Here is a 115343-nt window from a genome sequence, read left to right on the forward strand (position 1 = left end):
AAAATCCATAACCTGATCGGCAAGACCATGCACATGACGCACCTCCTCTGGGGTCTGCGGACAGGTCTCAGTCTGGTTAATGCTCCCCGCAACCGCCAAAAGCGCCGCCACATCCGCGCCGCTCTGGCAGACATAGCGCCAGGCCATTGCCGATCCGTAGGAGTAGCCGGACACATAGACCTTCTTCTGATCGACAGGATAGCGTTTGTTCACATCGACCAGCACCGCATCGGCAAAAGGCACATCTTCGGTACTTGCAGTCCAGAAGTTCCAGCTCTTGCCGCGACCGTTGGGTGTCACCAGCAGGACCCCCCGCCGCTTTGCCGACGCCCCCACCCTGTCAGATCGTTGGGCATGTTTGCCCGTCCGGGACCATCCGTGAAAATGCAGCAATACAGGCAAAGGCGAGACACCGTCCCAGCCCTCCGGCTCCAGAACGTGATAAGACCTTTCGCCCAACGCACAGGCAACATCCGCGCCACAGGGGGCGCCGTTGCCCTTCCATGGCCCCATCGCGAGGGCAGAGGTGGCAGTCAGGACAGCAGCAAGGGGTAGAAGAAATCGCATCATGGCCGCGAGACTAGCCGACACTGCCCACCTGTCACGTCACATGTTTGTGGGCGGAGGCAAACGAAACCCCAGGGGTGCACCGCAGCCTAAGTGAACGCATCGCTCCCGCCCTGCGACGGGTTAGGCGTGATGCAGAACTACGCCCTGTGCTAAGGCTTTGGTGCACCGAAGTAGTATACAGCCCAACTCACCGCCAAGCTTGCGACGACGCTAACTACAATCGTTGGCAGATTGGTCAACAGCTGCCTAGACCAAGCTCTATACCAAACCTTTTTGTTTTGCTCGTTTAGATAATCCTGCCCAGCCATAGACAGCTCATACCCTATCAGACTGATCTTGCGAGTATCCTCATTGAAGAAATGTATGCCGCCCCCAGCCTTAGGATCCTTCTCCAACCAACCCTTCTCTACCAAATAGTTTAGATAGAAACGAAGAAGACTTTCGGAGTTTACTGGGTTCGTGGAGAAGCCCTGTTTCTCAATGTAAGCGAGGCTATTTTGACGAGAATGAGCTGAGGCGCTGCTCGCTACAAATCTGAGGACTTGCAGCACCTCTCCGTCTTTCACCTGATACTTCGGTTTATAGGAGCCATTCGCCCCCTGAACTATCACCTACTCAAACCACCGTGCAGCGTCGGCACGTCCAGGCATTGGAACCCATAGTGGCGCAACCAGCGCAGGTCGCTGTCGAAGAAGGCGCGCAGATCGGGGATGCCGTATTTCAGCATCGCAATCCGGTCGATGCCCATCCCGAAGGCAAAGCCCTGATAGACCTCCGGATCGATCCCGCCGGCCGCGATTACCTTGGGATGCACCATGCCGGAGCCAAGGATTTCCAGCCAGTCGTCGCCCTCACCGATTTTCAGTGTGCCATCTTTCCAGGAGCAGCGAATATCAACCTCTGCCGACGGCTCGGTGAAGGGGAAATGCGAGGCGCGGAAGCGCAGATCGACGCTGTCCACCTCAAAGTAGGATTTCACGAACTCTTCCAGCACCCACTTCAGGTTGGCCATCGAGATGTCCTTGTCGAGGGCGAGGCCTTCGACCTGGTGAAACATCGGTGTGTGAGTCTGGTCGTAGTCCGCACGATACACACCACCCGGACAGATGATGCGCAGCGGCGCGCCCATCTTCTCCATCGAGCGGATCTGCACCGGCGATGTGTGCGTGCGCAGCACATGCGGCGGGCGGTCGTCGCCCTCCGCGCGGTGCATGTAAAACGTGTCCATCTCGGCGCGGGCCGGGTGATGGCCAGGGATATTCAGCGCGTCGAAATTGTACCAGTCGGTATCAATGCGCGGGCCTTCGGCCACGGAGAACCCCAGCTCAGCGAAAATCGCCGTCAGCTCTTCGCTGGCCTGGCTGATCGGATGCAGCGTGCCGTTGCGGGTCGGGCGGGTCGGCAGTGTGACATCCAGCCATTCGGTCCGCAGGCGTGCGTCCAGCGCGGCATCGGCAAGCCCTGCTTTCTTCGCAGACAGCGCTGCGTTAATCTCATCCTTCAGCGCGTTGAGAGCCGGTCCTGCGACCTGACGCTCTTCCGGCGTCATCTTGCCCAGCTCGCGCATCTTAAGGCTCACTTCGCCTTTTTTGCCAACCGCCGAGACCCGGATGGCCTCCAGCGCGTTCTCATCGGCAGCATCGGCGATCTGCCCGAGATATTTTGCTTTAAGATCGTCCATGACGGTCCCCTGAATAATGCTGCCGCTCTGCTATCACAGCAGAGGCTGAAAGCAAGCATTTGCACCAGCTCTCAGCCAATCAGGACGCAACCGCGGCAATCCGGCAGCCCCCACGCGCACCCGACGCCTGCCGCGACGCCGCAGACCGGGCGAATACAGGCAAATGAGGGCGCAACATACAAAACGGGCCGTTCTTTACAGAACGGCCCGCTTGAAATAATCCTGTGCCTGAATTTAGGCAGCCAGGGCGCTCTGTGCTTGCTTCACGATCGCACCGAAAGCTTCGGGTTCGTGGACGGCCAGATCGGCCAGCACTTTACGGTCCACTTCGATCCCGGCCAGGGTCAGGCCATTGATGAAGCGGGAGTATGTCAGAGCCTCGTCGTGGCTACGCACAGCTGCGTTGATCCGCTGGATCCACAGCGCGCGGAAATTCCGCTTGCGGTTCTTACGGTCGCGAGTTGCGTATTGGTTTGCCTTGTCAACGGCCTGACGCGCTACCTTGAAGGTATTCTTGCGGCGGCCATAATAGCCTTTTGCGGCCTTGATGACTTTCTTGTGACGGGCGTGAGTTGTGGTACCACCTTTAACGCGGGACATATCTCAGATCTCCTCTTAGCGGTCGTAGGGCATGAAGCCCTTGACGATCTTTGCGTCGGGTGCCGACAGGGTAGTGGTGCCGCGGGCGTCGCGGATGAACTTACGGGTCCGCTTGATCATGCCGTGGCGCTTGCCGGCCTGACCTGCGAGAACCTTGCCGGTCGCGGTCACTTTAAAGCGCTTCTTGGCGCTCGATTTTGTCTTCATTTTGGGCATTTCCGTCTCCTTCAATGCGGGTTCGGTCTATGCGCGACTCGGCATGCCACTCTGGCCGGCCACGCGAACAGGGGTGCCGTTTACGCAAGCCGGGTCATAAGGGCAAGCAGATTCTTCACATGAGGCACCAAGATTTCGCATTCAGGCCCGACGGGACCGGCTGCCCCAATCACCCTACTGCCAAGGTCAGGTAAATCGGCCAATCACCCGGAAAATTGCCTTGGGGATATCATCGACCTGATAGCCTCCGGATTTGGTGCTGAACGCATATAGGAGCAGACCAACCGCCAGGACAAGAAAAACCGCCGACACCCTGGGGGTGCGGCGGTCGCTTGCGGCAGACAAAAGAGCGGGGATTGCCAAAAAGGCGAGCAAGAGCCCAAGCACCAGTGCCAGATCCGTATCCATGCTGCGCGTCCTTATTGAGATAAGACGCGATCAGGTTACTCCGGGTCGGTGCTGTAGATCAAACGTTCATCGCAAGGCGCCACGCGCAGGATGTTGGTGGTGCCAGGAACGTTGAACGGCACACCGGCGGTGACAACGATCTGATCCGTCTCGCCTGCGAACCCACCAGACCGCGCGGCGCGAGCGGCGCCAACAACAGCGCCCTTAAACCGGTCCTGATCTGTGGTTACAACGCAGTTGCACCCCCAGCTCAGCGCGAGGCGGCGTGCGGTGCCCGCCAATGGTGTAAGCGCAATGATCGGCACACCGGGACGCTCACGCGCGGTCAACAGCGCAGTCGTACCACTCTGGGTGTAACAACAAATCGCCTTGATCTCAGTCTTCTCCGCAATCTCGCGCGCGGCAGCCACAATGGCATCCGCAACGGTATCGCCCTTGGCAGAGCGCGATGCCGCGATGATCTGCACATAGGTCGGATCGACCTCCACCTCGGTCGCGACGTTGTCCATCGTTTGCACAGCCTCGATCGGGTACTGGCCCGCCGCCGATTCCGCCGAGAGCATGATGGCATCTGCCCCTTCATAAATCGCGGTGGCCACATCCGACACTTCGGCACGGGTTGGCATCGGGCTTTCGATCATGCTTTCCAGCATCTGGGTGGCCACGATCACCGGCTTTGCCGCCGCGCGACAGCGGCGCACCAGACGTTTCTGGATCGGCGGCACGGCAGAGACAGGTAACTCAACGCCCAGATCGCCGCGCGCAACCATTATCCCGTCGGAAGCATCCAGAATTTCGTCGAAGTTATCGACGGCAGCTGGTTTTTCGATTTTTGATAGAACCGCCGCGCGGCCATCGGCCAGGCCACGGGCTTCATAGACATCCTTCGCGCGCTGCACAAAAGAAAGCGCCAGCCAGTCGACGCCCAGCCCGCAGACGAACTCCAGATCGCCACGATCCTTCTCCGAGAGCGCGGCCAGCGGCAGCACCACATCGGGGACGTTCACGCCCTTACGATTGGAGATGGTTCCGCCGGTGGTCACCGTGCAATTGGCGAAATCATTGCCGCAGGTCTCCACCTTGAGGCGGATCTTGCCGTCATTGACCAGCAGATGAGCACCTGGCTGCAACGCCTCAAAGATCTCAGGATGCGGCAGGCAGACCCGGTTTACGTCACCTTCGGCGTCGTCCAGGTCCAGACGGAAAGACGCCCCCTCGACCAATTCCTCTGCGCCATTGGAGAAGACACCGACGCGCAGCTTCGGCCCCTGAAGGTCGGCGAGGATGGCGATGGAGCTGTCCAGATCAGCCTCGACCTTGCGGATAATCGCATGTTTCGCAGCGATTTCCTCGTGGCTGCCGTGGGACATATTCAGACGAAACACATCTGCGCCCGCTTCATGCAGAGCACGAATGGTCTCATAGGTTTCGGATGCCGGCCCAAGGGTGGCAACAATCTTTACATTGCGCGATCTTCTCATGGGGTCATCCTCTTCATCGGCTGGAACGGTGTTATCGCAAACATTGCTGCGGCGCTTATCGCCTAATTCCCATTTTGCCGCAACTCCCCTAACGCTTCATCACCAAATGACGACGGGCTGATGACAGTTGAAGCCTAATTTTGCACCTACCGGCTGCGCACCGATTGACCAGCCCCCCGCCCGCGCTGTCATCAGTTGCCCAGCTCAAACGTAGCTGTTAGTCAAACGGGTGTTTTCACAGATGGAGCCCGACATGGACAAGCAAACCCAGATCGAACTCGAAGCAGCTGCCTTTCGCCGACTGCGCCAGCATCTGATGGAAGATCGCACCGACGTTCAGAATATCGACATGATGAACCTCGCCGGTTTCTGCCGTAACTGCCTGTCGCGCTGGTATCAGGAAGCGGCCAATGAGCGCGGCATCGAGATGGGCAAATCAGAAGCGCGCGAGATCTTTTACGGCATGACCATGGATGAATGGAAAGCCAACTACCAGACCGACGCCTCTGCGGACAAACAAGCCGCCTTTCAGACGGCTTTTGAAGAGAACGTCGGCAAAGACCGCTCTTAACCGATCGGCAGCTCCGCAGATCACTCCCGAGCGTCCAGGCAAAGGCCCAAATCGGGGCCTTGTCTTTTCAGGGAATCGTCTTTCTCACGCCTCCTCGAATCTGGATCAGATTGGCTCAGATCACCCCGATCTCGGCAAGCGCCTGTGACAGTTCCGGCGGCAGTGGCTTTTCCGCCCCGCGCCCCTTGGGCAGGTCCGGTAGCGTGTCCTCCGGCTTCAGGTAGCGCCACCCCTGAAACGGACGACGCAGCGCCACTTGGGTTCGGTGAATTTCCGGCTCCAGCACAATGGCACAGCGCCGGACACCGTCGCCACCGATCACCTCATCCAATCGCAAAATCCGTTGGCGGCATTGGATTTGCCCCTTGATCACCCAGTAGATTGACCCACCATTGAGGATCTCCGCCTCACGCTTGGGCCACATCCGCGTAACATGGCGCGGCAACCCCTCAGGCAGCTGCTTGCGGTACTCCGCCTGCCAGGCCGCCAGCCCGTCAACGGTTTCAGTTCCAACAGAAAGCTTCACAAGATTGATATACTTATCCACAAGATGCCCACAGAGTCGTCCAGAGTATGAACTCTATATTGTAGGCCAGACTGGCCGAACGACAAGGTATTGTGGTATGATAATGATAAATTTGTGCTACCGCATGATTTCAGCGTTGAGCATCTCCGCGCGGCTGGTGTAGGCAGGCCGCCACCTTAGCCACGACCGACCATAGGGATTCGCCATATGAGCCGCTTTGCCGCCCCGATTGCCGAACAGATCTGGGATATGAAATACCGTTTCAAACAGGCCGATGGCACCCCCATCGACCAGACCGTCGAGGACAGCTGGCGCCGCATCGCACGCGATCTGGCGCGGGCTGAGAGCGATCCCAAAACCTGGGAAGACAAATTCTACGGCGCGCTGGAGGATTTCCAGTATCTGCCCGCAGGTCGCATCACCGCAGGTGCCGGCACCGCGCGTCAAGTGACTCTGTTCAACTGCTTCGTCATGGGCACGGTGCCCGACAGCATGGCCGGTATTTTTGACATGCTGAAAGAGGCCGCTCTGACCATGCAACAGGGCGGCGGCATCGGTTACGACTTCTCGACCATCCGTCCGCGCGGCGCAGATGTAAAAGGCGTCGCCGCAGACGCCTCCGGCCCGCTGTCCTTCATGGACGTCTGGGACGCAATGTGCCGCACCATCATGTCGGCGGGCTCTCGTCGCGGCGCAATGATGGCGACCATGCGCTGCGATCACCCCGATATCGAGGCTTTCATCACCGCAAAATCCGACCCGGCCCGCTTGCGCATGTTCAACATGTCGGTTCTGGTCACCGATCCCTTTATGGAAGCGGTCAAAGCCGACGGCTCTTGGGAGCTGGTATTTGGCGGCAAAGTCTACCAGACCGTTCAGGCACGGGATCTGTGGAACAAGATCATGCAGGCGACCTATGATTACGCCGAACCCGGTGTGATCTTTATCGACCGCATCAACAAAGCCAACAATCTGTCCTACGTGGAACAGATCGCAGCCACCAACCCCTGCGGTGAACAGCCCCTGCCCCCCTATGGTGCCTGTCTGCTTGGCTCCATCAACCTGGCGCGCCTGGTCAAGAACCCGTTCGAAAAGGACTCCGAACTGGACCCTGAGGCCCTGAAAGAACTGGTCGCAACCGCCGTGCGGATGATGGACAATGTCGTCGACGTCTCCAAGTTCCCGCTGGACGCGCAGGCACAGGAAGCCCAGAACAAGCGCCGCATCGGCCTTGGCGTGACCGGTCTGGCCGACGCCCTGCTGATGCTTGGCCTGCGCTATGGCTCGGACGAAGCCGCGCGTCAGACCGAAGACTGGCTGCACGCGATCGCCCGCGCGGCCTATCTGGCGTCGGTGGATCTCGCCAAGGAAAAAGGCGCCTTCCCGTTGTTCGATGCTGACGCCTATCTGGCATCGGGCACAATGATGGATATGGATGAGGACGTGCGCGACGCCATCCGCGAGCATGGGATCCGCAACGCGCTGCTGACCTCCATCGCCCCCACCGGCACCATCTCGCTTTATGCGGGCAATGTCTCCTCCGGTATCGAACCCGTCTTTGCCTATGCCTACACGCGTAAGGTCCTGCAAAAAGACGGCAGCCGCACTGAAGAAGAAGTCGTGGACTACGCCGTACAGATGTGGCGCGACAAGTTTGGCGACAAAGAGCTGCCCGAGTATTTCGTCAACGCCCAGACGCTGTCTCCATCTGAGCACGTCAAAATGCAGGCTGCGGCGCAGAAATGGATCGACTCGTCCATCTCCAAGACCATCAACTGCCCCGAAGACATCTCCTTTGATAGCTTCAAGGATGTCTACATGCAGGCCTGGGATCTGGGCTGCAAAGGCTGCACCACCTATCGCCCCAACGATGTGACCGGCTCAGTCCTCTCCGTGAGCGAAAGCGCAGACACCGCACCGGGTGAAACCGCCGATGCCCCCCATGAGGCCGATATCAGCGAGTCTGGCGCAGCAGAAGTGGTCTATATGTCCGAGCCGCTGGACCGCCCGCAATCGCTGGAGGGTCACACCTACAAGCTGAAGTGGCCGGACAGCGAGCACGCGATCTACCTCACCATCAATGACATCATCATCAACGGCCACCGCCGCCCGTTTGAGGTCTTCATCAACTCCAAAAACATGGAGCACTACGCCTGGACGCTGGCCCTGACCCGGATGATCTCAGCCGTGTTCCGCCGTGGCGGTGATGTGTCCTTTGTCGTGGAAGAGCTGAAAGCGGTCTTTGATCCCCGCGGCGGTGCTTGGGTGCAGGGCAAATACATCCCCTCCATTCTCGCAGCGATCGGCGGCGTGATCGAAACCCATATGGTGGCCACCGGTTTCCTCGAAGGCGAAGGGATGGGCCTGAAATCGGATCCAAAAGCGGAGGTTGTCTCCCTCAATGCCCCCCGCGGCAAACCCTGCCCGAGCTGCGGCCAGTATGATCTGCAAATGGTCGAAGGCTGCATGACCTGCCGCAGCTGCGGCCACTCGAAATGCGGCTGAGCAAACGGGTGCTGCTTGTGGACTGATGTGAAGTGACCCATAGTTTGCCCATTTCGTTCTAACTTGGGTCCACTATCTACACATAGGTTGTACATTGAGCGGCTTCACAACGACGCTTTCGGGGTGAAGCCGTCTCTATTTTGAATATGGGGCTTGAGTGAATTTTGGACGCGAAAATCATGCTTCGGTCACATCAAAAGTCGTACAAGCCCTTTATGGATTGCGTGATTAGTAAACGAAATCAGCTATTTAAATCCGTTCACCCGGTGGCACTGCCTTAATGACGGCTTCGAAAAAGTGTTCCGCAGGAACATCGAGCGCCCGCGCAATGATCACCAATTCTGGCACATCAATACGCCGCTGACCCGACTCGATCCGCGCGACGAACGATTGATGACACCTCAACCGGTCTGCCAAGGCTGCCTGAGAGAGTTTTTGTGACTTACGGGCAGAAATGAGCGCTTCAATGAGCGCCAAATGTCCGTTGGTGTGAAGTGTTTTGGTCAATTGTGTGTCCGTAAGATGCTTCGGACACTTCCAGTAATCTCATTTTCAGATTATCCAAAAATCAGATTTCACATATAAGGTGGGTAGTGATGCCAAATATACATATAACCCCTGCGGATCTGTTTTGCGCTTTGGGTGTTTCGCAAAGATCTTTGGGTTCAGCCGCCATCGACGACTTACAGGGTGGGTGTTGAGATGACAGGCATGAAAGCAGACGATGCCTCAAACACTAAGGAAGCTATCCTATTGAAGTCTGCACCAGTGTTGGCGCTAAAATCCGCAGCACTGCAGCCCACCTCCAATTCTCGAACATTGAAACTACGGGAGCAACAGCAGGCATGGGCTGTCTTTACGGACGTATTGCCAGCAATCCTTGCTCAGTGCTCTGGCCTTTCAACACATCCAAAGAGCGGAGGAGATCCGTTTTCCGAGATGCTTTGGGATTTTCTAAATGGGCGTGAAGTTTGCATTTCCCTGAACAAATTTGGCGGTTTCGATCTAAGCATCAACACTGAAAGAGTGCAGTGGATGGAAACGCCATTGCCGCTGGAACTGCTTTTTCTGAAATTACTAGCCCTCGACTACACCCCTAAGGAATTCAGGGTTCTGGCGGGCTGACCGAGCCGAGAGAGCACGAAATGACAATCTGGTATACGGCTGATACGCATTTCGGCCACGAAAACATCATGCGGTTTTGCAAACGCCCCTTCAAGTCGGCGTCACAGATGGACGCGGCGCTGTTGGAAAACATGTGGAAGGTGGTTGGCACGGAAGACCAACTTTGGATTCTAGGAGACTTTGCTTTTAGTTCCCGAGCCAAGGACAGCGCTTATGTTGAGCAGATATTCAATCAGTTGCCGGGCGCTGAGCGTCATCTGGTCGTTGGCAATCATGATCTCAAGCCAACACTGGAACTTCCTTGGGATTCCATCTCTCACTTAGTTGAGTTGCTGGATGGTCCCGGAAACCAACCCAACACATTGTGCCACTACCCAATGATTACCTGGAACCACGTACGAAAAGGTGGACTACAGTTCTTTGGTCATGTTCACGACAGTTGGCGCGGGTCTCGCAATTCTGTGAATATCGGCGTTGATGTGTGGGACTTTATGCCGGTCACCTTTGCCGACATTGCGCGCCGGGCGAAGAACTTGCCGCCGAACAAGCATTGGGGCGATGTTGAGTATCGGGCGAAACTCAACACTTAAGCAGCAATAAGGGAAAGGTATGTAGGTCTTTTCATCGACTCAATTGAGGTACGATACAAGTGAAGTTCTAGAAGCGGTTCAATGTGAGCCGGTCATGATTACCAGGCACAGACGAACTTGCTTTGCCATGATGTCACGCGAACACTTTGGTGCCTCGCTATGCGCGCTAAACTACGATAGCTTAGATAAGGAAACTTGGGGTTTGGGTCACATTCACTGTAAAGGGGGGGATAGCAGACCTTAGCTGCGCGCACTTAGTTAAACCACGTAGAACGGCAAAGCAGACAGTAATCGGACGCTCCGTGGTCAACTCCGGTTCGACCCACCCTTGAGTTGCCAAAACACCGAGTATTACGTGACATGACAGCTTAGAGTTGATATGAAACTCGAGGAGTTCGTTGCTCGTCTTTGCGAAGCCGAACTTGCCATGCATAATGGTAAACTCAGAAACGTGATGTGGTCAGGTTCGATAACTGCGCCGGTCAGGGGCGTCGACGTAAGGGTCACTGTATCAAGCGGCAATTTTAAGGGGGATTTTGTGCCTCGTGGTGACACGGTCTTTCAGACTGAGCTACTCCCCATCTCTTGACAGGATCTGGCATAAATTAAGCTACTCGTCCCAGCTGCTGATTGGGTTGATTGATATCACTTCTCTGCCAACAGGCCAGCGCCGGTGGCTTACCGCCGAGGGCTGAGCGAGGGCGCTAGTGGTTGTAAAAGTTCATCCATTTCCGGATGGCTGCTTTCGTCTCGGATCCGGTCTCCCAGATATGCTGGTAGACGCATTCGTATTTCAGGGTTCGCCACAGCCGTTTGATGAAGATGTTGTCGAGGAATCGGCTTTTCCCATCCATCGAGACGCGCACGCCGGATCGGCGGAGCCAATCGGTCCAGGCGAAGGACGTGAACTGGCTGCCCTAGTCCGTGTTCATAGTCTCTGACGGCCCGAACTTGTGGAGGGCCTGGTTCAGCGCATCGGCACAGAAGTCGGCCTCCAGTGTGTTCGAGATCCGCCAGGACAGAACCTTGCGGGTATGCCAGTCCAGGATCGCCGCGAGGTAGAGCGATCCACGCCGCATGGGCAGGTAAGTGATATCCGAGCACCAGACCTGGTTCGGACATTCCACCCACAGACCTCTCAGCAGATATGGATAGGTCTTGTGCCGGTTCGCCGACCTGCTCGTATCGGGCTTCTAGTAGATCAGCATCAACCACATGAGGCGCATTGGTCGGCGTATCCGCCTCTCGTTCACGAGATGCTCGTCATTGCGTAGGTGCCAGGTCATCCGGCGGACACCGAAGAACGGCATCTACAGGAACTGCTCATCGATCTGCCGCATCAAGTCGAGGTTCTGTTCGGTCTCTCCTTTCGGCTCGTAGTAAAAGGACGGTCGCGCAATCTACAGCAGCCTGCACTGCTGACCGATGGACAGCTGGGGATGGTCAGGCTCGATCATACCGCGCCTCACTTCCCGCTCCAGGGCTTCAGCTTTCGTTCCCAGAAAGAGTTGGCCACCACCAGCTCCCCGATCTTGGCCTGAAGCTCCTTCACTTGCTCCTCGTCAATCTCAGGCTTTTTGCGGCCCCCGCGCTTTAACACGCCTGACGCCCCTTTGAGCAGGGCACGCTTCCATTGATGGATCATCGCCGGATGCACTCCGAACCGGCTCGCAAGCTCGACCGCCGTCTCCTCGCCTTTCAGGGCTTCCAGCGCGACCTTCGCCTTTAACTCAGGCGCGTGATGCTTGCGTTTCGACATCTCTGATCTCCTTCTCGTCGAAGATCAGCAGACTGCAAATCGTAGCTTATGTCAGTGTCCGAATTTCGGGGAGCAGCTCAAACCGGTCAGCTCCCCGTTTCTCAGACAATCCGCCAGCCAAAGCAAAGGAAATGATTGCACCCCCTGCCAGCGCCAGAAGAAGTACGCCAAGGACCGAAGGCTCCAACCCGAACTCGTCTTTGAACGCAGGAACGCGCGACGCCCAAACCCCCAACAATAGACCGTTGAAGATGAAGGCTGCAAAGACAGCTGGCCAACTTTGTTCTCGCCACAAAGCATCACGTATGGACATGGATCAACTTGACACCTTCGTTTGCGAAGGGCATGGCGTCCGCCAAGGTCGCATCAGTGACCAAACCGTCCATTTCGGTGAGCTCCAAAACTTCATATCTCCCGCGCCTTTGCATTTTCTCTGCTATGGCGACCACAACCACTTTGGCGGAAGCGAGAGCCATCTCACTTTTTTACCTGCCTCCTGCACGTCCTCTACACTCAATCCACAGTCCGGCCAAAGCCCGCATGCACCAAGAAAGCAAAGATCAGCAATACATCGCGATACAGCGTACTCGGCATCTCTACCAGTTGCCATTGCTCCTTCAGGGCAAGGCGCCCCGCCGATCAGATGGACGCGCGCACCGCGATGCAAAGCGGCAAGTGCGACGGAGGGAGCAGGGGTTATTATGAGATTTTGGAATTGAAGCGGTATGCAGGCTGCCAAAGTAATCATAGTCGTACCCGCATCGATAAAAACTGTCCCGCCTGTTGGGATTATTTGGATCACCTTTTCAGCAAGCGGGGTAATCTTTGGATCAGGCATGCTGGCACGGTCGAAATAGGATGGCATTGGGCTGGTAACTGGGACTGCCCCGCCGCGCACGCGACGCACGACGCATTATTGTTCAAGTACAATTAAGTTACGGCGCACTGTGTCAATGGATATGTCCCGTTCAGACGCCAAAACGGTTGCAACTAACGGCGCGCCTGAATCAAGGCGTTCGCGTAGCATTTACTGACAGATATGCGGGTTGTTCAGGTCGATTATTTGCATAATAGTGTAGTATTTTACACTATTATGCAAAATCATGCACTCGCTAAGCTTCGCAATCGTCACCAAATTCGAAATTTTGGAGTTAGTCGTTGAAGCCACCGCATTCTGAGCGAACAGCAGCTTCGGGAAACACGGTCGTTCGCTATTCAGCGCATAAACTGCCAGAATACCTGACAATCCGAGCTTATGCAGAGGCGGCTACTGCTGACACCGCGTTTTTCGCACCGGCTTCAAACCCCTTTCTGCGCCATAATCCGTGTCGCCAAATTGGTTGTTGAAATTCGTTGCGAGACGGAAAGGCGGCTCTTGGAGAGTCGAGGCTGTCGTATGCGGGATTGGAATGATTGATAAAGGTGGATGGAGTGCGCATTCGCAGCGTCTTGGCGACTGCGATATTGTCACACTCCTTAGGTTTGAGCCTAGGTGTAGCACCTATCTTTGGTGTGAAATTATTTTTTCCGGGCAGTAATAATTATCTCGACTTTGTAGTCAGGCGTGGCCAATGTAGCCCCTCCGCAGGCACGTGCAGGCGCGTGACCCGGGGCCACCCAATTGTCCCAAACAGTGTTCATTTCAGCAAAATCTTCCATCGAAGAAAGCCAAATGATTGCCTGAAGAATATGTTCTTTGTCAGACCCGACTTCAGCCAGCAAGCTATCAACCTGTTCCAGGATAATTGTGGTCTGTTCAGTAACGCTGCTGCCTGGCGCGGCCACCTGACCAGCGAGATAAATCATCTCTCCACAGGTGACGATCTGGCTCATGCGGTCAGAGCTTTTCAGGCGTTGAATTTGTGACATGTCTTGTCCTTTCAGGTTGATAGTTAGAAGCCAAAGCCCATGACAAACGCCACGGAAATCGCAAGAAGGAAGAGGGTTTCGACGACAAGGATGATGCCGTAGCTGGGCTTGACGCGCAGAATGGTGGCAAAGCTGGTTTTCACCCCAAGGGCAGAGATCGCAATGACCAAACACCAACCGGACAGGGTGACGATGGCATCGGTGATCACTTGCGGCACCAGCCCGGTGTTTGTCAAAATCGCCAGCGCGACAAACATGACAAGGAACCACGGCAGGGTGATTTTCTGGGCTTGTGCGCCACGAAAGCTCGCCATGACCGCAATCATCACCACCGGCAACAAGACCACACGCACCATCTTGACAAAGGTCGCAATCACCCCTGCCTCGTCACTGATCGAATATCCGGCGCCAACAACCTGGGCCACATCGTGAATGGTTGCCCCGATCAGAAACCCGCTTTCCAGATCGCTCATGCCCAGGGCCGCAAACAGGACCGGATAGGCAATCATCGCGATGGTCGACAGGGCGGTGACGCCGATCACAACAAACAGCGTGTCCTGTTCGCGGTCATCCTTTGCGGGCAGAACCGAGGCAATGGCAAGGGCTGCAGAGGCGCCACAGATTGCCACCGACCCGCCAGCCAGCAGGCCAAAGGCCAGTTTGCGACCGAAGAGAATAGACAGGATTGCCCCGCAGGCCAATGTTGCCATGACAAAGCCGACCACCGCACCCACCGCACCCAGCCCGACACTTTCCACATCCCCAATGCTCAGACGCAGTCCCAGCAGGCCGACCCCAAATCGCAGCAGTGTTTTGGCGGAAAACTCCAGCCCCGGGGTGAATTTCTGATCGTCATAAAGGAAGTGGAACGCCATGCCGATCAGCAGTGCAAACAGCATCGCAGGCGCGCCGTAATGTTCGGACAGAAAGGTCGCGGCGGCGGCGATCACGCACACCAAAAGAATGCCAGCAAAGTGGGCGTCCCAGCGGGACTTGATCAGCGACACCATGGTTCGCTCCTGACTGCGGAAATGTGGAATTGAGGCGCGCAGCCTGCGTCAGGTCACGCGCACCTGATACAGTCTGCCGTCAACCGACCCAGCGTTTGCCGTGATCAAAAGCCGCGTCATAGCCAAAGAGCGCGGCCGAACCGCCGGTGTGCAGGAAGACAACGCGCTCACCTTTCTTGAAGTGACCTTTGCGGATCAGATCAATGAAACCCGCGGCTCCTTTGGCGGAATAAACCGGATCCAGCAGGATCGATTCCAGCTCGGCAAACATCTGAATGGCCTCGATGCCGCTTTCGGTCGGAATGCCATAGCCTTCGCCGACGTAATCGGTGTTGGCGACCACATCTTCGCGCTGAACAACGCCTGCGCAGCCCAGTTTCTCGGCCGTGGCACAGGCGAGGTTGTAGACGTTTTCTTCCTGTTTCGGTTTGGGCGCCCGCACACCGATGCCTAAGAGAGGGATCTGTGCGTTCATCGCTTTCAGACCCACAATCAGACCGGCCTGCGTGCCCGCACTGCCGGTGGCGTGAACGATGTGGTCGAGCTTCAGGCCGCGATCATTGGCTTGCGCCAGCATCTCAAACGCGCAGTTCACATAGCCAAGCGCGCCGGTCGGGTTCGACCCGCCCCCCGGGATGGTGTACACCTTTTTGCCATCTGCGCGCAGCTTGTCGGCGACCGCTTCCATCTCAGCATTCATGTCCAGACCACCGGGGCGCTTTTCGGTGGTGGCACCATGCAGATGGTCCAGCAGAACGTTGCCGTTGCAATTGTAGTTGTGGTTGTTGGATCCGGTGCGATCTTCCAGAAAGATGTGGCACTCCATGCCCAGTTTCGCCGCAAAAGCAGCCGTTTGGCGGGCATGGTTCGATTGGGTCGCCCCCTGTGTCATCACCATCTCTGCGCCCTGCAACTCGGCCTCGGCCATCAGGAATTCCAGCTTGCGGGTCTTGTTGCCACCGGTGGACAGGCCGGTGCAATCGTCGCGTTTGATCCAGATTTCCGGACCGCCAAGCTCTGCGGTCAGACGGTCCAGACGCTCAAGCGGGGTGGGCAGGTGGGCGATGAAGCGGCGGGGGTAACGGGCGAGATGCATCGAAAACTCCTAAGTTGGTTTTCTCGCATCTTATGGAGGTAAATCCCGCTAATCTAATTCGAAATATGCGCCTTAACATGCACATCTTGCACAATATGGGCGTGCCGCTATGGTGACACCATGCAGTTGGATTGGATTGATGACATCCTGGCGGTGATCGACACGGGGTCCCTGACACGGGCGGCAGAGCGGCGGTTTCTGACCCAATCGGCGTTCACGCGGCGGGTGCGGTTGATCGAAGAGCGGATCGGTGTGCCCCTGTTTGACCGGTCCTGCAAGCCGGTCACCATCCTGCCCGGCGTGCAGGCCATGGAACCTGAATTGCGAGAGCTTGGCGCGCGGCTGCGCCGCCTGCAACACGACCTGAAAGCAGCTGCAGATGGCGCAAAGCGGGATGTGACCTTTGTATGCCAGCACGCCATCACCACCACAATCTCGCCGTGGGTGGTGCGGCAACTGACTCAATCGCAGGACATTTCCGTGCGGGTGCGATCCGGCAACCGGGACAATTGCCTGATGTTGCTTTTGTCAGGCGAGGCTGATTTTGCCATGACATATGAACAACCTGACGCCCCCGGCCCGGCATTGCCACAGGCGTTTGAAATGCGGCGGCTGGGCGGCGATACATTGGTGCCGGTGGCGTCCCCTGATATTGCGTTCCACGCCGATGCCCCCGAGATCCCGCTCATCTCATATCCCCCGGATGTTTTCCTGGGGCGCCTGTTCAGCCAGAGCATTCTGCCCCTGCTGCCCGAAGGCGTGATGCTGTCCCCAAAGGCGGAAACCGCACTGACCCTTGCCGCCTGTGAATACGCGCTGGATGGCATTGGGGTGGCTTGGTTGCCGCTGACCCTGGTCAAACAGCATATAACCGAAGGGCGGCTGCGGCGGTTACATGACCTGCCGCATCAGAATCTGAGCATCATGCTGATCCGCCTCTCTAATCAACAGGGCGACGGGACCGCGCAAATCTGGTCTGATCTGACAAATGTCCCCGACCCCTCCGTGGGGCTATAGCGCGTTCCAGACCTGCTCGCCGGTTTTGTCCAGACGCTCAAGTGAGCAGAACAAGGACAGGGTCAGGGTGGCCTGCCAATCTGATCCACCAACCTGTGTCACTTGCCCGGAGGCCAGCTCGTCCGACACCACGCTTTCGGGCAGCCAGGCAACTCCGCTGCCCGACAACATACGCCGCTTGATCGCCTCGGTCAGCGCATCCATGTAGCGCAGCGCCAATGGGGGCGAGCGGGTGCCTATGATCTGATCAACCACGGATCCGAGGAAACTGCTGGGGTCATAGCCAAGGTATGGGACCTGCAGCCGTCCGGGATGGTCCAGATCCCACCCCCCTGCGCGGGCAGCATTGGCTTGGGCAACGGGGATCATCTGTTCCGTGCCGATATCCTTGCGCGCAAAATGCCGTTCTTCAAAAACCGGTTGCACATCCTTGTGCCGGTAATAGAGCAGAAAATCACAGGTCCCGTCCGACAGAAGTTGGCAACAGGTGCTGAGATTGTCCGAGTAAATCCGCACACGCAGGTTTGGAATGCGATCCTCAAATTCAGCAATACGGTGCGACAGATAGTTGACCGAGATTGTGTGCAGGACGGCGAAACGTTGGAAGGCGGTCCGACCCTGTTCCTGTGCGCGCAGGGTCTGGCGAATGTCCGACAGATTGGCGATGGCCTCTTGGGCGACCGGCAGGAATTGCTGCCCGGCCTCGGACAATTGCACCGGATAGCTAGAGCGTTTGATCAACGGCACCCCAAGCCAGTTTTCGAGCGATTTGATCCGCCGACTGAACGCGGATTGGGTAATGTTGCGTTCCTCTGCGGCACGGGTAAAATTCAAGACGCGCGCCAGGCAGGTAAAATCCCGAAGCCAGTTAATATCCAATTTTTACCCTCCAAACCAATCGCAACCTACTGCAAATTAATAGCTATGCAATAACGGCATAGTTTTATGATGCATTTGAGTTGGCATTGGCCGCGCCGTTTCGCCTAGCGTTTGTGACAGGTCGACCCAGACCGCACACATTTGTCACTGGGATCGGGGCCAAGGGCATGACGGAAACGAGATCCGTCAAATGAGCCCGTAAAATGGGAGGAATAAATGAAAATTTCTATAAAATCGACGACAGCTATTGCCGTCGCCTTGGCAGGTGGCATAACAGCCGGTGCTGCATCCGCTGAAACCACGCTGCGCCTCAGTACCTATGTCAACGAAGCTGATATCCGATATCAAGGCTTTACGCATTTTGCCGATCTTGTAGCAGAAAAAACTGGCGGTTCGGTCAAGGTTGAAGTGTTCCCGTCGGGCACGCTTCACGGCTGGTCCGAAGGGGTCGATTCTGTGCAAGGTGGTGTGTCGGACATCAGTTGGATCAACGCAGACAACCGTCTGCCCTGCTATGCGGTCACGTCGCTTTACCCGGCTGAGGTCAGCCTGGAAGACCAAACCGGTCTGGATGCCGCATATGCGGAGTTGATCAAGGACGAAGCCGCAAATGCCGGGCTGGTGCCGCTGTTCAACTCGAACTATTCCTATGATCAGGAATGGTGGTTTGAAGAACCGATTGAAGACATTGGCAAGCTGGATGGCAAGCTGGTGCGCTCGATCGGGCCGCTGGTCAGCATGATGATTGAAAGCTGGGGCGGAGAGCCCGTGTTTGTGGCTCCGAAAGAGGTGTTCCAATCGGCTGAACGTGGTGTCGTGGACGGCATCAACATGGGGGTTGCGACCTACAGCTCATGGAAGCTCTGGACCGTCATGCCCTATATGGTCAACGCCAACCTGTTCTATGGCAACATTCAGTATATGATGAACAAATCCAAGTTCGATGCGCTGACCGCCGATGAACAGGGGGCCCTGACGGCCGCGGCCGCAGAGACCGAAGCCTGGCTGCAGCCGCGCTATGAAGCCTGGGTGGACCAGCAGGTCGGCAACGCCGTGATGCAAGGCGGCGGTGCTGCGGTGTCCATTTCAGACGAGCAGCGGGCAAGCCTGATTGCCAGCGTGAAACCCAAATGGGACGAAACGGTGAACGAGGCCTGCGGCATGGACATGGCCGACAGCATTCGCGCCCTTCTTGAAAGCCACGCTCCCTGATCGGTGGCTTTCATCGGTGGCCCTTGCGTTCCGGGGCCACCGACCCTTCTTTCAAAAATCTGAGGTCTGTCATGAATGACGGAATTGATCACCTGATCCGCCGTATCGAACGCGCGGTCGTGTGGCTTGCTGGCGCCGGTGCCGTAGTGGTGCTGATCCAGATGCTCTGGATCTCTTATGGCGTGTTTGTGCGATACGGGCTTGGCAAGCCTGACCGTATGGTCACAGAAGCCACCGCCCTTTTGCTGTTTCCCGTGGCCTTTGCCGGGCTGGCCTATGCCCTGCGCGAAGACGCGTTTCCCAAAGTGACGATGATTACGGACCAGCTGCGCCCAAGCCTGCGTCGCCTGTTCGACATCATCAATCACATCCTGATGTTCGCAGTTGGCAGCTTCTTTGCCTATGCGGGGGTCAGCGCGACGATCCGGTCGTTCAACTCCGGTGTCGCATCAGAAATTCTGCACTGGCCCCGTTACCTGTTCTGGGCCCCCGGCGCGCTGGCGCTGGTTCTATTCTCATTCTATGCCGCCTTGCGTCTGATCCGCCTGATCCGCAACTCGGCCCCGTCAGGAGAGCTCTAATGGAGTGGTATGTTGTTGGCCTGGGCCTGCTTGGCCTGTTGATGTTGTTCATTACAATAGGCTTGCCGATCCCCTTTGCCCTTGCCGCTGCGTCCTTGCCGTTCCTGTGGCAAATTCAGGGGTGGGAGACGTCAATTGTCTCGTCGGAACTCAAACTTTGGGGGGTCTGGATTGACTACATCCTGCTGGCCGTACCGCTTTTCGTGTTCCTGGGGGAACTTATAGGCAAGTCCAATATTGGGCCAAACCTTTATCAGTTCCTGCACCAAGGGGTGCGGATCAAAGGGTCTGCTGCCTATGGATCAATCGGGGCAAGTGCCGGGTTCGGCGCAGTCTGCGGATCGTCGATGGTTGGCGCGCTGACTATTGGGGGCGTCGCTTTGCCCGAAATGCTGCGTCTTGGCTATGGCAAACGTCTGTCCAGCGGTGTTCTGGCCGCTGGTGGGACGCTCTCAGTTTTAATCCCACCCAGCCTGATCCTGCTTTTTTACGGCATTGTAACTGATCAAAGCATCGGGGACCTGTTTATCGCAGGCGTCATTCCCGGCCTGATCCTTGTGTCCAGCTTTGTGGTTGTGGTGCTAGTCTGGGGTATTTTGAAGCCGCAGGATATTCCCAGCAGCGAAGATGCCACAAAAATGCCGATGATGCTGATCATCAGCACCGTGGGGCCCGTGGTTTTGATTGGTCTTGTGATCACTGTGGCAATTTATGCCGGCATCGCCACACCAACTGAGGCCGCCGCCGTGGCCGCATTGCTGACGGTTATTCTTGCCTTCTGGGTCGGTGGTCTGACCTGGAAAGGGTTCAAGGACTCCATTTTTGCCACGATGCGCACGATGGGATATCTGGGCCTGCTTCTATCCGCCGGTGTGCTGTTTGGCTTCGTGCTAACATATTACCGCGTACCGCAACAATTCACCGAACTGTTCCTGTCGTTCGAATTGTCGCCCTACACGGTTCTGGCCATTGTTCTGGTGTTCTACATCATCCTCGGCATGTTTCTTGAACCGGTTTCGATGACCTTCATTACCCTGCCGACAATCTATCCGCTGATGAATGCGGCGGGCTTTGATCTGATCTGGTTCGGTGTCGTCTATACCATCACGATGGAGATCGCGGTGCTCACGCCCCCTGTCGGCCTGAATCTCTACGTCATACAGGCGATCGGACGGGAACAGGTCAGCATTGGCGATGTCATCATGGGTTGCTTGCCCTTCATCGCCGCCATGATCCTGCTGATCACCATCCTGATTGTGGTCCCTGATGTGGCTCTGTGGCTGCCGGAGCAGATGCGCTGATGTCGGTCCTGCCTTATCTTCGCACCGGGTCCGGTCCGGTCATGGTGCTGGTGCACGGTTATCTTGGCGGTGCTGCCCAGTGGGAAAACGAAATCAAAGCCTTTAGCAAAGGCTTTGATGTCATCGCCCCTAACCTTCCGGGTTTTGGCGATGCCGGTCATCTGGAGGGGTGTGAGACCATCAACGGCATGGCGCTGTCGGTACTGGAGTTGCTCGATCATCTGGAGGTGACCGAATTCACCCTGATGGGACACTCCATGGGCGGGATGATCGCACAGGAAATGGCCGCCCTTCGCCCTGATACGGTGCAAAAACTGGTGCTTTATGGAACCGGTCCGCTGGGTCTGATGCCAGACCGGTTTGAACCGATCACTGTCTCGCGCGAGCGGCTACAAAGCGACGGGGTCGCCAAGACCATCTCACGGATTGGGGCCACGTGGTTCAAGGCGGGAAAGGCCGCGCCGGGCTATCCGGTTTTGACAAAAATCGGCGCTCAGGCCAACGCACAGGCCGCCATGGCCGCATTGGAGGCGATGGCCAACTGGGACGGACGCGATGCACTGGGTGGATTATCCATGCCGACGCTGGTGATCTGGGGCGATTCAGACAAATCCTATCGCTGGCCACAGGTGGAGAGCCTCTGGACCAGCATCCCAGAGGTCCACCTGTCCGTGGTGCCCGGAACAGCCCATGCGGTTCATCTAGAAAAGCCCGCGCTGTTCCACTCTATCGTTAATGATTTTCTTCAGGTCTAACCGCCCCTGCATCAATCCGAGGCAAGCACAAACAAGCGAGTCTCAGCCTCGGATTGGCGTAGGCGACATTCGCTTTTCCGATGCAAAGTAAGTCCGGTGTCCAGTTCGCAAACAAAGAGCCCATTTTTTCTGATAACCACTTTGCATCATGGTTGGAAAACTCACTGATAGAAAATTTCTGCGACCCGAATGAACGGCGTCTTTTCATATCACTGCCCGACACGATTATCCAAGCAGTCGCAGCATAACCCGTACTACTTGCGCACGCAGTGAGAAAACATATCTACAGAATGGGCGCTTCGCGGACTTCGGGGGACTTACAGCATCACACCTCCGCTCCCCGGTCGCCACTGCGTGGACGACCCATTGCATCCGTTGGCCTCATGCCCCGGATGCTGCACTCGCTCCCGCGTTGCGGTCATTCGCTGAAAGTGCAAATTCTGGCGTCGCTAAACCCACACATTACGGACAGTACGGTCTTTCACGGCAGTAGTTCTAATGACCACTTCGGCGTATCAATTCGGCACCAGGTTGTTTCTTGCGGGTGCTTAACCGCCTTCCCAGAAATGGGTGATTAGCACGTGGAAACTTCTCTATCGACTATGTTCACTATCGTGACTTCAGCGTTTCGATGGGTTGACCTACACCACGATCAAAACCGTCGACGGTCTTCTAACAAGGGAACCACCGCCTCAATCCAACAACTAAACTGGGGCGGTGGAAGGTCAATTTGGGACTAAATCACTTTAGGACTAAGGCGGAATAGGTACCGCATACTTACTTCCTTTTTTGGTGAGGGGCAGCCCGCCACAGTCTTACTCTAGGAGTTCGCAGGCATTTTTATTCCCGCCGTCACAGGCCTGACCGAGAAGGCGCAACCCGGCTTCTTTGTTTTTGGCAACACCTTCGCCGCTAAGATACTGATAGCCCGCAGCGGTGCAGCCGCTGAGGTGTCCCATTTCGCAAGCCATCAGAAAGTGCTCCTGTGCGTTAGCGAGGTCGGAAAGCACGCCCTCTCCCTTGCGATAGGCCCATCCAAGATTGTGGCAGGCAAGGGCGTCGCCCTTGTCACAGGACTGCTGGTAGAGTTCGAAAGATCTATTGAAGTCCTGCTCCACCCCTTTTCCTGCGGCATAGGCGGCAGCGATGTTTGTACAGGCTAAATCGTGGCCAAGGCGGCATCCTTTTTCATATCGTTTCGCGGCCAGTGTCACGTCTTCCTCGACACCTCTGGCAAACCAATAGGACACACCACTGTTGTAGCAGCCAAACCCATTGCCCAATTTGCAAGCCCGTTCTGAGAAGTGCAGGCTTTGTTCAAGATCTACATCCACGCCATTACCGTGAGCGTAGGATGCGCCAAGTTTTGCGCAGCCGTTACCTGAGTTGCCTTCGCAGCTGCGTTCCAGATACTGCACAGCTAACTTATAATCCTGAGGGACAACTTTGCCATTTTCATAGAGGGTTGCAGCATAGGAGCAACCATCTGCGTCATAGCCATAGCGACCCTCGCACGACTGAATGTATAGGCTCAGCCCAAGGCGTTTGTTTGTAATCCCAACGTCGCCGTGTTCATAAATTCCACCTAGAGCCCGGCAGCTGCCCCATTGCTCGCTATCGCAGGCATAGGAATGTAGAAGCATCGCCTGTTTGGCGTCTCGTTCCGTGCCTTGACCTCTTTGCGTAAGAAACCCCAGTTGCATACAGGCCAAGGAGACGGCGCCCTGATAGCAACCTACTTCGTATTTTTCTACGGCAAGTTCATAGCTTTGCGCTGTGCCACGCCCGTCTTCATACATTGCCCCCAGATAAGCACATCCCAGGGTCTCTCCGGCATTGCAGGCCAAATTGTAGTAGCGAACCGCCTCTTCGTAATCCTGCGCAACTCCACTTGCCAGCTCGTACATGCGGCCGACGTCTTCGCAAGCCCAGGATTCTCCAGCCTCACACCCAGTGCCAAAGTACTTTGCAGCACGCTCAAGATTAGCCGCAACGCCGCGTGCACGCTGATACATAAAGCCCGCATCTGCACAGCTTGGTTCAAACCCTCCTTCGCAGGCCTGCACGTAAAGTTCAGCCGCCTTGGTCTCATCCCAATCGACGCCTTCACCGGAATAGTACAAATGACCCAAACTGTAACAGCTGAACATCTCACCGGCATCACACTCCTGCTGAAGCGTATCTGGATCCTTCACGGCAGCGGTCTCCTGTGCTTCCGCAGGGTGGGAAAGCCCGGCAAATAGGCAAAGTAGCGCTCCCGTCCAAAATCGGGTGCCAGGTAAATGTAACATTGGGTAAATCCTCTTCGATAATGTGCCGCTAATCTATTCCGCAGTCATCAAGTCCAGACGAACTTGACAGACAGGCAGTTCCTCTCAAGGTAAATGGGTTCGTTAAAGCCTAAGGCTGCGGTCTTGTAAGCACAGTTCGAAATCCTTGCAATGTAACATTTATCATATAAGTCAATTATTTACGTGAGGAGTTGACGGTGAATCGTGAATGGCTTTGAAACCAGAAAGAACCCATTGATTTTTGATTTGGATATCGTCTTGACGAGTTTCATCGTACTTGCGCCTCGCCGATTTTCGTCTCGCGCGTGGGGCAATCCAGATTGTATCGCGATGACCGTTGACGCACGCGGCTGCGTCTTCGGTGTTTGGCTAAGCGCGATGATCGAGTCGTTAAATGCAAATTGTGTAGAATTGAAGAGCCAAACTCGGTCCGCACATTTCGAGATTCGCTGAGACCAATCTTGTTGGAAACGCCAAAACTGCCGTTCATGTCCTTCGCAGCATCCATCATGTTAGGGCTCCGAGCTGACCTGCGGCGGTGCGGCAGGCGGTCTGCAGCAAGATCACCAAGCCGTCCAGGTATCCGAAGACAACAGGCAGCCCAAAGCGGACGTTTGCACGATGTGCGGCGACGCCCTCGCTGCAAGAGTAAAGGATCCAGCCAGATTTCCCGAGAGCAGACCTCCAGGGCGGCACAGTTGACCGGGACGATGCTGCGCCCCGCTCGAAGGTCGGAGGGGCGCAGTTAGTGAACTTTATAAAGTCTCGGGGGCTGGCAGTCGGGTGATGACCCTATGCTGCATGAGCACTGGACAGAGCCGACCTTCGCTGCGAGCTCAGCCACCAATCATCATCGAATGGAAGGGGGGCGAGACTTTCCTGCCGTTGGGTTCATCTTACGAAAGTATGTTGCGTATAATTTAAGTTCTGGTGAAGCGCAGATATGCGATGAAGAAACCTAAGGCGAACAGCGAAAGTACTCCAAGAGTTTGAAGAAATGATATCAGTGGGTTGTTGGTCTTCCGCTCAAGGAATTTGCTTGAGAACCACCCGAAAAGAGCTCGAAGTCCCACCATACTAACTCGCACCAACCTCAAGTGTTACATACGCCGGTCATATAAATAAGACTAAAGCTGCATCGTAACAATGGGCTCTCTTCCGCTGTTCGCTACAATCTGTACCAATGACTGCTATCATGTGCTGCGTGGTCAGGAAAAGAAGCCTGGCTGCCTTGCTCAGCTGCTGGTCGGGCTTTGCATCAGTCAGTGAGCATGTGAAAGTCGTTATCATGGCGAATGCTGCATCTTTGTCTTTACCAACCTGTTTCAATCAGGTCGAACCACTGAGCGACAATCTTAGGTTCATAGCTGTGGACGTCGAGACTGCCGGGTACGATATCGCGAGCATATGTCAAATTGGCCTCGCTTTTGTTGGGTTTGACAGCTCAATTGTCACTTATAGTGCATACATCGATCCCTGCACGCCATTCGCTGTAGGCAATACCCGATTGCACGGCATTGATGCTGCAACTGTGAAGAACGCCCCCAAATTTGCAGAAGTATTGCCAGACCTGCGTCCGGTTCTTGAAACATATCCGCTTATTCAACATAGCCGTTACGATGAGAAAGCCTTTGACGCGGCGTGCCAATTAGCGGGATTTCAAGTGTTGAAGTCGGTATGGTCAGACAGCGTTGCCATCGCCCGCCAAGCCTGGCCAGAGTTACGGGGCAATGGTGGGCATGGATTGGCCAATCTCAAAAAGGTGTTAGGGCTTAAATTCAAACACCATGATGCCGGAGAAGATGCACGTGCGGCAGCCGAAGTTACTTTGAAAGCAGAAGCATCAATGGGGCGAAAAATCAGGCTGCTGAGTGCCTCACAGCAGTTGGTCTTTGATTTTCAGTGATGCGAGAGGGCGACTTCGTGGGCTGTAAGGAAGCAAAACAACCATCAGCTCAAACTGAGGGCTCAAATTTTATGAGAAATAGTACTTAGACTTAATGTATATGCTATGTGTATTTTATGGACGCCAAAGAGTAACATTCAAAGACGGATCTTGGTAAGGCTATGATTTACGTGAAAAAATTATTTATCGAATGGGCAAACTATGGGTCATTTTACAACTGAAAGCAATTACAGTCCATTGCGCCTGAAGTGTTGACCACCATGAAATCACTTATTGACCACCGGGGGTATTTCCCGGTGGTGTTTTTTGTTGCAACAAGGCCTATGGGGCTCACGACCCAGTTATCAAAATCGAAACTCAGAGAAACGAGATTCCAGAAGATATCGTCGCAGACGTTCACCGAACTTCAGCGGCTTTAGGCCGATAGAATGCGCTTAGAACATTCGGAACGCGTTGCCATAGCCCCTTGTTCTGCCTGCTTAGTCGACTGCAGCCCTAAGGACTCCGCAAAACGTCAAGCGGTAGTCTGAGAGATCTGAAGAAAACGCCTGCCAATAACGTTCCCGCCGTCCGTTCTGCGTTAACTACGGAGAGGTCAGATGGGTGGGGCCTGCCCTGACACCGATCTCGTAAGGAGACTATCTCACACTCGCTTAGTTTGCACCTTTTCGGCGGGCCTTCCATTGGCACTGTCCTTGACTGTGATCGCCCACATTGAGACCAGGATCATCAATGTCGATATGTAGAAGGCACCATCAGGGACAAGCCGGAACAGTATAAAATCTGCTAGAACAGCAAAAATAAGCGACAGGTACTCGAATGGGGCGAGTTTTGAGATCTCGCTATGCTGCAAAGCAAGCGTCATCATAATATGTGCGATGCCCCCCGCAATGCCTGCTCCGCAAAGATAAACAAGCTGCAGCGCGTCTGGCTGAATCCAGCCCCAGAAAACCGACACACCTCCCGCCAGCGCGCAGGTCAATGCAAAATAGAACGCAATAGCCCCGGCATTTTCTGTTTGGGCAAGACTACGGATCTGAATTTTTGCACCGGCAGTGAATATCGCCATTGCAAGGGCCAGGGCGGTTCCGATCAGATAAGATCGATCGACGGTGGCAGCCGTCATACTTGGCAGCACGAGAACCAGCATCCCCAGAAACCCCAGTACAACTGCAATCCACCGCATTCCGTTCACCTGTTCGCCCAAGAGGAACCTCGCCAGGACCACTGCAAGCACTGGCGCCAGATAGCCAATGATGGATGCATGAGCGAGCGGCAGGTATTTCAGCGAGGCAAAAGACGCGAACAGCGCAGTGCACCCGAGGAGGCAGCGCGCAATATGTGCGAGTGGCCGCTTGGTCCGCAGGCCGCTTGGAAAGTCCCGCGTCCACATCAGGAACAGAACCAATGGTATCAGAGCAACGGCACTTCGAAAAAACACGACCTGGCCTAGCGGCACCTCGTCGGCAAGAAGTTTCACAAACACGACCATAATAGTGAAAAAGAAGGTTGCGCCTATGCGCAGTGCGATACCAGTGGCTTCCATTTCGTTGCCTCTCAGGGGGTTATCTGGTTCGTGACCATAGGTCTCGGAGCCGGTCTCCGACCAGATTGATTGCCAGCACTGAAACAAGTACAGCCAAGCCCGGAAAAATCATTATGTGAGGAGCTGTCTGCATATAGGGTTTGCCATCCAGCAGCATAGCGCCCCATTCGGCTGCTGGTGGTTGCACACCAAAACCCAGAAAGCTGAGCCCGGATATGGCAAGGATAGTGCGCGACCAGCTGCTGGTCCAAAGAACCAAAAGTGATGGCATCACATTCGGTAAAATATGCCGCCACAAGATCAGCGGTCCGGTCAGTCCGTTCAGGCGGGCCTGAATAACATAATCCCGCTCACCGATCGTTAAGGCGAGGCTGCGAGCGAGCCGGGCGAACTTCATCCAGCTGACCAGCGACAGGGCGATCACCAGGTTGACCGTGCTGGGTCCAAAAAGCCCTGCAAAGGCGACCGCTGCTATTAATTCTGGAAACGCGAAGAAGCTGTCTGTCACGCGCATCAGCATCGCGTCGGGGAAGGACCCAGACCGGGCAGCCACCAGCCCGACCATCGTTCCTGCGATTAAACCAGCCAGTGACACTACAAGTGCCAGCCCCAGCGACCAGAATGAACCATAAAGCAGGCGGGTACCAATATCGCGGCCCAAGTGGTCTGTGCCGAACCAGTGTGCAGGTTCTGGTGGCGCCAATCGATTGAGAAAATCCGCCTGCGTCGGCTGGTAAGGTGTCAGCCACAATCCAATGCTCAGTCCAAGTGCCAGCACCACCAGAAACAGGCCTGTTCTGCGCTTAAACCGGGACAGTGGGGTATTCGTCAGTTCGGCGCTTTCGCGCAGGAAAACGTCAGTCATACCTTTTGCTCCTGCGTACGGCTCGTTGGATCACTGGCTGCTTGCAGCACTTCTGCAAGTGAATTGATCACGACATAGGCAACTGCGAAGAACATCACCAGAAACATAACGACCGGCAGGTCGCGTGACAGTACAGACCCGGCCAACAAAGACCCGAGCCCTGCACGAGCAAAGGTAAGTTCTACGATGATTGCACCTTCCAACAAGCTGGCGAAGTCGATTGCAATCATGGTCACAGCGGGCGCCATAGCGTGGCGCAACACGTGCCGAAAGAAGATCTCGGTCTCGGAAATACCACGCAGGCGCAAAGTTTCGATAAACGGTTGATTGGCCGCCTCCAGCATAAAACTACGCAACAGACGGGTTTGTGATGCCATTACCCAGAACGCCAGCGTGAGCGCAGGCAGAACCAGATGTGCAGGTGTCCCCGTGCCATATGAGGGAAGCCAGCTTAGATGTACGGCAAACCCCAAGATCAGCAGCAAACCCAGCCAATAGCTGGGCATAGCCGCTCCCACAGATGAAATCATCACGGCAGCTCGGTCCATCCATGTTCCCGGGTGACGCACTGCGAGGCTGGCTAAGAGAAACGCAACAGCCAGCCCCACCCCTAGCGACGTAAGCGCCAGGCTTACGGTTTCACCCAGATTGCTGGTGAAAATATCCCAGACCGGCGTTTGAGAGGCATAAGACAGGCCGAAATCCCCCCGCAGCACATTGCCGAGCCAATAGAGATACTGGAGCCAGAACGGCTCCTCTAAGTGGAACTCAACGCGTATGGCCTGAAGTAATTCCGGTGGAAAGGCGATCTCTTCCGGATATCGCGCATGGGCAATGGCTTCGGCTCGGTCGCCCGGTGAGAAATAGCTGAGAGTAAAGGTGATTAAACTGATACCCAACAAAACAAATGCGAGACCCGGCAGGCGCGAGCGAAATGCCTTCATGCGACGTCATCCATGTGGTTCAACGTACCCAGACTACGAGCAGCGTGTATCAGGTTTTCTGCATAGGGGCTGACTGGTGCAGCAAAGAAATCAGCACATGATTGATAGGCTTCGACCAGCCCTTGGCGTAGAACCAAAATCTTGTCAGCATAAGCAGCGGCAAACCCCAGATCGTGAGTCACCACCACATAGGCAGTCTGCGTCTTGCGCCGCAGCACATCCATTTGGCGGGCGATCTTTTTCTGCACGAGCGCATCCAGCGCGCTCAGTGGCTCATCAAAGAAGATCAATTTAGGGCGGGCGATCAGGGCTCGCGCGAGGCAGGCTCGCTGTGCCTGCCCCAAGGAGACCTGACCGGGGAGCCGGTTGTAAAACTCCGCCCCCAGCTCGACCTCTTCCAGTGCGGCAAATACAGCACTCTTCCCCTCGTGGTCGGTAATGTCGCCGCGATGAAGGCTTTCTTGGATTGAGGCGCCAAGCGACTGCCGCGGATTCAATGCAGCCAATGGATCCTGCATCACCCAGCGGGTCTGGGGCAGGCCTGGGCGCATAGGTACCACGCCAATAATATTGGTACCCGAGGGCGTGAATACCAGCCTACGGCACGTGGCGGGCAAGAACCCTTGCACAGCCTTTAGCAAAGTGGATTTACCTGCTCCACTTTCTCCGAGGATGCATAGCATTTTACCCTGCTGGATGTCACAGGAGACATCGTGCAACAGCATCTTGTTTCCAGCCCTGACTGTAAGGCCTTCGAGTTGAAAGACTGGCTCATTCAGCGGCATGGGTTAGCTCCGGCTTGACCTTGTCCCAGCAGCGATGCTCCACCAGCTCGCGGGAATAGGGGTGCTGAGGGTTGGACAAAAGAACATCCGCGGCTCCGCATTCAACAATCCGGCCGCGCTGCATGATTGCTATCCGACCTGCGAACCGCGCGGCCAGTGCCAAATCATGGGTCACCATCATCACTGCGATCCCATGTTTGCTGGCAATGCGGCGGGTTTCCTGCAGCACTTGCGACGCGATCAGCGGATCCAATGCCGAGGTCGGCTCGTCAAGGATCAGCAGTTTCGGCGCGTCTATCAGTGCCATCGCCAGTAACAGGCGCTGCTGCATGCCCCGGCTCCATTGGTGCGGGTAGCTGCTGCCCAGATCCGGCAGGCCTAGGGCCGATAAAATGTGTCGCTGATGTGAAGCATCAGGTGCCTTTTTGCGACGGGCCAACTGATCCCATTGCCAGCGCAGGCGGCGTAGCGGATCAAAGCCGTGGGCAGGACTTTGTGGAACATAGGTGATGCCATCTAGGGTGGTATTTGTCGACGATGCAAAAGCACGCTGCACGCCGTTGAACAGCATATGCCCCTTTGTGGCGCGCGCAGGACGGTTCAGGCCCATCACAGCCCGCAAAAGCGTAGATTTGCCCGCGCCGGAGCCGCCCACAACAGCCAGCCATTCTGCCGGTGCCATCTCAAGGCTGACATCGTGCAGAATACCCTGTCCGCCAATTTTGGCGGACAGGGCTTCAATTTTCATTAGAGGTGGCAGATTACTCGGCAATCGCCAGCTCCGGGTTCGCAAGGTAGGTTTCTGCCGGGTGGATACGATAGCCCTCAACCTTGCCATTCCCAACCGAAACCTGTGTCTTGTGGAACAGCGGGATTAGCGGCAGATCACGGTTGATAATGGCCTGAACCTCAGCATAGACCGGTTTACGTTCTTCGCTGGAAAATAGGCCGCGGCCCCTTTCAAGCAGCGCGTCCAACTCCGGGTTAGAGTAGCCAGAGACATTATAACTGCCACCCGTCGCAACCAGGGTGCTGGGGAAGTAATCAGGATCACCTTGCGGAGCGGTGCCCCAGGCCTGTAGGTGCAAATCAAGTTCACCGGCTTTCAGTGCCTCGTTGTTTGCGCCAAATTCTCCCATGGCGATTTCCGCACCAAGGCCGATCTGCTGCAGCATGATCTGCGAGATTTCCAGTGTCGGACGTAGCGCAGCACGGCCTTCATAGCTTCGGATTTTCAGAACTATGTCCTCGCCGTTCAGCTCGCGGATACCGTTGCTGTCGCTGTCAATGATCCCCGCTTCGTCCAGCATGGACTGCGCTTTGACCGGATCATAGGACAGGCTGATATCGTCGTTCACCCAGGATTTCATGCTGGCTGGGAAGATGCCATTGGCCGACTGGCCACCGACCCCTGCCAGGGTCGCCGCAACGATGGTGTCACGGTCCAGGCCCAGCGAAACGGCATTCAAAACCGCCTGGTTGGACAGCGGACCGCCATTCACTCGCGGTTGAAAAAAGAACAGCCGCGCGGTGGCCTCCGAGAATAGCTGGCCTTTACCCTCTTCCAGCAGCTTAGCGAAATCGGGTTCCGGGTAGTTCGTGACCAGATCGACATCGCCCGCCTGCAGAGCCAGTGCTGCAACCGAGGGGTCGCCGATCGCGTCGATCACGAGACGGTCCAGTTTAGGTGCGCCGCCCCAGTAGTCAGCAAAGCCTGTCACTACATAGGTTTTTTCCGTCTCAGCCTTCTCGAACACAAATGGCCCCGTGCCTACCAGCGGCATTGCCTCGGTGCCGTCTTTCATAACAGCCGCCGAAGGTTCGGTCAGCGACCATAAAAAAGCTGAGTTAGGCGCATGGGTGCGGAACACCAGCGTATTGTCGTCAAGCAATTCTATACTCTCGATGTTCAGCAGTTTGACCAAACGTGGGTTGTTGCCGGGGTGGCCTTCTTCACTCAGCTTTTCGAAAGATTCCTTGACCGCCTGAGCGGTGACATTGGTGCCATCATGGAATTTCACCCCTTTACGCAGAGTAATTTTCCATTCCCGTTCAGACAGGTTTTCAAAACCGGTGGCAAGCCGTGGTTGGAGAGTCATGTCATAACCAATGCCAATCAGCGTCTCTGAGACACCTGCCCGGTTGCTGAGCCAGCCATTCTGGCGAGCACGAGGGTCAGGTACACTACTCTTTGGCCCAAATGGCGCGGCAATGACCATTTCCGTTTTGGGTTCTGCTGCCGCGGGTCCGAAAAATGCTGCCGTGGTAAAGCAGGTCGCTGCCAGCATTTTACTCCAGAACGTGCGTGAGGAATTCGGCATGTCATTTGTCCTTAGGTGTTTGACAAGGAAATTTCGAGGAGTCGTATACGTGTTATGTGATACTGTAACAAGCTGTATATAGTTAAACGACCTCGTTGCGCCTGCTGACAAAAAAGATTCACATCAAGCTTCGAGCATGAGACGGTAAGGACAACGGAAACTTCGGGCTGTCTGGCGCCATCAGGCGGGTAAGACCGCGTGTTTTTCGCTGTAAACCTGCCTCTACGCCGCCGGAAGTCTGCTTGGATCCTTTGGTGACCGATGGTCTAATATCAACCAATGTCCGCTTTCGCGGTTCTAGCGCGATGGCAACGGAATGGACGCATCCCAGTTTGGGTTGTTAGGTCTCTTGCGTGATAACCCCGTGAAACCATCGATCGGGCATTGCACGAAAACTCGACCAGCTCGCTCACTTGATACCTTAGTTCAAACGGATTTATTAAGCCGTTCGATGTACTTCCCAAAAGGCTGACAATGCCTCGGACATCGGGTCACCAGCAAGCCGTGCAAGGACGATTTCGCGTGGGGCCGGTGGGTCAAGGGGCACCTTAACGAGACCCGGGTGATGTTCTGGCGCAGCAAGATCAGCAATGATGGTCGCACCCAGTTTCGCACGCACAAGGGCCAAAAGCGATGTTATCTGTTGCGCCTCATGGCGGACGTCCGGAACGACGCCAGCCTGGGCGAACCACGCCCTTACCAAGGGCTCTGACCCGCCTTTGGTCATGACGAACGGCAATTGCAAAAGGTCCTTCGGTGTAAGCCGCCCGGGCCAAACCCGGTCAGCCGGCAGCAAGGCGACCAAGTGATCATCGGCCAGCGGGAGTTGGTCCAGTGAAGGATCATCTTGTGCCAACGTTATGGCGACATCTACGACGCCGGTCTTCAAAGCTTCAGCCATCTCCGCCTCGGGGATTTCGCGCACAGCAAGACGGATTTTGGGAAATCGGTTTTGATAGTCTCCCAGAAGTTGAGGCAAGAGCCGGGTCGAGGCGGACGCGCCGATAGAACCGATGCGCAAGGCCCCGGTTTTCTTGCGTTTCAGGGCGGTCACATCCTCCCATGCGTCTTGGCGCAGGAGTGCCTCACGATGGCCTAGTTCTGCGAGACGCTTACCTTCTGCCGTTAGGCTGATCTGCCCGCCGATCCGGCGCGTCGCTACGATCCCGGATTTGTGTTCGAGCGCTGCGATGGCGCGGCTGACAGCGGGTTGCGAAACTCCCAAGGCATTTGCGGCCCGCGTGATGCTACCAGTCTCTTGGATCAAGGGCAGGGCACGCAAAGCGATGATGGGAACGGTATCAAGAAGACGCAGGCTCATAACCGTTGGTTATTTGTTTATGGTCGACTTGTCACGCAAAGCATGAGGCATGACCTATCTTACCCCCCACACGATACCTCTGTCCCGTGCCGCCGCGGCGCTTCAAGACAATCCGTTGCGGGCGCTTTATCCCCTGGCTGCGCGCGATGGTATGATTTCACTGGCCAACGGCCACCCCTCGCCAGACGCCTGCGATCACTTCGGTTTGCGAAATGCTCTTGATGCAGCAGCGGCTGACCCAATGGCATGGCGCTATGGTCCAACCGCCGGTGACCCACGACTGCGGCGCGCGCTTGCTGATCTGTCGGGGGCCCAGCCAGACAACGTTATCCTCACGTCTGGCGCACAGCAAGGGATCGACCTGGCAGTACGAACGCTGTGCGATCCTGGCGATACTGTTTTGGTGCCAGAGGCACTCTATCCCGCAACACTGTCGGTCCTCACAGCTTGCGGTGTCACAGCCCTACCTGTTTCTGAAGACACTGACGGGCTTTGCCTCGAAGCGTTGGACCAAGCCATTCAGGACAGTAAAGCGCGGGTTCTCTATCTCACACCCACGTTTGGGAACCCCACCGGATCGGTCCTGAGCGAAGACCACAGAGGCGCGCTGTTGGCGCTCTGCGCCCGGATGGGTGTGTCGATCCTTGAGGACGACCCTTATCGTGATCTATGGTTTGCCGTGCCGCCGCCACCATCCCTGTGGGAGATGGCCGGGGATCGCGGTGCGCGGGTGATTGCGTTTCGGTCCTGCTCCAAGTCCATCGCACCGGGTCTACGGATCGGTTGGATGCTCGCTCCTCATGAGCTCGCGCCACATCTGACCGCGATGAAACAGGCAAGCGATCTGCAATCGAGTGGTACAGCACAAATGGTGGCTCTGACATATCTGTCTTCCGGGCGGTTCGATGACTGGCTGATCAAGGTGCGCGCACTCTACCGGCGGCGGCACGATGCCTTACAGACAGGGCTTGTTGCAGCAGGCTTTGACGCGCCTGCCGTGACAGGCGGCATGTTCTTGTGGGCCCAACTGCCCAAGCAGATCGATATGGCGCGCCTTTTCGAGTCTGCAGTTGCCCAAGGCGTGCTCTACGCGCCAGGCGCGGCCTTTGCAGCGAGCAGCCCAGATGGTGAGATCGCACGCTACGCCCGGTTCTGCTTTGCTTCCAACGGCTTGGAACGGTTGAAACAGGCAACTGATCGCCTGGCTGATGCAGTGCGTCTGTCAGCACAATGACCGGGGCAAGCTCAATCGTTCAGGCCCTTGCGCCAGATGTCATGATTATCGCGCTCGGCATGCTGCTTGGACGGGTCTTCGAAAGCAACCTGTGGCCCGCCCTAGATAAGCTCTGCTTTTATGTCTTCTTCCCCGCCCTCATGTTCACTGCGGCGGCCGCACGTCCGATTGGCATTGAGGACATTGCGTCTATCGGCGTTGCCGTCTGGGTCTTGATGGGTCTTGGCCTTGTCTTAGCTTTGCCGCTGCGGAGGCTTGGGCCTGTGTCCTTCCTGGATTTCGCTGGTGTCTGGCAGACGGCCTGGCGTTTCAACGCGGGACTTGCCTTTGTGGTGGCTCAGGCACTGCCGCCAGAGGCTGCTGCATTGATGGCGGTTGCCATCGGCTTGGCTGTGCCTCTGGCCAATGTCCTCGCCGTAGGCGCGCTAGCACATGGAGCCGGTCAGACTGTCGTACCTGTGTTCAAATCGATTGTGATAAACCCTTTTTTTCTGGCCAGCAGTGCCGGGCTACTTGTGGGAACCACGGGCCACACCCTGCCCTATACAGCAGAATTGGCCCTAGAGCGACTGGCCGATGTTGCAATACCAGCGGCACTTCTCTCCATTGGAGCATCCCTGAGCTTACGTGTGCTGTCGGGGCTAGACGGTCTTACAGGGGGAGTGCACCTGATCAAATTGGTTCTGCTACCGGTTTGCGCGTTCGGACTAGCTAAAGTCATGGAACTGAGCGAGACGCAAACACCTGTCATCGTGCTCTTCGGCGCCTTACCAACCGCAGCCGCAGCGCAAACGCTGGCCGCGCGCTTCGGCGCAGACCAAAGTGCTCCAGCGGCCATTATTGCCCAATCAACCGGGTTAGCCTGCATGACACTACCTGTGTGGATAGCGCTCGTCGTTTAGCATGCAAAGCCCGCCTCGCCACCATGTGCCGCAAGCCAGTTCAGACTGGGTTGCGGACTTTAGCAAAAGCGCGGCGAAAGTTCGCTCTGTTCAATGCTCCCGCAGCAAGGAACCGCTGCCCGGATGGCAGATCTCCAAACTTTGCACAGGGCGTTATCTACGCTTTGCCGCTCCTCTCAGGGAGGTTTCAGTGCCTAGTACAGGTCAATTTGCCAACTCTTCAGCGCTTTCGTTGCTGTGCACGCGCAACTGCCTCAGATCGGTGTGACCGACCAGCCGGGGCAAGCGCCAGTACATTGAGCTTTCTTGAAAGCACAGTACTCGCTGCATGACGGGAACCGTCAGACGTCAACCCGGTAAGTCCGCTCTTCCCCGCGACCTACTTCATAGTGCATCCAGGTGGCGAGAGGAAAGATCAAACACCGGATTGAAATCCGGCAAGGCTCGTAGCAGGCCACTGACCTTGGTCGACAACGGATCCTCTCGCGGTCTGCCATTCTTGGGATGTCTTAGCAGAACCACCCCGCGAACCAGATCAACACAGTTCCAGTCTAAGCCTGCTATTTCGCCTGCGCGCCTTGCGCTCTCACAGCTCGCCTGACGCCACCTTCGCCGCCACCTTGTCATGGTTCAAAATTTCGAACTCAGTGTGAGCAGCCCAGTCTTTGCCCCTTGCTTTGGCAGGACGGCCTTTGCCTTTCCGACATCATTGCAGGCAACCTTGGCCTGACATCCGGATTTCAGCTCACAAATAGAAGCCATGAATTACGCATCGTGCGGAAAATATGCGTAAACGAAAACATAATCCTGCACGACCATGGGTCGGCATTCAGGTCATCAGAACCCATAACCACATTGTTTTATATGGATAAATAGTCAGACAGGATCAATTCTGTTTGAATGATGGTGCGGTCGAGAAGACTCGAACTTCCACGGGTGTTACCCCACAGCGACCTCAACGCTGCGCGTCTACCAATTCCGCCACGACCGCACTGTCTTGACTTGGTGTAGCGGCGTATAGACGAGCGTGGCGCGGTTGTGAAGATGCAAAATGATCAATTTTCAGGCTTTTCGGTAGCCGCCAAAAATATGGGGCGGGAAGATCCTCCCGCCCCTGTCTAGAAGCCTGATTGGTCGTCAGATTTCTCAGTCTGTCGAGAAGCTTGGCAACGCGGCCGCGGTACTAGAGGCAGGAACCGGCTGTGCCAGCCCACCGGTCAGCCCGGCAGAGGCCGCCTTGATCAAACCTACCCGTTCCGGCTGTCCCGGCGCAAAGACCGGATCAGCCCCCGCCTCCAGGGCTGCAATTGCCGTCTGGTACCAGCCCTGCGCCTGCTCCGGCGACTTCGCCACACCGAACCCCTGTGCCAGATGGTGACCGATCAGCTCGGCATAGGGGCGCTGGCCAACACCAACCATAATCAGCGCGGCCCCCAGCGCCACCTCCATGTTGTCACGACGGTAACCAGAGAACAGGCAGATACCGGCCGTATTGGAGAGCTGCTCAATCGACATATTCGACTGCAAAACGAATTTCTGCAGATCGGAGACCAGCGCATCGCTGCCTGTGCTCCCCAGCTTGGCCAGATAGGGCTGCACCACCGGACCAAAGGCATCGCATTGACTGTCGACTTGCGCCTGGCTTACGCCCTGCACCTTAGCGACAAGCGCTTCGCCGGAGTTGATTGCATAGGAGCGGGTCAGGCAGAACTGCTCACCCAACGCCAATTCGGGATCGCGTAGATTAGAAACAGTCATATAGCCGCCGTTGGAGCTGGTGAGCAGGCTGACTTTGCTGCAATGGCTAGTCAGCGAGGCCGTATTTGCAGCAGGGACTGGTTGCTGGAACAACTGGATACCCGCCAGCCCGCCGGTTGCAGGCGCTGGCGCCGTGGCCTGCGGCGCAGACGCCAACACTGTACCGCCCGGCGCTGGTGCAGGCGTCGGTACTGGTGTTGGTGCGGTGGCCTGAACAGTACCCGTGGTCGGCTCATCGCTCATCCGGCACACGCCTTGATGACAGGAGAAATTCGCCGTGGTGACGCCGCGCGCCATGAAGTCATTGCGCTGATACCCCTGCGGGGTTGAGGCAAACACCATGACAGAGCAATGCGACGCCCCGCACCAGAAGGAACTGCCCGACACCGAGGTGTCGATCATATAGTCGTTCTTGCCGTCCCCATTCAGATCTGCCAGCTGCATAAATCCGGATCGCTGCAACAATTGCTCGGCGCTGGGATCGGCGCTGGCGGCGATTTCATCCACTGCTTCGCTGACCTCAAACGGCAGGCCACCGTAGCTGCCATAACCGCCAGCGCTGGCGCTACGAGTTCCGGTGGCTTCGTCCCGCCAGACTGGCAGCAGCCCACGTACCCCGTTGGGGCCTTGCATTGCTTTTATAACCTGCGGGCCGCCAATCTGCGCCCGACTGTAGGAGGATACCAGAAAATCACGTTCATATTGGGTCAGCTGACCTGTGGCGGGGAATCCCATATACCCCTGATACTGCGCCACAGCGGCGCGGGATTTACGCCCCATCACACCGTCAGGAGAGCCTGCCGGGAAGCCGAAATAATTGAGCGCAGTCTGCGTCTCACGGTTCTGGGCACGCGCTGGGGAATAGGTGCGCTTGCGGGTAACCGGTTGTTTCCGCGCACGGTTCTTATGCGCCTCGTTGACGATCACACCGCCGATGATACTACCAACCAGCGCTGCGCCAAGGTTATCAGCCACGGCGGGTGCCGCCCCTGAGGTTGCCAGAACTGATGCGGCTAATGTTGTTTTAAGTGATTTTGAGAACATATTACGCGCCCCCCTATTGATGAAAACATGCAATCACGGTAGCGCACCACGCGGCAAGCAGGCCAGAAAATTCGGCGCGCCGCGCTATACTGGTTACAAAAGTCGTAACAAAGGACACCGTCGATGGTTGAATGGATCACCAGCTCAGGTCTGACCGGCTATGACGAAGCCGTCGCCTTTATGGAAGACCGCGCCGCCGGGATTGCCGCCGGAACCGCTGAAGAATGCATCTGGCTGGTCGAGCATCCTCCGCTCTATACCGCAGGCACCTCGGCGCAGCCTGAGGATCTGACGGACCCTGACCGTTTCCCTGTCCACCCTAGCAAACGCGGGGGGCAATACACTTATCACGGGCCGGGGCAGCGGGTTGTCTATGTCATGCTGGATGTGGCCAAGCGTGGCCGCGATGTGCGGTGCTTCGTACGCCAGCTGGAACGTTGGGTGATCCTGGCGCTTGATCGTTTCAATGTGACTGGTCATATCCGCGATGGTCGGGTGGGTGTTTGGGTCGAACGCGACGACAAGCCCCTGCGTGCCAATGGTGAGAAGACCGAGGATAAGATCGCGGCCATTGGTATCCGCCTGCGCAAATGGGTCAGCTTTCACGGCATCTCAATCAATGTCGAACCCGATCTCAGCCATTTTGACGGCATCGTGCCCTGTGGCATCACAGAGTTTGGCGTCACCAGCCTGGTGGATCTGGGCCTGCCTGTAACCATGACCGATGTCGATGTCGCGCTGAAGCAGTGCTTCGATGTGGCCTTCGCCACAACTGACACCTGCCCCACGGATTAGGCCAGCTTCGAAGACCGACGGTAAGCCCGCGCTCACGAGGGAATGCGCTGCCGCAAATCCTCGATCGCTGCGAACACAAGTTCCGGCTGCGCATAAAGCAGCATGGTTCCGGCCCGTTTGCTGATCCGGATTTGCAAGTCCGCACTGCCGGGGCCAAGCGCCGCCTGCAAGCGCTCCGCTGGGGTCACGGTATCCTCACCACCATGCAGGTAGATGGTGGGCGCCGCCTTGGCACTGTGGCGCGTGTCACGCGGGCGCGCCGCCAGCCGCAAATCCGTCTCATACCCACCGCGCCCATGCTGCATCATCATCCTGTGGCTCTGTTCCAGTACGGCACTCAATCCGGGATCCGCCAGCAATCTCCGATCCGCGCTGTCTTTTGCAATCTGGCGCGAGACCAAGACCTGCGGTCCTTTCTGGCGCACCGATCGGGACCAACTGCGGACCACCAACGGCAATACTGCCTTGGCATGCACCGCACTAAGCGCCATGGCGCGCTGATGTCCGCGCAAAGCGCCCGCCTGCCCTATGCTGGGCAGCGGCAGCGTCGCGCCAACTCCAACGACACCGCCCAGACGGTCCCGTAGGCGGCGCGCCGCTGCGGCGGTGAACACGCAGCCACTGCGGTGCCCAAGGAGAATTGGCCGCTCCAGCCCCTCGGTATCGATCAGCGCTTCAAGCTGCGTGATGAACAGATCAACAGGATCGGCCTGGCGCGGCAGTCGGTCCGACCCACCGTATCCACAGCGCAATGGCGCCAGAACCTGCAAGCCGCGCGCACGCAGCATGGGCTGTAGCCGCTGCATCCCCGCGATACCGTCGAAAATCCCGTGAACAAAGATCACCGCCTGCCCACGTGCCGCGCCAAAACGCAGGTAACGCGAACTCAGCCCGCAAGGCAGAGAAAGCCATTTTTGGGGCGGCGATGCGACTCCTGCAGCGATCTTGTAATCCTCAACTGTCTGGGCAATCAGATGCGCCAGAAAACGTAGCATTTCCGGACAACTTGGTGCGGCCGTCTTGGTCAGCATCCCCCTCAGAACAGCCAGTTCGGGATCGCGCTGGCCACCCTTGCCTATGCCCAATTCGACCCAATCGTCGCCGGTAAGCAGATGCCGCAGCAGCGACATTTCCTGCGGGTCGAAGCCAAACCAGTTTGCTATCAGGGTTGCCGCCATATCGGACCAGGCGGTCTGCACCTGTTCTACCAACAATGCAGGCGCAGCCAGATCTGCCGCACCAAGGGAATGCAGGGGCAGATCCGCGCGCCCATCAAGGGGCTGGCACATCAGCAGGTGCCCTCCTGCAGTCCGCAATAGAACAAGCGCGGGGCGCTGCGCATCAGCGTCGAAGAGGTTTCGCCACTTTGGCAGGTCAGCATCTGTGACCTGCAGACTTTTGGAGATCGGCAGGTCGGTGACGCGCCCGCTACTCGGCCAATCGCCCCTTGCAGCCAGTACCTCGGCCTCCTGCGAGACCAGCGCCCAATTGCGGTCACCACAGGGAAGCACGGTCTGAAGCTCAGGCCAAAAACCGTGATTCTGCGCGGCTACCAATCGGCTTCTGAGGTAAATCGCCCTGTCGAAATGACGCCTGATCAGTACAGGGTCTGTTAAATCGCCCGCTGCCGAGAGAGCAGAAGTGGGATGGATTTCACCTGCGTATGCGTTTGGGCTATCCCAGCCTCCTACGGCCGCGGCCTGCGCGCGTGCGCGACCTGAGCCCATAGTCGATCGGGAGGCCGGTTCAGAAATATCATCATAATCTGCACGATTCAATCGGTCGCGCCAAGCCTCGGCGTTGGCGATACCCAGAACTGAGGCGTACACTGCGGCAGCCACCGTTTCGTCTGACAAACCATCTGAATTGCCGCTTTCCTCTGCCGTCCTACCCACGGCCCCTCCTCAGCAACATACACAGGCAAACACCCGTTACTTTACAAATCCACAGCGACAAACGCATGCGGCGTTGACACAATACCCCCTGATCTCAACCAAGCCTTCTCCTTGCTTCGGTCTGGATCACATCTCCCAACGGTGCGGCGCTTCATCAGCAGCGCTGCGCGCCTTCTCTATCACCGGTCGCCATCTACACGTGAATGCACCAGCCCGACGCTCTACGTCTTCAACGACGTGCCCAAACCCCAATATTTTAAGGACTTCGTAAAAATTTTGGCGACCCTAGAATAAACGGGTCACACATATCAATCATTTTTTCGCGTCAAGGTAGAATATCTGGCGCGCACTACCCGAGGCACTCCCTCAACCACAGATCGCAGCCTCTCGGGTTACCTAGAGTCACCCATCAGACAGAGCAACTGCCGCTCGCATTCTTTCGGCGTGCTCGGACAAGACACCCGGGTCGGCCATAATACCCGGTGGCCGCACCGTGTCCCCAGCGCGACGGGGAAGGATATGGAAATGGAGATGGAAAACCTCCTGACCGCCTTCAGCCTCATTGAACTGCTGCACCGTCACCCCCTGCGCGTCGAACGCGCGCATCGCAACGTGGCTCATCTTCTGCGCCGTGGCCATCACGGCGGCCAGCTGCTCAGCCGAGGCATCCAGTAGATTGCGGCACGGGGTCTTTGGGATAACCAGCATATGACCGTCGGATCGCGGCATGATATCCATAAAAACGAAGGTCGCCTCATCCTCATACACTTTGTAGGAGGGAAGTTCTCCGCGCAGAATTTTCGCGAAGATATTGTTTGGATCGTATTGCGCCACTATCTGCACTCCGTGAGGTCGTTGGATGGACTTTCGCGCTCCCGGTCATCAGGGTCAAGCGCACCACGGCATCTTGATTGACAAAACAGTATCGCTTTGCGGTATTGGCGATGAATTCTGCGGGCGCCAAAAGCGAAGTCCCGCCCTCGACCGTGACACCCGTCGGGAGTCCGCGCAGCCCGAAACGGGACTGCCCGCGACAATTATTCTTGATCCATATCAAACTCCGCCATTGAAGGCCTGTTGCGGGCGAACTAAAACGCAAGATGAGTCTAGGCCCACCTATGCGGTTTTTTGGGCCTATCGTTATGCAACAGGAGGCACCTTAATGGCAGATGCAGCCATTCATGGTCACGGCCACGAAGACGAGCGCGGTTTCTTTACCCGCTGGTTCATGAGCACGAACCATAAGGATATCGGCATTCTCTACCTGATCGTTTCGGCGATCGTTGGTTTCATCTCCGTCGCGTTCACCGTTTACATGCGGCTTGAACTGATGGATCCCGGCGTTCAATACATGTGCCTCGAAGGCGCACGTCTTTTTGCAGATGCGTCTGCGGAATGTACCCCCAACGGGCACCTCTGGAACGTTCTGATCACTGGCCACGGCATCCTGATGATGTTCTTCGTGGTCATTCCCGCGTTGTTCGGCGGGTTCGGCAACTACTTCATGCCGCTGCAGATCGGCGCGCCGGACATGGCGTTCCCGCGGATGAACAACCTGTCCTTCTGGATGTATGTCGCAGGCACCTCGCTGGCGGTTGCGTCGGTTCTGGCACCTGGCGGCAACGATCAAGCTGGTTCCGGTGTTGGCTGGGTTCTCTACCCACCGCTATCCACCAATGAAGGCGGCTTCTCCATGGATCTGGCGATCTTCGCCGTTCACGTCTCGGGCGCGTCCTCGATCCTTGGTGCGATCAACATGATCACCACTTTCCTAAACATGCGCGCACCCGGCATGACCCTGTTCAAGGTGCCGCTGTTCTCCTGGTCGATCTTCGTCACCTCCTGGCTGATCCTCTTGTCCCTGCCAGTTCTGGCGGGCGCGATCACCATGCTGCTGATGGACCGCAACTTCGGCTTCACCTTCTTTGATCCTGCCGGCGGCGGCGACCCGATCCTGTATCAGCACATCCTGTGGTTCTTTGGCCACCCGGAAGTGTACATCGTGATCCTGCCGGGCTTTGGCATCATCTCTCACGTGATCGCGACCTTCGCGCGCAAGCCAGTCTTTGGCTACCTGCCGATGGTCTGGGCGATCATTGCGATTGGTGTTCTGGGCTTCGTCGTATGGGCACACCACATGTACACCGTTGGCATGTCGCTGAACCAACAGGCCTACTTCATGCTGGCCACCATGGTCATCGCGGTTCCCACCGGGGTTAAGGTGTTCTCCTGGATTGCCACCATGTGGGGCGGCTCCATTGAGTTCAAAGCGCCAATGATGTTTGCCTTCGGCTTCCTGTTCCTGTTCACCGTTGGCGGTGTGACCGGTGTGGTTCTGTCGCAGGCCTCTGTGGACCGTGCCTATCACGACACCTACTATGTGGTTGCACACTTCCACTACGTGATGAGCTTGGGCGCAGTGTTCGCGATCTTCTCCGGCATCTATTTCTACTTCGGCAAGATGACCGGTCGTCAGTACAACGAGCTGGGCGCCCAGATCCACTTCTGGATGTTCTTCATTGGCGCCAACCTGACCTTCTTCCCCCAGCACTTCCTGGGCCGTCAGGGCATGCCGCGTCGTTACATCGACTACCCGGAAGGCTTCGCATACTGGAACAAGATCTCGTCCTATGGCGCGTTCCTGTCCTTTGCCTCGTTCCTGCTGTTCTTTGGTGTTGTGATCTACTCGCTGCTGCGTGGCGCTCGTATCACCCAGAACAACTACTGGAACGAGTATGCCGACACGCTGGAGTGGACCCTGCCCTCTCCGCCGCCGGAGCACACCTTCGAAATCCTGCCCAAGCAGGAAGACTGGGATCGTTCCCACTCGCACTAAAGTGCAGTTGAGCTGAAACACAGACAGGCCCCGAAGCACCCGCTTCGGGGCCTTCTTCTTGGCATCAACACATCTCGGCACATCGCTGAAGATGTCTGCCCCGAAGTGCTGGACAGCCTCTGCCGAGACGCTAAGTTCACGCCATGCCCTACCAATGGACCACCGCCCGGACTGACAGTCACCAGGAGCTGCATCTTTGGCCGCATCAATCGCTGCGACCAGAAGGCTACGTCCGGTTCATGGCGGTGCTTGCCGCACTGATCACCATTCCGATGATCCCACTTGTGGGCAGCGCTGCTCTCTGGGGGATTCTTCCCTTTGTGACGGCCACGCTTTTCGCGGTAAAATGGGCGCTGGACCGCAGCCGCCGCGACCGCCATGTGCTGGAGGTGCTGACGCTCGACCCCAGCGAAGCGCATCTGGAGCGCATCAATCCAACGGGCCCGCGCCAGAACTGGAGCTGCAATCGCTATTGGACCGAGGTCGAGCTGCACGCAGATGATGGCCCGGTGCCCAATTATGTCACACTGCGCGGCAGCGGTCGCGAGGTAGAGATCGGGGCCTTCCTGTCAGAGGATGAACGCAAGGCGCTCTATGACGAACTAAGAACCGCCTTTCGCAAGGCATGACCCGCCCTTGACGTACTGCCCTTTGACATAGACGCCCAGCCCGGCTATGGCTGACTTATGACCAATGCGAGCCTGATCTTTTCGACCGTCTATTATCCGCTGTTTCCATAACGGCGGACGCATTCTCATTTCTTTGATGTTTACCCCGCCGCGATCCGGCGGTCTGAGACATCATCTCCCATCCTTTACCATCGGCATCGCGGCACAGACCGGAGCCCAATTTCGATGCCCCAACCTCCTCTATTCTCCCGCATTGGCCTGATTGGCTTTGGCGCATTTGGGCAATTAATCGCCCGCCACCTGTCACCGCTGGTGCCGATCTGCGTTTATGATCCGGCACAGACCTGTGAAGGGCCACGCCACCCATCTCTCCGATTCGGCTCGCTCGCGGAAACAGCCGCCTGCCCCTTGGTGATCCTCGCCGTGCCTGTTGGCGCGATGGAGCCGCTGTGTCACGCGCTTGCGCCACTGGTCAGGCCCGGCGCATGGGTACTGGATGTCGGATCCGTGAAAATGGCCCCTGCCGATGTGATGCACCGGATCTTGCCGCCAGAGGTCAATCTGCTTGGCACCCACCCGCTCTTTGGTCCCGAAAGCACCCGGCAGGGACTCGCGGGTCAGAAAATCGCCCTCTGCCCCCTGCGCGGCGGTCGCCCATTACGCTTGGCAGCAATGTTGCGGCATTTCTTTCAGCTTGAGGTGATTTGGACCACACCCGAGGCGCATGACCGCGAATTAGCGACGGTACAGGGGCTCACCCATCTGATTGCTCAGGCCCTCAATCAGGTCGCGCCGGAGACTCTTCGGATGACCACCGCCAGTTTCGAGCTGATGCAGCAGGCCAGCCGCATGGTGACGGGAGATGCCCCCGGTGTGCTGGAGGCGATCCTGCGCGACAATCCGTTTGCAGCAGATGTGCGGGACAGCTTTCTGCAGCGCGCCGCTGACCTTGGCCAACACCCCGTCACGCCACGCACACAACAAAGCCCGCCAAACGCGGCGGGCTTCTGATCTTTGCAACGATATCCGCCAGTCATTGGCAGGTCAGCAATCGCCCCCTTGGCACAGCTGATCCTTGACCAGCGGGCCGACCTTACCAAAATCCATCTGGCCGGTGTATTTGCCTTTCAGCGCGCCCATGACCTTGCCCATATCCCGGATAGACTGGGCACCGGTATCGACAACAGCGGCCTTCACGGCCTCTGCCACCTCATCATCGCTCAGCTGCTTAGGTAGAAATTCTTCGATGATGGCAATCTCACCAAGCTCGCGCTCTGCCAGATCCAGCCGCCCGCCCTCTTCATAGGCACGCGCGCTTTCATTGCGCTGCTTGGTCATCTTACCCAGGATCGCGAGGATCTCAGCATCGCCGATTCCCCCCGCTTCGCCATCCACCCGCTCAGCAATTTCGCGGTCCTTGATCGCGGCATTGATCAGACGCAGGGTTGCCAGTCGGGCTGCTGCGCGGTCCTTCATGGCTTGTTTCAGGGCCATATTGACCCGAGTTCGCGTATCCATTTATCTGTCCATTCCCACGGAGTCGGAAACCGGATCTTTACCTAAAGTGGTAGTCCAGTTCAAGTTGCGGCCCTCCGAATGACGTTGGGACACTCCCCAGCGGTCATCAAAGGCTATAGTCGAGCAAAAAGACCGGCTGTGCAGGATCAGAACACGGTCGTAACACGCCCAGGCAGGCTTGACGCCTTGCGGCCCTCCCCTTAAAAGCCCATGAATTTTGCCCAGATTGGAGAGTCGCGCCATGGCCGATACCGTCACGCCCAAACCCACAGCATGTTTGGCGCTCGCAGATGGCACCATCTTTTACGGAAACGGCTTCGGAGCATATGGCGAAACAGTTGCAGAACTGTGCTTCAACACCGCCATGACCGGCTATCAGGAAATCATGACCGACCCCTCCTATGCGGGACAGATCGTGACCTTCACCTTCCCCCATATCGGCAACACCGGCGTCACCCCGGAAGATGACGAAACCGCTGACCCGGTCGCCGCTGGCATGGTGGTGAAATGGGACCCCACACTGGCCTCCAACTGGCGCGCCACAGAAGAGCTGAAGGACTGGCTGACCCGGACCAATCGCATTGCCATCGGCGGCGTTGATACCCGTCGTCTGACCCGCGCAATCCGCCAGCTCGGGGCGCCGCATGTGGCGCTGGCCCATGATCCTGATGGCAACTTCGACATCGAAGCCCTGGTCGCCAAGGCCCGCGAATGGTCCGGCCTGGAAGGTCTGGATCTGGCCAAGGACGTGACTTGCACCCAAAGCTACCGTTGGGACGAGATGCGGTGGGCCTGGCCTGAGGGCTACACCCGTCAGGAAGATCCAAAGCACAAAGTTGTCGCCATCGACTACGGCGCGAAACGCAACATCCTGCGGTGCCTCGCGTCTGCAGGCTGCGACGTCACCGTGCTGCCCGCCTCCGCCACCGCAGAGGAGGTACTCGCACATAGCCCTGATGGCGTCTTTCTGTCCAACGGTCCGGGCGATCCAGCCGCCACCGGGGAATATGCCGTGCCGATGATCAAGGAAATCCTCGACACAACAGATCTGCCGATGTTCGGGATCTGCCTCGGCCATCAGATGCTGGCGCTGGCGCTCGGCGGTAAGACCGTCAAAATGAACCACGGTCACCATGGCGCCAATCACCCGGTAAAAGAGAACGCCACCGGCAAAGTCGAAATCACGTCGATGAACCATGGCTTTGCGGTGGATGGTCAGAGCCTGCCGGACGGCGTTGAAGAGACCCATGTCTCACTATTTGACGGGTCCAACTGCGGCATTCGCATCTCGGATCGTCCGGTCTATTCTGTCCAGCATCACCCGGAGGCCAGCCCCGGCCCGCAGGACAGTTTCTACCTGTTTGAGCGGTTCGCCGAGGCAATGGCAGCGCGTAAATCCGCGTAAATCGACACAGCTTTAGATAAGCCTGCGCAAAAAATACCGATCCATGGCGAGTTTTTGCCATGGATAACAGGGATTTGGGCAGTCCCCTGACAAAAAATCTCTTGTCCGAATCCGCAACCGCATAAACTGTTCAGTTATGGCTGAACACAACCTCAGACTGATCGAGGCCGCGCGCCCCCTGATCCGGCGAGAGCGCCAAACGTCGTTTGAACGGCGCCTGGTTGAGCATCACGCCGTCAGCAAAGACCACCTGATGCGGGCGCTGGTTCTGCGCCAGCATCAGCGTGTTCCGATTGATCACATCCTTGTTTCCGAAGGATGGGCCAGTCAGGAACAGGTTCTGGATGCGCTGTCGTCCGAGCATGGTCTGCAACGGGTTGATCTGAGTGGTCACCGCCCCCAGGCGCGTCTGCTCGCGCGCAAACCCGCCCAGTTTTGGCTGCGTCGCTGTGCGCTGCCATATATGCAACTGGGGCAGACACTTGTGGTGGCGATTGCGCATCCGGCCGGTCTGGCTGAACTACAGCGCGATCTTGCGGAGAGTTTTGGCGATATCCGACCGGTTATCGCCAACGAGGCCCAGATTACTGAACTTCTGACCGCTCATTTTCGCGACGATCTCGCCCGCCATGCCAGCGCCTGCGTGCCGCTGGCCTACAGTTGCCGCACCCTTGGCCAGCCGAACTGGCTCGGTCTGCCGCTCCTCATCGGGCTGGTGGCTCTCGCATTTGTCACCACCATGCCGAGGGTGGTTTTCACCCTGCTCTGCGGCCTCGCCCTTTTGACACTGCTGCTGTTTGTGCTGCTGAAATGTGCAGGGTTTTTGTCCCATCTTCAGGATCAACGCAGGCAGCGCCTGCATCAAAAGACCCGATCACAGCCCAAACCACCGCTCTGCTCCAATCAGGTATTGGGGGGAGCAGCAACACCGCAACGCCTGCCACGAATCTCCGTTCTGGTGCCCCTCTACAAGGAGGCGGAGATTGGCCGCGCGCTATTACGACGCCTGTGTAAACTCACCTACCCGCGCAGCCTGCTGGAGGTTCTACTCGTACTGGAAGAAGAGGACGAGGTGACCCGCAATGCCATCCGCTGCGCCGATCTGCCGGATTGGTTCCGGGTGATCGAGGTGCCCGCCCACGGCGGTCTCACCACCAAACCACGGGCCATGAACTACGCGCTAAACTATTGCCGCGGTGAGGTTATCGGTGTTTGGGACGCCGAGGACGCACCGAACCCTGATCAGTTGGAGCTGGTGGCGCGCGCTTTTGCCCAAGGGGACAATGATCTGGCCTGCCTGCAAGGCGCGCTGGACTACTACAATCCCGGTCAGAACTGGATATCGCGCTGTTTCACGCTTGAGTACGCCAGCTGGTTCCGCATCGTACTGCCGGGCATTGCACGCCTCGGGCTGGTGGTCCCACTGGGCGGCACCACACTTTTCATTCGCCGCAACATACTTGAACAACTGGGCGGCTGGGATGCCCATAACGTGACCGAGGATGCCGATCTAGGCGTCCGGCTCTGCCGCCTTGGCTACCGCACGGAGATGCTGCCCACCACCACCTATGAGGAGGCAAACTGCCGCCCCTGGCCATGGGTCAAGCAACGGTCACGCTGGCTGAAGGGCTTCATGGTCACCTATCTGGTCCATATGCGCCGCCCCGCTGTCCTGGCGCGGCAACTGGGCTGGCGGCAATTTCTTGGCTTGCAGGCCTTCTTCCTCGGCACGGTCGGTCAGTTCCTGCTGGCCCCCTGCCTCTGGACCTTCTGGCTGATCACTCTGGGGTTCGACCACCCGAGTACGCCACTGCTGCCCGCCGGAGCGCCCTATCTGGCTGCTGCCATTCTGGTATTCTTCGAATTGCTGGGCATCACGATCGGGATCACCGCCGCTTTCGCCAGCGGACGGCGCTGGCTGGCGCTTTGGACACCCAGCATGATCCTGTATTTCCCGATGGGTGTGATCGCCGTTTACAAGGCGCTTTATGAGCTGATCTTCAAACCGTTTTTCTGGGACAAGACCGCGCATGGGCAGTCACAGACATCCCGGAAAACACCGCTCCCCCGGACATAGCGTGAGGGCAGCGGGCGCCCTACCCCTTGCTGCGATCGCCAGCGTCCTGTTTCAACCGGGTCATGAAGGCCACCGAAATATGATCCTTCAGCGCCCGACCCGCTGCCTGCTCGTCACGCTGCTCAATGGCGCTCACAATGCTCTTATGCTCTGCCTGGGCAATCCGGCCCCGCCCCTCCGCGGCCAGTGATGTGGTTGCCATCAGCGCCATGGTGCGATGCACCAGGTTCAGCTGCTGCACCAGATACCGATTGTGTGAGGCCAGATGGATTTGCTCATGAAAACGGCGGTTCGCCTTGGCCAGCTCCGTCGGATTGTCGACAAAGGCATCATCCGAGGCGACCATCTCCTGCAGCACCCGGATTTCTTCTTCGGTGGCATGCCGCGCCGCAAGGCTGGCGGCCAGCCCTTCCAGCTCGCGCCGCACCACATACAGCTCCGCCATCTGGTTGTGGTCCAGCGAGGCAACAATCAGCGACCGCCCGTCACGTTCCAGCAAGGACTGCGTCTCAAGCCGCTGCAACGCCTCGCGGATCGGGGTGCGCGACACGCCGAACCGTTCCGCAAGGTCGCTTTCGACCAGACGGTCACCGGGGCGATAGACCCCGACATCAATGGCTTCAAGGATCAGCGCATAAGCGTCGGTCTGGCTGGTACTGCGAGGAAGGCTCATGTCGATCCTTGGATTGTTGCTCCCCGATGTCTACAGGCCTCGGAGCCGTGCAATCAACCCCGCCCCGGCCAAGCGGTTAAGATCGCGCGGTGTATTCCGGTCAGGGTTCGCGTTTCAGCCACATCTATTCCATCGACTATTCCACCGGCGATGCTTGCAATCGCATAGGTCGCGGCCTAGGTCCCTCGCCATGGTATCGCAATCTTTCTCTCACGTCCGCCACTGGGTGTTCGACCTCGACAACACCCTCTATCACCCGTCTGCCCGGCTGTTTGACCAGATTGAGGTCAAGATGACGGATTATGTCATGACTGCCCTTGGCGTTGACCAGCAAATGGCCAACAAGCTGCGCGACGACTATTGGCGCGAGCATGGCACCACCCTTGCGGGGCTGATGGCACATCATGATCTGGATCCAGATCCGTTCCTGCTGGAGGTTCACGATATCAATTTCGATCAACTGGAGCCGGACACCCTGCTGGCTGAGCGGATCAGGAGCCTGCCCGGCAAACGGATCATCTATACCAATGGCACCGCGCCTTATGCCGAACAGGTGCTGGCCGCGCGGGGACTTGAGGGCTGTTTTGACGAAATCTACGGCGTTGAACACGCCAACTATCGCCCCAAGCCGGAGCGCCAGGCTTTTGACATCATCTTTGCCAAGGCCGACATCGACACAGCAAGGGCCGCGATGTTTGAGGATGATCCACGCAATCTTCAGGCCCCACATGATCTGGGCATGCGGACAGTCCATGTCGCGCCCGAGGCAACACCCGGCGCGCATATCCACCATCATACCGATGATCTGACCGGGTTTCTCGGCCTGCTCTGAGCACCGGTGCACCACACACAGCCCCGGCTGCGCATCCTGTCGCACCCCTGTGGCGCGCCGCCGCACCGCTCTTTTGCCGGGGCTGATAAGGTATATATGGCTGGCATCTTTGATGCGCGTCCGTGGCGCCCTGCTGCCACGATCCGCGCGGATTGCTCAGACCGAGGATGCCGCCCAATGAACGACATGACTTTTGACCACGCCCAGCAGCAAACGGCCCCAACGGTGGCCGCCCCCGCTACTCCATCCCCCGTGACGCCCTCTGACAGCCGCGATCAGGCCAATGCGACGAAGGCCCTGCTGGCCATTCTGCTCTATGTGCTGCTCTGGGGGCTGGCCGTCGCCATCTGGGGCCTGCCGGCGCTGTTCCTGCCTGCGGTCGCCAAAACAGCCATCATGTTCGTGATCCTGGTAAGCATCACCCGCGGCTGATCTGGGCAAACGCAGTCGACGGCGCCACCAAACGCAGTCGACGGCGCCACCAAAAAGGACAGTATGTCGCTTGTCATTCCGATCATCACCGGCCTATCTCAGAAGCAGAGACGAAAGGCAGGTTCTATGGCTGACAGTTGCGACATTCTGATTTCCGGTGGTGGCATCGCAGGGTTGACCGCCGCGGCGACACTGGGGGCTGCCGGGTTCACGGTGATCTGCGTCGACCCGACGCCGCCCGTGACGCTGCGCGACGATGCCGGGGCCGATCTGCGCACCACCGCAATCCTGCAACCGGCCAAGGCACTGCTGCAAGAGGCGGGGATCTGGGCGCGGCTCGACAGCCACGCCGCGCCGCTAGAGATTATGCGGATCATTGATGCAGGCGGCGCTGAGCCCGTGGCCCGCGTCACCAAGGATTTCAAATCTGCCGACATCTCCGATCAACCGTTTGGCTGGAACCTGCCCAATTGGCTGCTGCGCCGCGAACTTCTGGCGCGCCTTGACGACCTCGATACCGTGGATTTCCGCCCCGGTCTTGGTACCACTAAGCTGTTCACACGCACAAACGCCGCACAGGTCACCCTGAGTGACGGCAGCAGCGTCACCGCCCGCCTGGTGCTGGCCTGTGATGGGCGCGACAGCCCGATGCGACGCGCGGCCGGGATCCCTGTACGAACAACCCGTTACGGGCAGAAAGCGCTGGCGTTTGCCGTCACACACGCGCAGCCGCATCAAAACGTCTCGACCGAGATCCACCGCTCCGGCGGGCCGTTCACACTGGTGCCGCTGCCGGATCACAACGGCCAGCCTTCGTCCGCCATTGTCTGGATGGAACATGGCCCGCGAGCGCAGGCGCTGCAGCGCATGGATCAGGCAGCTTTCGAGGCTGAAATGAACCGGCGCAGCTGTGGCGTTCTGGGGCAGTTGCGGTTGGCCTCCCGCCGCAGCATCTGGCCCATCATCAGCCAATCCGCCGCCCGCATGAATGGCGAACGCCTGGCCCTGATGGCAGAGGCCGCCCATGTCGTGCCGCCCATCGGGGCCCAGGGTCTGAACATGTCGCTGGGCGATCTGCGCGTACTGCTGGATTTGGCACAGGCCCGTCCCGAAGGGCTGGGTGATACGGCGATGCTCGACAGCTACCACAAAGCCCGCCATAGCGATATTCTGATGCGGGTAAAAGGAATCGACCTTTTGAACCGGACCTCCATGCTCAGCCCTCGTCCGCTGCGCGATCTGCGTGCCTTTGGCCTCAACGCGCTCTACTCCATGGCGCCGGTACGCAAGACGCTGATGCAGATGGGGCTGGGTGTCAAATAGGATGCCGTTCCTACGGCGCTTCATCACAGGACATTGGCAACTGATCGGCCTGACGCTGTTGATCGTGCTGCTCTGGTCCACGCCAGCAGTGCTGCCACTGCGTATCCTGACCGTTTTCCTGCACGAAACCTCTCATGCTATTGTCACCCTCGCCACCGGCGGTGAGGTCCTAAACCTGACCATCGATCCCTATGAAGGCGGCAGCGTGACCGCGCGGGGCGGCAACCGCTTTCTGATGCTGTCAGCCGGGTACACCGGGTCGCTGCTCATTGGGGCTGCGTTGTTTGTCATCGCTCTGCGCACCGATTGGGACCGCAAAGTCCTGACCCTGTTTGCGGCGCTGACGCTGCTTGTTGCAGCCATATACATCCGTGATCTCTTCGCCCTCGGCTTCACTTTGGTGACAGGCGCGTTGATGTTGGCCACCGCGCGCTATCTCAGCCTTGCCGTCAATGACCTGATCCTGCGGATTATCGGCATCAGCAGCATGATCTATGCGCCGCTTGATATCTGGGACGATACAATCGCGCGCTCTTACCTGCGCTCCGACGCCCGTATGATGGCGGAGGAAATCGGCGGGACAACCGTCATTTGGGGCGCTCTCTGGCTGGTGATCAGCCTCGCGGTGATTGGCGTGACCCTTCGATACGGGCTTGGTCGATCCAGCAATATCGCGCTGCGCCGCAGCCTCTAGGCTAGCCCAGCGGACCGGGCCTGCGTTCCTCGCTCAGCAGGACGTTCGCATCGACGCTGCCCACGCCGGGCAGGGTCATCACCCGTCGCCGCAGCACCCGCTCGAAATCGGCAATATCGCGAGCGGTGACCCGCAGGCGATAATCATACATGCCCAGAATATGTTCCACCGTCTGCACCTCGGGAATGGCGGACACCGCGCGTTCGAAATCCTCCAGGCTGACCCGCCCCTTGGTGGCCAGCTTGATGCCCAGGAAAACCGTCACACCAAACCCCAGCTTGCCTGCATCCAGTTCCAGTTTGCGCCCGGTGATGATGCCGGCCTCCTGCAACCGGCGAATGCGCCGCCACGTGGCGGGCTGGCTGAGCCCCAGCTCGCGCCCCAAAGCACCCGCAGACTGGGTCGCATCCTGCCCAAGCGCGCGCAACAGCGCGTGATCAATCTCATCCAGCGCAATCATATCGGCAAAGCCTCGTTCGATTTGATCCGCGCCACATGCATCAATGCCTCGATATCGGTGATATGCGGCAGGGTCAGGATCGCAGCGCGATAGATCTGCTGGTAATGCGGCATGTCCCGCGCAATCACCGAAAGCCGCACATCCACCTGCCCCAGAAAGGTCTGGATCTCCAGTACCTCAGGGATCTCCCGTGCGGCCGGAATAAACTCGTCAAAGGCCCGTGAATTGGTCTTGTCCAGCGTGATCCGCAGCGAGACCTCCACCTCATAGCCAAGCGCGCGCCAGTCAATCACTGCCCGCTGCCCCAGCAGGATCCCACCCTCGCGCAGCTTCTCCAGCCGCCGCGACAGGCGTGATGCGGTCAGGCCGAGGCGGTCCCCCAGATCAGGCAGCGACTGCTCCGGATCCGCCTGCAGGTGGCGAAGTATGCGTCGGTCGAGATCATCAAGCATGAAAACTACATTATATCACTACATGGAGAATAACCATTGCACATATCGCGATTTATTCACCCACATTAGGGCTACTTCGCCTGTCAATGCCCCCTATGATGCCCTCAAACACGAAACATAAGGATGATGATCATGCGTGTATACTATGACCGCGACTGCGACGTTAACCTGATCAAGGACAAGAAAGTGGCCATCCTGGGCTATGGCTCTCAAGGTCACGCCCACGCGCTGAACCTGCGCGATTCCGGCGCCAAGAACCTTGTCGTTGCCCTGCGCGAAGGCTCTGCCTCCGCCAAGAAAGCCGAAGGCGAAGGCCTTCAGGTTATGGGTATCGCGGAAGCGGCGGCCTGGTGTGACGTGATCATGTTCACCATGCCCGACGAACTGCAGGCTGAGACCTACAAGAAATATGTCCACGACAACATCAAGCCGGGTGCCGCCATCGCATTTGCCCATGGCCTGAACGTACACTTCGGCCTCATTGAGCCGAAAGAAGGCGTCGACGTCATCATGATGGCCCCCAAAGGCCCCGGTCACACCGTGCGCGGCGAATACACCAAAGGCGGCGGCGTGCCCTGCCTCGTGGCTGTTGACACCGACTCCACCGGCAAAGCGCTTGAGATCGGCCTCTCCTACTGCTCCGCCATCGGCGGCGGCCGCTCCGGCATCATCGAGACCAACTTCCGGGAAGAATGTGAAACCGACCTCTTCGGCGAACAGGCGGTTCTCTGCGGTGGCATCGTTGAACTGATCCGTTGCGGTTTTGAGACCCTGGTCGAAGCAGGCTACGCGCCTGAAATGGCCTATTTTGAGTGTCTGCACGAAACCAAGCTGATCGTTGACCTGATCTATGAAGGCGGCATCGCCAACATGGACTACTCGATCTCCAACACTGCGGAATACGGCCAGTACGTCACCGGCCCGCGCATCCTGCCCTACGAGCAGACCAAGAAAGCCATGAAGGACGTGCTGACCGACATCCAGCAGGGCAAATTTGTGCGCGACTTCATGCTGGAAAACGCTGTGGGCCAGCCCACAATCAAAGCATCGCGCCGTGCCAATGACGAGCACCAGATCGAAGTGGTCGGTGGCAAACTGCGCGACATGATGCCTTGGATCTCCGCCGGCAAGATGGTCGACAAAGAGAAGAACTAAGGCGCTTGCGGGGAGACCCGCAGCCCAGTTTCTCTGCGGGGCGCTCCAGTTTGGGGCGCCCTTTTTGGTCATATACTTAAGACAATAACTCTTTTCGCCCGGCCGCTGCTTCTGACAGCTATCGCACCGGCGATGATCCATAATCTATTGAGGGATGCGACATGACGAATTCCCCCGGCGCCACCAACTGGGCCAAGCTTCTGTTTCTTGGTGTGATCTGGGGCGCCTCCTTCATGGCGGTGTCGCTGGCACTGCGGGGCTTCCCTCCTATGACCATCGCCGCGCTCAGAATCCTGATCGGCGCGCTGTGTCTGCTCGCTGTCATCAAGGCCATGGGCATCGCCCTGCCCTCGCTGCGCACATCTGATGGCCGGATTATCTGGGCCTGCGCCCTTGGCATGGGCTTCTTCACCAACGCCCTGCCCTTCACCTTGCTCAGCTGGGGGCAAACTTACGTGGCCAGCGGCTTTGCCGGGGTGTGCATGGCGGTGGTGCCGTTGTTTGTGCTGCCGCTGGCGCATCTTCTGGTGCCCGGCGAACATATGACCCTGCGCCGCACCATCAGCTTCCTGATCGGCTTTGCCGGAGTTGTGGTTCTGATCGGGCTGGATGCCTTCCGCTCTGCCGGTACGGATTTTGAATCGCTCGCTCGCCTCGCCTGCCTTGGTGCGTCGCTGTGCTACGCCATCGGCTCAATCATCACTCGGCTTTGCCCGCAGGTAAACATGCTGTCTCTCTCTGCCGCGGCGCTGCTGTGCGGTGCTGCGATGATGACCCCTGCCGCACTCTGGGCCGAAGGTGTGCCGGAGCTGCCCGCCATGCAGCCGCTCGCCGCCGTAATCTACCTTGGCCTGCTGCCTACGGCCCTCGCCCAAGTGCTGCTGGTTCAGGTCGCCCGCAGCGCAGGCCCGGCGTTCCTCTCAACCGTGAACTACCAGGTGCCGGTCTGGTCGGTGATCTTCGGCGCGGCTCTCTTGGGTGAAACCCTGCCGCCGCAGCTCTTTGCCGCCTTGGCGCTGATCCTCGGCGGCCTCCTTCTCAGCCGCAACCGCCGTGCGCGCGGCCTGCCCGTGAAACCACTTCGATAGATAACAAAGCAATTGCCATTGACCCCACCTGCCCGGCGGGGTCTTGTCGCGCGGTGAACCGGCGGAGGACCCTATGCCCAACATCGCACCGCGCTACTGGCTGATGATTGCCATCCTCGGCTTTGTCTGGGGTGGGACATTTCTGCTGATCAAGCTTGCGCTAGAGGGCACAACTCCCTTCTGGCTGGCGGCCAGTCGCATTGGGTTTGCGGCACTTCTGCTCTGTGCGATTTGGGGCATACGCGGCTTCAAGCTATTCAAAGATCAGACAAATTGGCCCTCTCTGATCCTCATCGGCGTCCTCAGCACCGCCCTGCCCTTCATGTTGATTTCCTGGGGACAGCAGCATGTCTCTTCCGGCTTCACCGGCATCAGCATGGCGGCGATTCCGCTGATGGTGCTACCGCTGGCGCATGTCTTTATCCCGGGTGAGCAGATGACCCTGCGCCGCCTCATTGGTTTTTGCATCGGCTTTGTCGGTGTCGCTCTGCTGATCGGCGGTAAGGCGTTTACAAGCAGCGGATCAGAGTTGGAATCCTATGGCCGCGCCGCTTGCCTCTCGTCGGCAGCCTGCTATTCGGTCAGCTCGATCCTGACCCGCCGTCTGCCCCCGGTGGACCCGCTGGGGCTGGCGGCCATCCTGCTGGTCATCGGATCCACAATCATCGTTCCGGTCGCCTGGATGGCAGAGGGGCCACCGGTGGTCCCAGACAATCGCACGCTGCTGATTGCCGCCGTCCTCGGCCTGATCCCCACAGCTGCCGCCAACCTGCTGCGCGTGATCGTGGTGCGCGAGGCCGGCCCCACCTTCATGACCCTGACCAATTACCAGGTGCCCATCTGGGCCGTGGTTCTGGGCGCAGTTTTCCTGGGTGAAGAGCTACCGCCCTCCATGCTGCTGGCGATGACCCTCATCCTCGGTGGCCTTGGCCTCAGCCAGTTTGGCAGGCTAAAGCGCCTGTTCGGCGGCACGCAGGGACATAATCCATAGGGTAAAACGCCCACCAGCTGGCACATCAGCGGCAGGCGTTTCCAGCCAGTCACATCGCAATCCAGAGACTGCGTTATTCGGCGACCGCCGCCTCAACCGCAGCGACCACACTGTCCACCGCCTGCGTCAGCACCTTGGCGTCTTCACACTCAGCCATGACCCTAACCAGAGGTTCAGTGCCTGATTTGCGGATCAGCAGACGCCCCTGCCCGGCCAGCGAGGCCTCTGCCAACTTGATCGCAGCCTGCACCTGATCGGTGTCTAGTGGCGCCTGCCCCGCAGCAAAGCGGACGTTTTTCAACAGCTGCGGCACCGGCGTAAATTGCTGCGCGAGCTGGGAGGCCGGCCTATCGGCGCGCACCATCTCCGCCAGGAAATGCAAGCCCGCCATCAGCCCGTCACCGGTGGTGGCATAGTCCGTCATCACGATATGGCCGGATTGCTCACCACCAAGGTTGAACCCGCCCTCACGCATGCGCTCCACCACATAGCGGTCGCCGACAGCCGTACGCTCAAGACCAATGCCCCGCGCTGCAAGATGACGCTCCAACCCGAGGTTCGACATGACAGTCGACACCAGCGCCTTGCCTGCCAGCAGCCCGTCCTCCGCCCAGCGTGTCGCCAACAGCGCCATCAGCTGATCGCCGTCGGCCACCTTGCCGGTTTCATCAATCAGGATCACCCGGTCCGCATCACCATCCAGACAGATCCCGACATGGGCGCCATGGGCCACCACGGTCTCCGCCGCCGTACCCGGGTGGGTCGAGCCACACTCCCGGTTGATATTGGTGCCATCCGGCGAAACCCCTACGGGGATCACCTCCGCGCCCAGCTCCCACAGGATTTCAGGCGCGGCGCGATGGGCCGCCCCATTGGCGCAATCAATCACAACCTTCAGCCCATCGAGGCGGATGTCGCGCGGCAGGGAGCTCTTGACCCGTTCCCCATATCGAAACCGCGCATCGTCGATCCGTTTGGCGCGACCGATGTTTTGCGCCTGCGCAGGCTCGACCCCCGCTTCGATCAGAGCTTCCAGCTCCAACTCGACGGTGTCGGACAGTTTGAACCCATCGGGGCCGAAAAACTTGATGCCATTGTCCGCCGCCGGATTGTGGCTGGCAGAAATCATCACGCCCAGATCAGCCCGCATCGACCGTGTCATCAGCCCGACAGCTGGCGTCGGCACCGGGCCTAGCAACAGCACATTCATACCCGTAGAGGTCAGCCCCGCCGTCAGCGCGCTTTCAAACATATAACCCGACAGCCGTGTATCCTTGCCAATCACGACCCGGTGCACGCCGGAGGCATCGCGCCGGAAATACCGGCCCACAGCAGCGCCGATGCGCAGCGCCATGTCCGCAGTCATAGGGTGGATATTGGCGGTGCCGCGCACGCCATCAGTGCCAAAGAATTTGCGCATATCAGCCCTTTCGGTGGGGTCTTATCGGACGGCCTGCCACAGGCGAACCGCCTGCGCCGTCTCAGCAACATCATGCACCCGCAGGAATTGCACGCCTTGGGCCAGGGCCGCAAGCCCTACTGCAATGGAGCCCGGCGCGCGGGCGGCGGCATCCGGCTCATGGCCCAGTTTGCCGATGAACCCCTTGCGCGAGACCCCAAGCAGGATCGGGCAGCCAAGGCCATGAAACAGGCTGAGATTGCGCAGCAGGGTCAGGTTATGCTCCAGCGTCTTGCCAAAGCCGATGCCGGGATCGATCACGATCTGCTCACGTACCACGCCGATATCCTCCAGCCGGTCAATCTGCGCCTTGAGGAAATCATAAACATCGAGCAATACGTTATCATAAACCGGACTGTCCTGCATGGTCGCGGGATCGCCCTGCGCATGCATGATGCAGGCAGGGACGCCGGCCTGCGCCGTCAGTGGTGCCAGCGCCGGATCAAAGGTAAAACCGGACACATCATTGGTGAGGCTTGCACCAGCGTCCAGCGCCTCAGCAAGAACAACCGCCTTTCGGGTATCGATGGAGATCGGCACCTGTGATCTGGCCCGGATCGCGGCAATCACCGGGGCGGTACGGCGGATTTCCTCCTCTTCCGGCACCAGCTCAGCGCCGGGGCGGGTGGATTCGCCGCCGACATCAATGATGCTGGCGCCATCCGCCACCATCTGCAACGCCACCTCACAGGCGGCGCTGGCGTCATCATGCTGACCACCATCGGAAAAACTATCGGGCGTCACATTCAGGATACCCATGATCTGCGGATGGGTCATATCCAACCCGGCGATTGTCGCACGGCGCGCCGTCAGCCGGTGCCGCACATCCTCGGGCAGCAACCCCGCAGGCATCAGCCGTGGCGGCGCACCGCGATCCAAAACTTCGACTTGGGTAAACCAGAGCCCGCCACTGATCAGCGACAAAGCCCCCTCGGGGCGATTTTCCCCGTGCTGAACCAGCGGTCGGTAATAACTCACAGTTGGGTCTGCTCCACATCCACAGCGCGCAGCGGCACCCCGGGATTGTCAGGCAGTGCAGCGCCAATAACGATCATCTCACCCGCCTCAAATGTGCCGGCGAACCAGGCAGCCAGCGCCACCGCTTCTGAAGGCGCTGCCGAAGGGCCATCTACCGCATCCAAAACGATTTTTGACGGCGCCCAAACGCAAATCTGCCCGTTTTTCATGGCCCAGTCCAGCTCTGTCCGCGTGGAAACCACGACACAGCGGTCATCCTTTGCGGCCAGCCGCCAGGCGTTCTGTTCAATGGCCAGAAGATCAATCCGCCGCTGGGTCCATTTATGACCCGTTTGCGGTGCTGCCAGTTCATGCGCGCCGACGCATAGGATGAGCGGACGCTGACGGCACTCCATCTGGTCAATCCAGCCGGTCAGTCCGTCACTGTCGATGGCGCTGTTGGACAGATACATTAACCGTGGGTGCGGGCGCTCTTCGCTATCGACCTCACTGGCCACCTGATCGCGCGCGCGCACAATTTCGACGCCCAGCGCACCGGGGCCACGGTCCAGCTTCTCGATCCGCACAAAGGCGCGCACCGCCTGCGGTTCAAGCAGGATCCGCTCCGCAACCCGCTCCGCAAGAGTTTCCAGCAGGTTCAGCCGCTCTTCGGACAGCTCATGCGCAATCGCCTCGGTCACACGATCATAGGACAGGATCCGGTCGACATCATCATCCAGATCCGCAGGCAGTGGGGCAATTTCCACAACCACGTTGAAGCAGATCCGCTGAGTCGTACCCCGTTCAGCTTGAAAGGCACCAATCTCAACCTCGACCGTGTGATCGCGAAGCGAAATCCGGTCGAGCGGCCCACGGGCCGCAGTAGCCTCCGAGCGTTCCGAAGGATGCGCAAATGCGAGACGAATTTCTGACGACATGACGGTCGGGCCCCTGAACTGGCTATCTGGCGGTGAGGTTCCAGCATAAACATGCGGCGCCCGCATAACAGGCCTTCATGCGCCATACCAGTGGCCGAAAACGGCGCAGCCAGAGTTTCCACCCTGCTGCGCCGAGCCAAAAACACGCCTTAGTTGTTGAGCGCAGTCCGGAATCGGTCATCACGATAGAACAGATGCACCCCGATCCGCGCGGTCTTGGTGAATGTCTTGCTCCAGCGCGGACGCACCGCCGTCGTATGATAGTAGGTCGCGCCATCGGTAATCCCGGTGGTCGCCCCATCCATCACCAGACGCGCCACTTTGGAAACCCGCTCGAACGCGGTCTTCTCCCGGATCACTTCCTTGTGGCCATCGCAGGTGTAGGTAAACTGGCACTGGTATTTACGACCGGTTCCCTGGTTGATCACGCCGCACAGGCTATTGGGAAACTGCGAGGATTTCACGCGGTTCATGATCACCTCAGCCACAGCAAACTGGCCCTTCACCGTCTCACCGCGCGCCTCGAAATAAAGCGCCTCAGCCAGACAGGCGAAATTGTCGCCCCCTTTGGCAGCCGGAACACTGTCCAGCCAGTCCTTGGTGAACTTCACTTCGGTCGGCTTGGTCTTTTTTGTCGGGCGGGTAATGTTGAAGAAATTATTCAAACGCCCGTTTGGTACGGCGTTCAGGGTGGATTGCTCACGTTTGAACAGCGCGTCCAAACCGGAATCCGCATATACATCTTTGGCTGCTGCCAAGGCGGCAGCAAACACGGCAGCTACAGTCAGAATCTTCATCAGGGTATCCCCACTAGAAAGGTCGCGCACGGCCATCCCAACGTCACGCGATCGCACCTCCTAGTGGAAATCCTTGCAAACGTCCAGCGACGGGACAGCGCACCCCGCTGACCGCTGGCTAGGCGTCAATCCGCCCGCATATTCTCCGACTGAGAAAGCCCCTTGTTTTCCTTAGGATTTTAAGAATTCACGCGGGGATTTACCGGTTTGGCTGGAAATCGCCAATTGCGCCGCAGCAAGCCGTGCGACGGGCACCCGGAACGGGGAACAGGAGACGTAATCGAACCCTGCTTCGCGACAAAAGGCAATCGATTCGGGGTTGCCGCCATGCTCCCCACAGATCGACAGCGTGATGTCCAGGTTTTCCGCCCGCCCCCGCTGCACCCCGAGCTTCAGCAGCTCACCGACACCATCGGTGTCCAGCACGTGAAACGGGTCTTCGGGAAAAACACCCTGATTGACATAGGCCGACATGAACCGCCCAGCATCATCGCGCGACATGCCATAGGTCATTTGGGTCAAGTCATTGGTCCCGAAGCTGAGGAAGGCCGTGTGCGGCGATATCTCTCCGGCCCGTAGTGCCGCACGCGGGGTTTCCACCATGACGCCCAGCCGATAGGTGAAATCCTCGCCGCGTTCGGCCTTCACCGCCAGCGCCACCGCATCAATGCGCGCCTTCACCAGCTCCACCTCTCGCTTCGCCGACACCAGCGGGATCATGATCTCCGGCACCACCGGCTCACCTTCCTTGGACGCATCAAGCGTCGCCTCAAAGATGGCGCGCGCCTGCATGTCGTAGATCTCGGGCACGGTCACCCCCAGCCGCACGCCCCGCAGGCCGAGCATGGGGTTGTATTCCTCCATCTCCTCGACTCGCCGGGTCACATCGCTCACCGGGATGCCCAGCGCCTCAGACAGTTCACGCTGCCCCGATTTTGAGGTCGGCAGGAACTCATGCAAGGGCGGATCAAACAGCCGGATACAGACCGGCAACCCTTCCATGATGCGAAACAGCGCAAAGAAATCCTCCCGCTGCATCGGCAACAGCCGCGCCAGCACCGCCGCCCGCCCCTCCGAGGTTTCAGCAAAGATCATCTCCCGCATCACCGTCAACCGACCGGGATCAAAGAACATATGCTCAGTGCGGCACAACCCGATCCCTTGCGCGTTGAACTTACGCGCAGTCTCGGCATCTTCCGGCGTATCCGCATTGGCGCGGATGCCAATGTCGCGCACCTCATCTGCCCAGGTCAGCAATGTCTGGAACGCCCCATCTTCCGCGGCCTCCAGCATCTCTGGCTGTCCGGCCAGGACTGCGCCACTGCTGCCATCAATCGTGATTGTGTCGCCACGCGTGAACACGCGCCCATCGGTCGCGATTAACTGTTTGCGTTTGCTGTGAAATTTCAGGTTTGAGGCCCCAACGATACAGGGCAAGCCCAAGCCACGCCCAATCACCGCCGCATGGCTGGTGATCCCGCCGCGCTCGGTCAGCACACCCACAGCAGCATGCATACCGCGCACATCCTCGGGCGAGGTTTCGCGCCGCACCAGAATGCACGGCTCGCCGCGCGCCGCACTGGCCTGCGCCTCCGCCGCCGTAAACACCAGCCGCCCGGTGGCCGCACCGGGGCTGGCCGCAATCCCCTCACCAATGACATCGCGGGTGGCATCCGGCGCTACCTGACGATGCAACAGCTCGGTCAGGACATGCGCATCCACCCGCATAATGGCTTCCTCGCGCGGGATGATCCCATCTTCGGCCAATGCCACCGCGATCCGCACCGCCGCCTGCGCCGAACGCATCACCCGCACCCCGTCAAGGATATGCACCGCGCCACTGACGATCACGAACTCCAGCTGCATCTCCTCGCGCAGACGCTGACGCATCAACCGCGCATGGGCTTTCAGATCAGCAAAGGCTTCCGGCGCAGACTCCTCCAGCGAGGGCCCGCGCGGATCCCGCTCCAGAAACAGCGCCTCCGCCCCGGCCCCCAGTGCATCCCGCCCCTGGCTCTGGCTCAGATAGCGCCCGGTGATCTGCGGCTGGCCGGTCTTGGTATTGACCAGCTGCAATACGCCCGAGCCGCATTCGCCCTGACCAAACCCCGGCACCATTTCCTGCACCACCAGCCCCAGCCCCGCATCAGCAGGCGCGCCCTTGGCCTGTCGCAACAACCGCGCCGAGGTGCCTTCCCAGGCCCGCGCCATGGAGCGCAGCACCGCTGCCAGCTGCTCCGCCGGATCCTGCGGAAACGGCTCATCGGTCTCCGCCTCATAGGCATGCAGCACCTCGCTCAACGCATCCGGCCCGCCATCTTCGACATCGTCGAACACATCCGGGTCCAGCCGCGCCACATGCACCGCATAGGACTGCACAAACCGCAGATAGAGCGCCGCCGCGCCGTCACGCCCCAGACTGTCACAGAGATCGACATAGCGCGCGTCATTCATGCCAATGTTCAGGATCGCGCCAGGACCGCCCCAATCGGGATCCTGCGATGACGGTCGCACGCAGAGCAGCGCATCCCCCGGAAACGCCTCAACAATCGCCGCCATATCGGGCATCTCGCCCTGGGCAATGCCATGTACCGCCTGAAACGACAGCGCCACGGTCCGCGGCACCGGAAGATCCAACCTCACCAGCCGTTGCAGGCACTTCGCCCGCCCACCATGGGTGGAATTGGCAATTGGCGCCACCGGGGTGATCAACACTGAATCCGGCGTCTCATCGCGGGTGGGGCCTCCCATATCCTGATCATCTTTCTGCACTGCGGCGCCTTTCCTTTGCTATGCAGCATAGACCCCTGCCCCGTTCCCGCAAGGAAAAGCAGGAGGGCCAAAAGGAGAAAACCGGGACGACCCTGCGATCGCCCCGGTTTCCAGATGTATTCCTGTCACACGCTGCGTGGTTACGTCGTGCCCTGTAGAAGAAATCAGCCCTCGATCCGGGTCAGATCGGCAACCTGCCCGCAAACTTTGCGGATCTGGCTCAACAGGTTCAGACGATTGCGGCGCACCACCTCATTGTCGGAATTCACCTGCACCGCCTCAAAGAACGCATCCACCGGTGCGCGCAGAGCCGCCATGCTGCCCATGGCAGCCGCGAAATCTTCGGCTTCGATGGCCGAAGAGATCGCCCCCTCGCTGGCCGCCAGCGCGTCGAACAGCGCAACTTCGCTGTCATCCTCGGCGAATTTCTTGTCCGCGCCATAGGAATATTCGACGCCGTCCTTCTCCTCGGCCTGCGCCAGAATATTGTTGGCCCGCTTGAAGCCCTGCAACAGATTGGGGCCATCTTCGGATTTCATGAAATCCTCCAGCGCCCGCGCCCGTTTCACCAGCAGCGTCAGATCGTCATTGCCGTCCATGGCGATACAGGCGTCGATCACGTCATGACGGATGCCCTGATCGCGCAGGAAGACCTTGAGACGGTCGTGGAAGAAGAATAGCAAGTTCTGTTCTACAAGGATCGCGTCCCAATGCTCGGTCTTTTTCGAATCCGCGGGGAGGCTATTTTCCATTCCAGAGAAATGCAGTCCAATAGTCTCCCGCAGCCCCATCCGCACATCATTCCCCAGCACCAGCCGGATCACCCCCAGCGCGGCGCGGCGCAGGGCGAAGGGGTCTTTTGACCCGGTGGGCTTTTCATCAATCGCCCAGAAGCCAGTGAGCGTGTCCAGCTTATCGGCCAGCGCCACAGCAACGGACACCGGTTCTGACGGTACATCATCCGACGGACCAAGCGGTGAATAGTGCTGTTCACAGGCGTTGGCGACGTCCTGCGGCAGGCCAGCCGCCTCCGCGTAGTAGCGCCCCATCAGGCCCTGCAACTCGGGGAATTCATAGACCATTTCAGACGACAGATCGGCCTTCGCCACCCGTGCCGCCTGCTCTGCCAGATCAGCATCCGCGCCGACGACAGGCGCGATTTCGCGCGCCAGAGCGGCGATGCGGTCAATCCGCGCCGCTTGTGTGCCCAGCTTGTTGTGGAAGGTGACATTGCCCAGCTTCGCCACCCAAGGCTCAAACCCCTGCTCGGTCACCGTGCGCAGATCGTTTTCCCAAAAGAATTTCGCATCCGCCAGACGCGCCGACAGCACCTTTTGATTGCCCGCCAGAATGGTCGCGCCATTGTCCGCTGTCTCACGGTTGGCAACGGTGATGAATTTCTCAATCCGCCCGGTCTTCGGGTTGCGCACGGAGAAAAACTTCTGGTGCTCTTTCATCGAGGTCTGCAAGACCTCCGGCGGCAGCGCCAGAAACTCATCATCGATGGCGCCCATCAGGACAACGGGCCATTCCACCAGACCGGCAACCTCGGCCAGCAGCCCCTTGTCCTCGACCACCTCCAGACCGCTGGCAAAGGCCTGATTGGTGGCCTCATGCCAAATCGCCGCTTCCCGCTCAGCCGGATCCAGCACCACATGGGCGCGCTTCAGCTTGGCCGCATAATCATCAAACCCGGTGACGGTGATCTGATCGGGCGCCATGAAACGGTGACCATAGGTGGTATTGCCCGCCTGAATACCGTCGATATCCAGCGGCACCACCTCAGCGCCGTCTTCCTTCGACAGGATGCAGAGGATCGACTGCAATGGGCGCACCCAGCGCAAGCTGCCGGTGCCCCAGCGCATGGATTTTGACCAGGGGAAATTGCGGATGGTATCTTCCAGCACCTCGGCAATGATCTCTGCCGCCGGGCGGCCCGGCTTTTCGATGGTGGCGAAATAGACCGCGCCCTTCGGCGTCTCGCGCTCTTCCAGCTGATCACGGGTCAGGCCCGCCCCACGCAGGAAGCCTTCGATCGCCTTGTCCGGCGCGCCCACTTTCGGCCCTTTGCGCTCCTCGCGCACGGTTGGGGAATGCTCCAGCAGCCCTTCCATGGCCAGCGTCAGACGGCGCGGCGTCGACAGCGCATGTGCGCCTGCATAGGTCAGACCTGCCTCAACCAGACCATCGGTCATACGCTTTTTCAGATCCTCAGCCGCACGCGCTTGCATACGGGCCGGGATTTCTTCGGAAAAGAGTTCAATCAGCAGATCGGGCATCGGGTGTCCTCAGAAATTCACAATCGCCTGGATGACGATGGCATTGGCGATATCAACAAAGAAGGCGGATACAAGGGGGAGCACAACAAAAGCAATAGGCGACGGCCCATAGCGCTTGGTCACGGCGGTCATATTTGCAATGGCCGTCGGAGTTGCACCCAGCGCAAAACCGCCAAAGCCGGCGGCAAGCACAGCGGCGCGATAGCCCCGCCCCAAGAGCGGAACCAGCACAAACAGTACAAAAGCCACGGTAAAAGCCGTCTGCGCCAGCATGATCACTGCAATCGCCAGCCCAAGACCGGTGATGGTCCAGAGTTGCAGGCTCATCAGTGACATCGCGAGGAAGGCTCCCAGCGAAAATTCCGACACCAGCGCCAGCGCCGGTGTCCGCGCCACGGCCGGGGCCTTGGGCAGAAGTGCCATGCGCAGATTGGCCAGCAGGATACCGGCAATCAGGCAGGGGACGAACAGCGGCAGCTTCACCCCCGCAGGATCCAGCCCCAAGGAGGTGACATAGCCGATAATAATCGCGAGGTTGAGATGCAGCATGACCCGCATCAGCCCCAGATGATCAATCGTGGAGGCATCTTCGTCATTCTGCGCCAGACCAACCGTCGGCTGCTCATCCGGGCGCGCCGGGGTCAACCCATGACGATTGATCAGGAACCGCGCAATGGGTCCACCAACCAGCGCCGCCAACACCAAGCCCAGCGTGGCCACGGCAACCCCCAGCTCTGCGGCGCCGGCCATCCCGGTCTGTGCAGCCACCTCGGGCGACCAGGCAATCGCGGTGCCATGCCCGCCGATCAGCGCCGCAGAGCCGAACAGCACCGACACCTGCAACGGATAGCCAAACAGCAGCGCCCCCGCCGCGCCAATCGCATTCTGGGCCAGAATGGCCAGCAAGGTCAGGATCAGCAACAGCAGCAGTGGCCGCCCGCCTGCCACCAGATCCGCGAGCCGCGCGTTCAAACCGATACCAGCAAAAAACAGAACCAGCAGATAGTCCCGCGCCGCCATCTCAAAGGTGATCGCCCATCCGCTCACGCTGTAGACGATCATGATCACCACAGCCGCAAGCAACCCACCACTGACCGGCTCCGGGATATTGAACCGCTGCAACAGCTCTACCCGCGAATTGAGCCGCGCGCCCAGCAAATAGACCGCAAACCCCAGCGTCAGGGAGATGAAGTCGGGTATATTGATCTGCGCATCCATCTCAACTGCAACCGGGCCTTTCGTTGCGCCTCATCGGGTGGGCATCAGCAGCAGGCATACTGACACGTTCAATATTCTCCAGTCGTCGCCGCCAAAGCATCGCCTGTGGCAGACTTCGATGGCCTCAATCAGCCGCACGGCTCGGCGGTGGCGGGCATTCTTCGCCAACCACGGTGCCGTCATAGGCTTTCTTGCCGCAGTTGTTCAGCTCATGCCAGACAAAGCCGCGCCCATCGTCGGTCACTGCCACAATCCGGTCTACGCCATAAGAAATGTTTTTGACTGACAGGAAGCTTTCGGCGCGCCCCTCTGCCAAAGCTGCACCGATGGCTTCGGCATCGAAACAGTCAAACCAACCCGGCGCATTGCGCGGCTCCTTTTGATCCGACAGCACAAACAGCTGCGCCAACTCCTCCGGCTTCAGATCGGTGGCAAAACAGGCGCGGTAGCGAATGGGAGAGCTTTCGGCGTCAATCGCTTCAAACCCGCTGTAGCGGATCGGCAATGGCTCTCCATCGCCAAGCGGCATCAACATCACATCGCGACCCGGCTGCAGCTCGACGTCCTCGTAGAACCCGTAGACCTGAAGGTAATACATCGCCGCCCCAGCCACGAGACCAGAGAGGATCAGGATCAGCGAAAGGAACTTGCCCATATCCGTGGACTCCTCGTGAAAGCGCGGCGCGGCTTACGCCGCGTGGCCGCCGGCTTCGGTCTGCACAAAGGCGTCGGCGCATTGCTTGGCCAGCGCCCGGACGCGCCCGATATAGGCCTGACGCTCGGTCACCGAAATCACGCCGCGCGCATCCAGCAGGTTGAAGACATGGCTGGCCTTGATGCATTGGTCATAGGCGGGGTGCGCCATGATGATGCGTTTTCCGGTCTTGGGGTCGATATGCTCCTGCGCGAGGATTGCCGCGCATTCGGCTTCGGCCTCCTCAAAATGGCGCAGCAGGACTTCGGTGTTGGCCACGTCAAAGTTCCAGCGCGCGTATTCTTCCTCGGTCTGCTTGAACACATCGCCATAGCTCAACGGGATGATCGCATCCGGGTCGTTGAACGGCATATCCATCACATGATCAACGCCGAGGATATACATCGCCAGACGTTCCAGACCATAGGTCAACTCACCCGACACGGGATGGCAGTCATGGCCGCCGACCTGTTGGAAATAGGTAAACTGGCTGACTTCCATTCCATCGCACCAGACTTCCCAGCCCAGCCCCCAGGCGCCCAATGTCGGGCTTTCCCAGTCGTCTTCGACAAAACGGATGTCGTGCATATCCATATCGACACCGATCGCTTCCAGCGAGCCGAGATACAGCTCCTGCAAGTTCGGCGGCGAGGGTTTGATCAGCACCTGATACTGATAGTAATGCTGCAACCGGTTGGGGTTTTCACCATAGCGCCCATCCGTCGGACGGCGCGAGGGCTGCACATAGGCCGCGGCCCAGGCCTTGGTGCCAAGCGCGCGCAGCGTGGTCGCCGGGTGAAAGGTCCCGGCACCCACCTCCATATCGTAGGGCTGTAGAATGGCACAGCCTTTCGAGGCCCAGTAATTCTGAAGCCGCAGAATAATCTCTTGGAACGAGCGCGGGGCGCCTTTGGTGTCGGTCATGTTTCTTCCCTATGGGGGCAGCAAATCCGGGGTTCTTCCTATGCAAGCCCCGGCCTAGGGTCAACGGCGCATCGCGGCACAGGTCCGTCCAACCGCCCCGAAGCGCCCCCACCGGCCCACTTATCCCCGTTAGCAGCCAGTCAGACCATCGGCTAACGCTCGTCAGGCCAGCATCAAAGCCCGGATTTGGCATTTACGACGTGGTTTTCCCCCTTCGATGAGGAGTTCCCTTCGCGCCGCGAAAGTGGTTATGTGCGCGGCAATGACAGATCACCCCGATAGAGGCCTATTGATGAAGACTTTGATTGCTACGCTGGCGCTGTCCCTGATGGCGCTGGCATCCGCCTTCTCAGGTGCTGCCACCGCCCAACAATCCGCTCAGGACACCGTTTGGATCCAGGTCGCTGCCCGCGCCTCCCTGCGCGAAGCCCAGGCCGAGGCGCAGGAATTCGCCGCGCGACTGCCCGATGTTTCCGGCTTTGCCCTCGGCGGTGGCTGGTACGGCATCGTGCTTGGCCCCTATGCCCGCAGCGATGCCGATCGCGTGTTGCAGGTCTACCGCGCCGAGCGCCAGATCCCCCGCGACAGCTTCATCGCCTTTGGCCGCAACCTCGGCAATCAGTTCTACCCGACAGCGGCCAGCGCAAACACCGAAACGCAGCCCACCGTCGAGAGCCCGGTTCTGGAGCCCATCGACCCCGCAGTAGTGACGGAGGCGCCGGCAGACCCGGCAGCCTCCGCCCAAACGCTGCTGCCCGATGAGACCCCGGCAGAGGCCCGCCGCAGCGAATCCCGCCTCACCCGCGAAGAGCGCAAGGATCTGCAAATCGCGCTCAAGGCGGCTGGTTTTTACACCTCCACCATTGACGGCGCCTTTGGTCGCGGCACCCGTGGCTCGATGTCCGACTGGCAGTCGGCGCGCGGCTATGCGCCCACGGGCGTTCTGACCACCGCCCAGCGTCAGGCCCTTCTGGATGAATACAATGCCCCGCTGATCTCGGTTGGCATGGCACCGCTTACCGATGACAAAGCCGGTATTGCGCTGCAAATTCCCGCTGGTGAGGTCACCTTTGATCGCTATGAATCGCCCTTCGCTCTGTTTAAGAGCAGCGGTGATCTTGGCGCCCAGGTCCTCCTGATCAGCCAGCCCGGTGACAAGCGCACGCTCTACGGTCTTTATGACATCATGCAGACGCTGAAGATCGTGCCGCTCGAAGGCCCGCGTCAGCGCAGCGGCAACAGCTTCACCCTCGAAGGGCGTGGCAATGGCATCGTCTCCTACACCGAGGCCCGGCTCGCCAACGGGGAGATCAAGGGCTTCACGCTGGTCTGGCCCATGGGTGACGATGATCGCCGCGCCCGCGTTCTGGCCGAGATGCAAAGCAGCTTTGAACGTATCGACGGTGTGCTTGACCCGGCAGCCGGGGCCGATGCGCCGCAGAATGTCGATCTGGTCTCGGGTCTGGACGTGCGCAAACCGCGCCTGTCGCGCTCCGGCTTCTATGTCGATGCCAAGGGCAGCGTTGTGACCACCTCTGATGTGGTTGCTGGCTGCGCCCGAGTGACTCTGGATCACGAGTATCAGGCCGAGGTTGCCTTCAACGACAGCGCCGCGGGGATTGCCGTGTTGCGCCCGGTTGACCCGCTCGCGCCGATGGCTGTTGCCAATCTCGCCAGCGCCTCTGCGCGCCTCCAGTCCGATATCGCCGTGTCCGGTTTCTCCTATGAGGGCGTTCTGGGCGCTCCGAGCCTCAGCTGGGGCAGCCTGCAGGATGTGAAAGACCTCAGCGGCAACGCCGGTGTCTCGCGTCTGCAACTGACCAGCCAACCCGGTGATGCGGGTGGTCCGGTGCTGACCACTGATGGCGCGGTCCAAGGCATGTTGCTGAGCCAGTCCAACGGCACCACCCAGCTGCCTGAAGGCGTCAGCTTCGCGGCCAATGCCGATAGCCTGCGCAGCGCGCTGAGCAGCGCCGGGGTGACCGCCAAGGACGCCAGCGCCGGTGCAACGGCCCTGCCCGTCGGGGCCCTCACTCGTCAAGCCAGCGGCATGACCGTATTGGTCAGCTGCTGGGAGTGATCCCCCGCTGCCACAGCAGTCCAACAATCAAAAAAGGCCGGAGCGCATCTGCTCCGGCCTTTTTCATATCTCCAGACATGCCTGCACAACGACACATGCGGCAATGGTCAATAGGCGTGGATACGCCCGTCCCAGGTGTGAAAACACCCAGTGGTTTCCGTGCTCAGCACATCAAATTCATGCATCAGGCCTGCAACGGATTCCTGCACCGAGATATCGCCCTCATCGCCGCCCATATCGGTGCGCACCCAACCGGGGTGGTAAATCCCGACGGCAATCCCCTCCGGCAGCAGATCGGTGGCCAGATTGCGCCCGATGTTCAGCGCTGCCGCCTTTGAGGCGCGATAGGCGTAGCTGCCGCCCGGCGCGCGGGCGTGGCTCGCCATCTGCGAGGAAATGATGGCGATCTTCGGATCAGCTGCCAGCCGCAGGTTCGGCAGCAACGCCTGCACCGTCAGGAAGACACCGGTGACATTTGCCGCCAGCGTCTTGCCCCAGACCTCAGCCGAGTAATCCTCAAGCGCCATCGACTTGTCCAGATAGACCCCGGCATTGCAAACCAGCAGATCGACCGGACGCCCCTTCAGCTGAGCTGCAAATCGCGCCTGCTGGCCGGGATCGGTCACATCCAGTCGCACACCCGAGGAATGATCTCGCGACGTCCCCGTGACCTCGTGACCCTCTTCCCGCAGCTTGGCGACCAATTCGCGGCCAATACCCCGGCTGGTTCCTGTCACGACGACATGCATAAACGCTCTTCCTTCAATTGGTTTTTCTATTGGGCAGGAAGGGCAGCGGCAGCACCGGCACGCCCTCCTCAATCAACGCCTTGGCCTCTTCCGGCTTAGCCTCCCCGTGGATCGCCCGTTCCGGCGCATCCCCAAGATGCATGGCGCGCGCCTCACTGGCAAAATCCTTGCCAACATAATCTGAATTTTTCTCAACCCGGCGGCGCAGCTCGGCCACAGCCGCCTCGATCTCTCCCGACGGGGTACTCAGCGCGCCCGCGCCCGGCGCTACCGTAGCCGGTGTGGACGGTGCATCTACCGTGGCTGGCGCAGATGCGGGAGGCTTCGTCGCCTCCGCCGATCTGCCCTGATCCCGTTCGGCCTCCCCGACCGGGGACACGGCCTTGCGACCGGGGCGCACCCGCGGCGCCATGATCGCCTTCTCCACCTGACAGGAGCCGCATTGCGCGCAGGACACCATCCCCGCCGCTGCCAGCTTGTCAAAAGCGGCAGCCGACTGAAACCAGCTGTCAAAACGATGCCCTTCGGCGCATTTCAGAGCGTATTGTATCATCACCATCACTCTTATCAGGAGGGGATGATTAAATCTTCAATCCCCTGAAGTGCAAGGGCAGAAGCGCCCGCGCCACAGTTCACGTCGCATCGGTGCCGCAGGTTCGGGCCGCGATGGGCGCCTTAACGCGGGGCCAGCAACCGGTCCTGCAACCGTGCAACCAGAACCTCATGTGGTTGATCCGCCGCCACCGCAAGGCGGCGCAGGCCAAAATGCACCCGCGCCATTTCCTGATAGTAGCCTGCATAGACAAAATTGGTCGTGGCCCCAGCAACAGCCCCCAACACCGGCACGGTCTGTGCCGCCAGTTTCTGACCCAGAACCACACTGAGCCGGGGCGCCACTTGGGCAATCAGCTTTTGCACCGCGCCGCCGGTCAGCCCCAGCCGCAACGACAGAAATCCAAGATCTGCACCATCATCCGCCGCCAGCGGTCCCGCTGCGGCAAACACCCGGATACAGTCAAAGCGCACACCATCTGCCTCCGGATCAAAACCTTCTTCGGCGGCCACGCCCTGAATGCTGCGCAACAGGAAGGCCGTTGTCGCTGGAAGTTCGACCAATGCCCCCGGCAAACCGCCCATGCCACCCGCAGCACCCATCGCAGCGCTCACCGCGCGATTGACACCGGAGGGCTGGTCAGGAACCACCCGCCGCGATCCGCTGGCCCCCTGCATCGCCAATTGCAACGCTTGCTCAGTCGCGCCGTCCAATCGGCTCCGCACCGGGGCGGGCAGCTTGTCCAGAAGCCCGTCAACCGAGCCGCCCAGAAGGTTCAGGATCTGAATCCCAAGCCCACCGGCCGCGCGATAGCGCTCAGCCAACGCCGACAGCTCCGCCTCCACAGCGGCAGCGTCCAGCGGTTTGGTCAGGTCCGTATTTAGGGCCGTATCAGGGGTCAGGATCTCACTCATGGGCACCTCTTGTTGCTGAAAATGTTTGTATTCCCGCCCCGTATTTCAAGATCCGCCGTGGTCAGGCTGACCATTGACGGCCTCAGCCCGGCGTCTGCTACCCGCTCCAGCGCAGCACCTGACCGCGAAGATCCGCCCAGCTTTCAGGCACCAGTTCCAGCCCCAGCACACGCTCTGGGTTGGTCGGCGGCGGCATGTCTACGCCGGTCAGGCGCGAGAACCCAAATCGCCGGTAATAAGGCGCATCGCCCACCAGCAGCGCCCGGCTCCAGCCGCTCTCGGCCGCCTTGGCAAGACTGTCCCGGATCAACGCACCGCCCAGCCCTTCGCCCTGATGGGTTGGATGAACTGCGACCGGCCCCAGCAGCAGCGCCGGAGCTTCGCACTCACCAATCCGCACCGGCCAGAACCGAATGGCCCCTGCCAGAATGCCATCCGCATCGCGCGCCACCTGGCTCAATCCGCTGACCGGCGGCACATCTTCGCGCAGGCGATAGGACGACAGCGCCTCGCGACCTGGGGCAAAGCACAGATCATAGAGCGCCTCGACCTCCCACCGGTCCTCGGGCTGCTCTGCCTTCAACTCAATCACGCCGCCCGTCTCCCCGCCTGTCGCCACCCCTTGCCGACACGAATGATGACTGCAGCACCTGCGGGCTTTGTCCCACAGCGCGCCGCAAACTCCCTGTGCAGGCTGGTCATCGGCCTAACACGGGCGTAAGCCTTGAGCAAACCCAAGCAGGCGGATCCGCGAGCAAAACCAGCGCGCTACCGCCGCCGCCAAGACATTGGAGACTCGCAGATGTTCTACCGCCCGAAAGATGGCCACGGCCTGCCGCACAACCCGTTCAACGCCATTGTGACCCCGCGCCCCATCGGCTGGATCTCGTCTCGCGGGGCGGATGGCAGCAACAATCTCGCGCCCTATTCCTTTTTCAACGCGGTTGCCTATGAACCACCGCAAGTGATGTTTGCCTCCACCTCCGCCAAGCCGGATCGCGACGGCACCAAGGACAGCGTCGCCAACATTGAGGAGACCGGCGTGTTCTGCGTCAATGTGGTGTCTTATGCGCTGCGCGATGCGATGAACGCCAGCTCCGCAGCGCTGCCGAAGGATATCAATGAGTTCGAACACGCGGGACTAGAGATGTCCCCTTGCGAGACTATCGACTGTGGCCGCGTCACCGCCGCCCCTGCCGCGCTGGAATGCAAACTGACGCAGATCGTGACCCTGCCCGGCGCTGCCAACAAGGTGGTCTTTGGTGAGGTGGTCGGCGTCCATCTGGATGACAGCTGTCTCAACGACGGCAGCTTTGATGTCACCCGGTTCCAGCCGCTGGCACGCCTTGGCTATCGTGACTATTCTGTGGTCCGGGACCTGTTCTCCCTCACCCGCCCCGATCAATGAGGCCCGCCCATGCCCCTTCCTGACCCAAGACGCCGCAACCCGATCACCCTGCCCGACGGCTCCGAACATGCGGGCACCGTGATGCTGGCCGAGGCGATTGATCATCCGAATTTCACCATCGGCGCCTATAGCTATGCCTCCGCCTTTGAGCCGCCATCGGACTGGGCCAGCCGGTTGGCGCCCTATCTCTTTGTCGGCTCTCGCGAACGGGTGGTGATCGGTAAATTCTGCCAGATCGCCGACAGCGTGCGCATTATCACCGCCTCCGCCAATCACGCGCAGGATGGCCTCAGCTGTTACCCCTTCCCGGTGTTCGACCAGACCCAGATGGCGGGGTTTCAGCCCGATACCCGCGATACTGTCGTGGGCAATGATGTCTGGATCGGCTATGGCGCGATGATCCTGCCCGGTGCAAAAATCGGCGATGGGGCCATCATCGGCGCTGGTGCCGTGGTTCGTGGTTCTATACCGCCCTATGCCATCGTCACGGGCAACCCCGGTACCGTCCACAGCTACCGTTTCACCAAACCGCAGATCGCCCGCATGCTTGGCCTGAAATGGTGGGACTGGCCCGCCGATCTGATCAGCCGCGCCGAACCCGCCCTGCTGGCAGGCGATCTGGATATGCTGGAGGCGCTGGCCCCGGATTGAACCGTGATCGAACCGGGGCGGATCCCAGGTCAGGCACCCAGCCGGAACACCACCAAAAAACGACAAAACCCGCGACACCAATGGGCCGCGGGTTTTGTTTTTGATAATCCAGCGCGCGCCTCAGTGGCCGCCCAGGATCCCTGTCTTGACCGAGTAATCCACCGCAATCTGGTAGTCCGGATCATCATCGCTATCGACCATCAGATGCCCCGCCTTGGTCAACAACTGATGGCAATCGCGGCTCAGGTGGCGCAGCACGACGGCCTTGCCCTCGGCTTCATATTTACCGGCCAGCACCTCAATCGCCTGCAGGGCGGATTGGTCCACAACCCGGCTGCGGGCAAAATCCACGATCACATGATCCGGGTCATTCGCCACGTCGAACAACTCGATGAACCCATCGGTGGAGCCAAAGAACAGCGGCCCTTCGATCTCGTAAACCTTGGCGCCCTTGTCGCTTTCGGACTCGCGGGTATAGGCGTGAATGCGGCGCGCATTGTTCCAGGCATAGGCCAGCGCCGAGACGATCACACCGACAACCACCGCAATCGCAAGGTCGGTCATCACTGTCACCACAGTCACCAGAACGATGACAAAGGCATCCATCAGCGGCACTTTGGTCATCACCTTGAAGCTGTTCCAAGCAAAGGTGCCAATCACCACCATGAACATCACGCCCACCAGTGCGGCCAGCGGGATCTGCTCGATCAGCGGCGAGGCCACAACGATAAAGGCCAGCAGGAACAGCGCCGCAGCAATGCCTGCAATCCGTGTCCGGCCGCCGGACTTCACGTTGATCATCGACTGGCCGATCATCGCACAGCCGCCCATGCCGCCAAAGAAGCCTGTGACCACATTGGACGCGCCCTGCGCAATGCACTCCTGGCTTGCCCCGCCGCGCTTGCCGGTGATCTCGCCCACCAGGTTCAGCGTCAGCAAGCTCTCGATCAGGCCAATCGCCGCCAGAATGACCGCATAGGGCAGGATGATCCACAGCGTCTCAAGCGTGAACGGCGCAAGGGCGGTGCCATAAAGCCCTTCGCCCGTGCCAAACGGATTGTGGAACGCAGGCAGCCCGCCCTTGATCGAGGCCATATCGCCAACGGTCGGCACGTCGATATTCAGCGCAATCACCAGAACCGCCACGATCCCAATCCCCGCCAGCGGCGCCGGGATGATGCTGGTGATCTTGGGCATGCCCCAGATAATCACCATGGTCAGCGCCACCAGCCCCAGCATCATCATCAGCTGCGGCCCTGCCAGCCAGGCCTCGGTATTGCCGGGCTGTTTGAACTGCGTCAGCTGCGCCAGGAAGATCACAATCGCCAGCCCGTTCACAAAGCCCAGCATCACCGGATGTGGCACCAGCCGGATGAACTTGCCCCAATGCATGACACCCGCGATAATCTGCAGGATCCCCATCAGCACCACGGTGGCAAAGAGGTACTCAACCCCGTGCTGCGCGACCAAAGCCACCATGACCACCGCCAAGGCGCCGGTCGCGCCGGAGATCATGCCGGGACGGCCGCCGAATACGGCGGTGATCAGCCCCACCATGAAGGCCGCATAAAGCCCCACCAGCGGATGCACACCCGCGACAAAGGCAAAGGCCACCGCCTCAGGCACCAGCGCCAGCGCCACAGTCAGGCCCGACAACAGTTCGGTACGCACGCGGGAAACGGTAAAGCCCTCATCCTGCATGATGGAAAGATTGGGCGGTGAAATCTGCTTGGCGAGCGTCGCCATAATGCCGCGTGTCATGGGGTCACCTGTGATCGGGAAAGCAATTGTTAGCGCCGCCCCTAGCGGAATTCCGCCATTGGGGCAAGGGCGCGCCCCTTTGCGCCGCTTTCCAATGAGGTTCAGACGCTGATTGGGTCAGCCCTCCTGCCCAATTGTTTCGCACGCGAAACATTGCGGCAGTGCTGCTGACATTAAACTTAAGCGTTTAGCAACACTTAGCCACTCGCCCCGCCTTGAAATGCCCGCCGATCCAGTGAACTGTTCTGACCATTGGGATTAGGCCATTGGGGTTCGGGGGGTTGTGATGCAGCGGTTTAAAAGCTGGGAAGATATTGTAAAGACCATCGAAGGTGGGCCAACAGAGGCGGAGTGGAAGCTGAAGGCAGCTGTGGAGGCAGGAAAACCCTGCTGCTGCGGCCCCGATGGTATAACACCACCAGAGCCAGAGAATTGGTCGCGCCTTCCCTCTGACCGCCATATCCGAGCCGATGTGCTGCGTTTCTTGGTGCTAGATAGGAAACAACAACATATCACGGAAGTCGGAATTCAGCTAACTGGCGCCTACGTTAGCGGAGTAGTGACGCTATTTGATTGCAAGATACCGCACAATTTTATGCTTTCAGCATGCTGTTTCGAGTTCCCGATCGTGGCAGCACGAAGCAGCTGGGGTGCAGATTTTCGACTAAATTACTGTCGCATACCATCGTTAGCGGCGTCATTATCGGAGTTCAAAGGCCAAGTTTCCTTCGACAACGCTCACATTGGCTTTGGTCAAGGTTTCGCACTGGACTTAAGCGGTTCTAAGGTCGGCAACACTGTATTTCTCAAAAATACGAGACTCTTGCAAAGCGCCATACTCAACAAAATGCAGATTTCAGGGATGTTAATATGCACAGGAACACAGTTTCTGGGAAGCTCTCCGTTTGCATTGACCTTACAAAACACAACAATCAACACCGCATTCATATTCAATGGCGGTGCAAGATCTAGTGGCCTCTTACATCTTCCATCTGCACACCTAGGTGATCTATCAGACGATGTCAGTTGTTGGCCTTCTAACGGCGGAATTATTTTGGACGGCTGCACATATGATCGCATCATTGGGCAAAATTGCGCTACTAACGCGTCTACTCGACTTCAGTGGTTGGCCAAAGGCGAGACTGCAAAACATCCCTTCTTCCCCCAACCCTACAAACAACTCGCCAAGGTTCTGCACGACATGGGGCATGAAGCGGATGCGCGGGAGGTGTTCTATGTTCTCGAAAAGAAACTCGGGAAAGAGCGGCGCAGAGCGTTGCGAAAAGAGATCGAAACGCTGCGCGACACATCCCCCTCCCTTGGCCGGCGCATTGCAAAACACATGCTGCTCGGCGCGGATCATGCCATCGACTGGCTACAACGCGTAACTGTCGGATACGGGCGCAAACCCTTTCGCAGTATCGGCGTGCTTGCAGGCTTGATCCTAACATTCTGGATGCTCACCGTCGCTGCATGGCACACGGGTGGCTTTGCACCTAATTCCAGCATTGTTCTGACCTCCTCCGACTGGGCGACCTATGACACGCGGAGCACACGGCCCGCGCCACGAAACCCGGCGGACCATTGGAGCGAGACAACCATACCCGGCCGCGACTGGGAAAGCTTCTCTGCCATCGCCTATGCCGCTGACGTCGTGGTTCCGATCGTTGACCTAGGCCAGACAGACGCCTGGGCGCCCTCCACCACGCGGGGACCTGCCGGCGTGATCCTGTGGTGGGCGCGCTGGGTCTTCACGCTCTTTGGCTGGATCGTTACCGCCCTTGGCGCGGCGGCTTTGACCGGGATCATCCGGCGCGAATAATCGCCGCCTGTCATCTTTCCCAAAATACTCTCGCCGAAGGCCTTGATGCCGCCCAATGGGCGGTATCAATCACATCCTCCCGGTGCCGCCCATTGGGCGGGATCAATCAAATCATCCCTGACGCTTGTCAAACCGGGACCGGGTCGGGCAAAACCACAACAACACCATCAGGGGACAGATCACGTGACACAGGATACAATGATTGCCGTTATCGGCGGCTCCGGCCTTTATGAAATCGACGGGCTGCAAGATGCTGAATGGGTCGCGGTGGAGACCCCCTGGGGGGCGCCTTCGGATCAGATCCTGACCGGCAGTCTTGGTGGCGTGAAAATGGCCTTTCTGCCCCGTCACGGGCGCGGCCATGTGCATTCCCCGACCGAAGTCCCCTATCGCGCCAATATCGACGCGCTGAAACGCCTTGGCGTGACGGATGTGTTCTCCATCTCCGCCTGCGGTTCGTTTCGCGAAGAGATGGCGCCGGGAGATTTTGTCATCGTCGATCAGTTCATCGACCGGACATTTGCCCGCGAAAAGAGCTTTTTCGGCACCGGCTGCGTCGCCCATGTGAGCGTGGCCCATCCCACCTGCGAGCGGCTCTCTGATGCGGCGGAAACAGCGGCCAGGGATGCGGGCATCAATGTGCATCGGGGCGGCACCTATCTCTGTATGGAAGGGCCGCAGTTCTCATCCATGGCGGAAAGCAAGATGTACCGCAGCTGGGGCTGTGACGTGATTGGCATGACCAATATGCCAGAGGCAAAACTCGCCCGCGAGGCGGAACTCTGCTACGCCTCCATCGCCATGGTGACGGATTTCGACAGCTGGCACCCTGAACATGGTGCGGTGGAGATCACCGATATTATCGCCACCCTCACCGGCAACTCCGCCAAGGGCCGCGCGCTGGTCCAGCGCCTGCCTGCGCTCTTGGGTCAGACCCGCACCGACTGCCCGCATGGCTGCGACAAAGCGCTGGAATACGCCATCATGACCGCCCCGGAAAACCGTGATCCCGCGCTGCTGGCCAAGCTGGATGCGGTCGCAGGCCGTGTTCTGGGCTAAGGAAGGCTGCCCGCTCCGGTCTTGCCCCCTCTGATTGGTTCTGAAAGGCCACAACTGCAAAAGACAGAAGACGCGGGCAAACCCCGCCCTTGTCTGCACCGCGCCCATCAGCGACATATCTCAGGTCCCGCCAACCCGTCCCGGGTGCAGGCGGCAGAACTCAGACGACCACAAAAGGGGACCGCCATGGCCCGCAAGACCGATGTCAAAGACTACATCCGCACCATTGTGGACTTCCCGCACGAGGGCATCATGTTCCGCGATGTCACCACGCTCTTTGCCGATCCACGCGGGTTTCGCATGGCCATCGACCAGATGCTGCATCCCTATGCCGGTGAACAGATCGACAAGGTAGTGGGGCTGGAAGCGCGCGGTTTCATCCTTGGCGGTGCCATTGCCCATCAGCTGAGCGTTGGTTTCGTGCCGATCCGCAAGAAGGGCAAGCTGCCCGGCACCACCATCAGTCAGGAATACAAACTGGAATATGGCGAGGCGATCATGGAGGTGCATGACGACGCCATCCAACCCGGCGAGAAAATCCTGGTGGTGGACGACCTTCTTGCCACCGGCGGCACTGCGGCGGCGGGGATCAAGCTGATTGAGCGTCTGGGCGGCGAAATCGTCTCCTGCGCCTTTGTCATCGACCTGCCAGAGCTTGGCGGGCGCAAGGTGCTTGAAGATCTCGGCATGGACGTGACCGTGCTCTGCGAGTTCGAGGGCGCCTGATACCGGCTATGATCATCCGCTGAACACAGCGCAAACAGGGGCGGATCACCTGAAAATTGCAGGTACTCCCACCTTCTCAATCACATAAATGTGAGTAGAAATCCTGATGGCGCGTGGCTTAGGCGGCGCGCCTTTTTTGTCAACTTGCGCCCGGCGAAAACCCGCCAGATCCAAATCACATCCCTCCCCGTAACAACGTCAATGCCAGCTTGGGCATGCAATCAAAACAGAGGAATGTACTCATGATCCGCAAGACACTTCTGACCGCCGCCGCAACCATGGCCCTCGCCACCTCCGCCTTGGCGGGTGGCCATTCCAAGGACATCGTCGACACCGCTGCGGGTGCTGGAGATTTCTCAACACTGGTTGCTGCGGTGCAGGCCGCTGGTCTGGTTGACACGCTGAAGGGCGACGGTCCCTTTACGGTCTTTGCGCCAACCGATGCTGCCTTTGCCGCCCTGCCCGCCGGCACCGTGGAAGAGCTGCTAAAGCCGGAAAACAAGGACAAGCTGGTCGAGATCCTGACCTATCACGTGGTCCCCGGCAAAGTGATGTCCGGTGATCTGGTTGACGACATGAAGGCCGCAACCGTTCAGGGCAGCGAAGTCACCATTGATCTGGACAGCGGCGTGATGGTGGATGAGGCGACGGTTACAGCGGCAGATATCGAGGCTGAAAACGGCGTGATCCACGTCATCGACACCGTCATCATGCCCTGATTTTCAGGCGGGATGGCCAGCGAAGCGGTTCGCGCGGCCACCCATCCCTGAGTGGCGCGCCTGCTCCTGCGGTCTTTTCCTTTCGGACCACGGGATAGGGGCGCGGCCACAGTCGGCGGCGACGGCCCGAGATACCGCTGCCGACACAATCTGCGGTGATTGACACCCCTGCTGTCCCTCTCCCCTCTTGGATGGGGTGATAATCATTGCAGCATGTCGGCGCGTCTCATAGCGTGCCGACATGTTCACATCTGTACTCCTCGACAGCCGCTATTCCTGGACCAGGCTTCTGGTCACGCTGGCCATTGCCACGGTCGCTAACGTCGGCATGTGGGCGGTGATTGTGGTCATGCCCGCGATCGAGGTCGAATTCGGCGCGGATCGCGCTGCGGCCTCCCTCCCCTATACATTGACGATGATCGGCTTTGCTGTTGGTAATCTGGTCATTGGGCGACTGGTTGACCGGTTTGGCATTACGCTGGCCCTTTGCGCGGCGGCGCTGCTCAGTGCTGTCAGCTACGGGTTGGCGATGCTGGCGCCGGATATGATCTGGCTGTCGGCAGCGCATCTGTTTCTGGGGCTGGGCACGGCGGCAGGCTTTGGCCCGCTGATTGCCGATATCTCCCACTGGTTTCAACGACGGCGCGGCATTGCAGTGGCACTGGTCGCCAGCGGCAATTACCTCTCTGGTGCGATCTGGCCAACGGCATTGGCCGATATGCTGGCCGAAAGCGGCTGGCGCAGCGTCTATGCTACGCTGGCTATCGTCACATTGCTGGCGGTGGTTCCCCTGTCCTTGGTCCTGCGGCGGCGGATCCCATTCGACGCGCAGGGCGACAGCGCGGCGGCTTCTGCCAGCAATGCCGCGCGTGCAGGTCTGACACCACGTCAATTGCAATGGATTTTGGGGCTGGCAGGCATCGGCTGCTGCGTCGCCATGTCGATGCCGCAGGTCCATATTGTCGCCTATTGCGTTGGTCTTGGCTATGGCCCGACGGTGGGGGCTGAGATGCTGTCGCTGATGTTACTGGGCGGCGTGGTCAGCCGAGTGATTTCCGGTCTGGTCGCGGATCGGTTCGGCGGCGTGCGCACACTGCTGGTTGGGTCCATCCTGCAATGTATCGCACTGTTTTTCTACCTGCCGTACGACGGTATGGTCTCGCTTTATCTGGTCAGCGCCATCTTCGGGCTGGCACAGGGCGGTATCGTGCCAAGCTATGCGTTGGTGGTGCGAGAATACATGCCCCCGCAGGAGGCAGGCACCCGCGTGGGTTTCGTGATGATGATGACCATCCTCGGCATGGCGCTGGGGGGCTGGATGTCGGGCTGGATCTACGACGTCAGCGGATCTTATCAACTGGCCTTTGTGAACGGGATCTTCTGGAACGGGCTCAATATCGCGATCATGGTACTGCTGCTGATGCGCAGCCGACCCGCCCGCCCCCGGATGCAGCCGGCCTGAGCCACCTTACCTGTCCCGACCTGTCCTTAATCGGCGAGTGGCACCACGGCACCGGGGTTCATGATGCCATGGGGATCCAGCGCCTGTTTGATCGCCCGCATCGTCGCCAGTTTCACCGGATCACCATAGCGCGCCAGATCAGCGACCTTCAGCCGGCCCACACCGTGTTCCGCACTGACCGAACCGCCGTAATCATGGGTGAGATCATGCACGCAACGCTTCACATCGCTGCGCAGATGCTCATAGGCACTGCGGTCCTGCCCCTGCGCCGGAAAGACGTTGTAGTGCAGGTTGCCATCACCCAGATGGCCGAAACAATTGATCCGCATATCCCCCAGCGCTGCCAAACGCTTGCCGCCCTCGGCAATGAAATCGGGGATGCGTGAAATCGGGATCGAAATATCATGGCTGGAGACCGAGCCGATGCGGCGATTGCCCTCCGGGATATGCTCGCGCACCGACCACAGCGCCTGCCGCTGCGCCTCTGACTGGGTGATCACGCCATCGGTGCAAAGCCCGGCCTCTAGGGCCGTCTCGAACACTGCCGCCAGCGCCTCTGCGGGGCTACGCCCCTTGGGCAGGCCAAGATCAATCAGCACGCACCACTCCGGTAGCTCATCAAAGGGCAGGCGCAGATCCGGCAGGGTTTCGCGCAGGAACTCAAGCCCCTGCCGGTGGATCAGTTCAAAGGCGCTGATCGTCTCGCCTAGCTGGTCGCGTGCCATCGCCAAAAGGTCAATCGCCGCCGCCGGGGAGTCCACCGTCAGGATCGCGGTGCCCTCTTCTGCCGGGATCGGCGAGAGTTTCAGCGAGGCAGCGGTGATGATGCCCAAGGTGCCCTCAGCTCCGATCAGAAGGTTGCGCAGATCATAGCCGGTGTTGTCCTTGCGCAGGCGGCTGAGACCCCGCCAGATCTCACCGTTGGGCAGCACCGCCTCCAGCCCTAGGCAAAGATCACGCGCATTCCCGTAGCGCAGAACATTGACGCCGCCAGCATTGGTCGCCAGCGTGCCGCCAATCCGCGCCGTGCCCTCAGCTGCCAGTGACAGCGGAAACAATCGACCCGCCGCCTGCGCGGCGGCCTGCACATCGGCCAGCACCATGCCGGCCTCAACCGCGATCACGTTCTCCTGCGGATAGACCCCGCGCAGCGCGGTCATCCGCTCCAGCGAGATCACCAGCGGGGCCGGTCCCTCCGCGCCCATGATCTGTCCGCCAACAAGCCCGGTGCCGCCGCCATAGGGCACCACCGGCACGCGCGCCGCATGGGCCGCGCGCAGCAGCGTGGCGACCTCCTCACCACAGCGTGGCAAAGCAAGGACACCGGCCTGTCCGTGATAGCGGCCGCGCGGCTCTTCCAGATAGCGGGGTTCAGGCGCACGCAGGGTCCCGTCGGGCAGCTGGGCACGCAGGTGATCGACAAATGCGGTATCCGCAGGGTTCAGGGTCATGCGTGTCTCTCCTCTTGCCGCGCGCGTGATCGCCCCCGGCGTTGACCGCACCCATCGTGGCGTCAGGCTTGCCCCACCTGCGTGCGTCCGCGTCGATCATGGCGCAACGAAGCATATAGGACATGTGTCCGCCAGCGCCCGTTGATTTGCAGATAAGATTGCGCCACGCCTTCATATTTGAAGCCAGCACTCTCCAACAGCCCGCGGGAGGCGGCGTTTTCCGGCAAACACGCTGCCTCGATCCGGCTCAGATCCAGCTTGGTGAAGGCGTGATGCACCACCGCCCCGATCGCCTCACGCATGTAACCGTGGCGGGCGAAGGGCTGGCCGGTCCAATATCCCAGCGTGCCCGCCTGAGCAGGCCCGCGCCGGATATTGTCCAGCGTGATCGCCCCGACCAGCAGCTGATCGCTGCGCCGGATCAGAAACAGCGGCAACGCCGAACCGGAGCTGACCGCCCGGCGCGCCCAGTAGACCCGGTTGGTGAAGCTCTTGCGGCTCAGATGATCTGCCGCCCAGCTTGGCTCCCACGGGGTGAGATAACCCTGGCTGTGCTGGCGCAACGCTGCCCAGTCGCGAAAATCCGCATGGATCGGCGGCCTGAGGGTCAGGCGTTCGGTCTCGATACGCACCTTGCGTCCGGTCAGCAGCATCAGGCGGCGCGCCTCTCCTGTAGGGCCGTCAGCGGGGCGGCCTCGCCCACCGGACCATAGAGCGCCAGCGCCATGGAGGCGCGATGGGCCATATCCTCGGCCATGGCGCGCACATCGGCGGTGGTCACCGCATCGATCCGCGCCACCGTGTCCTCCAAGGGGGGCACCTCGTCCCAGATTTGCACCAGACGGGCCAGCCGTTCGGCGCGGTTGGTGGGGCTTTCCAACCCCATCAGCATCCCCGCCTTCATCTGCGCGCGGGCACGATCCACCTCAGCATCGCTCATATCGCTAGCGGCGCGCTTCATCTCATCGATGGTGATCCCGGCCAGCTCATCCAGCTGCTCACCAGAGGTGCCCGCATAAAGCGTCAGCGTGCCGGTGTCAGCATAGGCACCGGTCTGGGCAAAGATCGTGTAGCACAGCCCGCGCTTTTCGCGGACCTCCTGGAACAAGCGGCTCGACATGCCGCCGCCCAAAGCGCTGGAGTAGATCTGCGCGGTGTAGATCGCGTCATCACGGTATCCCGGTCCTTCAAAGGCCAGCGCGATATGGGCCTGTTCCAGCGCCTTCTCCTGCCGCGCCTCACCACCGGTGAAGGTTGCTGCCGCAGGCATAACCAGCGTCTTGGGGGCCATGCTGCCGAAAAGCTCCTCAGCCAGTTTCACGATAGCGTCGTGATCCACAGCACCGGAGGCGGCGAGGATCATCTGACCCGGACCGTAGTGTTCCCCGACAAACCGCTCCAGATCCTCACGGTCGAAGGCACGCACCCGCTCAGCCGGGCCAAGGATGGTGCGGCCAATAGGCTGGTCATGATAGCTTTCTTCCTGAAGCCAGTCGAAAATCACATCATCGGGCGTGTCCAGCGCCTGACCGATTTCCTGAAGGATCACGCCGCGCTCAATCTCAATCTCGCGCGGGTCGAACACCGGGTTCAGCACGATATCGGCCACGACATCCAAGGCCAGCGGCACGTCTTCCTGCAAGACACGGGCATAATAGGCCGTCACCTCGCGGCTGGTATAGGCGTTGATATAGCCGCCCACATCTTCAATCGCCTCGGCAATCTCCAGCGCGCTGCGCCGCTTGGTGCCTTTGAACGCCATATGCTCAAGAAAATGAGCGATGCCGTTCTGTTCGATCCGCTCGTTCCGCCCGCCTGCGGTCACCCAAACGCCGATGGCTGCGGATTGCAGCCCCGGCATGGTTTCGGTGACGATTCTGAACCCGTTGGCGAGTTGGTGTTGTTGAACTGTCAATGCGCGATGTGCTTTCTGATATGTGTCTCAAGGGTGCTCAGATCATTGGCGATCCGGGTCACCCGCTCCGATATGTCATACAGATCTGCCATGCGCGGGGGAAGAGGCGGATGCACGCCGCTGGCGTCCTCAACCGCCGCCGGGAATTTTGCCGGATGCGCAGTGGCGAGCGTCACCATCGGAACCGCTGCGTCGCGCTGTTCATTGGCGACCTTCACGCCGATGGCGCTATGCGGGCACAGGAGTTCACCGGAGGACGCGCGTTCCGATTTGATGGTGGCGGAGGTTTCCGCTTCCGAGCAGCGACCGGAGACATAATGCTCCTGCAAGGCCTGCATGGCGCCCTGGCTCACCTCGAAACCACCCGACTTCAGCTCTTCCATCAGCTGGGCCACGGCGGCGCCATCCTGCCCGTAGGCATAGAACAGTGCGCGTTCAAAGTTCGACGAGACCTGAATGTCCATCGACGGCGAGATCGACGGAATGGTTTCGCCCTTGTGGTAGCCCTGCCCGCTCAGGCAGCGGTGCAGAATATCGTTCTGATTGGTCGCCACCACCAGCTGGTCAATCGGCAGGCCCATCTGCTTGGCGATGAAGCCTGCGAAGATGTCGCCAAAATTTCCAGTGGGCACGGTAAAGCTCACCTTGCGCTCCGGCGCGCCCAGCGACACGGCAGAGGTGAAATAGTAGACCACCTGCGCCAGCACGCGGGCAAAGTTGATGGAGTTCACGCCGGCCAGACGGACCTCATCGCGGAAGTCAAAGTCGTTGAACATATCCTTCAGCGCGGCCTGACAATCGTCAAAATCCCCATCCACCGCCAGCGCATGGACATTGGCATCGGTGGGTGTGGTCATCTGACGGCGCTGCACCTCCGAGACGCGACCATGGGGGTAGAGGATGAAGACATTCACCGCATCCAGACCTCCAAAGGCCTGAATGGCCGCAGAGCCGGTATCGCCAGAGGTGGCCCCCACGATGGTCACGCTTTCGCCCCGCCGCTTCAGCGCGGTTTCAAACAGCTGCCCGATCAACTGCATGGCGAAATCCTTGAACGCCAGCGTTGGGCCGTGGAACAGCTCCAGCAGGAAATGGTTCGGCGCCAGCTGCACCAGCGGCGCGCGCGCGGCATGGCCAAAGCCCTCGTAGGCGCGGGCGATGATGCCGCGAAATTCCTCATCGGTGAAGCAATCCCCCAGAAACGGGCGCATCACGCGAAAGGCGACCTCCTCATAGGAGAGACCGGCAAGGGCCGCGATCTCATCCTTGGACATGGTCGGGATTTCTGCGGGGACATAAAGCCCGCCGTCACGGGCAAGCCCGGTCAGCATGGCGTCTTCAAAGGTCAGCTCGGGCGCCTGGCCCCGGGTCGAGATATACTTCATCGCTTCAGCCTTCGGATTTTGGGCGCGAGCGCCACAGGAAATAGGTGGTCATGGCGGCCCAGATCAGGGCTAGCGAAAACCAGGTGATCGCATATTGCAAGTGATTGTTCTGGATGCCTGCTGTCGTCACGGGCTGTGGCGTCACATCCGCATCGGCAGAGGCACTGCGGGCGACGATCAGCACCGGTTCGGTGCCCAGCCGTTCGGCCATATAGGCCACATCGCGGGCATAGAGGATATTGGTATCGACCTCAGGCGGCGGAGTGGTCCAGTCGCCCTCATCCGGCCACAGGAGATTGCCGGTGATCACGGCGGCGCCGGTGGCGCGCACGCGCTCCTTGGCGGCGGCGGGAACAAAACCCCGGTCCAACAGCACCCGTCGACCATCTTCGGTCAGAAAGGGGGCAATGATGCGGTAGCCGGTCTCAGCCGTCTTGGTGACCCAGAACACATGCAGTTCACCGGTCTCAACCGCGCCAGTGATCGACACCGCGCGGTAACGATCCTGCGCCTCAACCGGAGTCTCTGGCAGGGCAACCGGTGCCGCCGCGATCCGGGCGTCGATGGTGCGCAGCAGGTCTTCCTTCCAGGCCAGTCGCTGGATCTGCCAGATCCCCAGAGCCATCAGCGCCGCAAGGCCCAGACCGCCAACAAGGGATAGAAAGATCAACCGTCGCATCACGCTGTCCTTGCGAATGAGAAAGCGCGCGGAGCATGGCTCCGCGCGCTGCATGTCTTACGGGGTCAGGTCGGGATTCGAAACCACAAACCTGTACCCGTTACAATTCGGGATGCCCTTAGTGGGCCAGACCTGCGGTGCCCCAGACGTAAACCGCCACGAAGAGGAACAGCCAGACCACGTCAACGAAGTGCCAGTACCAGGCGGCGGCCTCGAAACCGACGTGCTGCTCGGGGGTGAAGTCACCCTTCATCGCACGGATCAGGCAGACGGTCAGGAAGATGGTGCCGATGATCACGTGGAAGCCGTGGAAGCCGGTTGCCATGAAGAAGTTCGAGTAGAACTCATCGCCGCCAAATTCCCAGCCTTCGTGCAGCAGGTGAATGTATTCATAGCCCTGCAGGAAGGTGAAGAAGACACCCAGGGCGATACCGATGGACAGACCCTGGATCAGCGCCTTGCGGTCATTGTTGTGAACCAGCGCGTGGTGCGCCCAGGTCACAGCACAGCCGGACAGCAGCAGCACCAGCGTGTTGATCAGCGGCAGGTGGAACGCATCAACGGGATAGATGCTTGGCGCGACATATTCAGTGCCGATATAAGTCTCCATCGGGTAGATCGCGTGTTTGAAGAACGACCAGAACCAGGCGAAGAAGAACATCACTTCGGACATCACAAAGAGGATGAACCCATAGCGCAGACCGATGCGAACGACCGGGGTGTGATCCCCTTGGCGCGCCTCGGCGACAACCTCTGCCCACCAGGCATAGGCGGAATAAAGCACCATGATGAAGCCGCCCCAGAACGCATAGGCTGTGATGCCGTGCATCCACAGAACCGCACCAAACAACATGATGAAGGTGCCGAGCGAGCTGAGCAGCGGCCAGATCGACGGCGGAAGAATATGATAGTCGTGATTTTTAGCGTGCGCCATTTAAGTGTCCCTCACCTAGCGGCCTAGTTCGTGTTTGTGCCTGCCCCGGCTGTATCACCGGTTTCAAGGGCGGCATACCCTTCTGGCAGATCGATTTCATAGAATGTGTACGACAGCGTGATCGTATGCACGTATTTTCCATCGCGATCCTCAACAATTTCAGGATCCACGAAGAAGGTTACGGGCATATCAACCCGCTCACCCGGTTGCAGCACCTGCTCTTCGAAGCAGAAACATGCGATCTTGTCAAAATAGCCACCGGCGGAATAAGGCGTCACATTGTAGGACGCCTGCCCTGCCACCGGGCGATCTGTGGGATTGTAGGCCTCATAGAAGGCCAGACCGGTTTCGCCGATCTTTATCTCCATCTCGCGTACCTTGGGGGTGAATTCCCAGGGCATATCGCGCTCCTTGGAGGCGTCAAATCGAACGGTGATGGTCTTGTCCAGAACCGTATCAGACCCTTTGGCAGCTACGCCCGTCACACCGCCAAAGCCGGTGACCCGGCAGAACCAGTCATAAAACGGCACCGACGCCCAGGCGAGACCGCCCATCAGGACAACAACACCAACCAGCTGTACGACGGTTTTCTGTGGTCCCTGCAATGCCATCAGTTCTGCTCCTCGGTCTGTTCCACAGCCGCGGCAGTGTTGGGGAATTTGAACCCAGCCGAGGTCACCTTGACGATGGTCAGGGCCAAAACCAGCACCACGAAGGATCCCAGCAGAACCCCAACGCCGATGTTGCGACCCTTCCGTCTCTGATGCAGCTCATGCTCTTTGCGCAGGCTCATCTTACCAGCCTCCCAATCCATAGGGTTTCAGCACGGCCTCAGCAAGGATCGCACCGAAGTGCAAGAACAGATACAATAGCGACAGCTTGAAGAAGCTGCGCTCCACCTTGAAGTTATCCGCCTCGCTGTCGTCTTCATCGCGGCGCGAAATCTTCCAGGCCCCCTGGAGGAACAGCGCGTTCAACACCACCGCCACGGTCAGATAGATCGGACCACCCACACCAGAGAACGCCGTGCCAACCGCCAGCAGCGCCAGCAGGACGGTGTAGATCAGAATATGTTTCCGGGTGGAGCGGCGGCCATGGGTCACGGTCAGCATCGGCACGCCTGCGTCATCGTAGTCCGAGCGCATGAACAGCGCCAGCGCCCAGAAATGCGGCGGTGTCCACATGAAGGTCAGCGCGAACATCAGCCAGGGTTCAACCGCCATGCTACCAGTTGCAGCAATCCAGCCAATCACGGGGGGGAAGGCACCAGCGGCACCACCGATCACGATGTTCTGCGGCGTCGCACGCTTCAGCCACATGGTATAGATCACGACATAAAAGAAGATGGTGAAGGCTAGAAATGCTCCGGCGAACACATTGGTTGCCAGCGCCAGCATGATCACGGACAGACCGGACAGGGCCAGCCCAAGCGACAGCGCCTCACCCGGCTCCACCTTACCGGCGGGGATCGGGCGGCTTTTGGTGCGTTTCATCACCTGATCGATATCGGCGTCCCACCACATGTTCAGCGCACCAGAGGCACCGCCGCCGATGGCAATAAACAAGATCGCACTGAATCCGATGACAGGATGCACGCCAACTGGCGCGGCGAGAAGGCCAACCAGCGCCGTGAACACCACAAGGGACATCACACGCGGTTTGAGCAGGGCAAAATAATCCCCGAACTCCGCGTCCCCCTCCTGGACGGTGCTGGCGTTGATGCTTGCGTCAGTCATTGTGCTCTCTTTTGTCGTGATCTGTCTTAGCGAAAGCGGGCGCGCAGCGACTGCGCGGCCCGATCCGTTTTCACGTGATAGCTAGGTGGCACCCGCCCGGAGGCAAGCGCCAATCGTATCGCTCAGTTGGAGGCGACCTGATAGGACTGGGGCAGACCCGCGTATTCTTCGATCGCGCCTTGCAGCCAGGCGTCATAGGCCTCTTGGCTCACCACTTTTACAGTGATTGGCATATAGGCATGGTCCTTGCCGCAGAGCTCGGAACACTGACCGAAGTAAATGCCTTCCTTCTCCGCCTTGAACCACAGCTCCGCCAGACGACCGGGAACGGCGTCCTGCTTCACGCCAAACGCCGGGATGGTCCAGGAGTGGATCACATCCGCACCGGTCACCTGCATCACGACGGTTTTGCCGACGGGCACAACAACGGCAGTGTCAGTCGCCAGCAGATATTCGTCTTCGGCGTAGCCGTTGTCAGCCAGGTCTTCCTTGGCCAGCATGAAGCTCTCAAAGCCGAATTCGTGGTCCACATATTCATAGCCCCAGTACCACTGGTAGCCGGTCACCTTGATGGTGATGTCACCTTCCGGGATCTCCTGCTGGCGGAACAGCTCCGGCAGCGAGAACGAACCGATAAACACCAGAATGATGATCGGGACCACGGTCCATGCGATTTCAATCGGCGTGTTGTGGGTGAACTGTGATGCATTCGGGTTAGCACGACGGTTGAACCGCACAATCGCATAGAGCAGCAGTGCACCAACAAATACACAGACAGCGGTGATGATCACCAGAATCATGTAGTCCAGAGAATGGATGCCTTCGGCAAGCTCGGTCGCTGCCGGCTGAAAGCCAAGGCCGCCGTCAACCGGCTTGCCAATGGTTTCCAGACCTTCTTGCGCCATAGCTGGAAGGCTCGAGAGGCCTGAGAAAAGGCCTGAAAGCATCAAAGCGTTCTTCATGTCATGTCCTGATCAGTTGATCGGTTGATCGAGTTGTTCCTGCGCCGACGTCCTATGTCGGAACTTTGATTCCACAAAACGCGCCGGACCCGTTGTCTTTGACGCTGCTAAAAATCATATTCCATCGTGCAGTTAAAGAGGAATGCTCGCGTCAAAGCGTCGCTTTCTTGATTTAGATCAAAAAAACCGAGGTCAAACCATGGATACCGCAGCCTTCCGCCCGTTTGAAACCACCCTGCCCGAGGATGAGGCGCTGGGGGTCCTGCGCTCGGCCCTTGCCGGGGCCGATGATGGCGAGATCTTTGTCGAGCGGCGCAAGTCAGAGGCGCTCACGTTTGACGATGGCCGACTGCGCAACGCGAGCTATGACGCCGCCGAAGGGTTCGGACTGCGCGCGGTCAATGGCGAGGTCGCCGGCTATGCCCATTCCACCGATGTCTCTATTGCCGGGTTGAAGCGTGCCGCCGAAACCGCGCGCCTTGCCGTGGGCGATGGTGGCGGCACCATGGCTCCGCCACCGCCGCGCACCAACACCCGCCTCTATACAGATGATGATCCGATTGGCGCGATGCCCTTTGCCGTGAAGGTGGAGACCCTGCGCGAGATCGACGCCTTTGCCCGCGCACAGGACTCGCGGGTGGTGCAGGTCTCGGCGATGCTGGCCGCCTCCCTGCAGGAGATGGAGATCCTGCGCGCTGATGGCACCCGCGTGCGTGACGTGCGCCCGATGACCCGGCTCAACGTCTCCGTCATCGTGGAACAGGACGGCCGCCGCGAAAGCGGCTCTGCCGGTGGCGGCGGGCGCGTGGGGCTGGACGGTCTGGTCGATCCCGCCGATTGGCAGAGCAAAGTCCGCGAGGCGCTGCGGATCGCCTGCGTCAACCTTGAGGCCGTCCCCGCCCCCGCCGGTGAGATGGACGTGGTGCTTGGCCCCGGCTGGCCCGGTATTTTGCTGCACGAAGCCATCGGCCACGGGCTGGAAGGCGATTTCAACCGCAAGGGCTCATCGGCCTTTGCCGGCCTTATGGGTCAGCAGATCGCCGCCAAGGGGGTGACGGTGCTGGATGACGGCACCATCGCCGACCGGCGCGGCTCCATCACCGTGGATGACGAAGGCACGCCCAGCCAGAAAACCACCCTGATCGAGGATGGCAAGCTGGTCGGTTTCATGCAGGACCGCCAGAACGCGCGCCTGATGGGCGTGGAGAGCACCGGCAACGGACGTCGCCAAAGCTATGCCCACGCGCCAATGCCGCGGATGACAAATACCTATATGCTGGGCGGCGACGCCGACCCCGACGATCTGGTCACCTCCATCAAAGATGGCATCTGGGCCGTGGGCTTTGGCGGTGGTCAGGTCGACATTACCAACGGCAAATTTGTGTTCTCCTGCACCGAGGCCTACCGGGTGAAGGATGGCAAGGTCGGCGCCCCGGTCAAAGGCGCCACCCTGATCGGTGATGGCGCCACGGCGCTGAACAAGATCCGCGCGCTTGGCAATGACATGGCGCTGGACCCCGGAATGGGAAATTGCGGCAAGCAGGGGCAATGGGTTCCCGTTGGCGTAGGACAGCCCACAGTCCTAATGGGTGGGCTTACGGTTGGCGGCTCCGCCACCTAAGCTTTCGCGAGAGGTGGTCGCGGTCTCGCCATCAGATCCGAAGCCTCACTCACCACAAGAATCGCCGCCGTGTCGCTAAACTGCCGACTCGGCGGCACTTTTCGGTAATTTCACGATATCCAGCCCTCATATGAAGACGTGGTGTGCGGCCTGCTTTTGGACACGCCCCTTAGCGGAGGCGATTTTTCGCTTACGGCATAACGAGTTAGAATTGAGTTTGTTAAAATATTTCCTTTAATTCTCCATGTTCATCACCTGTTAACCACTCAAGAGCTAATCATAGTCCTGCAACAAGGCGGAGCGCAGGATGACCGAAGAAGCACATTCTTCCACTCACCCCCCACTCCCACCCACCACGGAAGATATGCGGATTTCCTGGCTCCGTCTTTTGCGCTCAAGACGTGTTGGCGCGGTGACGTTTCACCGTCTCCTCGCGAAATATGGATCAGCGCAGAACGCGCTATCCGCGTTGCCTGAAATGGCACGCGCCGCTGGCGTTAAAGGGTATGAAATATGCTCTGCCGATGCGGCATTGGCCGAAATAAAGGCCGCAGAAGCCGCCAATGCGCGGCTTTTGTGCTTTGGGGAGGCCGACTATCCATCCCATCTGGTCGCGCTGCGCGACGCCCCGCCCCTGCTCTGGGCGGTGGGCGATCTGGCGCATCTGAACCAGCCGACCATCGCCATTGTCGGCGCACGCAATGCCTCCTCCCTTGGGGTGCGCATGGCCCGTGCTTTGGCCCGAGAGCTGGGAGAGGCCGGTTATTGCATCATCTCGGGGCTGGCACGCGGCATTGATACTGCCGCCCATATGGCCGCCCTGAGCACCGGCACTTGCGCCGTGATGGCGGGCGGCGTCGATGTGATCTACCCGACCGAAAACACCCGGCTGGCCAAGGATATCGCCGATCAGGGCGTGATGATTTCCGAACACCCGATGGGCATGTCGCCCCGTGCGCGGCATTTTCCAGCCCGTAACCGCATCATTGCCGGCGCCGCTCAGGCTGTGGTGGTGGTGGAGGGCGCTGCGAAATCGGGTTCGCTGATCACCGCGCGCGACGCGCTGGATCTGGGGCGCGATGTGCTGGCGGTGCCCGGCCACCCGTTTGATGCCCGTGCTGCGGGCTGCAATATGCTGATCCGCGACGGCGCCCAACTGGTGCGCAACGCGCAAGACGTGATCGAGGCGCTGCCGCCGATGGATCTGTCGCACCGCGTGGTGACTGAACTCTCCGACCGCCCGGTGCCCCCGCCGGAGGCCGCGGCCAGCGCTCGCCTCACGGATCTGCCCCCTCCCCCGCCGGAACAGCGCAACTTGCGAGAGACTGCGGCGCTGCACCAGCGCATCCTCGACCGGCTCGGCCCTGCCCCCACGGCGGAGGATCAGCTGGTCCGCGATCTCGCGCTGACGTCCCGCGATCTGGCCCCGGCACTCACCGATCTGGAGCTTTCCGGTGCTGTCGCCCGCGCGGCGGGTGGTCTATTGATCCGCGGCGACTTTGACGCGGCCTCAGATCCCAGAGAGACGCCCAAATCCCAGCGCTGATTGACGCAACAGCCCATTGTCATTCGATGCCGGATTGACAATCTCCCCTTGCACCCCACATGTTGCCCCGCCATAGAGCGCCCGCAGCCCGTCCCATAGAGGTTTACGAATTTATGCCCGTTGTTGTTGTAGAATCCCCAGCTAAAGCCAAGACAATTAACAAGTATCTTGGCTCCGACTACACGGTTCTGGCCTCTTACGGACATGTGCGCGACCTGCCTGCAAAGAACGGATCGGTCGAACCCGACGATGATTTCGCGATGACCTGGGAAGTCGGCGCCGACAGCCGCAAACACGTCAAGGCCATCGCCGATGCGCTGAAAGACGACAATGCATTGATCCTCGCAACTGACCCCGATCGCGAGGGCGAGGCGATCAGCTGGCACTTGCAGGAGGCGCTGACCAAGCGCCGCTCGATCAAGAAGGACACCGCCGTCTCCCGCGTGACCTTCAACGCGATCACCAAGGAAGCCGTCACCGAGGCAATGAAGAACCCCCGTCAGGTTGACCTGCCGCTGGTGGAGGCCTATCTGGCCCGCCGCGCGCTGGACTACCTCGTCGGCTTCAACCTGTCGCCCGTGCTGTGGCGCAAACTGCCCGGTGCGCGCTCTGCCGGGCGCGTGCAATCCGTCTGCCTGCGCCTGATTGTTGAGCGTGAGATGGAGATCGAGGCGTTCAATCCGCAGGAATACTGGTCCGTGAAGGCAAGCCTCGCGACCCCGCGCGGACAGGAGTTCGAGGCCCGCCTGACGGTTCTCGGCGGTGACAAGCTGGACAAATACGCGCTGGCCAATTCCACCGCAGCCGAGTTGGCGGTGCAGGCCGTCGCCAGCCGGTCCCTGACCGTGCAGTCGGTCGAGGCAAAACCCGCCTCCCGCAATCCATCTGCGCCCTTCATGACGTCAACCCTGCAGCAGGAAGCCAGCCGCAAATTCGGCATGGGCGCGAAGCAATGTATGAACGCCGCACAGCGCCTCTATGAGGCTGGCTACATCACCTATATGCGGACCGATGGCATCGATATGGCGCCAGAGGCGGTGCAGGAAGCGCGCGCTGAAATCGCCAATCGCTACGGTGCTGAATATGTGCCGGGATCGCCCCGGATCTACAAAAACAAGGCCAAGAATGCGCAAGAGGCGCATGAATGTATCCGCCCAACCGACATGAGTCGCGACGCCAAGAGCCTGAAAGTCTCCGAGGACGATCAGCGCAAGCTTTATGATCTGATCTGGAAGCGGACCCTCGCCTGCCAGATGGAAGGTGCACGTTTGGAGCGGACGACCGTCGATATCGGCTCTGACGACCGTCAGGTGGTGCTGCGCGCCACCGGTCAGGTGATGTTGTTCGACGGCTTCCTGCGTGTCTACGAAGAAGGCCGCGATGATGTTGTCGACGATGACGACAAGCGCCTGCCGCAGATCATGCAGGGCGAGTCGCTGAAATTCGCAGCATCCCTGGCCGCGCAGGCGGAGAAAGCCGACGCGGGCGGCGCCATCCTGTCAGACGACAAGGCGGTTCTGGGCCTGCAGCACCACACCCAGCCGCCGCCCCGCTTTACCGAAGCGACATTGGTCAAACGCATGGAAGAGCTGGGCATCGGCCGCCCCTCCACCTATGCCTCTGTGATCACCACGATTCAGGACCGCGAATATGTCCGCAAGGACAAGAACCGCCTGTTCCCTGAGGACAAGGGCCGGATCGTCACCATCTTCCTGCTGAATTTCTTTCGCACCTACGTGGGATATGAATTCACCGCCAATCTGGAAGGGGAGCTGGACGACGTTAGCGCCGGTGACCGCGACTACAAGGATCTGTTGAGCCGGTTCTGGCGCGATTTTTCCGCCGCGATCTCGGAGACCTCCGACCTGCGCATCACCGAAGTGCTGGATGTGCTGGATGACGCGCTGGCCCCGCAGCTGTATCCGCCGCGCGAAGATGGTGCCGATCCCCGCATCTGCCCCAAATGCGGCGCCGGTCAGCTGCATCTGAAGACCTCGCGCACCGGCGGGTTTGTCGGCTGCGGCAACTACCCCGAGTGCAACTACACCCGCCCCATTTCCGGGGAGGGCGCAGAAGGCTACGAACGTGTTCTGGGCGAGGATGATGGCGATGAGATCCACCTGAAATCCGGTCGTTTCGGACCCTATGTGCAGCGCGGCGAAGCCACGCCCGAAAACAAGAAGCCGCCACGCTCCTCGCTGCCCAAACAGGGCAAGGATTTTCTGCCGGGTTGGGGTCCAAATGATGTGACGCTGGAACAGGCCGTCACCCTGCTGACCCTGCCCCGCGAGGTTGGTCAGCACCCCGAGGGCGGCGCGATCCAGGCCAATCTGGGCCGCTTTGGCCCCTATATTGCGCATCAGAAACCGGATGAGGAAAAGCCGGTTTACGTGAACCTCAAGGAAACGCTAGACGTCTTTGAGATCGGCATGAACCGGGCGGTGGAAATGCTGGCGGAGAAGCGCGCCAACCCCGGTCGTGGCCGCCGTGCCGCTGCCAAGGCGCTGAAAGAGCTGGGCGATCACCCCGAAAACGGCGGTGCCATCAGTATCATGGACGGGCGTTACGGGCCTTATGTGAAATGGGAAAAGGTGAACGCCACCCTGCCCAAAGACGTCGAGCCGAAGGACGTCACAGTCGAGATGGCCGTACAACTGATCACCGAGAAAGCCGGCAAATCCGGTGCCAAGAAGAAGGCTCCGGCAAAGAAGGCAGCTCCGAAAAAGGCCGCCGCCAAAAAGACAGCGGCGAAGAAACCCGCCGCGAAAAAGCCTGCAGCCAAAAAGAAGGCCGAGACCAGCAGCGACGAGGGGTAATTCCCTCCGCCGCTGGCCTCCGGCCGTGTCCCCCCTAACTGCTCCCGCCCGATGAACTCCCGCCCGGTCAGCCCGGTCTTGCGACGGGCCTCGACCCGTTGGGCATGGCGCCGCTGACGCGGCGCGCTGTACCGCCCCATCCGATGCCCTGTGCCCCTGTCCGTAGAAATACGTGTCTTTCTCCGTATCGTTGACTCTGTCCCCGGCGGGCGTCAGAACTTTGCCAACCTGGCTGATGATCATGGGAGATGGATATGAAAAAGGTTTATTCCAACGCTGCCGAGGCGCTGGACGGTGTGCTGCACGATGGCATGTTCATCGCTGCAGGCGGGTTTGGGCTTTGCGGTATTCCGGAACTGCTGCTTGATGCGATCAAGGACGCAGGCACCAAGGATCTGACCTTCGCCTCCAACAACGCGGGCGTTGATGACTTCGGCATCGGCATCCTGCTGCAGACCAAGCAGGTGAAGAAGATGATCTCCTCCTATGTGGGCGAAAACGCCGAATTCATGCGCCAGTACCTGTCAGGTGAGCTGGAGCTGGAGTTTAATCCCCAAGGCACATTGGCCGAACGTATGCGCGCTGGTGGCGCAGGCATCCCCGGCTTCTTCACCAAGACCGGCGTGGGCACCGTCATTGCCGAGGGCAAGATGGAGAAACAGTTCCCCACCGGCGAAAACGGCGCCATGGAAGACTACATCATGGAAGAGGGAATCTTTGCCGATCTCGCCATCGTCAAGGCCTGGAAGGCGGATGAAACCGGCAATCTGGTGTTCCGCAAGACCGCGCGCAACTTCAACGCGCCTGCGGCCACCTGCGGCAAGATCTGCGTCGCAGAGGTTGAGGAAATCGTCCCCACCGGTTCGCTGGACCCGGATTCCATCCACCTGCCCGGCATCTATGTGCATCGCATCATCCAAGGCGATCACGAGAAACGCATCGAACAGCGCACCACGCGCCCCGCAGCACAGTAAGGAGACCGCGACATGGCATGGGACCGCAATCAAATGGCCGCCCGCGCGGCACTGGAACTGCAGGACGGCTGGTATGTGAACCTCGGCATCGGCATTCCGACGCTGGTTAGCAACCACATCCCCGAAGGTGTCAACGTGACGCTGCAGTCGGAAAACGGCATGCTGGGCATGGGCCCCTTCCCGATTGAGGGCGAAGAGGATGCCGACCTGATCAACGCCGGCAAGCAGACCATCACCGAACTGCCCCAGACCGCCTATTTCGACAGCGCGCAATCCTTCGCGATGATCCGCGGCGGCAAAATCGCCATGGCGATCCTCGGCGCGATGGAAGTCGCCGAAAACGGCGATCTGGCAAACTGGATGATCCCCGGCAAGCTGGTGAAGGGCATGGGCGGCGCGATGGATCTGGTGGCAGGCGTCGGCCGCGTGGTGGTGGTCATGGACCACACCAACAAGCACGGTGACAGCAAGGTGCTAACAGACTGCACCCTGCCCCTGACCGGCAAAGGCGTGGTGGATCGCATCATCACCAACCTTGGCGTGCTGGATGTGGTCGAGGGCGGTCTGAAAATCGTTGAGACGGCCGAGGGTGTCAGCGAGGATGAGCTGCGCGCGGCAACTCAGGCGACCATCGTCAACTGATCGCTGTAAGACACCGCAGAATTGAAACGGCCCGCCAGATCATCTGACGGGCCGTTTTCATGTCACGCACCAATCAGCGGTGCCGCTGTCGCCCCTTTCGGCCGCCCTCGTGGGCGCAATGATGACCACAGCGGCAATTCCGCCGGGTTCAGTATCTCATACATATAGACGCGTTTGTCGTACCAGTTGACGCTCATCTCCCGGTCCTGCTCAAACACGATAACACAGTAATCATCACCATCCTGATCGCAGCTGTCACGGCCCAGCACGCTCACCACAACCGGATCGACGAGATGGCGCTTGAACAGCACCTGTGCCTTCACCGTCTTGCCCGACAAATGCAGAGCCCCTGCAAACAACGCCACCGCCACCAGAATATGCCCATAGCCGGAGAAGTTTCTGAGCGGATTGGCATTCGCCAGTCCCGGGCCAAAGGCAACAAAGATCAGCCGCCCGAAAAAGCCAACAAATGCGATGGTGCCAAACATGATAATATTGTCAGTCGCCGCATGTGACCCCGCGGCCAAAGCCGTCGGATCGATCCCTAAATCCAATGCCTGTCTCCAAAATTACTTCAGGTAGAATATCCCTGCTGTAAATCAGCCAAATCGGGCGAAAAAATGATCCCGGTAGCCAGGTCGCAACAATTTTCCAAAAAACCGAGAGAGCCTGCGCTCGCCCAAATCAGCGTCTACTTCATCTGGCGAAAGACACAGCCGTCGGTGATCAGTTCCGGTGGTGTCATACAGAGACCGCGCGCCACCTGAAACGCCGCCAGAACCTTGGGCACGTAATCACGCGTCTCGGCAAACGGCGGCACCCCCGCGTGGCTGCGCACAGTGCCTTCGCCTGCATTATATCCCGCGAGCACCAGAATCGGATCGCGGTTGAACTCTCCCATCAGCCAGTTGAGGTATTTCACCCCGCCCGCTATGTTCTCGCCACTGTCCAGGGCGTCACCAACCCCGAACCGCGCCGCGGTATCCGGCATCAACTGCATCAATCCTTGCGCGCCAGCACTGCTAACCGCCTCAGCCTTGCCTGCCGATTCCACTGCAATCACCGCCAGCACCAATGCGGGAGACACATCCGTCCCCACACTGGCCGTCAGAATCTGCACGCCGCGTTCGCCCGCGATATCCTGCAGCAGTTGCAGACGGGGCGCCGCCACCGGCGTGTCCCCATCCAGCGCCCGCAACGCCTTGCCCAGGCGACCGGGACCGCCGTCTGCCAAACTGTCAGAGATCTCTGCCCAGAACCCGGTATAGCGCCCCTTATGCGGTGCTGCAGGTGCGCCCGCCTCCGTGGCTGCGGGCGGCGCGGGGATATTGGCGGGCGTCTCGATCTGTATCTTGATCCGCTGTTTGGTGCCGGGCTTGGGCGGGCGCACGCGCTTGGCTTCAAACTTAGGAAAAGGCGCCGGTGCGGCTTTCTCAACCGCCTGCGCTCCGCTCTCGCCGCCGCTGGTGGTCCAGATCACAGCCCAGGCCACAAGTGTTGCGGCAGCCCTGCGCAACCAACAGCCCACATGCCCACCATTGCCCCCAATACCGGGAAACCTGCGCCGACTCGTCGACGTATTGGCCGCCAAACGGCCAGAAATGGATCGCCAAAGACTCATGGGGCTGCTCTGCCTCTGTTTTTCGCCGCTAAGACTCGCTGAAGCGCTGGTAAAAATCCAGTTCCGCACCCCAGATTCTGGCAGATTTGCCATATTTACCAAGATCTGCCGCCCCTGAGCCACGGATATTGACAAGAAGTAAAAATAATACCCCTTCAAAATCAAATACTTAAATGGATCACTGGCGAAAAGTTAAAGTAGGGCAAATGAGTCCGCGTTTCAGCCCAAATCCTGCCACGCTCCGCTGGCTATATAGCTTCACACCAAGTCGAACAGAGCCGAGCAGGAGAGAGCAGGCTCACAAACGTACGGCAAGGTTGAAACACACTTTTAGATCCTTTGGAGGGACGAACCATGATCAAATTCATCAAAAACTTCCGTAAAGACGACTCTGGCGCCGTGACCGTTGACTGGGTTGTTCTGACCGCCGCTGTGGCCGCTCTGGCAGGTGTTGTTTACACCTCGATCGAAAACGGCGCGTCGAACCTGACATCCGCGACCGGCTCCTACCTGGGCACCAAAGGTCCGTCCGACTCCTAAGTCGCTTTTGACCTGACGAGTTTGAGGGCCGCGCCTTTTGCCTAAGGCGCGGCCCTTTGCCCAAGGAACCTTCGGTTAGCGAGGTCCAGTATGAACAGGTTCAAGCAATTCATTGCCAAAGATGACGGCGCAGTCACCGTTGACTGGGTGGTTCTGACCGCTGCGATCGTTGGGTTGGTTGTGCTCATCGCCGCCTCAATGGAGGATGGCGCATTGGGACTGGCCGACCTGCTGGCAGCCTATATGACCAATTGGTCGTTTAGCTGATCGGGGCGCGGCAACGCGTCTTGTCCGCCGGTGGCGATTGGCATCGGCGGCAGCACTGGGACAGAACGCCCGGTTCAGGCAACGGTTTGACCGACCCAGGCGCCGGTGTTGCACCTGCAACCCCGGCAGCCCTTGATGAGAGGTACCACCATGCGTGCAGTATTCGGACTTGTCCTCATTGTCGGAGTCGCCCTCGCCGGGGGGGCTGTGATGATGGCCAAGAATTATATCACCGCTTACCAAAACGAACTCGCCCGTGAGCGCGCCTCGCGGGGAGAGAACATTCCGTTGGTCGATGTCTTTATCGCCAACACGCAACTGAAATACGGCGAACGGCTGACCAAGGAGCATATCCGCTCCGTCCGCTGGCCCGAGAACGCCATTCCCGAAGGCGCCTTCTTGACCATGGATGCGCTGTTCCCGCCGCAATACCCCGATGATCATCGCGTGGTGCTGCGCCGCATGGAAAAGGATGAGGCGATTCTGGCGGTCAAGGTCACCAAACCCGGTGAAGACGCGGGCATCACCTCCCGCCTGTCCAAAGGCATGCGCGCCTTTGCGATCCGGGTTGATGTATCCTCCGGCGTGTCCGGTTTTCTGCGCCCCGGTGACCATGTGGACGTCTACTGGACTGGGTCGCTCAATGATCAGAATGGTGGTCGGAATGGCGAATTCACCCGCCTGATCCAGACCAATATCGAACTGATCGCCGTTGATCAGACTGCCGGTGGTGATCTGGATGGCGCCGTGATCGCGCGCACCGTAACTGCCGCCGTGCGCCCCGAACAGGTTGCCGCACTGGCGCAGGCACAATCCACCGGCCGCCTGTCTCTGTCGCTTGTGGGTGCTGGGGATGACACCGTCGCCTCCGTGATCGAGGTCGACCAGCGCAGCCTGCTGGGTCTCGGCGCGATCGAGGCACCGCAGCAGGCCGAACAGGAAAAGGTTTGCACCATTCGTACCCGTCGCGGTGCTGAGGTGGTCGAGATCCCGATTCCCTGCACCAACTGAACCGCGACCGCGCATTCCTGCAAAGGTATCAGATGGATAACATATCAAACACCGTCCCTCCTCGGGCGGTGTTTTTATGTGATTGTTGCCGACACTCCACAGGTCAGCCACTGTAGCTGCACCCCGGAAGTCTTTGATTCTTGCAAAAATTCGCCGATGCGCGCAGAGTGTCGCAAACAATGGGCAAAAAGACCCTGTATTGAGGCGTGATCGGAAAGGCAGGTCACATGGCTTTTAGACGGTATGTTGCGGCGGCCCTGACGGGGCTTTCGCTGGTGTGTTTCCCGGTTGCAGATGCTGCCTGGGCGAATGGCTTGCGCGTGGTCAAAAAGGGCACCGCCGCCAATCTTGAGGTGCCGATGAACCGGGCGGTGGTGGTCGAAAGCGACGTGCCCTTCTCCGAACTCAGCATCGCAAACCCCAGCATCGCCGATATTTCCTCACTGTCGGATCGCACAATCTACGTTCTGGGCAAGTCACCGGGCCTGACGACGTTGACCCTGCTGGATGCCTCTGGCCGCCTGATCACCAACGTCGATGTCCGCGTGGCCGCCGATGTCAGCGAGTTCAAGGAACGGCTGCGCCAGATCCTGCCCGGCGAAAAGATCGAAGTCCGCACCGCCAACGATGGCATCGTTCTGTCCGGCGTTGTGTCCAGTTCTGCCCGTTTGCAGCGGGCGCTGGATCTGGCCGAACGCTATGCGCCTGAGCGGGTCAGCAACCTAATGTCTGTCGGAGGCGTGCAGCAGGTCATGCTGAAGGTGCGTTTTGCCGAAATGCAGCGCACCGTCTCCAAATCCCTCAGCGCCTCGCTCGGCGTGAAGGGCGGCAACAGTGTCGGCGTCAACGGTGGTACCAGCACCCTCAACACCCAGGGCGCGCTGACCAACAGCCTGTCCGGCAACATCCCGGCCGCCAATGACAACACAGGCGCCTTTGTCTTCGGCTTCAATGCCGGTGCCTTCCAGGTGAACCTCCTGCTGGAGGCGCTGGAGCAGAAAGGCGTCGTCCGCACCTTGGCAGAACCCAATCTCTCTGCCCTCTCGGGGCAGGAGGCCAAATTTCTCGCCGGGGGCGAATACCCCATTCCCGTCGCCCAGGAAGACGGTATCATTACAATTGAATTCAAACCCTTCGGGATTGAGCTGAACTTCATTCCCCGCGTGGTAGATGCGGATGTGATCAATCTGGAAATGAAGGCCGCTGTCTCCGCCATTGATCCCACCAATTCGATTGAGCTGAACGGTCTCAGCATCGCGGCCTTCTCGCGCCGGGAAAGCGTGACGACGGTCGAAATGCGCGATGGTGAGAGCTTTGCCATTGCCGGCCTGATCCGCGATGAATTCCGCGACAACTCCTCGCAGCTGCCCTGGATCGGCGATGTTCCCGTCCTCGGCTCGCTGTTCCGCAGCGCCAACTATCAGCGCGCACAGACCGAACTGGTGATCATCGTTAGCGCCCATCTGGTGACCCCGACACGCGGCGAGGCGTTGAGCCTGCCGACTGATCGCATTCGCCCGCCAAGTGAGAGTGAACTGTTCCTGATGGGTCGGGTGGCCAAGGGCCAGAAAGGCCCCGCCAGCGAAGTGGCCAAGCAGGACTTCAACGGCTCTTACGGCTATGTGATGGATTAAGCAGAGGGATATGGGGCAGATGATCAGATATGCAGCACTCTTTGGCCTATCCCTGACAGTGGCCGCCTGTGAATATGAAGCGGGCGAACCGCTGGACCGTTCGGTCTTTGGTAATGCCACCAATTCCAACGCCGCCGTGATGGCCGGGGAACGCGATTTCGCAATCCAGCTCGCCACCCGCTTTGCCGAAGAGGTGCCGACCACCATCACCTTCGCCTTTGACAGCGCCCAGCTTGATGGAAATGCCCGCGCGGTGCTGGATCAGCAGGCCCATTGGATCCGGCAATTCCCCGAGGTGCGATTCCGGGTCTTCGGGCATACCGATGCCGTCGGCTCCGCCAGCTACAACAAGGCCCTTGGCCTGCGCCGCGCGCGCGCTGCTGTGAACTATCTTGTCGGGCGCGGGATCAGCCGCAGCCGATTGCAGGCCGTGGTCTCCTTCGGTGAGACACAGCCTCTGATCCCGACCTCAGACCGCGAGCGTCGCAACCGCCGCACCGTCACTGAAGTCAGCGGCTTCCTTAAGCGCCATCCCACTGTTCTTGATGGTAAATACGCGCAGATCATCTACCGAGAGTACATTGAAAGCGCGGTGCCACGCACCTCACTGACCAGCGAACGCTCAATCAAAACCACTCTGGAATAAGCGTGGCTGAACAGGGTTGGCAGCGGTTAACCCTGTTTAGACCTCATTAAGAATACCCCAGAAATGGGCGGCCTTGGCCCCAATCTCGCCCAGATCTTCCCCGACATTGTTCTCAAGAGGTAATGTGCGTCCATCAGTCGGATGCGCGTGCTAGCGTAGTCCGGCCAATATGGCGCGACACGCCCCGAGAGAAGGATAACGGTGATGAGCAGCGGTATGCCGCAGACAGAAGCGAATGCGATTGTTGCCTGTACGATCAGTCGGGACGTGCAGAACTTCGACCTGCTGATCGAAGACATGGAAGCGACCATGGGCGAATCCTGGGGTGACCTCGGTTTCACTGAAGCTCTGGCCTTCTTCAATCAAAGCGAAGCCGAAGCGCTGGAATTTGTCGCCCTCGCACTGGACAGCGGCGACGAAGACAACCTGCCGCTGATGGGCACCATCATCACCGAGGCAAAGGCCCGCAATATCAAGGTGATCCTGATCGCCGAGGATGTCACCCCTGCCGCGCTGCACAACCTGCTGCGTCAGGGCGCTGATGAATTCATCCCCTACCCTCTGCCGGAAGGGGAACTGCAAGCCGCCATCGAACGGTTGCGTCTGGCCGATGCGGAGCGCAATGCCGAACCCCAGCATACGTTGAAGACCGGCAGCCAGCGCGATGGCGCTGTCATCGTCTGCCATGGTTTGGCTGGTGGCAGCGGGTCGACCACGCTTGCGGTCAATCTCGCCTGGGAGCTGGCACAGCTCTCCACCTCCGAGACCCCGCGGGTCTGCCTGCTGGATTTCGATCTGCAATACGGCTCGGCTGCAACCTATCTCGATCTGCCCCGCCGCGAGGTGGTGATGGAGATGTTCAGCGACACTGAAAATCTCGACGAAGATGTCTTTGGTCAGGCGCTGGTCACCTATGAGGACAAGCTGCAAGTGCTGACCGCGCCGGTGGATATGATCCCGCTGGAGTTCATCACCCCCGAAGACATCGAACGGGTGGTAACGCTAGCGCGCAGTCACTTCGATTTTGTGGTCATCGACATGCCGCACACGCTGGTGCAGTGGTCGGAAACCATTCTCAATATGGCGCATGTCTATTTCTCCATGGTGGAGCTGGACATGCGGTCGGCGCAGAACGCGCTGCGCCTGAAACGGGCGCTGCAATCCGAGGACCTGCCGTTTGAAAAACTGCGGTTTGCGCTGAACCGGGCTCCGAAATTCACGGACCTGAGTGGCAAGAGCCGCGTGAAACGCATGGCGGAATCCTTGGGCATTTCCATCGACCTGCAACTGCCCGATGGCGGCAAGCAGGTGGCGCAGGCCTGCGATCATGGCACCCCATTGGCCAGCTCGGCGGCCAAGAACCCACTGCGCAAGGAAATTCTGAAACTGGCCCAATCGCTGCATGACCTCGGTCAAAGCGACGCTGCGGCGGCCTGAACCCAGATTTAACCAGGGGCGTTCTTTCCATGTTCTCCAAGTACAAAAAACAGTCTGCCACACCACGCGCCGCCGCGCAGCCGGCCCCTGCGGCCGCACCGCAAAAGGCCCCCGCCCCGGCCGCCAGCATGCGCAAACCCATGGCCCGCAAGGCGGCTGAGGCAACACCGGCGGACAAGGAACGCAAGCGCAAGGAGCGGATGGGCGAGATCAAGATCCAGCTGCACCGCGAACTGCTGGACAACCTCAACCTCGCCGCGCTGGAGCGTGCCAGCGAGGCCGAGCTGCGCGCTGAAATCTCCTCTATCGCCACTGAGATCCTTGAGGAAAAAGGCATCGTTCTCAACCGTGAGGACCGCCAGACCCTGACCAAGGAGCTTTATGACGAGGTCACAGGCCTTGGCCCACTGGAAACCCTGCTTCAGGACGACACCGTCAACGATATTCTGGTCAACGGCCCGCAGCAGGTCTTTGTCGAACGCGATGGCAAACTCCAGCTCAGCGATGTGACTTTCAAGGATGAAAAGCACCTGATGCGGATCATCGACAAGATCGTCTCCGCCGTGGGTCGCCGTGTCGATGAAAGCAACCCTTACGTGGACGCCCGTCTCGCCGATGGCTCGCGTTTCAACGCCATGGTGCCGCCAGTGGCCGTGGATGGCTCGCTGGTCTCGATCCGTAAATTCAAGAAGGACAAGCTGGGCATCGACGATCTGGTCAACTTCGGCGCCTTCACCGAGGAAATGGCCGCCTATCTTCAGGCCGCTGTCTCCACCCGTCTCAACGTCATCGTCTCCGGCGGTACCGGCTCCGGTAAAACCACCACCCTCAACGCGCTGTCATCCTTCATCGACAATGCCGAACGCATCCTCACCATTGAGGATACGGCGGAACTTCAGCTGCAACAGACCCATGTGGGCCGGATGGAAAGCCGCCCGCCCAACGTCGAGGGGCGCGGTGAGGTCTCGCCCCGCGACTGTCTCAAAAACGCCCTGCGGATGCGCCCGGACCGGATCATCGTGGGCGAAACCCGCGGCGAAGAGGTCATCGACATGTTGCAGGCAATGAACACCGGCCACGACGGGTCCATGACCACGATCCACGCCAACTCTGCCCGCGACGGCATCTCACGTCTGGAAAACATGATCGCCATGGCCGGCATCGAAATGCCGATCAAGGCGGTGCGCAGCCAGATCGCCTCAGCGGTTAACATCATTGTGCAGGCCTCGCGTCTGCAGGACGGCTCCCGCCGCATGACCTCCATCACCGAAATCACCGGTATGGAAGGCGATGTGATCTCCATGCAGGAAATCTTCCGCTTCCAGCGCGTCGGCCTCACGCCGGAGAACAAGATCATCGGCCATTTCACCGCCACCGGCGTGCGCAGCCACTACTCCGAGCGGTTCCGCCTCTGGGGCTACGACCTGCCGTCCGCGATCTATGAACCTACCGTGATGGAGGCGCGCTGATGCAACTGAGTGCAGAACCAATCATCTATGGTCTGATCTTCATCGGCGTTCTGGTGCTGGTCGAAGGTCTCTATCTGGTGACATTTGGCAAATCCATCAGCCTCAACAGCCGCGTCAACCGCCGCCTGGAGATGATGGACAAGGGCGGCAACCGCGAACAGGTGCTGGAACAGCTGCGCAAGGAAATGCGCCAGCACATGAGCGCAAAGTCGATCCCGCTCTATTCGCTGCTGGCCGAGCGTGCACAAAAGGCAGCGATTGCCTTCTCACCGCGTCAGCTGATCCTGATCATGGGCGGCGTCGCCGCCATCGCCTTCGTTGGCCTCAGCGTTGGCACCAGCGCCGAACTGCCGCTGCGCCTGCTGGCCTCGGTCATCATCGGCGTCGGCGCCGTGTTCTTCTGGGTCAATAAAAAAGCCGCCAAACGCATGGCCATGATCGAAGAGCAGCTGCCCGATGCCGTCGAACTGATGGTGCGGTCCCTGCGCGTTGGCCATCCGTTTTCCTCTGCTGTGCAGATCGTCGCCAATGAGGTCGAAGATCCGCTGGCCACCGAATTCGGCGTCATCGCCGACGAAAGCGCCTATGGCCGCGATGTGGGCGAGGCGTTGAAGGAAATGGCCGAACGCCTGGACATGCAAGACATGCGCTTCCTCGCCGTGGCTGTGACCATCCAGCAGCAATCGGGTGGTAACCTCGCTGAGGTGCTGGCCGGTCTGGCCAAGGTGATCCGCGCCCGCTTCCGCCTGTTCCGCCGTGTGAAAGCCATCACCGCCGAGGCGCAATGGTCCGGCAAATTCCTCTCCGGCTTCCCGCTGTTCTGTCTGGGCGGCATTCTGGCCAAGGATCCCGGCTATTATGACAGCGTGATCGACCACCCCTGGTTCATCCCCGCCTGTTTCGTCGTTGGCGCCATGCTGACCGTCAATCTCTTCGTTATGCGCATGCTGACGAACATCAAGGTGTGAGGCAAAACCCATGACATCCCTGAGCGATATCAATGACCTGCTGGTGACACATCTCGGCCCCTTCGGCCCGCTTCTGGTGGTTGGGCTGATCGGCCTCTTCATGATCCTGCTGGCGATCCCGCTGCTGCTGAACCAGCCCGAGGATCCGCTGAAGAAGCTGCAAAAAAGCATGTCGGCCAGCACCCAGACCAAACCCAAGAAGGAACGCCTGCGGCAGGCCGATCGCAACGAACAGCTGCAGAAATTCGCCTCCTTTCTGGAACCCCAGGACGCCGCCGAACTCTCCAAGATGGAGCTGAAGCTGCGTCAGGCCGGCTACCAGTCCAAGGATTCGGTGCGCTTCTTCCACTTCGCCCAGTTCGCATTGGGGCTGATCGGCCTCGCTTTGGGCCTGTTCTATGTCTACGTGCTGAATGGCGATGTGGAATACGACGGCCAGCAAATGGTCATCCGCATCATCGGCCCCGGTGCCGCCGCCTATATGCTGCCGAAATACTGGATCACCCGCCGCATCGAAGAGCGCAAACAAGAGATCACCTCCGGTTTCCCCGATGCACTCGACATGATGCTGGTCTGTGTTGAGGCCGGCCAGTCGCTGGATCAGGCCATCGTGCGCGTCGCCAAGGAGCTCCATGCCTCCTACCCTGCGCTGGCCGAAGAATTCGACGTCGTCGCCCAGGAGATGAAAGCCGGTAAGGACAAAGACAAGGTCATGCGCGACATGGGCACCCGTTGCGGGGTGCAGGATGTCTCCTCCTTTGTCACCGTGATGATCCAATCGGCCACCTTTGGTACCTCGATCGCCGAGGCCCTGCGGGTCTATGCCGGGGAAATGCGGGACAAACGGGTGATGCGCGCCGAAGAGGCCGCAAACAAGTTGCCAACCAAAATGACCCTTGCCACAATGACCCTCACGGTGCCGCCGCTGCTGATCATTCTGGTCGGACCTTCGGCGCAGGGCATCGCCAACCTGGGCAATATGAGCAAATAACACATGATGACACTGGGTTGGGGCATCCCCTCCCGTCTCTGTCGACTGATCACCGCCACCCTCGCGCTTGCGTTGGTGGCGGCTTGCGTGTCACCGGGCGGCAAACCGGATCCGAATGATCCTCTGGGCGGTCCGGCCTTGCCAGGCGTCGATCCCCGTGGAATCGCCGAAAGCGGCCTCATTGTCGGCCACCGGCTGATGGCGGCTGCGGAATATGAGCTGGCCTTGGATGCCTTCACCCGTGCTGCACTAGAGGACGGCCTCACCGCTGAGGTGCTCTCCGGCCTTGGCACCGCCAATCTGGGGCTGGGGCGTCTGGGGCAGGCCGAAACCCATCTCCGCCGCGCGGTGGAGCGTGATCCCGACTGGCCCGCAGCAATGAACAACCTCGGCGTGGTGCTGATGGAACGCCAGAAATACCCCGAGGCCGAGCAGATCCTGCGCCGCGCCTTCGCGCTTGATAATGGCGAAAGTGACGCAATCCGTGAAAATTTCCGCCTTGCCCTCGCAAAACTTGACCAGAGCACGCATAGTGATCCGCAACAAAAAGGCTACGCATTGGTGCAACGCGGCGGGGGCAGTTACCTGATTCGCACGTCCCGATGACGCAAGGCCTAGAGGCAGAGCAGCACAGAGGACGCAAAAAATGCGCCAGCAGATTTTCGTATCCGCATGTCTGGTCGGTGGGCTTGTCCTGTCGGCCTGCGCCAAGGACGACACCGAAGCCGTGGACCGCGCCTTTCAGGAGGTGAACGTGGTCGATGAAAGCAACCTCAACGATGTGATGCTGACGGTTGCCGACCCGAATGAGGCCGTAACCTATTTCCAGCGCACCGTAAAATCCGCCCCCGAGCGGATCGATCTCAATCGCGGGCTGGCGCTCTCGCTGATCCGCGCCAAGCGCAACACCGAGGCGGTCACCGCCTGGAAAAAGGTCGTCTCCCTCCCCGAGGCCACTGATGATGACCGCGTAGAACTGGCCGACGCGCTGATCCGCACCAGCAATTGGGACGAGGCCCGCACCACACTCGACAAGGTGCCGCCCACCCATGAGACCTTCAAACGCTACCGGTTGGAGGCGATGGTTGCCGATTCCGAGCAGAACTGGAAACGCTCCGACAGCTTTTATCAGACCGCCGTTGGCCTCACCACGCAGCCCGCCCGCGTAATGAACAACTGGGGCTACTCCAAACTGACCCGTGGCGATTATGCCGAGGCCGAGCGCCTGTTCGGCGATGCCATCCGTCAGGACCAGTCGCTGTTCACCGCCAAGAACAATCTGGTGCTGGCCCGTGGCGCACAGCGCAACTACACCCTGCCGGTGATCCCGATGGATCAGACCGAACGCGCCCAGCTGCTGCACACGCTGGCGCTCTCTGCGGTAAAACAGGGCGACGTTCAGACCGGCGAAAGCCTGCTGCGTCAGGCGATCTCGACCCACCCGCAGCATTTCGACGCTGCCGCCCGCGCGCTTGCTGCGCTGGAAAACGGCTAACCACCGGAGCCTGCGCCCCATGTTGATCTCGGCCCATGTCGCCCTGTGGTTCCTGCCTTTTGTCGTGCCGCTCTGCTGTGTGGTCGCGCTCAATGATCTGCGCCATATGCGGATCCCCAACTGGACGGTGGATCTTCTGGCCGCAATCTTTATCATTGTCGGCCCCTTCCTGATGAGCTGGGCAGACTACGGCTGGCAACTTTTGCATCTGCCCATCGGCATCGGCCTTGGCTTCCTGTGCTACAGCGCGGGCATGGTCGGCGCGGGGGACGCCAAATTCGCCGGTGCCGCCGCCCCCTTTGTGGTCTTTGGGGATCTCTCGGTGGTGGTGATGATCTTCTCTGCCATGCTGCTGGCCGGGTTCCTGACGCATCGCATTGCCAAATACACCCCCCTGCGCCGTCTCGCGCCAGAGTGGAAGAGCTGGGATGTTGGCAGCAAATTCCCGATGGGCCTCTGCCTTGGCGGCACCTTGGTGTTCTATCTGGTGCTGGGCAGCCAGCTGGGCCAGAGCGCCCCCGTCTAGGCCCCTCCGGGTCTCCCCGCAGCTTTCCTAAAATGCGCGACATCTGCCCCACCCCTTCGCGGAAATGCACCAGCTTTGCCCCGCTTGTGCCACAGTGCTGAATAAACTCTTGTCTGGAACACCCGCGCGCCATCCGGCGTGACTTTGTGCAACCGAGACAGGCAGGCCGCAGCATGAATATGGAAACCTCCGCCGTCATGGCGCCCCCCTCCCCGCGCGGGCTGGAACAAATGCAGCTCCCGCTGGTGATGATGCGGGATATCCTGCTGAAAACGATCTTCCGCAAGACCTGCGAAAACGTCAGCGAAATCGCAGCCGCAATCTGCCTGCCGATCCCGGTGACGCAGGAACTGGTGGATATCGCCCGCGAACAGAAACTGCTGGAGGCCACCGGCACGCTGAATGCGAACTCCGGCAATGAAATGGGCTATCAGCTGACCGACGCAGGCAAGGCCCGCGCGCTGGATGCCCTCAGCCAGTCGGAATACTACGGCGCCATGCCGGTGCCGCTGGACATCTACCGCGAACAGGTCAAACGCCAGTCGATCCGCAATATTCTGGTCACCCGTCAGCAGCTCTTGGGGGCGATGGGCCATCTGGTGCTGCCCGACAGCCTTCTCGACCACCTTGGCCCCGCCGTCAGCGCCGGCCGCTCCATCCTGATGTATGGTCCCCCCGGCAATGGGAAATCCTCCATCTCCAACGGCATCCGCGATGCCCTCGGCGACAATGTCTATGTGCCCCGCGCCATCGAATATGCCGGTCAGGTGATCACCGTCTATGACCCGATCGTACACACCGCCGTCCCCCTGCCGGAGGATGACCCGAACAGCCTGCGCCGCGCGCGCCGCTTTGACAGTCGCTATGTCATGTGTGAACGCCCCACGGTTGTCACCGGGGGTGAGCTGTCCCTGTCGATGCTGGATCTGGTCTACAACCCCACCGCGCGCACCTATCAGGCCCCGCTGCAGCTGAAATCCACCGGCGGCATCTTCATCGTCGATGACCTTGGCCGACAGGCGGAACCGCCGCAGGCGCTGGTCAACCGCTGGATCGTGCCGCTGGAAGAGGGCCGCGATATCCTCTCGCTGCAATCGGGCGAAAAATTTGAGGTGCCCTTTGATACGCTGGTGATCTTCTCCACCAACTTTCATCCCAATGAGATCTTCGATCAGGCCGCCCTACGCCGGATCTTTTTCAAGATCAAAATCGACGGCCCGGATCAGGAAAACTTCCTCAAGATCTTTGCCATGGTCGCCCAGAAGAAAGGCATCCCGCTGGATGAGGCCGCGCTGGTCCACCTGCTCAAGCACAAATACCCGACCATCGACAATATCTACGCCAATTATCAGCCGGTCTTCCTGATCGACCAGATGAAGGCGATCTGCGATTTCGAAGGCATCCCCTATCAGATGTCTCCCGACCTCATCGACCGCGCCTGGGCCAATATGTTCGTGAAGGACGAACATATCGTCAAATGAGCCACCCCAAAGTTTTTTGAAAAACTTTGGTCAGAACTTTTAGGAAAGTTCTGACATCGCGCCTAGATAAGTCGGATGAGCAGTCTTCCCGATGTCATCACAGATTGGTTCAGCACCCGCGGCTGGACCATTCATCCCCACCAGCAGGAGATGCTGGACCGCGCCGGGGATCCAGCGACATTGCTGATCGCGCCCACCGGCGGCGGCAAGACGATGGCGGGTTTCCTACCCACGCTGGCCGATCTTGCCACCGGCGACCATCAGGGGCTGCACACGCTCTATGTCTCGCCGCTGAAGGCGCTGGCGGCTGATATCAAACGCAACCTGCGCACGCCGGTTGAGGACATGGGCCTGCCCATCCGCATTGATGATCGCACGGGTGACACACCCGCCAGTCGCAAGCGCAGCCAGCGCGCCGATCCACCGCATATTCTCCTCACCACACCGGAAAGCCTCGCCCTCCTCACCTCTTACGAGGACGCGCCGCGCATGTTTGCCGGGCTGAAACGGGTGGTGCTGGATGAAATCCACGCCCTTGCCGACAGCAAACGCGGCGATCAACTGATGCTCGCTCTGACCCGACTGCAAGCGATCTGCCCCGACATGCGCCGGGTCGGCCTTTCCGCCACCGTCGATGATCCCGCCGCCATCGCGCAGTATCTCGCGCATCATCCCGACCCCTGTGATATCGTGCTGGCCGATCCCGGCCCCGCCCCCGACATCCGAATGC

Annotated in this window: 106 protein-coding genes, 1 tRNA gene and 1 pseudogene (2 of these 108 only partly in view); 52 read left to right on the top strand and 56 right to left on the bottom strand. The window is 59.4% G+C overall.

The features are described from left to right. The 6 genes from GAL_RS13645 to pyk form a co-directional block, all read right to left on the bottom strand. Positions 1 to 570: the 5' portion of an alpha/beta hydrolase family esterase gene (locus GAL_RS13645; protein ID WP_040104095.1), read on the bottom strand. 249 nt of this gene lie to the left of the window's left edge; only the first 570 of its 819 coding nucleotides appear in the window; the start codon lies at positions 568 to 570; the stop codon falls past the left edge of the window. A 607-nt stretch (positions 571 to 1177) separates the two neighbouring features. Then, the gene (gene pheS, locus GAL_RS13655; RefSeq protein ID WP_024098156.1) at positions 1178 to 2251 is read right to left on the bottom strand and encodes a phenylalanine--tRNA ligase subunit alpha; all 1074 of its coding nucleotides are present in this window, start codon (positions 2249 to 2251) and stop codon (positions 1178 to 1180) included. A gap of 234 nt (positions 2252 to 2485) precedes the next feature. After that, positions 2486 to 2851: a 50S ribosomal protein L20 gene (rplT, locus tag GAL_RS13660; protein ID WP_014873789.1), complete on the bottom strand. Its 366-nt coding sequence runs from the start codon at positions 2849 to 2851 to the stop codon at positions 2486 to 2488. 15 nt (positions 2852 to 2866) lie between these two features. Beyond that, positions 2867 to 3067, bottom strand: coding sequence for a 50S ribosomal protein L35 (rpmI, locus tag GAL_RS13665; protein WP_014873788.1), 201 nt, complete (start codon positions 3065 to 3067; stop codon positions 2867 to 2869). A 186-nt stretch (positions 3068 to 3253) separates the two neighbouring features. Beyond that, on the bottom strand, positions 3254 to 3475 hold the full coding sequence (locus tag GAL_RS13670; protein ID WP_014879316.1) for a hypothetical protein: 222 nt from the start codon (positions 3473 to 3475) through the stop codon (positions 3254 to 3256). Positions 3476 to 3510: 35 nt separating this feature from the next. Next, positions 3511 to 4956: a pyruvate kinase gene (pyk, locus tag GAL_RS13675; RefSeq protein WP_024098157.1), complete on the bottom strand. Its 1446-nt coding sequence runs from the start codon at positions 4954 to 4956 to the stop codon at positions 3511 to 3513. 253 nt (positions 4957 to 5209) lie between these two features. On the opposite strand from pyk, the gene GAL_RS13680 reads away from it, so the two are divergent. Continuing rightward, positions 5210 to 5527 carry a DUF1244 domain-containing protein gene (locus tag GAL_RS13680; RefSeq protein ID WP_024098158.1) on the top strand — a complete coding sequence of 106 codons (318 nt, stop codon included), beginning with the start codon at positions 5210 to 5212 and terminating at the stop codon, positions 5525 to 5527. Positions 5528 to 5642: 115 nt separating this feature from the next. On the opposite strand, the gene GAL_RS13685 is transcribed toward GAL_RS13680, so the two are convergent. Continuing rightward, positions 5643 to 6074 (bottom strand): DUF1489 family protein, encoded by a 432-nt coding sequence (locus tag GAL_RS13685; protein WP_024098159.1) that lies wholly within the window; start codon positions 6072 to 6074, stop codon positions 5643 to 5645. Between the two features lie 186 nt (positions 6075 to 6260). Between GAL_RS13685 and GAL_RS13690 the strand changes: the two genes are divergently transcribed. Next, positions 6261 to 8558 carry an adenosylcobalamin-dependent ribonucleoside-diphosphate reductase gene (locus GAL_RS13690; RefSeq protein ID WP_024098160.1) on the top strand — a complete coding sequence of 766 codons (2298 nt, stop codon included), beginning with the start codon at positions 6261 to 6263 and terminating at the stop codon, positions 8556 to 8558. Positions 8559 to 8807: 249 nt separating this feature from the next. Here the strand turns inward: GAL_RS13690 and GAL_RS13695 are convergent, their stop codons facing one another. After that, positions 8808 to 9065 carry a helix-turn-helix domain-containing protein gene (locus GAL_RS13695; RefSeq protein WP_040104096.1) on the bottom strand — a complete coding sequence of 86 codons (258 nt, stop codon included), beginning with the start codon at positions 9063 to 9065 and terminating at the stop codon, positions 8808 to 8810. Positions 9066 to 9260: 195 nt separating this feature from the next. On the opposite strand from GAL_RS13695, the gene GAL_RS13700 reads away from it, so the two are divergent. Then, positions 9261 to 9683, top strand: a complete 423-nt coding sequence (locus GAL_RS13700) for a hypothetical protein (protein ID WP_145958061.1) — start codon at positions 9261 to 9263, stop codon at positions 9681 to 9683. Positions 9684 to 9703: 20 nt separating this feature from the next. After that, a complete protein-coding gene (locus tag GAL_RS13705) occupies positions 9704 to 10273 on the top strand; it encodes a metallophosphoesterase (protein WP_024098162.1) in 570 nt (189 codons plus the stop codon). 707 nt (positions 10274 to 10980) lie between these two features. Here GAL_RS13705 and GAL_RS22825 read toward each other — a convergent pair. The 5 genes and pseudogenes from GAL_RS22825 to cuyA form a co-directional block, all read right to left on the bottom strand. Further along, a pseudogene (locus GAL_RS22825) lies at positions 10981 to 12032 on the bottom strand (IS3 family transposase); the annotation flags it as partial. A gap of 436 nt (positions 12033 to 12468) precedes the next feature. After that, positions 12469 to 12897, bottom strand: a complete 429-nt coding sequence (locus GAL_RS23000; RefSeq protein WP_081731427.1) for a DeoR/GlpR family DNA-binding transcription regulator — start codon at positions 12895 to 12897, stop codon at positions 12469 to 12471. Positions 12898 to 13550: 653 nt separating this feature from the next. Further along, positions 13551 to 13901: a RidA family protein gene (locus tag GAL_RS13730; RefSeq protein WP_024098167.1), complete on the bottom strand. Its 351-nt coding sequence runs from the start codon at positions 13899 to 13901 to the stop codon at positions 13551 to 13553. Positions 13902 to 13924: 23 nt separating this feature from the next. Further along, a complete protein-coding gene (locus GAL_RS13735; RefSeq protein WP_024098168.1) occupies positions 13925 to 14911 on the bottom strand; it encodes a YeiH family protein in 987 nt (328 codons plus the stop codon). Between the two features lie 79 nt (positions 14912 to 14990). Then, positions 14991 to 16007 (bottom strand): D-cysteate sulfo-lyase, encoded by a 1017-nt coding sequence (cuyA, locus tag GAL_RS13740; protein ID WP_024098169.1) that lies wholly within the window; start codon positions 16005 to 16007, stop codon positions 14991 to 14993. Between the two features lie 120 nt (positions 16008 to 16127). Here cuyA and GAL_RS13745 point away from each other — a divergent pair, with 120 nt between their 5' ends. Further along, positions 16128 to 17024: a LysR family transcriptional regulator gene (locus GAL_RS13745; RefSeq protein WP_024098170.1), complete on the top strand. Its 897-nt coding sequence runs from the start codon at positions 16128 to 16130 to the stop codon at positions 17022 to 17024. On the opposite strand, the gene GAL_RS13750 is transcribed toward GAL_RS13745, so the two are convergent. Next, positions 17019 to 17903: a LysR family transcriptional regulator gene (locus GAL_RS13750; protein WP_024098171.1), complete on the bottom strand. Its 885-nt coding sequence runs from the start codon at positions 17901 to 17903 to the stop codon at positions 17019 to 17021. The two genes, GAL_RS13745 and GAL_RS13750, sit on opposite strands and share 6 nt — an antisense overlap. Positions 17904 to 18119: 216 nt before the next feature. Here GAL_RS13750 and dctP point away from each other — a divergent pair, with 216 nt between their 5' ends. The 4 genes from dctP (at position 18120) to GAL_RS13770 (ending at position 21752) form a co-directional block, all read left to right on the top strand. After that, positions 18120 to 19115, top strand: coding sequence for a TRAP transporter substrate-binding protein DctP (gene dctP, locus GAL_RS13755; RefSeq protein WP_024098172.1), 996 nt, complete (start codon positions 18120 to 18122; stop codon positions 19113 to 19115). A gap of 71 nt (positions 19116 to 19186) precedes the next feature. Then, positions 19187 to 19696: a TRAP transporter small permease gene (locus GAL_RS13760; protein ID WP_024098173.1), complete on the top strand. Its 510-nt coding sequence runs from the start codon at positions 19187 to 19189 to the stop codon at positions 19694 to 19696. After that, the gene (locus tag GAL_RS13765) at positions 19696 to 20997 is read left to right on the top strand and encodes a TRAP transporter large permease (RefSeq protein WP_024098174.1); all 1302 of its coding nucleotides are present in this window, start codon (positions 19696 to 19698) and stop codon (positions 20995 to 20997) included. The genes GAL_RS13760 and GAL_RS13765 overlap by 1 nt, the downstream gene beginning before the upstream one ends. Beyond that, entirely contained in the window at positions 20973 to 21752 is a 780-nt protein-coding gene (locus GAL_RS13770) for an alpha/beta fold hydrolase (RefSeq protein WP_322786989.1), read from the top strand. Before GAL_RS13765 ends, GAL_RS13770 begins: the two co-directional genes overlap by 25 nt. An 815-nt stretch (positions 21753 to 22567) precedes the next feature. Here the strand turns inward: GAL_RS13770 and GAL_RS13775 are convergent. Next, positions 22568 to 23947, bottom strand: coding sequence for a tetratricopeptide repeat protein (locus GAL_RS13775; protein WP_024098176.1), 1380 nt, complete (start codon positions 23945 to 23947; stop codon positions 22568 to 22570). 1384 nt (positions 23948 to 25331) lie between these two features. Between GAL_RS13775 and GAL_RS13780 the strand changes: the two genes are divergently transcribed. Continuing rightward, a complete protein-coding gene (locus GAL_RS13780; RefSeq protein ID WP_043939788.1) occupies positions 25332 to 25949 on the top strand; it encodes an exonuclease domain-containing protein in 618 nt (205 codons plus the stop codon). 643 nt (positions 25950 to 26592) lie between these two features. Here GAL_RS13780 and GAL_RS13785 read toward each other — a convergent pair. The 7 genes from GAL_RS13785 to GAL_RS13815 all read right to left on the bottom strand — a co-directional run bounded on the left by GAL_RS13785 (position 26593) and on the right by GAL_RS13815 (position 33731). After that, entirely contained in the window at positions 26593 to 27495 is a 903-nt protein-coding gene (locus GAL_RS13785) for a DMT family transporter (protein WP_024098180.1), read from the bottom strand. Positions 27496 to 27514: 19 nt separating this feature from the next. Further along, positions 27515 to 28360, bottom strand: coding sequence for an ABC transporter permease (locus GAL_RS13790; protein ID WP_024098181.1), 846 nt, complete (start codon positions 28358 to 28360; stop codon positions 27515 to 27517). After that, positions 28357 to 29304: an ABC transporter permease gene (locus GAL_RS13795; protein ID WP_024098182.1), complete on the bottom strand. Its 948-nt coding sequence runs from the start codon at positions 29302 to 29304 to the stop codon at positions 28357 to 28359. Before GAL_RS13795 ends, GAL_RS13790 begins: the two co-directional genes overlap by 4 nt. Beyond that, positions 29301 to 30089, bottom strand: a complete 789-nt coding sequence (locus GAL_RS13800) for an ATP-binding cassette domain-containing protein (RefSeq protein ID WP_024098183.1) — start codon at positions 30087 to 30089, stop codon at positions 29301 to 29303. Before GAL_RS13800 ends, GAL_RS13795 begins: the two co-directional genes overlap by 4 nt. Then, entirely contained in the window at positions 30076 to 30837 is a 762-nt protein-coding gene (locus GAL_RS13805) for an ATP-binding cassette domain-containing protein (RefSeq protein ID WP_040104099.1), read from the bottom strand. Before GAL_RS13805 ends, GAL_RS13800 begins: the two co-directional genes overlap by 14 nt. A gap of 13 nt (positions 30838 to 30850) precedes the next feature. Then, positions 30851 to 32410 (bottom strand): ABC transporter substrate-binding protein, encoded by a 1560-nt coding sequence (locus GAL_RS13810; protein WP_024098185.1) that lies wholly within the window; start codon positions 32408 to 32410, stop codon positions 30851 to 30853. 439 nt (positions 32411 to 32849) lie between these two features. Then, the gene (locus GAL_RS13815; RefSeq protein WP_024098186.1) at positions 32850 to 33731 is read right to left on the bottom strand and encodes a LysR family transcriptional regulator; all 882 of its coding nucleotides are present in this window, start codon (positions 33729 to 33731) and stop codon (positions 32850 to 32852) included. A 49-nt stretch (positions 33732 to 33780) separates the two neighbouring features. Between GAL_RS13815 and GAL_RS13820 the strand changes: the two genes are divergently transcribed. Beyond that, on the top strand, positions 33781 to 34965 hold the full coding sequence (locus GAL_RS13820) for an aminotransferase-like domain-containing protein (protein WP_024098187.1): 1185 nt from the start codon (positions 33781 to 33783) through the stop codon (positions 34963 to 34965). A 41-nt stretch (positions 34966 to 35006) separates the two neighbouring features. Then, complete coding sequence (locus GAL_RS13825; RefSeq protein ID WP_158524447.1) at positions 35007 to 35867, top strand: AEC family transporter; 861 nt, start codon at positions 35007 to 35009, stop codon at positions 35865 to 35867. A gap of 904 nt (positions 35868 to 36771) precedes the next feature. Here GAL_RS13825 and GAL_RS13830 read toward each other — a convergent pair. Together GAL_RS13830 and GAL_RS13835 are read right to left on the bottom strand one after the other, a co-directional pair. After that, positions 36772 to 36858, bottom strand: a tRNA-Leu gene (locus GAL_RS13830). A gap of 155 nt (positions 36859 to 37013) precedes the next feature. After that, on the bottom strand, positions 37014 to 38669 hold the full coding sequence (locus tag GAL_RS13835) for a peptidoglycan-binding domain-containing protein (protein ID WP_024098189.1): 1656 nt from the start codon (positions 38667 to 38669) through the stop codon (positions 37014 to 37016). Between the two features lie 123 nt (positions 38670 to 38792). On the opposite strand from GAL_RS13835, the gene lipB reads away from it, so the two are divergent. Beyond that, positions 38793 to 39464 (top strand): lipoyl(octanoyl) transferase LipB, encoded by a 672-nt coding sequence (gene lipB, locus GAL_RS13840; RefSeq protein ID WP_024098190.1) that lies wholly within the window; start codon positions 38793 to 38795, stop codon positions 39462 to 39464. Positions 39465 to 39496: 32 nt separating this feature from the next. Here the strand turns inward: lipB and GAL_RS13845 are convergent, their stop codons facing one another. After that, positions 39497 to 40753, bottom strand: a complete 1257-nt coding sequence (locus GAL_RS13845; RefSeq protein WP_244462761.1) for an alpha/beta fold hydrolase — start codon at positions 40751 to 40753, stop codon at positions 39497 to 39499. Positions 40754 to 41761: 1008 nt separating this feature from the next. Further along, positions 41762 to 42193, bottom strand: coding sequence for an HIT family protein (locus tag GAL_RS13850; RefSeq protein WP_024098192.1), 432 nt, complete (start codon positions 42191 to 42193; stop codon positions 41762 to 41764). A 328-nt stretch (positions 42194 to 42521) separates the two neighbouring features. Between GAL_RS13850 and ctaD the strand changes: the two genes are divergently transcribed. The 3 genes from ctaD (at position 42522) to GAL_RS13865 (ending at position 45835) form a co-directional block, all read left to right on the top strand. Further along, positions 42522 to 44195, top strand: a complete 1674-nt coding sequence (gene ctaD, locus GAL_RS13855) for a cytochrome c oxidase subunit I (RefSeq protein WP_014873767.1) — start codon at positions 42522 to 42524, stop codon at positions 44193 to 44195. Between the two features lie 143 nt (positions 44196 to 44338). Further along, positions 44339 to 44824 (top strand): DUF2244 domain-containing protein, encoded by a 486-nt coding sequence (locus GAL_RS13860; protein WP_024098193.1) that lies wholly within the window; start codon positions 44339 to 44341, stop codon positions 44822 to 44824. A gap of 225 nt (positions 44825 to 45049) precedes the next feature. Next, positions 45050 to 45835 carry a prephenate dehydrogenase gene (locus GAL_RS13865; RefSeq protein ID WP_024098194.1) on the top strand — a complete coding sequence of 262 codons (786 nt, stop codon included), beginning with the start codon at positions 45050 to 45052 and terminating at the stop codon, positions 45833 to 45835. A gap of 33 nt (positions 45836 to 45868) precedes the next feature. Here GAL_RS13865 and GAL_RS13870 read toward each other — a convergent pair whose 3' ends face one another. Then, the gene (locus GAL_RS13870; protein ID WP_024098195.1) at positions 45869 to 46342 is read right to left on the bottom strand and encodes a GatB/YqeY domain-containing protein; all 474 of its coding nucleotides are present in this window, start codon (positions 46340 to 46342) and stop codon (positions 45869 to 45871) included. Positions 46343 to 46583: 241 nt separating this feature from the next. On the opposite strand from GAL_RS13870, the gene carA reads away from it, so the two are divergent. Together carA and GAL_RS13880 are read left to right on the top strand one after the other, a co-directional pair. Next, entirely contained in the window at positions 46584 to 47747 is a 1164-nt protein-coding gene (gene carA, locus GAL_RS13875) for a glutamine-hydrolyzing carbamoyl-phosphate synthase small subunit (RefSeq protein ID WP_024098196.1), read from the top strand. A 136-nt stretch (positions 47748 to 47883) separates the two neighbouring features. After that, positions 47884 to 49824, top strand: coding sequence for a glycosyltransferase (locus tag GAL_RS13880; protein ID WP_024098197.1), 1941 nt, complete (start codon positions 47884 to 47886; stop codon positions 49822 to 49824). A gap of 19 nt (positions 49825 to 49843) precedes the next feature. Here GAL_RS13880 and GAL_RS13885 read toward each other — a convergent pair whose 3' ends face one another. After that, positions 49844 to 50497, bottom strand: a complete 654-nt coding sequence (locus GAL_RS13885) for a GntR family transcriptional regulator (RefSeq protein WP_024098198.1) — start codon at positions 50495 to 50497, stop codon at positions 49844 to 49846. A gap of 190 nt (positions 50498 to 50687) precedes the next feature. Here GAL_RS13885 and GAL_RS13890 point away from each other — a divergent pair, with 190 nt between their 5' ends. The 4 genes from GAL_RS13890 to GAL_RS13905 all read left to right on the top strand — a co-directional run bounded on the left by GAL_RS13890 (position 50688) and on the right by GAL_RS13905 (position 53778). After that, complete coding sequence (locus GAL_RS13890; RefSeq protein WP_024098199.1) at positions 50688 to 51329, top strand: pyrimidine 5'-nucleotidase; 642 nt, start codon at positions 50688 to 50690, stop codon at positions 51327 to 51329. Positions 51330 to 51506: 177 nt separating this feature from the next. Beyond that, positions 51507 to 51761, top strand: coding sequence for a hypothetical protein (locus GAL_RS13895; protein ID WP_024098200.1), 255 nt, complete (start codon positions 51507 to 51509; stop codon positions 51759 to 51761). A 126-nt stretch (positions 51762 to 51887) separates the two neighbouring features. Next, positions 51888 to 53084 (top strand): UbiH/UbiF family hydroxylase, encoded by a 1197-nt coding sequence (locus GAL_RS13900; RefSeq protein ID WP_024098201.1) that lies wholly within the window; start codon positions 51888 to 51890, stop codon positions 53082 to 53084. A gap of 1 nt (position 53085) precedes the next feature. Continuing rightward, the gene (locus tag GAL_RS13905) at positions 53086 to 53778 is read left to right on the top strand and encodes a M50 family metallopeptidase (RefSeq protein WP_024098202.1); all 693 of its coding nucleotides are present in this window, start codon (positions 53086 to 53088) and stop codon (positions 53776 to 53778) included. 1 nt (position 53779) lies between these two features. On the opposite strand, the gene GAL_RS13910 is transcribed toward GAL_RS13905, so the two are convergent. Next, positions 53780 to 54238: an Lrp/AsnC family transcriptional regulator gene (locus tag GAL_RS13910; protein WP_024098203.1), complete on the bottom strand. Its 459-nt coding sequence runs from the start codon at positions 54236 to 54238 to the stop codon at positions 53780 to 53782. Continuing rightward, the gene (locus GAL_RS13915) at positions 54235 to 54690 is read right to left on the bottom strand and encodes an Lrp/AsnC family transcriptional regulator (RefSeq protein ID WP_024098204.1); all 456 of its coding nucleotides are present in this window, start codon (positions 54688 to 54690) and stop codon (positions 54235 to 54237) included. The genes GAL_RS13910 and GAL_RS13915 overlap by 4 nt, the downstream gene beginning before the upstream one ends. Positions 54691 to 54822: 132 nt before the next feature. Here GAL_RS13915 and ilvC point away from each other — a divergent pair, with 132 nt between their 5' ends. The 3 genes from ilvC to GAL_RS13930 all read left to right on the top strand — a co-directional run bounded on the left by ilvC (position 54823) and on the right by GAL_RS13930 (position 57924). Beyond that, a complete protein-coding gene (gene ilvC / locus GAL_RS13920) occupies positions 54823 to 55845 on the top strand; it encodes a ketol-acid reductoisomerase (protein ID WP_024098205.1) in 1023 nt (340 codons plus the stop codon). A 161-nt stretch (positions 55846 to 56006) separates the two neighbouring features. Then, the gene (locus tag GAL_RS13925; RefSeq protein WP_024098206.1) at positions 56007 to 56933 is read left to right on the top strand and encodes a DMT family transporter; all 927 of its coding nucleotides are present in this window, start codon (positions 56007 to 56009) and stop codon (positions 56931 to 56933) included. Positions 56934 to 57006: 73 nt separating this feature from the next. Then, positions 57007 to 57924, top strand: a complete 918-nt coding sequence (locus tag GAL_RS13930) for a DMT family transporter (RefSeq protein ID WP_024098207.1) — start codon at positions 57007 to 57009, stop codon at positions 57922 to 57924. A gap of 73 nt (positions 57925 to 57997) precedes the next feature. Here GAL_RS13930 and glmM read toward each other — a convergent pair whose 3' ends face one another. From glmM to GAL_RS13975, 9 genes are all read right to left on the bottom strand, one after another. Next, complete coding sequence (glmM, locus tag GAL_RS13935; protein ID WP_024098208.1) at positions 57998 to 59344, bottom strand: phosphoglucosamine mutase; 1347 nt, start codon at positions 59342 to 59344, stop codon at positions 57998 to 58000. A gap of 21 nt (positions 59345 to 59365) precedes the next feature. Further along, positions 59366 to 60361, bottom strand: coding sequence for a dihydropteroate synthase (gene folP, locus GAL_RS13940; RefSeq protein ID WP_024098209.1), 996 nt, complete (start codon positions 60359 to 60361; stop codon positions 59366 to 59368). Continuing rightward, the gene (locus GAL_RS13945) at positions 60358 to 61278 is read right to left on the bottom strand and encodes a dihydroneopterin aldolase (RefSeq protein WP_024098210.1); all 921 of its coding nucleotides are present in this window, start codon (positions 61276 to 61278) and stop codon (positions 60358 to 60360) included. The genes folP and GAL_RS13945 overlap by 4 nt, the downstream gene beginning before the upstream one ends. A gap of 149 nt (positions 61279 to 61427) precedes the next feature. After that, positions 61428 to 62111 carry a cell wall hydrolase gene (locus tag GAL_RS13950; RefSeq protein ID WP_040104101.1) on the bottom strand — a complete coding sequence of 228 codons (684 nt, stop codon included), beginning with the start codon at positions 62109 to 62111 and terminating at the stop codon, positions 61428 to 61430. Positions 62112 to 62246: 135 nt separating this feature from the next. Next, positions 62247 to 64826, bottom strand: coding sequence for a putative PEP-binding protein (locus tag GAL_RS13955; protein WP_040104175.1), 2580 nt, complete (start codon positions 64824 to 64826; stop codon positions 62247 to 62249). 185 nt (positions 64827 to 65011) lie between these two features. Beyond that, a complete protein-coding gene (gene glyS, locus GAL_RS13960; protein ID WP_024098213.1) occupies positions 65012 to 67126 on the bottom strand; it encodes a glycine--tRNA ligase subunit beta in 2115 nt (704 codons plus the stop codon). 9 nt (positions 67127 to 67135) lie between these two features. Beyond that, positions 67136 to 68344 carry a sodium/glutamate symporter gene (gltS, locus tag GAL_RS13965; RefSeq protein ID WP_024098214.1) on the bottom strand — a complete coding sequence of 403 codons (1209 nt, stop codon included), beginning with the start codon at positions 68342 to 68344 and terminating at the stop codon, positions 67136 to 67138. Between the two features lie 124 nt (positions 68345 to 68468). After that, entirely contained in the window at positions 68469 to 68999 is a 531-nt protein-coding gene (locus GAL_RS13970) for a DUF6446 family protein (protein WP_024098215.1), read from the bottom strand. A gap of 33 nt (positions 69000 to 69032) precedes the next feature. Then, positions 69033 to 69962, bottom strand: a complete 930-nt coding sequence (locus GAL_RS13975) for a glycine--tRNA ligase subunit alpha (protein WP_024098216.1) — start codon at positions 69960 to 69962, stop codon at positions 69033 to 69035. 292 nt (positions 69963 to 70254) lie between these two features. Here GAL_RS13975 and GAL_RS13980 point away from each other — a divergent pair, with 292 nt between their 5' ends. Then, complete coding sequence (locus GAL_RS13980; RefSeq protein WP_024098217.1) at positions 70255 to 72042, top strand: serine protease; 1788 nt, start codon at positions 70255 to 70257, stop codon at positions 72040 to 72042. Between the two features lie 107 nt (positions 72043 to 72149). On the opposite strand, the gene GAL_RS13985 is transcribed toward GAL_RS13980, so the two are convergent. From GAL_RS13985 to GAL_RS14000, 4 genes are all read right to left on the bottom strand, one after another. Next, positions 72150 to 72791, bottom strand: a complete 642-nt coding sequence (locus GAL_RS13985) for an SDR family oxidoreductase (RefSeq protein ID WP_024098218.1) — start codon at positions 72789 to 72791, stop codon at positions 72150 to 72152. Positions 72792 to 72804: 13 nt separating this feature from the next. Next, entirely contained in the window at positions 72805 to 73344 is a 540-nt protein-coding gene (locus tag GAL_RS13990) for a DUF1178 family protein (protein ID WP_024098219.1), read from the bottom strand. 122 nt (positions 73345 to 73466) lie between these two features. Beyond that, entirely contained in the window at positions 73467 to 74258 is a 792-nt protein-coding gene (locus GAL_RS13995; RefSeq protein WP_024098220.1) for an EcsC family protein, read from the bottom strand. 97 nt (positions 74259 to 74355) lie between these two features. After that, entirely contained in the window at positions 74356 to 74850 is a 495-nt protein-coding gene (locus GAL_RS14000; protein WP_024098221.1) for a GNAT family N-acetyltransferase, read from the bottom strand. A gap of 210 nt (positions 74851 to 75060) precedes the next feature. On the opposite strand from GAL_RS14000, the gene GAL_RS14005 reads away from it, so the two are divergent. After that, a complete protein-coding gene (locus GAL_RS14005) occupies positions 75061 to 75666 on the top strand; it encodes a flavin reductase family protein (RefSeq protein WP_024098222.1) in 606 nt (201 codons plus the stop codon). A 9-nt stretch (positions 75667 to 75675) separates the two neighbouring features. Beyond that, complete coding sequence (locus GAL_RS14010) at positions 75676 to 76317, top strand: CatB-related O-acetyltransferase (RefSeq protein WP_024098223.1); 642 nt, start codon at positions 75676 to 75678, stop codon at positions 76315 to 76317. A 120-nt stretch (positions 76318 to 76437) separates the two neighbouring features. On the opposite strand, the gene GAL_RS14015 is transcribed toward GAL_RS14010, so the two are convergent. After that, complete coding sequence (locus tag GAL_RS14015; protein WP_024098224.1) at positions 76438 to 78078, bottom strand: SulP family inorganic anion transporter; 1641 nt, start codon at positions 78076 to 78078, stop codon at positions 76438 to 76440. A gap of 286 nt (positions 78079 to 78364) precedes the next feature. Here GAL_RS14015 and GAL_RS22530 point away from each other — a divergent pair, with 286 nt between their 5' ends. The 5 genes from GAL_RS22530 to GAL_RS14040 all read left to right on the top strand — a co-directional run bounded on the left by GAL_RS22530 (position 78365) and on the right by GAL_RS14040 (position 83866). Then, entirely contained in the window at positions 78365 to 79900 is a 1536-nt protein-coding gene (locus tag GAL_RS22530) for a hypothetical protein (protein ID WP_145957927.1), read from the top strand. Positions 79901 to 80083: 183 nt separating this feature from the next. Continuing rightward, the gene (locus tag GAL_RS14025) at positions 80084 to 80959 is read left to right on the top strand and encodes an S-methyl-5'-thioadenosine phosphorylase (protein WP_043939789.1); all 876 of its coding nucleotides are present in this window, start codon (positions 80084 to 80086) and stop codon (positions 80957 to 80959) included. A 186-nt stretch (positions 80960 to 81145) separates the two neighbouring features. Then, positions 81146 to 81685 (top strand): adenine phosphoribosyltransferase, encoded by a 540-nt coding sequence (locus GAL_RS14030; RefSeq protein WP_024098227.1) that lies wholly within the window; start codon positions 81146 to 81148, stop codon positions 81683 to 81685. Between the two features lie 242 nt (positions 81686 to 81927). Next, the gene (locus tag GAL_RS14035) at positions 81928 to 82404 is read left to right on the top strand and encodes a fasciclin domain-containing protein (protein WP_024098228.1); all 477 of its coding nucleotides are present in this window, start codon (positions 81928 to 81930) and stop codon (positions 82402 to 82404) included. A 241-nt stretch (positions 82405 to 82645) separates the two neighbouring features. Next, entirely contained in the window at positions 82646 to 83866 is a 1221-nt protein-coding gene (locus tag GAL_RS14040; protein ID WP_024098229.1) for an MFS transporter, read from the top strand. Positions 83867 to 83892: 26 nt separating this feature from the next. Here GAL_RS14040 and GAL_RS14045 read toward each other — a convergent pair whose 3' ends face one another. The 10 genes from GAL_RS14045 to coxB form a co-directional block, all read right to left on the bottom strand. After that, on the bottom strand, positions 83893 to 85317 hold the full coding sequence (locus GAL_RS14045) for an FAD-binding oxidoreductase (RefSeq protein WP_024098230.1): 1425 nt from the start codon (positions 85315 to 85317) through the stop codon (positions 83893 to 83895). 62 nt (positions 85318 to 85379) lie between these two features. Next, the gene (locus GAL_RS14050) at positions 85380 to 85970 is read right to left on the bottom strand and encodes a GNAT family N-acetyltransferase (protein WP_024098231.1); all 591 of its coding nucleotides are present in this window, start codon (positions 85968 to 85970) and stop codon (positions 85380 to 85382) included. Further along, a complete protein-coding gene (locus tag GAL_RS14055) occupies positions 85970 to 87232 on the bottom strand; it encodes a M16 family metallopeptidase (RefSeq protein ID WP_040104103.1) in 1263 nt (420 codons plus the stop codon). The genes GAL_RS14050 and GAL_RS14055 overlap by 1 nt, the downstream gene beginning before the upstream one ends. Continuing rightward, the gene (gene thrC, locus GAL_RS14060) at positions 87229 to 88617 is read right to left on the bottom strand and encodes a threonine synthase (RefSeq protein WP_024098233.1); all 1389 of its coding nucleotides are present in this window, start codon (positions 88615 to 88617) and stop codon (positions 87229 to 87231) included. The genes GAL_RS14055 and thrC overlap by 4 nt, the downstream gene beginning before the upstream one ends. A gap of 4 nt (positions 88618 to 88621) precedes the next feature. Then, the gene (locus GAL_RS14065) at positions 88622 to 89296 is read right to left on the bottom strand and encodes an SURF1 family protein (protein WP_024098234.1); all 675 of its coding nucleotides are present in this window, start codon (positions 89294 to 89296) and stop codon (positions 88622 to 88624) included. Between the two features lie 118 nt (positions 89297 to 89414). Next, positions 89415 to 90230 carry a cytochrome c oxidase subunit 3 gene (locus tag GAL_RS14070; RefSeq protein ID WP_024098235.1) on the bottom strand — a complete coding sequence of 272 codons (816 nt, stop codon included), beginning with the start codon at positions 90228 to 90230 and terminating at the stop codon, positions 89415 to 89417. Between the two features lie 23 nt (positions 90231 to 90253). Next, complete coding sequence (locus tag GAL_RS14075) at positions 90254 to 90841, bottom strand: cytochrome c oxidase assembly protein (RefSeq protein WP_024098236.1); 588 nt, start codon at positions 90839 to 90841, stop codon at positions 90254 to 90256. Then, complete coding sequence (locus GAL_RS14080) at positions 90841 to 91023, bottom strand: hypothetical protein (protein WP_024098237.1); 183 nt, start codon at positions 91021 to 91023, stop codon at positions 90841 to 90843. The genes GAL_RS14075 and GAL_RS14080 overlap by 1 nt, the downstream gene beginning before the upstream one ends. A gap of 1 nt (position 91024) precedes the next feature. Further along, a complete protein-coding gene (cyoE, locus tag GAL_RS14085) occupies positions 91025 to 91966 on the bottom strand; it encodes a heme o synthase (protein WP_024098238.1) in 942 nt (313 codons plus the stop codon). A gap of 122 nt (positions 91967 to 92088) precedes the next feature. Then, on the bottom strand, positions 92089 to 92928 hold the full coding sequence (coxB, locus tag GAL_RS14090; protein ID WP_024098239.1) for a cytochrome c oxidase subunit II: 840 nt from the start codon (positions 92926 to 92928) through the stop codon (positions 92089 to 92091). A 199-nt stretch (positions 92929 to 93127) separates the two neighbouring features. Between coxB and tldD the strand changes: the two genes are divergently transcribed. From tldD to GAL_RS14115, 5 genes are all read left to right on the top strand, one after another. Beyond that, positions 93128 to 94549, top strand: a complete 1422-nt coding sequence (gene tldD, locus GAL_RS14095; RefSeq protein WP_024098240.1) for a metalloprotease TldD — start codon at positions 93128 to 93130, stop codon at positions 94547 to 94549. A gap of 307 nt (positions 94550 to 94856) precedes the next feature. Next, positions 94857 to 96095: a DNA-processing protein DprA gene (dprA, locus tag GAL_RS14100; RefSeq protein WP_024098241.1), complete on the top strand. Its 1239-nt coding sequence runs from the start codon at positions 94857 to 94859 to the stop codon at positions 96093 to 96095. Positions 96096 to 96208: 113 nt separating this feature from the next. Then, positions 96209 to 98911 (top strand): type I DNA topoisomerase, encoded by a 2703-nt coding sequence (gene topA, locus GAL_RS14105; RefSeq protein ID WP_024098242.1) that lies wholly within the window; start codon positions 96209 to 96211, stop codon positions 98909 to 98911. A 254-nt stretch (positions 98912 to 99165) separates the two neighbouring features. Next, entirely contained in the window at positions 99166 to 99885 is a 720-nt protein-coding gene (locus GAL_RS14110; RefSeq protein WP_024098243.1) for a CoA transferase subunit A, read from the top strand. Positions 99886 to 99897: 12 nt separating this feature from the next. After that, entirely contained in the window at positions 99898 to 100527 is a 630-nt protein-coding gene (locus GAL_RS14115) for a 3-oxoacid CoA-transferase subunit B (protein ID WP_024098244.1), read from the top strand. A 62-nt stretch (positions 100528 to 100589) separates the two neighbouring features. Here the strand turns inward: GAL_RS14115 and GAL_RS14120 are convergent, their stop codons facing one another. After that, entirely contained in the window at positions 100590 to 101081 is a 492-nt protein-coding gene (locus GAL_RS14120) for a hypothetical protein (protein ID WP_024098245.1), read from the bottom strand. A gap of 137 nt (positions 101082 to 101218) precedes the next feature. Continuing rightward, positions 101219 to 102148: a lytic transglycosylase domain-containing protein gene (locus tag GAL_RS14125; protein ID WP_024098246.1), complete on the bottom strand. Its 930-nt coding sequence runs from the start codon at positions 102146 to 102148 to the stop codon at positions 101219 to 101221. 354 nt (positions 102149 to 102502) lie between these two features. Between GAL_RS14125 and GAL_RS14130 the strand changes: the two genes are divergently transcribed. The 14 genes from GAL_RS14130 to GAL_RS14190 all read left to right on the top strand — a co-directional run. Beyond that, positions 102503 to 102688 carry a hypothetical protein gene (locus GAL_RS14130; RefSeq protein ID WP_014873714.1) on the top strand — a complete coding sequence of 62 codons (186 nt, stop codon included), beginning with the start codon at positions 102503 to 102505 and terminating at the stop codon, positions 102686 to 102688. A gap of 90 nt (positions 102689 to 102778) precedes the next feature. Further along, positions 102779 to 102955 carry a hypothetical protein gene (locus GAL_RS22680; protein ID WP_014873713.1) on the top strand — a complete coding sequence of 59 codons (177 nt, stop codon included), beginning with the start codon at positions 102779 to 102781 and terminating at the stop codon, positions 102953 to 102955. Between the two features lie 150 nt (positions 102956 to 103105). Beyond that, positions 103106 to 103966: a Flp pilus assembly protein CpaB gene (gene cpaB / locus GAL_RS14135; protein ID WP_014873712.1), complete on the top strand. Its 861-nt coding sequence runs from the start codon at positions 103106 to 103108 to the stop codon at positions 103964 to 103966. 227 nt (positions 103967 to 104193) lie between these two features. After that, entirely contained in the window at positions 104194 to 105600 is a 1407-nt protein-coding gene (locus tag GAL_RS14140; RefSeq protein WP_024098247.1) for a type II and III secretion system protein family protein, read from the top strand. 19 nt (positions 105601 to 105619) lie between these two features. Continuing rightward, entirely contained in the window at positions 105620 to 106246 is a 627-nt protein-coding gene (locus tag GAL_RS14145) for an OmpA family protein (protein WP_024098248.1), read from the top strand. A gap of 204 nt (positions 106247 to 106450) precedes the next feature. Continuing rightward, positions 106451 to 107683, top strand: coding sequence for an AAA family ATPase (locus GAL_RS14150; protein WP_024098249.1), 1233 nt, complete (start codon positions 106451 to 106453; stop codon positions 107681 to 107683). A gap of 29 nt (positions 107684 to 107712) precedes the next feature. After that, positions 107713 to 109152 carry a CpaF family protein gene (locus GAL_RS14155; RefSeq protein WP_024098250.1) on the top strand — a complete coding sequence of 480 codons (1440 nt, stop codon included), beginning with the start codon at positions 107713 to 107715 and terminating at the stop codon, positions 109150 to 109152. Next, entirely contained in the window at positions 109152 to 110120 is a 969-nt protein-coding gene (locus tag GAL_RS14160) for a type II secretion system F family protein (protein ID WP_014873707.1), read from the top strand. Before GAL_RS14155 ends, GAL_RS14160 begins: the two co-directional genes overlap by 1 nt. A gap of 10 nt (positions 110121 to 110130) precedes the next feature. After that, positions 110131 to 111111 carry a type II secretion system F family protein gene (locus tag GAL_RS14165; protein ID WP_024098251.1) on the top strand — a complete coding sequence of 327 codons (981 nt, stop codon included), beginning with the start codon at positions 110131 to 110133 and terminating at the stop codon, positions 111109 to 111111. Positions 111112 to 111114: 3 nt separating this feature from the next. Beyond that, the gene (locus GAL_RS14170; protein ID WP_024098252.1) at positions 111115 to 111717 is read left to right on the top strand and encodes a tetratricopeptide repeat protein; all 603 of its coding nucleotides are present in this window, start codon (positions 111115 to 111117) and stop codon (positions 111715 to 111717) included. Positions 111718 to 111757: 40 nt separating this feature from the next. Then, the gene (locus GAL_RS14175; RefSeq protein WP_024098253.1) at positions 111758 to 112606 is read left to right on the top strand and encodes a tetratricopeptide repeat protein; all 849 of its coding nucleotides are present in this window, start codon (positions 111758 to 111760) and stop codon (positions 112604 to 112606) included. Between the two features lie 19 nt (positions 112607 to 112625). Beyond that, the gene (locus tag GAL_RS14180; protein WP_024098254.1) at positions 112626 to 113132 is read left to right on the top strand and encodes an A24 family peptidase; all 507 of its coding nucleotides are present in this window, start codon (positions 112626 to 112628) and stop codon (positions 113130 to 113132) included. A gap of 173 nt (positions 113133 to 113305) precedes the next feature. After that, the gene (locus GAL_RS14185) at positions 113306 to 114613 is read left to right on the top strand and encodes a hypothetical protein (protein WP_024098255.1); all 1308 of its coding nucleotides are present in this window, start codon (positions 113306 to 113308) and stop codon (positions 114611 to 114613) included. 75 nt (positions 114614 to 114688) lie between these two features. Next, positions 114689 to 115343: the 5' portion of a ligase-associated DNA damage response DEXH box helicase gene (locus tag GAL_RS14190; RefSeq protein WP_024098256.1), read on the top strand. The gene runs 1781 nt beyond the window's last position; 655 of the gene's 2436 nt are visible here — the first part of the coding sequence; its start codon is at positions 114689 to 114691; the stop codon falls past the right edge of the window.

Source organism: Phaeobacter gallaeciensis DSM 26640, from assembly GCF_000511385.1.
In the GTDB taxonomy this organism is placed as follows: domain Bacteria; phylum Pseudomonadota; class Alphaproteobacteria; order Rhodobacterales; family Rhodobacteraceae; genus Phaeobacter; species Phaeobacter gallaeciensis.

Coding starts and splice junctions, on each gene's coding strand:
- pheS (WP_024098156.1), bottom strand. CDS start 2,251: ATGGACGATCTTAAAGCAAAATATCTCGGGCAGATCGCCGATGCTGCC.
- rplT (WP_014873789.1), bottom strand. CDS start 2,851: ATGTCCCGCGTTAAAGGTGGTACCACAACTCACGCCCGTCACAAGAAA.
- rpmI (WP_014873788.1), bottom strand. CDS start 3,067: ATGCCCAAAATGAAGACAAAATCGAGCGCCAAGAAGCGCTTTAAAGTG.
- GAL_RS13670 (WP_014879316.1), bottom strand. CDS start 3,475: ATGGATACGGATCTGGCACTGGTGCTTGGGCTCTTGCTCGCCTTTTTG.
- pyk (WP_024098157.1), bottom strand. CDS start 4,956: ATGAGAAGATCGCGCAATGTAAAGATTGTTGCCACCCTTGGGCCGGCA.
- GAL_RS13680 (WP_024098158.1), top strand. CDS start 5,210: ATGGACAAGCAAACCCAGATCGAACTCGAAGCAGCTGCCTTTCGCCGA.
- GAL_RS13690 (WP_024098160.1), top strand. CDS start 6,261: ATGAGCCGCTTTGCCGCCCCGATTGCCGAACAGATCTGGGATATGAAA.
- GAL_RS13700 (WP_145958061.1), top strand. CDS start 9,261: ATGACAGGCATGAAAGCAGACGATGCCTCAAACACTAAGGAAGCTATC.
- GAL_RS13705 (WP_024098162.1), top strand. CDS start 9,704: ATGACAATCTGGTATACGGCTGATACGCATTTCGGCCACGAAAACATC.
- GAL_RS23000 (WP_081731427.1), bottom strand. CDS start 12,897: ATGCCATCCTATTTCGACCGTGCCAGCATGCCTGATCCAAAGATTACC.
- GAL_RS13730 (WP_024098167.1), bottom strand. CDS start 13,901: ATGTCACAAATTCAACGCCTGAAAAGCTCTGACCGCATGAGCCAGATC.
- GAL_RS13735 (WP_024098168.1), bottom strand. CDS start 14,911: ATGGTGTCGCTGATCAAGTCCCGCTGGGACGCCCACTTTGCTGGCATT.
- cuyA (WP_024098169.1), bottom strand. CDS start 16,007: ATGCATCTCGCCCGTTACCCCCGCCGCTTCATCGCCCACCTGCCCACC.
- GAL_RS13745 (WP_024098170.1), top strand. CDS start 16,128: ATGCAGTTGGATTGGATTGATGACATCCTGGCGGTGATCGACACGGGG.
- dctP (WP_024098172.1), top strand. CDS start 18,120: ATGAAAATTTCTATAAAATCGACGACAGCTATTGCCGTCGCCTTGGCA.
- GAL_RS13760 (WP_024098173.1), top strand. CDS start 19,187: ATGAATGACGGAATTGATCACCTGATCCGCCGTATCGAACGCGCGGTC.
- GAL_RS13765 (WP_024098174.1), top strand. CDS start 19,696: ATGGAGTGGTATGTTGTTGGCCTGGGCCTGCTTGGCCTGTTGATGTTG.
- GAL_RS13780 (WP_043939788.1), top strand. CDS start 25,332: ATGGCGAATGCTGCATCTTTGTCTTTACCAACCTGTTTCAATCAGGTC.
- GAL_RS13785 (WP_024098180.1), bottom strand. CDS start 27,495: ATGGAAGCCACTGGTATCGCACTGCGCATAGGCGCAACCTTCTTTTTC.
- GAL_RS13790 (WP_024098181.1), bottom strand. CDS start 28,360: ATGACTGACGTTTTCCTGCGCGAAAGCGCCGAACTGACGAATACCCCA.
- GAL_RS13795 (WP_024098182.1), bottom strand. CDS start 29,304: ATGAAGGCATTTCGCTCGCGCCTGCCGGGTCTCGCATTTGTTTTGTTG.
- GAL_RS13800 (WP_024098183.1), bottom strand. CDS start 30,089: ATGCCGCTGAATGAGCCAGTCTTTCAACTCGAAGGCCTTACAGTCAGG.
- GAL_RS13805 (WP_040104099.1), bottom strand. CDS start 30,837: ATGAAAATTGAAGCCCTGTCCGCCAAAATTGGCGGACAGGGTATTCTG.
- GAL_RS13810 (WP_024098185.1), bottom strand. CDS start 32,410: ATGCCGAATTCCTCACGCACGTTCTGGAGTAAAATGCTGGCAGCGACC.
- GAL_RS13815 (WP_024098186.1), bottom strand. CDS start 33,731: ATGAGCCTGCGTCTTCTTGATACCGTTCCCATCATCGCTTTGCGTGCC.
- GAL_RS13820 (WP_024098187.1), top strand. CDS start 33,781: ATGACCTATCTTACCCCCCACACGATACCTCTGTCCCGTGCCGCCGCG.
- GAL_RS13825 (WP_158524447.1), top strand. CDS start 35,007: ATGATTATCGCGCTCGGCATGCTGCTTGGACGGGTCTTCGAAAGCAAC.
- GAL_RS13835 (WP_024098189.1), bottom strand. CDS start 38,669: ATGTTCTCAAAATCACTTAAAACAACATTAGCCGCATCAGTTCTGGCA.
- lipB (WP_024098190.1), top strand. CDS start 38,793: ATGGTTGAATGGATCACCAGCTCAGGTCTGACCGGCTATGACGAAGCC.
- GAL_RS13845 (WP_244462761.1), bottom strand. CDS start 40,753: ATGTGCCAGCCCCTTGATGGGCGCGCGGATCTGCCCCTGCATTCCCTT.
- ctaD (WP_014873767.1), top strand. CDS start 42,522: ATGGCAGATGCAGCCATTCATGGTCACGGCCACGAAGACGAGCGCGGT.
- GAL_RS13860 (WP_024098193.1), top strand. CDS start 44,339: ATGCCCTACCAATGGACCACCGCCCGGACTGACAGTCACCAGGAGCTG.
- GAL_RS13865 (WP_024098194.1), top strand. CDS start 45,050: ATGCCCCAACCTCCTCTATTCTCCCGCATTGGCCTGATTGGCTTTGGC.
- GAL_RS13870 (WP_024098195.1), bottom strand. CDS start 46,342: ATGGATACGCGAACTCGGGTCAATATGGCCCTGAAACAAGCCATGAAG.
- carA (WP_024098196.1), top strand. CDS start 46,584: ATGGCCGATACCGTCACGCCCAAACCCACAGCATGTTTGGCGCTCGCA.
- GAL_RS13880 (WP_024098197.1), top strand. CDS start 47,884: ATGGCTGAACACAACCTCAGACTGATCGAGGCCGCGCGCCCCCTGATC.
- GAL_RS13885 (WP_024098198.1), bottom strand. CDS start 50,497: ATGAGCCTTCCTCGCAGTACCAGCCAGACCGACGCTTATGCGCTGATC.
- GAL_RS13890 (WP_024098199.1), top strand. CDS start 50,688: ATGGTATCGCAATCTTTCTCTCACGTCCGCCACTGGGTGTTCGACCTC.
- GAL_RS13895 (WP_024098200.1), top strand. CDS start 51,507: ATGAACGACATGACTTTTGACCACGCCCAGCAGCAAACGGCCCCAACG.
- GAL_RS13900 (WP_024098201.1), top strand. CDS start 51,888: ATGGCTGACAGTTGCGACATTCTGATTTCCGGTGGTGGCATCGCAGGG.
- GAL_RS13905 (WP_024098202.1), top strand. CDS start 53,086: ATGCCGTTCCTACGGCGCTTCATCACAGGACATTGGCAACTGATCGGC.
- GAL_RS13910 (WP_024098203.1), bottom strand. CDS start 54,238: ATGATTGCGCTGGATGAGATTGATCACGCGCTGTTGCGCGCGCTTGGG.
- GAL_RS13915 (WP_024098204.1), bottom strand. CDS start 54,690: ATGCTTGATGATCTCGACCGACGCATACTTCGCCACCTGCAGGCGGAT.
- ilvC (WP_024098205.1), top strand. CDS start 54,823: ATGCGTGTATACTATGACCGCGACTGCGACGTTAACCTGATCAAGGAC.
- GAL_RS13925 (WP_024098206.1), top strand. CDS start 56,007: ATGACGAATTCCCCCGGCGCCACCAACTGGGCCAAGCTTCTGTTTCTT.
- GAL_RS13930 (WP_024098207.1), top strand. CDS start 57,007: ATGCCCAACATCGCACCGCGCTACTGGCTGATGATTGCCATCCTCGGC.
- glmM (WP_024098208.1), bottom strand. CDS start 59,344: ATGCGCAAATTCTTTGGCACTGATGGCGTGCGCGGCACCGCCAATATC.
- GAL_RS13945 (WP_024098210.1), bottom strand. CDS start 61,278: ATGTCGTCAGAAATTCGTCTCGCATTTGCGCATCCTTCGGAACGCTCG.
- GAL_RS13950 (WP_040104101.1), bottom strand. CDS start 62,111: ATGGCCGTGCGCGACCTTTCTAGTGGGGATACCCTGATGAAGATTCTG.
- GAL_RS13955 (WP_040104175.1), bottom strand. CDS start 64,826: ATGGGAGGCCCCACCCGCGATGAGACGCCGGATTCAGTGTTGATCACC.
- glyS (WP_024098213.1), bottom strand. CDS start 67,126: ATGCCCGATCTGCTGATTGAACTCTTTTCCGAAGAAATCCCGGCCCGT.
- gltS (WP_024098214.1), bottom strand. CDS start 68,344: ATGGATGCGCAGATCAATATACCCGACTTCATCTCCCTGACGCTGGGG.
- GAL_RS13970 (WP_024098215.1), bottom strand. CDS start 68,999: ATGGGCAAGTTCCTTTCGCTGATCCTGATCCTCTCTGGTCTCGTGGCT.
- GAL_RS13975 (WP_024098216.1), bottom strand. CDS start 69,962: ATGACCGACACCAAAGGCGCCCCGCGCTCGTTCCAAGAGATTATTCTG.
- GAL_RS13980 (WP_024098217.1), top strand. CDS start 70,255: ATGAAGACTTTGATTGCTACGCTGGCGCTGTCCCTGATGGCGCTGGCA.
- GAL_RS13985 (WP_024098218.1), bottom strand. CDS start 72,791: ATGCATGTCGTCGTGACAGGAACCAGCCGGGGTATTGGCCGCGAATTG.
- GAL_RS13990 (WP_024098219.1), bottom strand. CDS start 73,344: ATGATACAATACGCTCTGAAATGCGCCGAAGGGCATCGTTTTGACAGC.
- GAL_RS13995 (WP_024098220.1), bottom strand. CDS start 74,258: ATGAGTGAGATCCTGACCCCTGATACGGCCCTAAATACGGACCTGACC.
- GAL_RS14005 (WP_024098222.1), top strand. CDS start 75,061: ATGTTCTACCGCCCGAAAGATGGCCACGGCCTGCCGCACAACCCGTTC.
- GAL_RS14010 (WP_024098223.1), top strand. CDS start 75,676: ATGCCCCTTCCTGACCCAAGACGCCGCAACCCGATCACCCTGCCCGAC.
- GAL_RS14015 (WP_024098224.1), bottom strand. CDS start 78,078: ATGACACGCGGCATTATGGCGACGCTCGCCAAGCAGATTTCACCGCCC.
- GAL_RS22530 (WP_145957927.1), top strand. CDS start 78,365: ATGCAGCGGTTTAAAAGCTGGGAAGATATTGTAAAGACCATCGAAGGT.
- GAL_RS14030 (WP_024098227.1), top strand. CDS start 81,146: ATGGCCCGCAAGACCGATGTCAAAGACTACATCCGCACCATTGTGGAC.
- GAL_RS14035 (WP_024098228.1), top strand. CDS start 81,928: ATGATCCGCAAGACACTTCTGACCGCCGCCGCAACCATGGCCCTCGCC.
- GAL_RS14040 (WP_024098229.1), top strand. CDS start 82,646: ATGTTCACATCTGTACTCCTCGACAGCCGCTATTCCTGGACCAGGCTT.
- GAL_RS14045 (WP_024098230.1), bottom strand. CDS start 85,317: ATGACCCTGAACCCTGCGGATACCGCATTTGTCGATCACCTGCGTGCC.
- GAL_RS14050 (WP_024098231.1), bottom strand. CDS start 85,970: ATGCTGCTGACCGGACGCAAGGTGCGTATCGAGACCGAACGCCTGACC.
- thrC (WP_024098233.1), bottom strand. CDS start 88,617: ATGAAGTATATCTCGACCCGGGGCCAGGCGCCCGAGCTGACCTTTGAA.
- GAL_RS14065 (WP_024098234.1), bottom strand. CDS start 89,296: ATGCGACGGTTGATCTTTCTATCCCTTGTTGGCGGTCTGGGCCTTGCG.
- GAL_RS14070 (WP_024098235.1), bottom strand. CDS start 90,230: ATGGCGCACGCTAAAAATCACGACTATCATATTCTTCCGCCGTCGATC.
- GAL_RS14075 (WP_024098236.1), bottom strand. CDS start 90,841: ATGGCATTGCAGGGACCACAGAAAACCGTCGTACAGCTGGTTGGTGTT.
- GAL_RS14080 (WP_024098237.1), bottom strand. CDS start 91,023: ATGAGCCTGCGCAAAGAGCATGAGCTGCATCAGAGACGGAAGGGTCGC.
- cyoE (WP_024098238.1), bottom strand. CDS start 91,966: ATGACTGACGCAAGCATCAACGCCAGCACCGTCCAGGAGGGGGACGCG.
- coxB (WP_024098239.1), bottom strand. CDS start 92,928: ATGAAGAACGCTTTGATGCTTTCAGGCCTTTTCTCAGGCCTCTCGAGC.
- tldD (WP_024098240.1), top strand. CDS start 93,128: ATGGATACCGCAGCCTTCCGCCCGTTTGAAACCACCCTGCCCGAGGAT.
- dprA (WP_024098241.1), top strand. CDS start 94,857: ATGACCGAAGAAGCACATTCTTCCACTCACCCCCCACTCCCACCCACC.
- topA (WP_024098242.1), top strand. CDS start 96,209: ATGCCCGTTGTTGTTGTAGAATCCCCAGCTAAAGCCAAGACAATTAAC.
- GAL_RS14110 (WP_024098243.1), top strand. CDS start 99,166: ATGAAAAAGGTTTATTCCAACGCTGCCGAGGCGCTGGACGGTGTGCTG.
- GAL_RS14115 (WP_024098244.1), top strand. CDS start 99,898: ATGGCATGGGACCGCAATCAAATGGCCGCCCGCGCGGCACTGGAACTG.
- GAL_RS14125 (WP_024098246.1), bottom strand. CDS start 102,148: ATGAGTCTTTGGCGATCCATTTCTGGCCGTTTGGCGGCCAATACGTCG.
- GAL_RS14130 (WP_014873714.1), top strand. CDS start 102,503: ATGATCAAATTCATCAAAAACTTCCGTAAAGACGACTCTGGCGCCGTG.
- GAL_RS22680 (WP_014873713.1), top strand. CDS start 102,779: ATGAACAGGTTCAAGCAATTCATTGCCAAAGATGACGGCGCAGTCACC.
- cpaB (WP_014873712.1), top strand. CDS start 103,106: ATGCGTGCAGTATTCGGACTTGTCCTCATTGTCGGAGTCGCCCTCGCC.
- GAL_RS14140 (WP_024098247.1), top strand. CDS start 104,194: ATGGCTTTTAGACGGTATGTTGCGGCGGCCCTGACGGGGCTTTCGCTG.
- GAL_RS14145 (WP_024098248.1), top strand. CDS start 105,620: ATGATCAGATATGCAGCACTCTTTGGCCTATCCCTGACAGTGGCCGCC.
- GAL_RS14150 (WP_024098249.1), top strand. CDS start 106,451: ATGAGCAGCGGTATGCCGCAGACAGAAGCGAATGCGATTGTTGCCTGT.
- GAL_RS14155 (WP_024098250.1), top strand. CDS start 107,713: ATGTTCTCCAAGTACAAAAAACAGTCTGCCACACCACGCGCCGCCGCG.
- GAL_RS14160 (WP_014873707.1), top strand. CDS start 109,152: ATGCAACTGAGTGCAGAACCAATCATCTATGGTCTGATCTTCATCGGC.
- GAL_RS14165 (WP_024098251.1), top strand. CDS start 110,131: ATGACATCCCTGAGCGATATCAATGACCTGCTGGTGACACATCTCGGC.
- GAL_RS14170 (WP_024098252.1), top strand. CDS start 111,115: ATGATGACACTGGGTTGGGGCATCCCCTCCCGTCTCTGTCGACTGATC.
- GAL_RS14175 (WP_024098253.1), top strand. CDS start 111,758: ATGCGCCAGCAGATTTTCGTATCCGCATGTCTGGTCGGTGGGCTTGTC.
- GAL_RS14180 (WP_024098254.1), top strand. CDS start 112,626: ATGTTGATCTCGGCCCATGTCGCCCTGTGGTTCCTGCCTTTTGTCGTG.
- GAL_RS14185 (WP_024098255.1), top strand. CDS start 113,306: ATGAATATGGAAACCTCCGCCGTCATGGCGCCCCCCTCCCCGCGCGGG.